Source organism: Paenibacillus sp. FSL H7-0326 (assembly GCF_001955535.1).
In the GTDB taxonomy this organism is placed as follows: Bacteria; Bacillota; Bacilli; order Paenibacillales; family Paenibacillaceae; genus Paenibacillus; species Paenibacillus shunpengii.
In genome coordinates, this window is record NZ_MPVN01000004.1 from 1 (window position 1) to 115,343 (window position 115,343).

Genomic DNA, 115,343 nt, shown 5'->3' on the forward strand with positions numbered 1-115,343 from the left:
GATTGCTCCGTCTTTCTTTCCCCTCCCATGCGAGAGAAGAACCTATCCGGTATTAGCTACCGTTTCCGGTAGTTATCCCAGTCTTATGGGCAGGTTACCTACGTGTTACTCACCCGTCCGCCGCTAAGCTAGGTGAAACAAGTTTCACCTTACTCCGCTCGACTTGCATGTATTAGGCACGCCGCCAGCGTTCGTCCTGAGCCAGGATCAAACTCTCCAAAAAAGAGAGCGATTAAGCTCAATTAGAAAAACTGACGAGAACGTAATGTTCTCTTTATTTTGCTCAACCATTCATACGGTCTTGCGACACGTACCGAATGATCTCGCTAAGCATTTTCTTCGAAAATGCTGCTCACTCGTTGTTCAGTTTTCAAAGATCAACTTCGTTGCGTTTCAACCCTCGTCGTCAGCAACTTTTATATCATATCATGTCCGGTTTAGAAATGCAAGCTTTTTTTAAAAGTTTTTTTCAACTTCTGATCGAAGCTTACTTGCCATGTTCTTGTTTGAAACGGCTTATTTCTTGGCCGGAATTAGAATATACCATGTATAAAAATATAATGCAAGCTTTTTCTTTAAGTAATTTATTTTCTATTGTTTTATCTACTATAGAAGGTATCTCTTTCTACAATTGAGATGGAGATACCCCCTGATATGTTACTCATTTATTACTCTCTTGATATAGAGCTGACGCTCTGCCACTAGATTTACAATAGCTCCCTCTACAGCTACCATTGGACGCGTTGGGTGATCTCGATCGGTAAATATGATACTCCCCCTGCGATGATCGCTCAGCTCGACTACCGCTCCATTATGAAATTGTGTCACTTTACGAATAAAGGTTTGTACGATCTTCGGATCAAGCTTCCCGAAAGACTCTTGCATAATCTGTTCCAGTACCAGGTAAGGTGATTGCGAGCTCTTATACGGTCTCTCGAGCGTCATGGCATGGAATATATCTGCCACGGCAACAATTTTCGAATACGTATGGATCTGATGCCCCTCCAGCCGCAGCGGGTAACCCGAACCATCGATTTTTTCGTGGTGCTGAAGTGCAGTTAATCTTACCCCGTCATTGATCGCTTTTACGTTCTTAAGAATTGTATATCCGTGGGTCGTATGTTTTCTTACTTCTTCCTCTTCTGTCTTACCCAGCGGTTTAGTACTGTACAAGATCTCAGGTGACACTTTAATATTACCGATATTATGAAGCAGGCCTGCGAGTGCGACTTGTATCCAGTCCCTTTGAGGCAGCTCACACCACTGTGCGATTAAATAGGAGGTTAGAGCTGTCAATACAGCATTGTGGTACATATAATCATCTCTTTTTATCGACCGTGGACTAAAATGAAGCACTTGATCGTTTTTTAAATGTAGTATAAGAATCGAAAATTGGGTACGAAGCTCGAAAACAGGAACCTCAAATGCCATGGCCTCATTAAAAGCCTTCTTCGTCAAAGTGACCATACGCTCATACTCTTCCTCAAAAGAAGTAACATCTGCTGTATTTATAATCTCTGCGATCTGCTGGTCTACCTGTATCTGTTTCTCCTGCTCTTCCTGCGTGCTATATGCAGATCCTCCTTCTGAAGAACCCACTGTATTCATATCTACTTCTACGGTCTGTACAAGAAACGCTCGCAAAATTTCTAGATCTCGTGGAAGGATCACTTTTCCTTTGGATAGAAGGAGTCCCCCCAGCGGTGTATGTACATCCTTGGCCAGCTTTGTCCCTGGCTTTAATTCGATAATTGACATCATAACCATTACGCTAACGCTCCGTTCCTAACACAGTAATCTAGCAGTATTAAAAATATTATTCTATTTTCCATTATATCCCTACAGGTAACTTGTGTATATTGCGAGTTTATGACCTAATTATCTTTTATTTAAGGTCTCACCTTTAGCATTTCTATATGGTTAATCTAAAAAAAGAGACCCCATTATGGGATCTCTCTTGATAACCTATTCTTCGTTCTCAGAATCCGTTTCCGGATCAATAAGACTGCTCTCTTCACTGTCTTCTGTAACCGGTTCTGCAGCATCTTCAGACAAGGCACCCGATTCGGAAATAAGAGCTACATCCTCAATAGCCTCTAATTCCTCTTCTTCTGTTTTATCTGTTCTGCATACCGTTGCTACTGAATCATCCTCGCGTGTATGAATGAGTCTCACCCCTTGAGTGTTACGACCCATCGTGGAGATTCCCTCCATACTCATGCGCATCAGTGTTCCGCTTGTTGTTATAATCATCAAGTCTTCTTCGTTCTTCACGACCTTCAGGCTGACAACTGGACCATTCTTCTCCGTAATGTTGATCGTCTTGATCCCTTTACCACCACGGCTTTGAATACGATAGTCCGACACCGGTGTACGTTTGCCGTATCCGTTAGCCGTAACAATGAGAACCTCAAGCTCTGAATCGACAATATCCATACCGATGACCGAATCCTCTTCGTCCAGGTTTATGCCTTTGACCCCTGTCGCGCTTCGTCCCATCGAACGGACATCATCTTCAGAGAAACGAATCGACATACCTTGAGCTGTGCCGAGAATCATCTCTTGTTTGCCATCGGTAAGCTTCACTTCAATAAGGGAATCGTCCTCACGCAAGTGGATAGCTATAAGTCCGCCCTTGCGGATATTTACATAATCTTCGAGCGGGGTCTTCTTCACAACGCCATGCTTGGTGGCGAAGAACAAGAACTTCTCGCTTTCGAACTCTTCAACCTCAATTACCGCGTTGACAGTCTCCCCTTGCTCGATCTGAATCATATTAATGATTGGCGTTCCTCTAGCGGTACGGCCAAGCTCAGGAATTTCATAAGCCTTGAGCCTGTACACCTTACCTTTGTCCGTGAAGAACATCAGATAATTGTGAGTATTGGTTACAAACAAATGCTCTACGAAATCCTCGTCCTTGGTATCCATACCCACGACACCACGGCCGCCTCGCTTCTGTGAACGGTATGTGGAGACCGGAAGACGCTTAATGTAACCGGTGTGGGTAATCGTAACTACCACATCCTCGCGCGGAATCAGATCCTCATCAAGAATGCTTTCTTCGCCTACCGTAATCTCTGTGCAGCGCTCATCATTGTAACGTTCTTTGATTTCCTGCAGCTCATCACGAATAATCTCAAGCACCAAATGCTCATTCGCCAGAATCTCGCGATATTCTGCAATCTTGGCAAGAAGCTCGTTATATTCGTTCTCAATCTTCTCGCGTTCGAGTCCTGTAAGACGCTGCAAACGCATATCAAGGATAGCCTGTGCCTGATCATGACTAAGTTCAAAGCGCTCAATCAATCCTTCTCTCGCAGCATCTGTCGTTGCAGAAGCACGGATCAAAGCGATGATCTCATCAATATGATCGAGTGCAATCCGCAATCCCTCGAGGATATGGGCACGAGCTTCTGCTTTGCGAAGTTCGAATTCCGTACGACGGCGAATAACCGTAATCTGATGCTGTAAGTAGTGATACAGAACATCACGCAGGCTCAGAATCTTAGGCTCGTTATTAACGATGGCCAGCATGTTTATACCGAAATTGGATTGCATGGAAGTATGCTTATACAGATTGTTAAGTACCACGTTCGGATTCACATCGCGGCGCAGCTCAATAACAATTCGCATACCGCTGCGGTCGGATTCATCCCGAAGATCTGTAATACCTTCAATCTTCTTCTCCCGTACAAGCTCTGCGATCTTCTCTACAAGACGTGCTTTATTCACTTGATATGGAATTTCATGCACGATAATTCTTGCTTTGTTATTCACTTCTTCAATGGTCGTTCTTGCACGCATCGTAACCGTTCCGCGGCCCGTTTGATAAGCCTGACGAATACCAGAGCGGCCAAGAATAAATCCAGAAGTCGGGAAGTCAGGACCCTTGATATATTCCATCAGCTCTAGAGAATCAATATCAGGATTCTCGATCATTGCGTGAACCCCATCGATGACTTCTCCCAAATTATGCGGTGGAATATTTGTCGCCATCCCTACGGCAATACCGCCTACACCGTTTACGAGCAGATTAGGATATCTAGCAGGGAGAACGACAGGCTCGTGCTCTTCCCCGTCATAGTTAGGTATAAAATCTATCGTATCTTTATTAATATCACGAAGCATCTCCATCGCAATCTTGGACAAACGTGCTTCCGTATAACGCATTGCCGCCGCCATGTCTCCATCAATGGAACCAAAGTTACCATGGCCATCAACGAGCATATAACGCATTGAGAAATCTTGGGCCATCCGTACCATAGTTTCATATACGGCCGAGTCTCCATGCGGGTGATACTTACCGATAACTTCGCCGACGATACGCGCTGATTTCTTGTAAGGCTTGTCAGGTGCCATTCCAAGCTCCGACATTGCAAACAGAATACGACGGTGCACTGGTTTAAGCCCGTCTCTAACGTCAGGCAAAGCACGGCTGACGATGATACTCATCGCATAGTCCATAAAGGACTCGCGCATTTCTTCGCCAATATCGCGGTCTTTAATTTGCGAGTTATTTTGATCCGCCATGCTGGACCTCCTTCTTGTCTATCAAACAACATTGTTAAGCTGAAAATGTATTTGTGAAAAGCCTAACAAGGCTTTAACGCCCAAATCTTCTAATGAATTTCTCTCTATTACTAGCCTAGACAAAAAGTCCATTATTAAACGTATTCACGCTTCTAATTGGACCTATCTATAGGGATATGCCCTTCCTGTTTTGAAGAGCAAACCATATACTGTACAAATTCAGAATGGACATTCAGCTGCACAATATTACTCATATCCACACAAAACGCCATATTCCTCTATTATACCACTGATTTTTCTCCTTGTCCTATGGATTTCCTCCGGCAGGTATGATACTTCGCGAATTTATTGACTACATTTGATTAAGTAATAAAGGAGTGGTTAAGTGAGCATCCGACGTGTCTCAAGCAAATGGAAAAAGACAGCTGTTCTCTTAAAAGATCCTCAGATCGCTGTCTATGTTCCAGAAACTCGCAAGTACAATCAGAATAATCTAGAGAAAATGCTGAACTCCCATCGTACGGTATATGTGAAACCAGAGCATGGATCTCATGGCAAAGGAATTATGCGGGTAGAGAAACCAAATTCTAGCAGCGATGAGACCCATTCATCAAATGAATCCGAGCATGTTCTCCATTATGAAAAAACGAAAAAAACGTACACTACCGTTACAGCCCTGCATCAAAAGATACAAAAGCGAATGAATGGAAAGTCATATTTAATTCAGCGCGGGATCAGACTTCTTAAGCATCAAGGCTGCCCATTCGATCTAAGAGTGATGGCTCAGAAGAACCCTCAGGGCAAATGGGAAGCTACCGGCATTATCGGTAAAGTCGCTGCAAAAGGAAAAATTGTGACTAATATTAACGGCGGCGGTCACATTGCTTCTTTTGAAGCTTTGTTAAAGCCCTATCTCGGAGAAGCCGGGACAAAGAAATTCAAGAAAGAACTGAACTCTCTCGCTCTCAAAACGGCAAGACAGATGGAAAAGAACTATCCCGGCATTAAGGAGCTCGGCCTCGACATTGCTCTAGATGAGAAAGTAAGACCGTGGATTCTTGAGGTTAATACGTCTCCTGGCTTGTATGTGTTCGGTTATTTACCGGACAAGAGCATTTATCGAAAAATCAAAAAGTACGCTAGAGCTTACGGTAGAGTACGAATGTAACCATTCGCAGCAAAATCTAGCGTTCGCGTAAGCTCCTAAATACTCTCTGCCATAGAAGTTATTCAACTGCCATCCCGTCTACTGCAAATCAGAAAAAGGGGCCATACCGGCCCCTTCTGTAAAACATATTGTTTAATATGAATACTAAACGTCGAGATTCTTGACGTATCTTGCATTCTCCTGAATGAAGTCGCGTCTAGGCTCTACGTTGTCTCCCATCAGGGTATCAAACATGGTGTCCGCGATCATTGCGTCCCCTATAGACACCTGAAGCATCGTGCGGCTCTCTGGGTCCATCGTCGTCTCCCACAGCTGACCGGCATTCATCTCTCCAAGTCCTTTGTAACGCTGTACATTGACCTTAACGCCCTCGCCGAACTCCTTTAGAATGAGGTCACGCTCAGCCTCTGAACCTGCATAGCGGACAGTCTTATTGCGCTCGATCTTGAAGAGCGGCGGCTGAGCGATATACACAAAGCCCGCTTCAATAATTTTGCGCATATAGCGGTAGAAGAACGTGAGCAGAAGGGTTCGGATGTGGGCTCCATCGACGTCGGCATCGGTCATAATAATCACTTTATGATAACGTGCCTTCTCGATATCGAAATCATCGCCGATCCCCGTACCGAGCGCTGTAATAATCGCACGAATCTCGGCATTTGAGAGAATTCGATCGAGTCTCGCTTTTTCTACGTTCAGAATCTTACCGCGGAGCGGCAAAATCGCTTGGAAATGGCGGTCCCGTCCCTGCTTCGCCGATCCACCTGCGGAGTCACCCTCAACGATGTACAGCTCACTGATCGAAGCATCCTTCGACGAGCAGTCAGCGAGTTTACCAGGCAGAGCACTCACTTCAAGAACGCTCTTACGACGAGTCATCTCACGAGCTTTACGCGCTGCTTCTCTCGCTCTAGACGCTTGCAGGGCTTTATCCAGAATCCGGCGGGAAACAGAAGGGTTCTCAATCAGGAACTCCTGCAGCTTCTCTGCAAACAGGGATTCCACAACTCCGCGCACTTCACTATTGCCAAGCTTGGTTTTGGTTTGTCCCTCAAACTGCGGTTCCGGGATCTTGACAGAGATAATAGCTGTCAATCCTTCACGCACGTCATCCCCTGTTAAGTTGCTGCTATTATCCTTGATAACGCCAGCCTTACGAGCGTAGTCATTAATGATCCGTGTCAATGCACTCTTGAAGCCGGATTCATGAGTACCGCCCTCATGGGTGTTAATATTATTCGCAAAGGAGTAGATATTCTCTGTATAGCTGTCGTTGTATTGGAGGGCTACCTCCACCTGAATGTTCTCACGCTGCCCTTCGACATAGATTGGCTGCTCATGAAGAACCTCTCTCTTGCTGTTAAGGTATTGTACATATTCCTTGATCCCGCCCTCATAATGGAACGAGCTTGAATCACCGGAGCGCTCATCCGTAATGCTGATGCCAATTCCTTTGTTTAGGAACGCCAGCTCACGAATACGAGTAAGCAGGATATCATACTCAAATACGGTCGTTTCCGTAAAGATCTCAGGATCCGGATAGAACGTTGTCGTTGTTCCCGTTTCGTCGGTATCACCGATGACTTTGACATCATACTCTGGAACACCACGGCGGTATTCCTGCTGATAAATGTGCCCATCACGTTTAACAATAACGCTAACCTTGGTGGACAGAGCATTCACGACGGAAATACCTACACCATGGAGCCCCCCAGAAACTTTATATCCGCCGCCGCCGAATTTACCTCCAGCGTGAAGGACGGTCATAACAACCTCAAGGGCAGATTTCTTCATCTTGGCCTGTTCTGCTACAGGGATCCCCCGACCGTTATCGACAACGGTAATGCTGTTATCTTCGTGGATCGTCACATCAATCTGATCACAGTAGCCTGCAAGAGCTTCATCGATACTGTTATCCACGACTTCCCATACGAGGTGATGCAAGCCTTTCGAGCTCGTAGAGCCGATATACATCCCTGGACGTTTTCTGACGGCCTCAAGTCCTTCAAGGACCTGAATCTCATCTGCACCATATGTCGGTTGATTCATAGACATGCCTTTCACCTACTTCACTAGATTAGAGTGGATCTGATAATTGTGTTATGACTGTATATAAAAGTGCCAAATGCGTTATAAAAGTACCGCCTCCTTGCTCTTATCGCAAGATGACGATACTCCTCAATAAATCATTATATATCGCTTAGAACATTCGCTCTTTTCTTGAGAGTGGTCGAAGAGATTGGGGAATAGTAAACCGTGCTCTTGGTAACGACAATCGACTTCGCTTCTTCTTCTCCAATGATCTCCAGGTTTTTTTCCTGTTTAGAGTAAGTAATATACTGCTTCGATATTTTGGACGATTTTTCAATCGATATATCAAAAATAGCAACGAGCTCGGAAGAGCGGATAATCTTGTCTCCGCCCAGGTGGATATACATTGTCCGTTCATCTCCTTAACGTTCCACGTGACCAGCCTGTACATGATAGATATGAGCATCATGGAGCTTGCTGGTATTTAGTGTCTCAACCCCTGTTGCGGTTATAAACGTCTGAACTTTGCTCTGGAACGTTTCAATTAGCTGCGTCTGACGGTATGGATCAAGCTCAGATAGTACGTCATCCAGAAGCAGAACCGGATATTCACCAATCTCCTCGCAGATCAGCTCGATCTCTGCCAGCTTGAGTGACAGAGCGGTCGTTCTCTGCTGCCCCTGTGATCCATAGGTTTGTACTTCATGGCCGTTAATAAAGAAGGATAGATCGTCGCGATGAGGACCGGTTAGCGTTGTGCCTCTTCGGATCTCCTGATCCTTGGTTTGTGATAATTTTATCATAAAAAGGTCTAATAAAACAGCTTCATCTTCTTCGAGGGCATCGGCAAAGGATGGAACATAAGCAAGCTCAAGCTTCTCTTTGCCCCCTGTAATGCCTTCATGAATCGTTTCCGCCCATTTTTGCAGCTTCTTTATGAATTGTTTCCTTTTTTTAACGATTTTAACACCATGCTCTGCTAATTGCTCATTCCATACGCTGAGCATCACCTGCTGAGATTCCGAAGCACCCCATAACTGCTTCAGCAGATTATTTCGCTGGACCAGAATCTTCTGATACTGCTGGAGATGATAAATATAGCCTGGAGCGACCTGTCCAATCTCCATGTCAAGGAACCGGCGGCGAACCCCCGGTGTCCCTTTGACGATCTCCAGATCCTCCGGCGCAAACATGACCACATTCAGGCTGCCGATAAAATCACTGAGCTTACGCTGCTCCAGACCGTTAATCTTTGCTTTTTTGCCTTGCTGGGATAACGATAAATCAAGCTGAATTGTTCCGTACCTTCTATCCACATGTGCACTGATATGCGCGCTCGAGGCATTGAATCGAATGAGTTCCTTGTCTTTAGAGGTCCGATGACTCTTCGTTAGTGCCAAAGCGTATATCGCCTCAACCAGGTTCGTCTTGCCCTGAGCATTCTGACCAATAATCAGGTTAACCGGCCCAAAGGACTCGAGCTTCAAATGCTCGTAATTTCGGTATTGATTCAGTTCAATGTCACTTACAAACACACTTTACATCCTCCCTTGCCTCTCGCCTCTTGAGGAAGCAGCAGGTGTTCGCTCTTCTATTTCGCTTCTTCGACCTGGAATTCGCCTTCCCCATCAACGGCTACCAGATCTCCAGCATACAGCTTACGGCCCCGTCTCTCTTCGATCTCACCATTTACTTTGACAGCCTGCTCCTGGAGCAGCGCCTTCGCCATTCCACCTGTCGGAACACAATCGGCCAGCTTTAGAAACTGATCGAGCTTAATATATTCACTGTGGATAACTATTTTTTTCACGGAAAACTTCCTCTCATGTGAATAACTTTTTATTTCAAAAAAAATAATACACAGCTCTAGTTCGTTGTACGGTATGGCAGAATGACATACTGGCTTGAGCTGTTGTCCGTCGGTTTTAGGATAATTGGGCTCATCACGCCGGTGAAGGAGATCATAAGCTCTTCACTCTCGACGACTTTGAGCACATCAAGCATATATTTCGAGTTGAAGGAGATTTTGAGCGGCTCCCCTTTGAAATCTTTTACTTGTAGCTCTTCACGCACCTTACCTAGCTCAGAGGAGCTGGATGAAATTTCAATATCACCGTTATCCAGTGTCTGCATACGAACGATGTTTGTTTTTTCCTCACGGGACAGCAAATACGCGCGATCGATCGATTCGCTGAGCTTCTTTGTTTCTAATACGAGTTCTGTTTTGTAGGAGCTCGGAATAATTCTAGAAGTATCAGGGTAAGTTCCATCCAGAATGCGGGTATAGAATAATACACGGTCAATCTTGAACAGCACCTGGTTGTCAGCAACGACGATATCAACGAGTGAATTTTGATCAGGGATAATTTTACTCAGCTCATTTAGTGTTTTTCCTGAGATTACAATATTGTGGAATTTGATCTCATCGGCTCCTTCGATATGAGCAGAGCGGGTTGCAAGGCGGTGGCGGTCAGTTGCCACAAATTTGAACTCATTATCAGCCAGACTCCATAATACGCCAGTCAAAATAGGTGTTGTCTCATGAGTGGAAATGGAGAATACCGTTTGCTTAATCATATTCTTGAGCAGATCACCAGGAATGGACAAGGTTTGGTTCTCTTCAATGCTTGGAAGAATAGGGAATTCCTCGGGATCGAGTCCAACGAGCTGAATTTCTGTTGCTCCGGCAGAGATAAAGGTATTGAAGTTGTCTTTGACTTCCATGTGAACTTCCTGAGATGGCAGCTTCTTAATAATTTCGACAAAAAACTTAGCGGGTAAAACAACACTACCTGCCTGCTCTACAGAAACAATGGTCTTTCCATCCTCTTCTAAAGGGATAAACGATTGAATAGAAATATCTGTATCACTTGCAGTAAGCGTAACGCCTTGATAATTCACATCAAATTTGATGCCCGTAAGAATAGGGATCGTGGTTCTGCTGGAGATCGCCTTGGATACATGTTGAATGGATTCATTCAGGTAGCTTTTCAATATGCTGATTTTCATAGTTTCACTCCTTGGGGAATATAAGCTTGATGTTGCTGACTAACGTACTTAACTTTTTCGAAATTTCGCGTCGTTAAGACGCATCTATATTGATGTAGTATTTATTAAAAAATAGTAGTAATAGTAATAGGCGCACTGAATATGTGGATAAGCCCTACAAACGGCATAAAATTAAGCCTATCCACATGTGTACAGATTGTGCATAGGCTTTGTACTTGTTAAGTTGGGTTTTTGATTTTCTCGATAAGATTGTTGATAACTTTAAACAGTTCCTGATCGCTCTTTATCGATTGTGTTATTTTCTCATGCGCATGAATGACGGTTGTATGATCCCGTCCCCCGAATGCTTCTCCGATCTTAGGCAAGGAAAAGTCAGTCAATTCTCGAGATAGATACATCGCAATCTGCCTTGGGAAGGCCACCGCTTTGGTTCTTTTTCTAGCCTTGAAATCTTCAAGCTTCAGATTGTAATATTCGCCAACCTTCTGCTGAATATCCTGAATGGTAATAATCTTCGGACGGCTTGATGGAATGATATCCTTGAGTGCTTCTGCTGCCAGATGTGTTGTTACGTCCTGATTGGTCAGAGACGAGTATGCTACCACACGAATAAGGGCCCCTTCAAGTTCTCTGATGTTCGTATCGATCTGATTGGCAATATACATCATTGCCTCATTCGGAATATCGAGATTCTCTGCCTTGGCCTTCTTGCGAAGAATGGCGATTCGCGTCTCAAGATCCGGAGGCTGGATATCGGTTATAAGTCCCCATTCAAACCTGGAGCGCAGCCGTTCTTCAAGTGTCGGAATTTCCTTCGGCGGCCGGTCACTAGAGATAATAATCTGCTTATGTTCTTCATGCAGTGCATTAAACGTATGGAAGAACTCTTCCTGTGTCGATTCCTTACCGGCCAAAAATTGAATATCATCAATCAGCAAAATGTCGACATTGCGATATTTATTGCGAAAATTCTCACCACGGTTGTCGCGGATGGAATTAATGAATTCATTCGTGAATTTCTCCGATGAGAGGTAAACGACCTTACTGCTGGGGTTATGCTCCAAAATGTAGTGCCCTATGGCATGCATGAGGTGTGTCTTGCCGAGTCCAACTCCTCCATATAAGAAGAGCGGATTGTACGCTTTGGCAGGGGCTTCTGCAACTGCAAGTGATGCTGCATGTGCAAATCTGTTGCCCGGGCCGATGACAAACGTGTCAAAAGTGTACTTCGGATTAAGCATATGTGCCATTGCCTCTTCTTGTGGTACTGGAGGAGGCGTGATCACTTGCTGCGGATCCGGCTCAGCCGTCTTGTGTTCTTCTATGACAAACTTAACGTCCACTTGTTTTCCGAGCAGTTCATAAACGGTTGAACCGACAAGTTTCGTATAGCGGCTCTCCAGCCACTCTACAGCGAACGTAGTGGGTGCTGATATGACGATAGACTGATCATTCAGCTTAATGGCTTTGGTCGCCTTAAACCAGGTGTCATAGCTGGGTTTGCTAAGCTTGGTTTGAATTATTGATAGTATTTGCTGCCATAGTTCGGAAGTATGGCTGTCCACAGACTGTCACTCCTTTTAATCGTCCAAATGTGGCCCAGAGCCATGAGCGGAATGTCGAAATAAAATTTATATTGTAGAATTTATCCCCAGTGTCCAAAAGACCTCAGACAAAAAAAGAATGAACAACTTAAAATTGTTCACAACTTTATCCACAGGCTGTTGATAATATTATGGATCAAAACATATATTCACATCCAAAAGTAATATAATCATAGCAAAAGAAAGCTTATATTTCAACGGATCTCAGGATTTTATCCACAAATTCAATAACTTGTGTATAATTTTTAATCACAACACTATATATTGTTTATAATCTGTTTAGTTTTCGACAAGAATGCCCAAAAGGCGATAATAATTATTCACATCTTGTCCTCTAGCATTGAAGAAATCTGTTGAACAATTGGAGGCAGCCTGTGTATCTCTAGTGAAGTTAGGTCTGTGGATAACGAAGGAAAGTGAGTAAATCACTCTGAGGATATTTTTGAGGTTGTAATCATAGCCGATCAATTTATATAACGATTCATTAATCGTATTGAAACTAGGATATGCAAAAGAGCCGATCATTATGATCGGCTCTTTTGCCAAATGTTAAATCTATTCGGTTGCGGTAATATGTTCTCGCTGGAACTTCGCAATATCCTCATATTCTTCCGTCAGCTTACGGGATATACGGATAAAGATCGGAAGCAGCTCCTGGTAGATCGCTACATGGTTTTGATCCGGCTTGTGGGCATGAGTCGTTCCCACCATCTCTGAGACAATCTCAAGCGAATCTGTGCGTCCTGTAGCATATAGACCAAGGACAACAGCGCCGAGACATGAGCTCTCGAAGCTCTCAGGTACAACGACTTCCTGATCAAAGATATCGGCCATCATCTGACGCCATAGTGGAGAGCGTGCAAATCCGCCTGTAGCCAGGATCCGGCTTGGCTGACCCATTTGTTCCTTCATGGCAAGCAGAACCGTATAGAGGTTAAAAATGACGCCTTCAAGTACGGAACGAATCATATGCTCCTTCTTATGGTGCAGTGTAAGGCCAAAGAAGGAGCCTCTGGCATCAGGATTCCACAGTGGGGCTCTCTCGCCGGCTAAGAACGGATGGAAGAGCAGTCCGTCTGCACCAGGGCTGACACGTGCAGCGATACGAGTAAGTACATCATACGAGCTGATACCGAGACGTTTGGCTGTTTCTATTTCGCTGGCTGCCATTTCATCACGAACCCAGCGGAATATCATGCCTCCATTATTGACAGGCCCGCCGACAACCCAATGCTTCTCTGTCAAAGCGTAGCAGAACGTACGTCCTTTTGGATCAGTTACCGGCTTGTCTACAACGGTGCGGATTGCTCCGCTTGTCCCGATCGTAGCTGCCACTTCACCAGGGCGTATGGCGTTTACACCGAGATTGGACAATACACCATCGGTAGCTCCTACAACGAATGGAGTGGAGGCAGACAAGCCCATCTCTGCCGCATATTTTTCACTTAAGCCTTCGAGAATATGTGTCGTAGGTACAAGCTTGGACAAGCGTTCTGGAGTAATTCCTGCAATCTGCAGCGCTTCTTCGTCCCAATTCAGCTGTTCAAGATTCATCAGTCCTGTTGCAGAGGCTATAGAATGATCGACTACATATTCATTGAACAGCTTGAATGTAACGTATTCACGGATCGAAATGAATTTGGCTGATTGATTAAACAGCTCGGTGTGATCATGTTTGAGCCATAGCAGCTTGGCAAGAGGGGACATCGGATGAATTGGAGTTCCGGTGCGGCGATAGATCTCGTGCCCGTTCAGCTCATCCTTTAATTTTCTAGACCATTCGTTACTGCGATTATCTGCCCAGGTGATGCATGGAGTAAGTGGGTTCCCTGCTGCATCCATGGCGATCATACTGTGCATCGCTGTACTGAAGGAAGCAAACATTACTTGGTCAGGTGTAACGCCGCTTGTCTTCATGGCTTCTTTAACTGTATGGATGACGGCATGGAAGATTTCCTCCGGATCCTGAACCGCTGCATCGGGAACAGGGGTATAGAGCGGGTATTCCTCACTTGCTTTTGCAACCACTTGTCCATTCTCTTCAAACAGGACCGATTTCGTGCTCGTTGTCCCGATATCAATACCAAGCATGTATGATTTCATAACGTAAGAGCCTTCTTTCTAAAATGTATTTAGTAACGCAATTTGCCTAACACGAAGCTAGCAGTTCAGCTTCGTGTTAGGCAATTCTCATTGAAGTGTACATATATCCAGTGTACTATATGGAGTTTTTAGATGACAAAGCTTAATAGCAAAATAAGAATCAGTGCCACTACAGAAAGAATACATTCCATAACGGACCAGGTTTTTAACGTCTGGGATACAGACATATTGAAAAATTCTTTGATCATCCAGAAACCGGCATCGTTGACATGGGACAAGAAGAGGGAACCTGCTCCTGTTGCCAGAACGACGAGCTCGACACTTACATCTGGAGACATTCCAAGAACTGGAGCAACGATGCCGGCTGCTGTCGTCATCGCAACGGTTGCAGAACCGGTTGCAACGCGGATCAGAGCCGCCACGAGCCATGCAAACAGAATAACGTTGATGTTAATGCTTGTCGCAAGCTCAGCAATCGCATTACCGACACCGCTGTCGATCAACACTTGCTTAAATGCGCCGCCGCCGCCGATGATCAGAATAATGCTTGCTGTAGGAGCCAGACATTCGCTTGTAAACTTCGAAATTTCGCTTTTGTTAAAGCCGCGTGCAAATCCGAGAGAGAACAGTGCAAAGACGACAGAAATCAGGAGTGCAACAATTTCGTTCCCGATAAAAGTAAGGAAATGGGTAAGACCATTTGTAACTGCTGGATCAACAATGATCGCTACTGAACCGGCAAGCATTAGAATAACCGGCAGCAGAATAGTCAGTAGAGTAATACCAAAGCCAGGGAGTTCGCGTTCGCTTTTTAATGAGAATTGTTCAGCAAGCTCTGCTGGCGGCTCAACTTGTACTCTTTTGCTAATAATATTACCGAATACAGGCCCTGCGATAATCGCAGTAGGCAAACCAACCAGGATACTGTAGAAAATGGTCATACCTAAGTTAGCATCAAATGCATCGATCGCAATCATTGGAGCCGGATGCGGCGGCACCAGACCGTGCACGGTTGATAGACCGGCCAGAATAGGAATACCAATCTTAATAATGGACAAACCCGTTTTTCGAGCGACAGTAAAGACGATCGGGATAAGCAGGATAACACCTACTTCAAAAAATACAGGAATACCGACAATAAAACCAACGATCATCATCGCCCAGTGAACACGTTTTTGACCGAACCGATTAACCAGCGTTGTAGCAATACGTTCAGCACCGCCGGACTCGGCCATCATTTTACCGAGCATTGTACCAAGACCGATAACAATAGCTATCGTTCCGAGTGTTCCGCCAACCCCGCCGGTTATGGAGCCGATGACATCTTCTGCGTTCATTCCTGTAAGTAATCCGAGCATTAAGGCGGATATTAACAGGGAGACAAATGGATTCCATTTATATTTAGAAATCAATACGATAAGAATAACAATCGTAATTAGTGTCCATATCAGCATGGTGGCTGTATGACTAAGTCCAAAAATACTATCCATAATTCAAAATCTCCTTTGCAGCCAATTAAAGTGAAATTCTAAAGTTGTGTAAAACGAGAAACGCTTACAAAAGTATTTTAAAGCCTTTTTATCGAGTACGAGTATACTTGTCGACAAGTTTGAGCGAAAAAGAGAAAGTACAGCGCTTGCACATTTCTCAATTTGAATACCTTGGTACTTATCTTGGAGAAATCATAATGCTTTATGCAAAGTTTGCCGTGAATCGTCAAAATAAAGCTTAACCTCATCCGCAACAACCTCAGAATTACGAGACTCAAGTCCACGTATAAGTCTGCGGTGCTTCTCAATTACTGTTTCGATCCGCTCATGACCATGAGAGAAAACTTCCTCTGTCGTAATCAGCAGAACTGTCATAATAATCTGCCGGATGCTCTTCCATAAATGCAGCATTCGAGTGTGGTTTGCTTCTATTATGATCGTTTCATGGAAACTTAAGTCTTGGTAAGCAAATTCGACATGATCCTTATGTTTTGCCGATAGCTCCATCTTATCAATGATCTGCTGCAGCTTCATGATCAGCTGCTCTGGCAAATCTAACGATAATCGCTCCTGGACAAAGCTTTCAATAAGGTATCTAACGTCATACAGCTCATCCATATCACGTTGACTAAGACCAAGCACAACAGCGCCCATTCGTTCCAATCGAAGCAAGCCTTCATTTGAAAGCGTTTTAAATGCATCTCTAACGGGAGAACGGCTGCTGCCAAATTGAGTGGCGATTCGATTCTCGGACAAAACCTCTCCTACTGGAATGGCGCCATCAATAATTTGCAGTCTTAATTCGCTTACAATATATTCACCAAGAGACTCTCCTTGTAACCAAGCAGCAGGATATCGCATGACATGACGCTCCTATCCAAAAGTATACTTGTATACAACTAGCTGAGACTTATCCTACACTATTATTGAATGTTTTGTAAACGATTAATTTAGGATATATAAGAAGAATTTAATTCAATTTCCTAATTTAAGCGGATCCCGTTAAGCGCACATCCGCTTTTGCAGCCAACAGCTGGAGGACCTCTAAATAATAGGGGCTGGATGAGAAAACACAAAAAACAAATTGGTTATCCACATGTGTATAATTTATATATATTGAAAGATATTATTTGCTATTGTGGACAATTATTTAAATATCATTATATATCTTGTAAGTAAAACATGATAAGCTGTATGAAGTCAGTTGACTTTTTGACTTGATCATGTTTAAATGTATAAAGGCATTTTCTGTGTTTATGAAAATGATTAAATTTCGATAATGTTATGGATTGCGCTAAGCAAATTAATACAGTTCATAAGCTCTACAAGATAGTTCAATCTGTACAGGATTCCTTTAAGGGGGTGCATACACATGAGACCAACATTTAGACCGAACGTAAGCAAACGTAAGAAAGTTCATGGTTTCCGGAAAAGAATGAGCACGAAAAACGGCCGTAAAGTTCTGGCAGCCCGCCGTCTAAAAGGCAGAAAAGTATTAAGTGCGTAATGCGTGCATAAAGACCACTACGGTGGTCTTTTTTTCTTAATGTCGCTCATTTGATTGAAAATATAGAGGTATCAATACACTTTGGGTCGATTCGTTTATGTTTTTGGCGGATCGTCTATACTAGTTATGTTCATTTTTTGAGGATTGCCAGGTAAGCAAGGAGAAGATTGCTCGTGCATAAAAGATTACGTTTACGAAACCGGGACGACTTTAATCGCGTATACCGTTATGGAAAGTCCTTTGCCAACTATCAATTTGTGGTATATGGATTGCGTCGCAAAGATGTCGATCAGTTTCGAGTCGGCGTATCTTGCAGCAAGAAAATAGGCAATGCTGTTGTTCGCAATCGTATTAGAAGGATTATTAAAGAAATCATTCGTCATCATGAAGCCGAAATAGTAGAACATATGGATCTGGTTTTTATCGTAAGAAAAGGCGCCGCTTCCATGAGTTATCAGGAGATGGAGAAGAGTATCCTTCATGTCTTGAGAAAAGCTTCGCTGCTCAAGAAAAATCGCTTGAAATAGCGTTTTCTTTGTTCTTCTAATTATGGTATTATTTACGGTGGAATGGAAAGGTTAAGAGAGGGGTTATGAAGTGTCGCGATTCATGTCAATGAAGGGTAGAAAATGGCTCCTTCTTATCGCTGTCATCGCTTTGGTCTCCGTGTTAGCAGGCTGTTCTACGAATCCGTCCGCACACTTGACCACGGAAGACTTAAAAAACAGTGATTCATTTTGGAGAAGTAACGTTGTTTACTGGTTCTCACTCGCTCTAGATACTTTTGCGAATTGGTTTAATGGAGAGTATGGTCTAGCCATACTGGTCTTAGTGCTTATTGTTCGTACATTGATTCTCCCATTAACCATTAAACAAGTTAAAAGCTCTAGAAACATGCAGAGGGTTCAGCCCCTAATCAAGGAGATCCAAACAAAGTACAAGGATAATCCTGAGAAGCTGCAACAAGAAACAATGAAGTTGTTCCAAGAGCATAAAGTCAATCCGATGGCAGGATGTCTACCTTTGATCATCCAGATGCCAATATATATTGCTCTTTACAATTCAATCTATATGAATTCCAATATCAGTCAGCATACGTTCCTATGGATGGAACTCGGCTCACCGGATACATCATTTGTCCTGCCGATTCTCGTTGCTGTGTCGATGTTCTTCCAAACCTGGTACATGATGAAGCAAAACCCAAGTCAGCAGCAAGGTCCTATGCAATTTATGCTGTGGGTATATCCGATTCTGATGTTCGTTATGTCTTACCAGTTCGCATCTGCTTTGCCGTTGTACTGGTTCTATTCCAACATTTATACCATCGTACAAAACTTCTTCTTGTATCGTAATAACGATAAGCATTTGGCTGCCGCTAATGTTCAGGCTGCGACGAGCTCCAGCAAGGGACAAGCTAAATCAGGCAGTGGTGCTAACAGATCGCAAGGCAACAAGAAAAAGAAGAAGAAAAGAAAGTAATCAGCTTGTGGTGAAGGAGGCAGGGCGTTCTATATGACCACCGTCATTGCGACAGGTAAAACGATAGAAGATGCTGTCATGAAAGGATTAACTGAGCTTGGTGTCAGCCGGGAATCGGTTACGTTAAACGTCTTAGAGCAGCCATCCAGAGGATTTCTTGGACTTATCGGCGTTAAGCCCGCTAAAGTGGAACTAACCCTTATACCTAAACGCAAGAGCGAGTCCGTCGTAACTGAGCCTGACCGGATCCAAATTTCAAGCTTAACAGAATCGATATCTTCTGTGTCTGAGGCAGACCCCTATTACGAAGCAAGTGAATTCATTAAAGAAGTAGCTGCTGGCATGGGGCTAGAGGTTGATATTGATATAAAGAAAAACAGAGACGGAAAAATCTTTAATATAACTGGCGATAATTTAGGTCTGATCATCGGTCGTCGAGGGCAGACGCTGGATGCACTTCAATACCTTGCAAACATCGTTGCGAATAAGCACTCTACAAGCTTTGTTCGAATTGTGCTGGACGCAGAGAACTTCAGGCAGCGGCGCCGCAAGACGTTGGAGGAGCTGGCTGAACGTCTCGCATTACAAGTTATTCGTACAGGGAAAGAAGTAATACTTGAACCGATGTCGTCTCAGGAACGCAAAGTTATTCATGCGAAGCTGCAGCATCACCGTCAGATTAAGACTTACAGTAAGGGCGAGGAGCCTAACCGTAGAGTAGTGATCACACCTAAATGATGTAATTCAATGAGAAATTTTGCGAATACGCAATGGCTTTCTGCGGGATGCAGGAGCCATTGCTTTTTTCATAGTATGGGCGAGTCTTTATATAAATGGTAAAGAAGGTGAACCTCTTGATTAGTGATAACATAGCTGCGATCTCCACGGCCGTTGGTGAAGCGGGGATTGCAGTGATTCGAGTAAGTGGTCCGGATTCAATTACAGAAGTAGAGAAAATATTCAAAAGTAAAAAACCTCTTCATCTTGTAGATTCCCACACCGTTCATTATGGACACATTATAGATCCAGACAGTAAAGGGCATATAGAAGAGGTGCTGGTTACTGTCATGAGAGCTCCGCGCTCTTTTACAACAGAAAATGTAGTTGAAATCAGTTCTCACGGCGGCGTTATTTCCGTTAAACGGATTATGGATTTACTTCTTCAGCTGAATATCCGGGTCGCCGAGCCTGGCGAATTTACGAAGAGGGCTTTTTTGAATGGCAGAATTGATCTGTCACAGGCCGAAGGCGTTATGGATCTGATTCGTTCGAAGTCAGACCGGGCATTCTCTGTCGCATTGAAGCAGGTAGAAGGATCGCTCTCCACCAAGATTAAAGATTTGAGACACACGCTGGTAGAGACGCTTGCTCATATTGAGGTAAACATCGACTATCCAGAGCATGATGTGGAGTCACTCACCTCGGAATTCATTAAAGAAAAATCATCTTTTGTGATGAATGAGATTGCCAAGCTGTTAAAAACAGCAGAACAAGGAAAAATATTAAGAGAAGGTATTACAACAGCGATTGTAGGAAGACCAAACGTCGGCAAATCCTCGCTGCTGAATACACTCGCCCAGGACAATCGTGCGATTGTAACAGATATTCCTGGAACGACACGGGATGTCATTGAAGAATTTGTTACGATTAACAACATTCCGCTGAAGCTGCTCGATACTGCTGGGATTCGGGAGACGATGGATGTCGTTGAGAAGATCGGGGTCGAACGTTCGAGGACGGCTTTTAGTGAGGCAGACTTGATCTTAATGGTAGTCAATGCGAGCGAGCCGATTCACGATGATGAGATCGAACTGCTTGAACAGATCAAAGGACGACAAGCGATCATTGTCATGAATAAGATCGATCTCCCAACTCAGGCTAATCGAGAGATTCTAGAGCGCTACGTCGATCCTGAACTTATTGTCCCGATGTCTGTAAAAGCCGAGGAAGGGATCGATGCACTTGAAGCAGCGATATCTCAGTTATTCTTCAGCGGCAGCCTGGAATCAGCCGATCTGACGTATGTGAGCAATGTGCGCCATATTTCCTTGTTGAAAAAGGCAAACCAATCTTTACGTGATGCCTACGAGGCCGCTGAGCAGTATATTCCGATTGATATGATTCAGATCGATGTACGAATGGCATGGGAGCATCTAGGAGAGATCGTGGGGGATACAGCACATGATGCGCTGATTGATCAAATCTTCTCTCAATTCTGTTTGGGTAAATAAAGGGTAAGCCGTTAGCCTACAGCTGACAATGCTGTTCACATTATGCACGAATCACGAATGTAGTAAGCTGCATCTTAACTTAAGCAGAAGGATTCGTTATAATGAAGGATGGTGCTTGAGAAGAGCATTCATATGCTCAGTACTATAGCTATTATCGATCGGATGAATTGAAGCCCGATTTAATTGTATAAGAATCAAACAAGGAAGTATTTCCTGATTATAAGGAGGTAAGGACAATGGGATATGATGGCGGAACGTTTGATGTCATCGTCGTTGGTGCCGGTCACGCAGGTGTAGAATCAGCACTGGCTGCTGCACGGATGGGTTGTAAAACGCTGATGGTAACCATCAATCTGGACATGATTGCATTCATGCCGTGTAACCCGTCGATTGGCGGACCTGCCAAAGGGCATGTCGTTCGTGAGATTGATGCACTCGGCGGTGAGATGGGTCGCAATATTGACAAGACCTTTATTCAAATGCGGATGTTGAATACAGGGAAAGGACCTGCCGTTCATGCGCTGCGAGCGCAGGCAGATAAATTCTCTTACCAGCATACGATGAAAGAGACGATGGAGAAGGAACCGAACCTGACGATGCGTCAAGGCATGGTGGATCGTCTGATCGTAGAAGATGGGCAGTGTGTTGGTGTGATCACCCAGACAGGAACGGAATACCGAGCTAAATCGGTAGTTATTACAACAGGTACGTATTTGCGCGGGAAAGTCATTATGGGCGAGCTGATGTATGAGAGCGGTCCTAACAACCAGCAGCCCTCCATTAAGCTGTCAGATCACTTGAAGGAGCTGGGCTTTGAGCTCGTTCGTTTCAAGACGGGAACACCGCCGCGGGTGCATAAGGATACGATTGATTTCTCGAAGACAGAGATTCAGCCAGGGGATGATGAGCCTAAATTTTTCTCTTATGAGACTGAAGGTTCAGATAATGAACAGCTCCCTTGCTGGCTGACATATACGTCGACTGTGACCCATCAGATCATTAATGACAATCTTCACCGTGCTCCGATGTTCTCTGGTGTAATAGAAGGAACAGGACCAAGATATTGCCCATCTATTGAGGATAAGATTGTTCGTTTCAGCGATAAGCCGAAGCACCAAATCTTCCTTGAGCCGGAAGGCAAGAATACGAAGGAATATTACGTTCAAGGTCTGTCCACCAGCTTGCCAGAGGATGTTCAGCTGCAAGTGCTTCGTTCCATTCCTGGGATGGAAAATGTAGAGATGATGCGAAATGGATATGCGATCGAATACGACGCCATGGTACCGACACAGCTGCTTCCTTCACTGGAAACGAAGCGTCTGCCGGGTCTATTCACCGCAGGCCAGATTAACGGTACATCCGGTTATGAAGAAGCAGCAGGTCAAGGAATTATGGCAGGTATCAACGCAGCACGCAAAGCCCAAGGTAAAGAGGCAGTGGTGCTGGATCGTTCGCAAGGCTATATTGGTGTCCTGATCGATGATCTGGTCACGAAGGGGACGAATGAGCCATACCGTTTGCTCACTTCACGCGCCGAATACCGTTTGCTGCTTCGCCATGATAATGCAGATCTGCGTCTGACTCCATTGGGCAAAGAAATTGGCTTGATCTCAGAAGAACGTTATGCGCGATTCCTCGATAAGAAGGAAAAAGTAGATCAAGAAATTGAACGTCTGCGCACAACGAGAATCCGCCCATCGGAAGTGAATGAGCTGCTCGCAAGCCTGGATTCGGCTCCGCTTCAGGATGGTACAACCTTGCTTACGCTGATGAGACGTCCTGAGATCTCCTACTGCATTATTGAACAAATCTCTCCTTCACCTGAAGATTTAAATGCAGAAATGAAGGAGCAAGTTGAGATTCAAATTAAATATGCGGGCTATATTGAGAAGCAATTAATCCATGTAGAACGACTTCAAAAAATGGAGAAGAAAAAAATTCCAGACTCCATCGATTACAATGACATACATGGTCTGGCTATGGAGGCGAAACAGAAGCTTGAACAGATTCGCCCGATCTCCATTGGTCAAGCATCCCGTATTTCAGGTGTGACACCTGCTGATATTTCGATCTTGCTCGTGTATTTGGAACATTACAATCGGGTAACGGCATCTAGGGGGTAACGATGGATCAAATACAGCAGCAGCTGCAGGATCGTTTAGATCCACGGGGTATATCTCTTACGGAGAAACAGTTGGAGCAATTTGAGCTTTATTATAAAGAGCTGGTATCCTGGAATGAAAAAATGAATTTGACGGGAATTACGGAGCGGGAGCAGGTCTATACGAAGCATTTTTACGACTCCGTTTCCCTTTCTTTCTATGTGGATATGAACAAGATTCAGACCATTGCAGATATAGGGTCCGGAGCCGGATTTCCCGGTATCCCATTGAAGATTTGTTATCCGCATTTAAAGCTTACGATTATTGATTCATTGAATAAAAGAATCAATTTCCTTCAGCATATCGTAGATACGCTGGGCCTTAACGGCGTAGAGCTTATCCATGGCCGTGCAGAAGAGCTGGGAAGACGGACAGGATATCGAGATCATTATGATCTGGTTACTGCACGAGCGGTTGCTCGAATGGCTGTACTGAATGAATTCTGTCTGCCTTTTGTCCGGAAGGATGGTATCTTTGCCGCGATGAAGGGGAGCGATCCGACGGAAGAATTGCAGGATGCTGAATTCAGCCTGAAGGAGCTGAAGGCGAAGGTGATCGACACGCATGCTTTCCAGCTGCCGGTTGAAGAATCGGCGAGACATATTATTGTCATCGGCAAAACAAGCAGCACACCGAAGAAGTATCCTCGCAAACCAGGAACTCCACTGAAAATGCCGCTTGTAAAATAGATAGAAAGAGAATGTTTCACGTGAAACATTCTCTTTTTTTTTGTGAATGGATAGTACACGATTTGACGAGGTCTCAAGCAATCACATTCTAGATACAAGGAGTAGGTAGATCATCAAATTCCTATTCAAGTTCATGTTCCTATTCCATTCCCATTTGGTTCCGGCTTCTTATTCAAATGCATAGATCCCACGCCGCAGCTCGATTTTGAGCTATCACCTGCCACCAAGCTTACCTCTTAGGGAATTACATGAAGTTGTTCTATCATGCTGCTCTCCACTAATCATGTTTCCATTAATGAAATCTCTTTTATTAAGTTGACCATTGAATTCTAACTTGTTTAACAGAAAAAAGAGTAGATTAGGCATAAAACATGTTGTGTTTTCACAGCTTATTTTCATAGCGGAAAAGAAAGAAATAAATCGATTGTTGAATAGGATTATGCGAGAAAAAGTGATAGAATACATAGTAGAATGAATGGGAGATTCAGACATCAATTTGATCTATGCCGTATTAAGATGTCGGAAGCTTCATTGTAGTTCAGTCTAATTTATATATCGTGAGTTTATGTCGTATAAAGTGGAGCATCAACACCATTCCTACTGATATTTTTAACTTTTACATACTCAGGTGTAGCATGCTGTAATTCTTTGTATACCGAAGCGAAGGTAAGACAGTGAAGTGTCCTTCAAGGCACTATTATGAAATTAGGTGGTAATATACGGAATGAAAGAACAATTTTCTAAGTTATTTGGTTTGACGGAACGCAGTGGCGGGGATGAAGTAAAGCAAATTCCGATTAACGAAATTGTCAGCAGCCCGTATCAGCCCCGTACGATTTTTGATGACGAGAAGATTGATGAGTTATGCCAGACGATCAAAACGCATGGTGTTATTCAGCCGATTGTAGTCCGTATTCGTAATTCCCAGTATGAGATTATTGCGGGTGAGAGACGCTGGCGTGCCGTGAAGAAGCTTGGAATGGACCATATCCCAGCGATTGTAAGAGAATTTAATGATTCTCAAGCGGCTTCTATTGCTCTCATTGAAAATCTGCAGCGTGAAGGGCTTACGGCCATAGAAGAAGCAGTTGCCTATCAGAAGTTAATAGACTTACATCAGCTGACACAAGAGAGCCTTGCACAGCGTCTTGGCAAAAGTCAGTCTACGATTGCGAACAAAATCAGACTCCTGCAGCTTCCTGAAGAAGTGAAGAATGCACTGATGGAACGTAAAATTTCGGAGCGACATGCCAGAGCTTTATTGTCACTGGATCAATTGGAGTTACAGCTGAAATTGTTAGAAGAAATCATCAGCAAAGAGCTGAATGTTAAACAAACCGAAGCAAGAGTTGCTTTTTATAAGGAAGCGACAACCGTTAAGAAATCCAAACGTATCTCCTTTACAAAGGATGTGCGACTGGCACTAAATACGATTCGCCAATCCATAGATATGGTGTCTGGTTCAGGCATGGATATTAAGACGAAGGAATCGGATCATGAAGATCATTACGAAATTGTGATTCAGATCCCTAAACGCAAGTAATGAATAGTTCTTGAGCGGCAATTCAGCCGCTTTTTTAGATAGCAGAGTAGAGTAGAAGGCTTACTGAGTTTGAGACTTTTGTCTGCAAATCTAGTATGAAATGACAAACTTACAAATGAAGTGGTCCAGGCTATCTATCTGAATCATGTATCTCATACCCCAAGGAATGACTTCTATATTTGAGGTGAACGAAGTGTCGAAGATTATTGCCGTAGCAAACCAAAAGGGCGGAGTAGGGAAGACCACGACTTCTGTCAATTTGGGCGCGGGAATGGCCTCGTTAGGTAAACGAGTGCTTCTCGTAGATATAGATCCCCAAGGGAATACAACCAGCGGAGTTGGTATTAACAAAGCAGATGTAGCTCATTGCATTTATGATGTGCTTATTGAAGAGATTCATCCTAGAGAAGCGATAGTCGAGACAAGTATTCAAGGCCTGCATATTATTCCAGCGACAATCCAGCTTGCAGGCGCAGAAATTGAGCTTGTATCAACGATATCGCGTGAAGTCAGACTTAAGAAATCACTGCAGCTCGTTAAGGACGAGTATGATTATATCCTCATTGATTGCCCTCCATCCTTGGGCATGCTCACCATTAATTCGTTAACAGCTTCCGATTCGGTCATTATCCCTATTCAGTGCGAGTACTATGCGCTGGAGGGATTGAGTCAGCTGTTAAACACCATTCGCCTTGTACAAAAGCACTTGAATACCTCACTGCAAATTGAAGGTGTCTTATTGACGATGTTCGATGCACGTACTAATCTAGGTATACAAGTGATTGAAGAAGTGAAAAAGTACTTTCAACAGAAAGTATACCAGACAATTATTCCGAGAAATGTACGTCTGAGTGAAGCTCCATCACATGGACAATCCATTATTACTTATGACCCTCGTTCCAGAGGAGCTGAAGTATATTTAGAGTTGGCAAAGGAAGTGATCTCATATGAGTAAGCGTTTGGGTAAAGGCTTGGATGCACTTATACCTTCGCTTTCGATTAACGAAGATGACAAGATTGTGGAAATACCACTGAGCCAGCTGCGAGCAAATCCATACCAACCTAGAAAAACGTTCGATGAAGATTCTATTCAAGAGTTAGCTGAGTCGATTCGACAGCATGGTGTAATTCAACCCATTATTGTACGAAGTGTACTGAAGGGCTATGAAATTATTGCAGGAGAACGTCGTTTTCGCGCATCCCAATTCTGTGGCAAATCTACCATACCTGCGGTCGTAAGAAATTTTACGGAACAACAGGTCATGGAGATTGCTCTGATCGAGAATTTACAACGAGAAAACTTGAATGCGATGGAGGTAGCTGTTGCATACCAAGGGCTGATGGATCAATTTTCTCTCACCCAAGAAGAGTTATCGATGAAGGTAGGTAAATCAAGATCCCATATCGCCAATTTTTTACGATTGCTCGCGTTGCCTGAGGAAGTAAAGGAGCATGTTTCACGTGGAACATTATCCATGGGACATGCGAGAGCTATTGTGGGAATCAAGGAGCAAAAGGTTGTTAAAGAATTGGCAAAGCAATGCATCCAGCAACAGTGGAGTGTACGGGAGCTAGAAGAAGCCGTACAACAATTGGATCGCAAGAATGAAGATCAAAAGGCAAAGGTAAAACAGAAAAAGAGAGATCCATATATTGAAAATGTAGAAGAAAGCCTGCGTAATCGATTCCAAACGACAGTAAAGATCAAAGCCAACAAAGACAAAGGTAAAATCGAACTGAACTATTACAGTCAACAAGATCTGGAAAGATTACTTGAGCTGTTGCAATTGCAGTAGGTAGGTGCGACCAAAAGATAGGCAAGGTAATGAAGGGTGTTCGTTTGAGGTGACATATCGTCCTCTTACCGTAAGGGAAGATGAGGTATGTCATTTGTTGTGTTTAGGGAGGAATGACATATGAAGGGGAACAGAGAAGGTATCGTCTATTTAGACCATGCTGCCACGTCTTGGCCGAAGCCGGAATCAGTGAAAGAAGCGATGCTGCAGGCGATGGACATCGCAGGGGCCAACCCAGGTCGGGGAAGCCATTCTATGGATGTACAAGCCAGCAGAGTATTATTTAATACGAGAAGGAAACTGGCAGAGTTGTTCCATATTCATAACCCGAATGATATTGTGTATACTTTTAACACAACACTTGCCTTAAATATGGCGATCAAGGGAATTGTGAATTCAGGGGATCATATCATTACCACGATGATGGAGCATAATTCTGTCCGAAGACCGATCGAGTATCTGAAAACACACAAGCAGGTAGAAGTAGACTATCTGCCTCTTGATGATCAGGGACAAATCTCCATTTCCATGTTAGAACAAACCATTCGACATCGTACGAAGCTGATCGTTGTATCCCATAGCTCGAATCTATTAGGAAGTATTCTTCCCCTTGAAGAGATAGGACGAATAGCTAGGAAACATCAAATTCACTTTCTTGTCGACGCTGCGCAAAGCGCTGGAGTTCTAGATATTGATGTGGAACGAATGAGTATAGATATGCTGGCTTTTCCTGGGCATAAAGGATTGCTCGGTCCGCAAGGTACCGGAGGGCTATACATTCATCCCTCGATTGATTTAGAGCCCTTGATCCATGGTGGAACCGGAAGTCAATCGGAAGCGATTGATCAACCAACCGTAAGACCGGACCGTTACGAATCGGGGACCCCCAATACGATCGGTGTTGCTGGATTAGGTGCAGGTGTAGATTATGTACTGGAGATGACGACGGAGCAAATCTATCAGCATGAATGGAAACTAACACAGCTGCTAATGGAGGGTTTAGGTACAATTCCTGGTATTCAGACGCTGGGTCCAGACCTGGGAGAACCGAGAAGTGGACTTGTTGCATTCTATAGTGAGAAGATAGATGCTGCAGAGCTTGCCTTTACATTAGATAGGCAGTTCGGTATTGCAGTTCGTGCAGGGTATCATTGTACTCCACTTGCCCATGAAAGCGCAGGTACAGCGAAGCAAGGTGCAGTCAGGGCTAGTTTTGGTGTAAACTCTAATGAGAGAGAAGTGGCCATATTGCTTGCTGCTGTTCGTGAGCTGGCGAATAGGTAAGTAAGGATTCTGCATGAGTCCCAAAAGAACAATGTAAAAGACGTTAGGAGTAGGAGCAATAAATGACAGAAATGAATGAGCTGATTCTGGAACAACTGCCTTTGATTGTGTTTGGGATTGTATTGGTGCTGATCATTTTATTGATCATGTTGATTGTGCAGACAGCTAAAGTCAGTAAGCTGCGCAAAAATTACAACAAGTTTATGTCCAGTACGGGCGTAGAAGATTTGGAGTCCCTACTATTGAACCTGAAGGTGCAGATGGATGCGATTGAGGACGAGCAAGGTGCGAATAAAGACATGGTTGCCAGAATGAATAAAAAACTTGATCGTATTCAAGGAAAAATGGGTATTAAACGTTATAATGCTTATGGTGACCGTGGAGCCGATCTGAGTTTTTCCATTGCTATGCTGAACGAGAAAGAGGATGGGCTTGTCCTGACTGGACTCTACAATAGAGATGGCTCCTACGTATATGCCAAGCCCCTGCAAGGGGGAGAGTCCACATATACGCTCTCAAACGAAGAGAAGGAAGCCATTACTCTTGCACGGCAAGCAGAGTAGAACGATTATGCCATTCTACTAGCGCAGCATACAGGCTGTGTGCAATGATGTTGGACATCCGGACAACAAGACTTAGCCGAGTATTCTGCAGAACGAAATATTCCATGAAGCCGCCGACATTGACGATCCCTGTTAAGTGGATATCGCCTACCGGCGGCAGTTCTTTATTTACACCTGCTCCTGGTTTAAGCGGACCTGACGCAACCTGAATGCAGCCCACACTGGAGGCTTGACCTAAACAGGCGTCAATCCCGATAATATAGGGATCTGTGTGCTTGCTGTATATCATTGTGAGCGTATCCTGAAGATTCATGGCGTGAACCGGATCTTCCAGCGTCCCATAGAGATGGAAGAAAGGACTGTTATGCTCGGATAATGCAGTTCCAACAAGTGGGCCCAGGCAGTCGCCTGTAGACCGGTCGGTGCCAATGCATACGATAACGATCTCTTTGTGATTAGGTGCCTCAAACAGGTGAAATAATAAACGATGAATAATAGCTGAATGTACTCCCGGATCGGTATGCTGTAGCTTTAAACCAGGCATGTCCTGTAAATTTATCGCTTTTGGAATCCGATTCATAGCGCACTATCTTCCTTTCGTGCTTGGATTAGTAGTAAATAGTATATGGAAGAAGCTTGGTTTTTATACTTCGTACCATTCGTATTGATAGACTGGAGGTAGAGGATGGAGTTGTGGCTGACCATCGCATTTGATTCAACGCAGCAGGCACTTCGCGCAGAAATGCTGCTCGACTATGCAGGAATTGATATCGATACCTATCCAACGCCGAAGGAAATAACGGCAGGCTGCGCACTGTCCATCCAGTTTCCATCGGAGGATTTAAGACAAGTCCATCAAATCATCGTGAGTGAAAAAGTGGAGATTCGCGGCATCTATGAAAAAAAAGGTGCTGAGTATATACAAGTCGATTGTTGTGAACACGAAGGGGAGGAGTATTAATGTGGTTTGAAGCATCAGGAACGACTCCTGAAACGGAAACAAATGAAACACCGGAAGAGACTTCTGGAACGGCCGGCACAGCCCCGACGGAGGAAACTACCGATACCGGAACAGATACAGGAGGAACCGCTCCTTATCCATCGGCTACCCCCGATGACGGAACACTCACTGAAAATGTAGGGGAAGCCGTTCAAGGGACCGTTGATGAAGCCAAGCGTTTAAGTGATGTCTTCTGGAATTGGGTCACGGACACCAATATGTGGATTCATTACGCAGGAATTGCACTACAGATCATTATTGTATTTATTCTGACCCGGATTGCGATTAAGGTGCTTCATAATGTCATTGATCGGTCGCTGCTGAATCGGCAGTCAGAGAGAAGAATCAGAATCAATAAAAGACGTGTAAACACAGTAGGCGAGCTGCTCAAAAATGTGGTATCTATCGTATGTAACTTCATTCTTGTACTCCTCATTTTATCTCAAATGGGTGTGAATCTCGGGCCTGTACTCGCCAGTGCTGGGGTACTCGGATTAGCGATCGGTTTCGGTGCGCAAAGCTTGGTCAAAGACATTATTACCGGATTCTTCATTATATTAGAGGATCAGTTCGCGGTGGGTGACGTTGTTCAATCAGGGACGCTGAAGGGAACAGTGGAGGTCATTGGTCTTCGAACGACGAAGATTGTTAGTTTTACAGGAGAAGTGCATATTATTCCTAATGGAACCATTACGACGGTAACCAACTATTCGATGGCCAATTCCCGTGCGGTTGTGGATATCCCGATGAAAGGCGAGGAGCAGCTGGGAGAGAGCATGAGAATGGTGAAGGAAGCTGTTCAGAACCTGTCTGAGCGTAACAGCAATGTCTTAATGGTTCCGGAGGTGGTTGGCATACAATCCATGACAACCGCTGAATATGTAATTCGAGTAGTGGCGGAGTGTCTGCCCAATGCCAATCATGAAGTGGAACGTCTAATTAAAATGGATGTAAAAGAAGCACTGGAACATAAGGAGAGCGTAAGGCTTGCTGAACTAGAAGCCGCCGCAGCTACTGAAGATAATACGGGGGATGGTTCGAATGGAGCGTAAAGTGTTTAATCTGGGGGACATCGTTCAGATGAAAAAGCCGCACCCTTGTGGAAGCAACGAGATGGAAATTATTCGTATGGGCATGGATATCCGAATTAAGTGTGTAGGCTGTAAACATAGTGTACTTGTACCACGCGCTAAGTTTGAAAAAAATTTTAAGAAAGTGCTCCGCTCGGCTGAGGATCCGCAAGGGCAAGCGTAGGCTCAAACAGTGCTTGCCAACAGACAAGCAAAAGTGTATAATATAAAGTGCTGCGGAAAGGTACCCAAGAGGTTATAAGGGGACTGACTCGAAATCAGTTAGGCGCCTTGCGGCGTGCGAGGGTTCGAATCCCTCTCTTTCCGCCACACCATTTAACTGTTAACTATATAGAGATTAGGCCCTGCATTGAATGCAGGGTCTTTTGTCGTTATGGACGTGAATGTCAAGGGTGCCTGATTGTTGCTTGTTATCTATAGTCACCAAAAAAGGACCCTTTCGGGTCCTTTATGGGGGGCAGTGCATTTTTTTAAAGAAAACATCTTCTACGACAGCTTCAGTTAGAAGCTCGGTGTACTGCTACGCAATACCAGTGCATCTGAATCCATAATTACTTCATCAATTGCACATTACCTTCCGCTTCTATCGCCACGTTAAAGACCCTCCTTCAAATGAATAAGTCCGGCTCTGTCTTCAAATCATCCAACGGAACCACACCTCTCTGTGAAGCACTGCCTTGATTGTATTATATCCGCATCAGCGAATTATAACCGGGAATTATATTGGTAAAGCTTGGATTCACAAAGATCGAGCTTGCTTACGTATAACATGACCATTCTGATCCCTTTTTCTGCTCATCGCCTTAGTGAACTCGGGCTTTGGTCAGCTTCTTCCATTTTCGATTATGGTTTGAGGTTTCAGGGAAAGTCTCCCCTTTTTTGAGATTGATTCGCTTCGGATCGTTGATCTCGGTATGGAAGCTTCTTTCACCAATCTCCGTGTACTCTCCATCATTAGGTGCTTTGTCTCCTGGTTCAAACTCGGTTTTTTCACCCATTTGAAATGCCCTCCTTCAATATTCTGATTGAAAAATTGTGTCACATTGGCTATTGTGCACAGTCTCTTGGAGGAACATGTCTGATCAACATTGGTAAAAGAGAACATGTGCTTGCACTCGTTTATTGAAAATGGTATATTGATATGGTGCGAGTTTAATCTCGTTCCTTGCTCTTAAGCGATGACTTGAGGGCCTTAAGTCCATAAGGAGGTGCTAGTATGCGCAAATACGAAGTGATGTACATTATTCGTCCTGACATTGAACAAGAAGCTGTTCAAGCTGCAGTCGAAAAATTCCAAGGCATCATCTCCAACGGCGGTGGTGAAATTACAAAACACGACGTTATGGGTAAACGCCGTCTTGCGTATGAGATCAAGAAATTCCGTGATGGTCATTATGTGTTGGTTAACTTCACTGCTGAACCAGCTGTCGTTTCTGAAATGGAACGTATCATGAAAATTTCTGACGAAGTAATTCGTTATCTCATCACGAACGACGTTGTTGCTTAATTCGTTTCAAGTGATTTTGTAAGAACTACGCTCAGAAGGAGGGGATTAGATTGTTGAACCGAGTCATTCTGATCGGCCGGTTAACTCGTGACCCAGAATTGCGGTACACACCTGCAGGGGTAGCCGTAACGCAGTTTACCATTGCTGTAGACCGTCCGTTTACAAGCCAAGGCGGGGAAAGAGAAGCTGATTTTATACCGGTCGTTACCTGGAGACAGCTGGCGGAGACTTGCGCAAATTATTTGCGTAAAGGCCGTTTGACAGCCGTCGAAGGGCGCATCCAAGTAAGAAACTACGAGAATAACGAAGGAAAGCGTGTATACGTAACCGAAGTTATTGCAGATAACGTTCGTTTCTTGGAATCCAACCGTGATGGCGGCAACGCGAATAATAACGGTGGTGGTATGCGTGAAGAGCCTTCTTATGGAGGCGGCGGCCGCGGGAATAATAGCAATAACAATTTCTCACGGAGCAATCAGGATCCTTTTTCCGATGACGGAAAACCGATTGATATTTCGGATGATGATTTGCCATTTTAATTAGGAAGGACTGAATAGCATGAGCTTCAAACAAAGAGAAGGCGGAGACAACGATAAAAGACCGGCTCGCCGCGGCGGCCGTAACAAACGTCGTAAAGTGTGCTTCTTCACTGTTAACAAAATTACTCACATTGACTATAAAGATACGGATCTGCTTCGTAAATTTATCAGTGAGCGCGGAAAAATTTTGCCACGCCGTGTAACAGGCACAAGCGCAAAATACCAACGCATGTTGACGATTGCAGTTAAACGCTCCCGTCAAATCGCATTGCTTCCGTACACAACTGAATAGTTAACGATTCAGTGAACGGGAAGGACAGTCTGCTACTTAGCAGGCTGTCCTTTTTTTGTAGGGTTGTTCCTGGAATGGTAGAACGAATATAATAGAATACATAGCTTTCATCATTCATCTAAAAAGCTTGAGGAGTGGTTATGAACAGACAGCGGCAGTATAAACAGAAGCGAAGATCTAGTGGGCCTATTTTTTTTGTTTTTCTCGTATTGGGCCTTATCTATTATATCTCTCAAACGGAATCATTTAATATAGATTGGGGGAGTCCTAATCTATTGTTTGAAGAGGACGAGCCAAAACATGTAACAGAGCTCCATCCTGAAGTGGCGGCAAAGAAATCACAGCTGGTGGAGCTAGCAAAGCAAAAAGGAATACAAATTATGATAACAGAAGGTCACCGCAGTGAAGAGAGGCAAAATGAGCTGTATGAGCAAGGTAGAACGACGGAAGGCCAGATTGTCACCTCTGCTCGTGGAGGGGAATCCTATCATAATTATGGCTTGGCGATAGATTTTGCAATCCGGATATCTGAAGACAAAGTGATATGGGACATGGAATATGATGGGAACAACAATGGTGAATCCGACTGGATGGAAGTCGTCGCCATTGCCAAAAGTCTTGGGTTTGAGTGGGGCGGGGACTGGGCCAATTTCCCTGATTATCCGCATCTGCAGTATGACTTTGGCTATAGTATCGCTGAACTACAGCGCGGGAAGAGACCCCCAGGTTATGAGATCGAGCCAGAGGATTTGGAAGCAAGCGAATAACTCAATTAATTATCAATTTTACACTAAGTAAGAAAATAAGAAATATAAAAGAAGTAAGCTCTGCGCATGATAGAGCTTACTTCTTTTCGTAGTATGTGATGAAATGGTAGCAGCCCCCATCATTTTTAGAATTATTCGTGGGATTCATCATTTTTGACTTGAAATTAATAAAGATAATTGTATAATAGGAAAAAAGTTCTATTATAATCAACAAATATAATAGAACTATAAAGCATATGTTAATTTACTTTGAAGAACCTGAACCACGCTAGTTTATCACACCAATCCACTTTCCACCTCATTTCAGAATCATCATAGCAGATAAATCCAAATCAACAAAGTTAATTTTGTGTTATATAATATAACATATCTTAACACATTTTAAGCTGAATCCAGCTAAGTTGTGTGAAAGGCATGTCATGTTTAGAGTTAAAAACCGATATTTTAAGAAGAAAGTCCTCAACACAATCTAGAAGTTTAGATCTATATAATCAGGTCTATATACCCCGTCACAGGTCTTTTAAACAACATTTTTAATGAAAATATGAAAAAATTATTGACGTTAGTAATATTTACACGTATTATTACAATAACTTATTTAGATTTGAAAATGTAGGTTCATCTTACATTTATTGACCTTTGGTCTAAAACTTCCTATCCTTTTCACATTTTGACCTCATAGACTTAGCAATAAGACCATCGATTTATTTAGATTCACTCCACAACTAGAGAAGCTCACATCTTACGAGACTAACCATCAACGTTTAAACAATATTCACTCTACACATCGTCCTATCATTTACAAACTAGCATTTCGCTCTATTTCTTTCATTACACAACAGTGCATCATGATTAAATTTACTCACCTCTGTAATTATTCATGGATAAGTATTCATACATAATTATCCTGATAATTTATAAGCAACAAGCATTATAGAATTTTACGAGGAGGATTTTCATGAGAAAGAGATTTTCGCTAATGCTTGTGATCATGCTCATGCTGGTTACTGTGCTGGCAGCATGCTCCGGCGGATCAACAGCTGAAGAACCAACGACGGGGGAAACACCTGCAGAAACAACTGAACCGGCAGAGACACCAGAAGAGCCGGCAGAAGAGCCAGCAGCAGAAGATGCTACGCAGAATGATGGTTTGTTTGAAGCGGCAGATATGTCGATGAATCCAGGAACAGCAACAAACCGTACCGACACATTAATTGTAGGGATTACATCCCCTGCAGGTATTTTTAATCCTCTCTTTGCAAGTACAACCTATGATATATGGGTAAACGATCTTATTTTTGAATCCTTCCAAGGTATTAATGCTGACGGCACTTACTCTCCTCGACTTGCGGAGAGCATCGAGGTTAGTGAAGATGGTTTGCAATACACCTTCAAGCTGAAGCCAGATCTGAAATACACAAACGGTTCTCCAGTAACCGTAAATGACTATTACTTAGCTCTTAAAATGTACCATGACAGCAGCTATGATGGTCAGTCTGATCCACTCTCTTGGAAGATCAAAGGTGGACAAGAGTACTATGATGGCAAGGCAGATGAAATCTCTGGTGTAACCATTGTTGATGATCACACGGTTCAAGTTGAAGTTACAGAAGCAACAGCTTTGACGCAAGTAAACTTGGCAGGAGTTCCATTTATTCCATCTGATTACTATGGTAAGTCCTATACCCAAGGCAACCTGGATGGAGTCAAGGCTCTGAATGACAAGCCAATCGGTTCTGGTCAATATGTATTGAAATCCTTTGCTCCCGGTCAAGAGGTTGTATTTGAAGCAAACCCGGATTACTACTTGGGAGCACCAAAAATTAAGAATGTAATTTACAAAACGACTACCGACGAAACAAGACTTGCGATGCTGGAATCCGGTGAAATCGACATGGATATGCTCACAGTCGATGAAGATAACGTTGAAATGGCTCAGGCCCTTGGATTCTTGGATCTGAACATCTTCCCAACGAACGGATATGGATACATCGGTATGAATCATACAAGTCCGAAATTCTCTGATGTGAAAGTGCGCCAAGCCTTGGTTTATGGCCTTAATCGCGCTGAGATTGTAGAAGCGGTATACGGCAAATTTGCTGATGTTATCAATATTCCACAATCCAAGCAATCTTGGGCTTATACCGAAGAAGGCATTGAAGCCTATGCATTTGATACCGAAAAGGCTAAAGCACTTCTAGACGAAGCAGGCTGGACTGTAGGTGCGGATGGTATCCGTGAGAAAGACGGTGAAAAATTTAAAATCGACTTCTCCGCGACAGCGGATAACGTCGTAGTAGATGCACTTCTTCCAATCATGACTGCGAACTATAAAGACCTTGGCATTGAAGTCGTAGCTGAAGTGCTTGATTTCAACGCTATTACTGAGAAGGCTGAATCAGGAAACTTTGAAATGTTCTTTATGGCTTGGGGCTTGACTCCAGATCCAGATACAACTGTTTATACAACAGACGGTGCTCAGAACCGCCTTGGATACTCTCATCCAGCCTATGATGAGCTGGCAGCACAAGGTAAAGCAGAACTTGATCTCGAGAAGCGTAAAGAAATCTACGCTAAGGCATATCAAGAGCTTAATGCAACGATTCCGGATATCTTGATGTACCAAAGACGTGACGGCTGGGCGATCAATGGCCGCATTAACGGCCTAGAAATCACACCTTACAAAGACTTCACTATTGATCTGTACAAAGCCGAAATCGGAGAATAATTAAATCAGCATGATAACGATAAGCTCAGCTCTGGCAAGAGCTGAGCTTATCTACTTTTCTAACCGGGAGGAATATTATGAAGCAGTACATTATCCGGAGGCTGCTGCAGATGATTCCGACGATGATCGGAATCACCATTATCTTGTTTGCCATAACAGCATTGGTGCCTGGAGATTTCATTACCTCACAGCAAAACCCGCAGATGACAGAAGAAAGAGCGGCTCAGCTTCGTGCAATATATGGTCTGGATAAACCCCTAGTAGAGCGGTATTTTACTTGGGTAGGCAATATGCTTACCGGGAACATGGGTGAGTCACTTCAGCATAAGCGGGCGGTAACAGATGTTATTGGAGATTATGTGTGGAATTCTTTCGTGCTAGCCTTTTTCAGTATGATCTTCAGCTGGATTATTGCCGTATTTACAGGCGTATTCTCTGCTAAATTTCAATATTCTTTCTTTGATAAAGTGGTAACTTTACTTGTGTTCCTATGTATGTCGCTTCCTTCCTTTTTCATTGGACTCGTATTAATTAAGTTTCTTGCTGTTGACCTGGGATGGTTCCCAGTGGGGGGAATGAGTTCAGCAGGGGCGTCAAATATGTCAATTTGGACATATTTTTTAGATGTTGTAAATCATAGCTTCCTTCCAATACTCGTACTGACCATGCTAAGTACAGGAACTCTGACTCGTTATTTCAGAACAAGCATGCTGGAGGTTATTCGGCAGGATTACGTTCGAACGGCCCGTGCTAAAGGGTTGAAAGAGAGAACCGTTATCTTCAAGCATGCGCTTCGTAATGCCATGCTTCCTGCTATTACGCTGATGGGATTTGAACTTCCCGGATTATTTGGAGGAGCCATTATCCTTGAGAAAATATTCGTATGGCCTGGTGTTGGACAAGTGTATATGGAGTCAATCAATATGCGGGATTATCCATTTATGCTTGGTTTCACCGTCTTCATCTCGGCACTAACCTTAATAGGTACGCTGCTGTCGGATGTACTATATGGAACCGCAGATCCTAGAATAAGGTTAAAGTAGGAGGAGATTACATTGGCGATTGAGGCTGCACCCCTTAAGTCGAATACTCAAGTTCCAGTTAAGCGGCCAGATTCTCCGTGGCGTATATCATTACGTCGATTTACTCGCAATCGGCTCGCGGTAATGGGACTTTTAATTTTAGTCTTTATGGTTTTGTTCTGTGTGTTTGGTCCGATGATGTCCCCGTATAGCTTGTCAGACTATTCTGTAGCGAACAAGAATCAGCCGCCGAATACACAGCACTGGCTGGGTACGGATAAGCTCGGCCGCGATATTTTGCTTCGAATTATGCTGTCTGGAAGAATATCTCTTTTAGTTGGATTTGTAGCTACTTTTGTTGCTGTTGTGCTTGGATCTGTACTCGGTGCCTTGGCAGGATTTTATAGAAGATTTGTAGATACGATCATCATGCGTGTTGCTGAAATCTTCATGGCAATTCCGTCGCTACCGTTGTTGATCATCATGGGCGCGATTTTGTCTGATTTGAAGGTCCATCCGGATTATCGAGTTTACTTCCTAATCCTGATTATGGGTGTCATGGGATGGACAACTTTATCAAGAATGGTACGCGGCCAGATTCTTTCTCTCCGCGAGCAGGAGTTTATGCAGGCGACAGAAGCGCTTGGACTTCGGGATAGTCGCAAGATCTTCAGACACCTCATTCCGAATACAGTACCGATCATTATCGTTACTTCTACACTGCTTGTGGCGAGCATGATCTTGAGTGAATCAGCACTCAGTTATCTGGGTCTCGGCGTAGTGCCGCCAACTCCATCTTGGGGCAATATGATATCCGATGCCAATAGTCTGATTGAATTCCGTAAGAGACCTTGGGTATGGATTCCACCAGGGGTTTGTATTCTGGTAACAGTAATAGGCATTAACTTAATCGGTGACGGGCTTCGTGATGCGCTCGATCCTAAAATGAAAAAGTAGGGAGATGCGAACATGGCAAAAGAACTTGTAGAATTTCGCAACTTAAAAACGCATTTTCATACATCCGCCGGGATCGTCAAAGCCGTAGATGACGTCAGCTTTACTATACGAGAAGGCGAGACCGTATGCGTCGTTGGGGAATCTGGCTGCGGCAAGAGTGTTACTGCAATGTCACTCATGCGCTTGCTCGATACTCCTTCTGCCGGAGGAGAAATCTTGTTCGAAGGCAGAGATCTATTGAAACTGAGCAATAATGAAATGCGCAAGCTTCGAGGCAACGAGATATCGATTATATTCCAGGAGCCGATGTCTTCCTTAAACCCGGTTCTCACGATCGGGGAGCAGATTAGTGAACCGCTCATGCTGCACCAGCTGCTCGATAAGAAGGAAGCACGCAAGAGAGCCATTGAGCTGATTAGTCTGGTGGGTATTCCGCGTCCTGAGGTAATTGTAGACTCCTATCCTCATGAACTGAGTGGAGGTATGCGTCAGCGGATTATGATTGCGATTGCCCTCAGCTGTAATCCTAAGCTGCTGATTGCCGATGAGCCGACCACAGCGCTTGATGTTACGATCCAAGCTCAGATTCTCGATCTGATGCGGGATATTAAAGAGAAGTTCAACACTTCGATCATGCTCATTACCCATGATCTTGGTGTTGTAGCCGAAATGGCAGATTACGTTGTCGTTATGTATGCTGGAAAAGTCATCGAGGAAGCTTCCGTATATGAGCTGTTCAGAGAACCGAAGCACCCTTATACCAAGGGATTACTTAAAGCAAAGCCAATTATTAACCAAAGACAAGAGCGTCTCTACTCTATACCAGGCCAGGTACCTAACCCTGTGGACTTGGAGAATAACTGTCATTTCCATGATCGCTGCGAGTTCTGCATGAGCATTTGCCGTGAGAAGGAGCCGCCGCTTCGAAAGAATGAGCAAGGACATAAAGTGGCTTGCTGGCTGTACGAGGAGGAGGCGAAGGTACGATGACAGAAGTAACTAGTGCGACAGTAACTGAAGTAAGACCAAGTAAATTAGCAGAACCGCTTATGGAGGTCAAAAACCTCAAGAAGTACTTCCCGATCACAGGCGGTGTATTTCAGCGCCAGGTTGGGAATGTAAGAGCGGTAGATGATGTATCATTTACGATCTATAAAGGCGAATCCTTTGGACTGGTCGGCGAGTCTGGCTGCGGCAAGAGTACGATTGGCAGAACCATTCTTCGTCTACTGGAGAAAACAGAGGGAAGTGTTCTTTTCAAAGGCCAGGATATCCATAAGCTGTCTAAACAGCAGCTGAGAAGCATCCGTCCACAGATGCAGATTGTATTTCAAGATCCCTTCAGCTCCCTGAATCCACGAATTAAGGTTGGAGAAGCAATTGGTGAGGCACTGCTGGATCATAAGCTTATTCCCAAAAAAGAGCTTCGGGAGCGTGTAGAAGAAATTCTTCGGATCTGTGGTCTGTCGAGCTACCATTATAATCGTTTCCCGCATGAGTTCTCAGGCGGTCAGCGTCAGCGTATCGGGATTGCGCGCGCGCTCATCCTTAACCCTGATTTTATTGTGGCGGACGAGCCTGTATCTGCTCTGGATGTATCCATCCAGGCTCAGATTATTAACTTGCTGAGTGATCTGCAGGCAGAGAAACAGCTCACTTATTTGTTCATATCCCATGATCTTAGTGTTGTCGAGCATTTGTGCAACCGAATCGGAGTCATGTATCTGGGCTCGATGGTAGAGATGGCTAGTAAGGATGATCTATTCCAGAATCCACTTCATCCTTATACCAAAGCACTGCTGTCTGCTGTGCCGATTCCAGATCCGACAATCAAACGGGAGAGAATTGTGCTGAAAGGCGATATTCCAAGCCCGGCGAATCCGCCTTCGGGCTGTAAGTTCCATACACGCTGCCCGCTCGCTTCGGATATTTGCAAGCAGGAAATTCCAGAATATCGCAACATGGGCAATGATCACTATGTTGCATGTCATTTTGCATAAATAACGTTACAAGCTTGGGTTTGGGGTCCTGCTTGCGAACGGACAATATTATCAGTTGAATTGTTAAGGAGCATCATTTCCATATCCGATAGGGTAGAGGAGATGATGCTCTTTTTTTTATTGGATTATATGGAAGCAGGGCCAAGGGAGGACCAATGAATCAAGATGCATAGTTCCATAAAAAGCAGGTGTTTTTGAAGCAGTAAAAAATTGGAATGAAAAAAAGAGAAAAAATTTTAAAAAAGTGCAGACAAAATTGTCATTTCATACGTCTATATATATAGAAGTGTTTAATAAAAACTATAACGAGAGTCAAATACATAGAAGAAAACAACATCAACATATGAAATGCGGCGTATTCAGGAGAATGGGGGACAAGCTATATGAAAAAGTGGATTTTGCGAAGCAGTGCTATAGTCGTTATTCTTGCGCTGTTTGTGATTATCATCAGACCGGGAATATTAGTCGGGAAGCCCGCCATTCAATCGAATGCTGCATTGTTGATGGACGCAAATACAGGAGAAGTCATTATGAACATCAATGGTGATGTTCCGTTGCCAACAGGGAGTATTACCAAATTGATGACCCAGCTGATCATCATGGATGAGATCTCAGCAGGACATATTTCCTGGAATGATCAAGTTGAAATCAGCCAGAATGCTAACGATGTCGAAGGACAGCAGGTGGCGCTTAGCCCAGGAGATCAGTTTACAGTAAGAGAGCTGCTTGAAGTTGTATCGGTATATTCGGCGAATGATGCGATGGTTGCTCTCGCTGAGCATGCTTTGGGATCTGAGGATGTATTCATTGATCGAATGAATGACAAAGCCAAGGAATTAGGGCTCTCGGTCCATACGATATATCATAATGTGACAGGAAATACTTCCTCGGCAGGTGGCCCTACAGACAATTATATGACTGCGAGTGATATTGCGTTATTATCAGCCCATCTCATTCGGGAGCATCCGGAAATTCTGAAGATGGCAAGTCGTCCGCAAGTGGAATTAAAGGGTAAAGGCCTCTACATGAGTAATACCAACTGGATGCTGGAAGAGATCAGTGGACCTTACTCCTATGAAGGGGTAGACGGACTCAGAACAGGATATACAGAGGAAGCCGGATACAGTTATGCAGGGACTGCCGAGCAGAACGGCAAGAGGCTCGTTGCGGTCGTGCTTGGAGCCGAGTCACAGGAACAACGATTTAACGAAGCTAGAGATTTGCTAAACTACGGATATTCACACGGATACACGGCGGGAGGTTGGCATAAGCAGTGGGCATTGGCACTGCGGCAGGCCGTCGACCGAACCATATAACATTGAGTTAGCCAAAACTAAGGACAGACGGATAGCCGCTACAATAGAAAGGCATGATTAGTGAAGAGCAGGGAGACAACAGATACCTTGTTCTTTTTTATTTTTCAAAGCGAGCTGAGGGTGTTCAATTTACAATATATATCATATTAGAAATATAAATGCCTAAAATATATGTTTATAGTTACATAATTTTTTCTTTACTTTTGAATTTATAGGCGTATGATAATAATTGACTCTTGGGTTAATTATAGATCTTGAGTTGGAATCCTAGGTCTCGGAGGGATATGAATGAAAAAGCAATTACAATGGCCGCTCATTATTTTTGCGGTCGGTGTGTTCATGGCTGCCTTGGATAATGGCATTATTACTTCCTCTTTAACAACATTGAACGCTTCATTCGGGGTATCACCGAACTGGGGAGCATGGACAATCACTTTATACACACTGGGCCTCGCCATAAGTGTACCGATTGCAGGCAAGCTGTCGGACCGATATGGGCGGAAGAAGCTGTTTATGATCGAAGTGGCTTTATTCGGGCTTGGATCATTGCTCGTGGCATTAAGCCCAAACTTTGTAATGTTCTTGGGCGCAAGGCTAATTCAGGCCCTAGGGGGCGGCGGAATATTCATTATTGCAAGCTCTTATGTGCTCAGTACCTACCCTAAAGAGAAACAGGGTGGAGCACTAGGGATGCTGGGTGCGATGAATGGAGTAGCTGCCGTACTGGGACCCAATGTCGGTTCTCTGCTGCTTCAGCTCACGGGCAACTGGCATTGGCTGTTTCTCATTAATGTGCCCATTGCGATACTGCTACTACTTCTGGGCTACAAATTCATTAGCGAGGAGCAGGAGCTAAGTACTGCGAAGATGGACTGGATCGGTGTCAGTCTGCTCTCCTTAGGGGTACTGGGAGTCATGTTCAGCTTCACGAACCTTGAAGGAGTCAGCCTATTGACCAGCATGGGCGAACCTGGATTTTATGGATACTTTGCTGGCGGGCTGATCATGCTGATTCTGTTTTATTATTGGGAAAAAAGAATGGAGCTTCAAGGAGCTAGTCCGGTCATTTCCACCCAAATGCTTCGAGTACCGTCTTTTTTGTGGACGCTGCTCATTGCCTTTTTCTCGGGCGCGATCCTGGCATCGGTCATTTTCATTCCCGGATTCGTGGAACAGTATCTTGGTGTATCCAGCACGGCTTCCGGGTATTGGTTCACTCCGCTTGCCCTTGCTGCTGGTGTAGGTTCGGCGCTTGGCGGGATGTACGTAGATCGCAAAGGTCCGATCTGGACACTTACGGTAGCTGGTTTAATAAGTGCGTTTGGCTTCCTTCTATTTGCGTTATGGGTCGACAGCTTATGGGAAATGGTCATTTCAAGCTTGTTTGTCGGGCTTGGATTTAGCGTAATGCTGGGAGCACCCGTCAATGTTCTTATTACGGAGGATGCGAAGGAGTCAGAACGAGGCATTGCGCTGGCAACCAGTTCGTTATTCAGGCAGATGGCGATGGCTATTGCGCCAACGGTCTTTGCCGGTTTTCTCGCACGTTCCTTCTCAAGCTTTGGTGCCAACATAGAGGCGAGTTTCGCAGAGGAGGGGATTCAAGCCGATCCTTCCGTACTGCAGCAATATATGGGGGAAACACAGATGGCCTCAACGGATGTGAACTCTATTCGTGAAGCTTTCGCTTCCATCCCGGATACCTCCATTTCGGATGCATTAACACAGGCACTGGATTTGACGGTGAACCAAGGATACAGCAGTTTATTCTGGTCTGCTCTGATCTTCAGTATCCTTACGGCAGCGGCATCACTAGTGACGGGAAAGATTCGCAGCAAGAAGAGGAATCAAAGGGAAGAGAATAGACAGGTATCACATTAATATCAATCATTGAAATTGTAAGAAAAGAAGCTCTTTCTGCGGAAAGAGCTTCTTCTTCGTTTAAATATGACAATTTGCAGCATCCCTAACTTCTGATTATTATGGTAATATAGCAAAATGTACAAGTTGCAGGATGAAAAATAATAGGCCATCATAATAGAGGGATACATTCTAGGGCAGAATGTGCCGAAAATAATACTGTTATGACGTTGCTTTCACATAAGACGAATCTACAAATCTAATAGAGAAGGAATGAACTATGAGATCTAGAAGCAGAAACAGGCATCGTAGAAAAAGGAGAGGAAGAGGCTTACTCATCACCCTCCTGACTCTTGTCGTTGTAGTCGCGGTCGCTTATCCGTTCCGTCAACAGATTGCTATAGCCGCATTTGATCTATTCTTGTCAGGCACGGTCGAGAACCAGCTTGAAAAATCATATAAACCATCCGGGAGTGCCAGCGCAGAGCCCGTTGTATATCAGGATGAGCCCTTCTCTGTACTGCTGTTAGGTACGGATGCAAGACCGTATGAGAAGACCCGCGGTCGTTCAGACACCGTCATTTACGCTGTAGTTCGCCCTCAGGAATCCCGGGTACTGCTCGTCTCTATTCCACGTGACACTTATGTGGAGATTGTAGGACATGATGCAGATGAGGACGGCATGAATGATTACGATAAGCTTACCCATGCTTTTGCCTTTGGCGAAGAGGAGATGGCGATCAACACGGTTGAGAAATTCCTGGGCTATGAGGTAAACAATTACGCAACGGTCAACTTTATGGCCATTCAGCAGGTTGTAGATGCTATCGGCGGGGTAGAGCTTCCGATTACCGAAGATATCGTTAATAAAAATCCGAATCATGTGCAATTTACTATCGAAGGTGGTAAACCAATCTATAGTGGGGAAGAGGCATTATACTATATCCGTTACCGCGAAGACAGTGATTTTAAGCGTGCAGAAAGACAGCAGATCTTCTTGAACGCTGTAGCAAACCGTATGCTGAATGTGAAACAGATTTCCCAAATTCCAGAGCTGTTTGATATTATGGGAGAGAATTTCCAGACGGATCTGCATCCGACATCTATTATTAACCTTGCCAAGCAGGTTCTTACACAAGGCAACCCGGAAATTTTAAGTTTCACGATGATGGGTGAAGGGGTAAGAAAGGATGACGGTATATTTTATACCGAAGTCGACGAGAAATATTATGAGTATTCAAAAGAAATGATCGCGAACTGGCTCGATCCGAATACAACGGAAGAAACACTGCTCAAGCCGGAGGATTTTAATAAAGAAGACGAAACCGAGAGCGATGTTACAGAGAGCAGCGAAACCATACCTTCTCAATCTCAATAACATAGACGTACGACAATCAGCACTGACGACATTCTTTTGGTCGGGTGCTGATTTTGTTGTCTTATATGAATATAATGGAATAAGAAGTTATTTTTCGCAAAATCCCATACTAATGGGTTGTTCTTATAATTGTGTGTAAAGAGGAGGAATAACTCGATATGAATATTGCTTTTTTCTTGCTTCCGAAACAAGAGGTGGCCACGGTAACCTCGGATGCAACGCTCAGACAGACACTTGAACGGATGGAATATCACAGATTTACAGCGGTACCGATTCTCAGCAAGGACGGTAAGTACGAAGGTACGGTGACAGAGGGAGACCTGCTGTGGCATATGAAGAATTCCAGAGGAGAGATTACATTTGAAAACGCTTCAAAATATGTGCTGAAGGATGTACCCCTGCGCTTACATATCAAGCCTGTATCGATTGATGCCAACATGGAAGACTTGATCAAGCTGGCGAAGGTTCAGAATTTTGTTCCTGTCGTGGATGATATGCAGCGGTTCATCGGGATCGTAAGACGGAGCCAGATTATTGAGTATTGTGAAGATGTCATGTCTAGAGGTTCTGTGAAATCTGATGCAAATTTATAACTAGCAGGCATATTCATTAGAGATTGACTGCATCCTATAAGCTGTAGGGCCGCGGGTCGCCTTTTTATGGGTATTCCCTTATGCTATAATGGAGAATAAAGCATTTTACGGGAGTGTGACGAGCATGAGCATGCCAAAAGAACTAGATGTCGCGAAGCGCGCAAAAGTGATTGAATGGCTCAAAACCGAAGTGCTGGATCAAGTGTCACGATTGTTCAAGGCTCTATGGGAAGGAAGCAACGCTCGAATCAGTGACAGCCTTGCGAGTCTCATCATGAGTAGTTATATTCTGGGACGGAGGCTCGGCATATCGTTTAGAGATATGGATGACCTGCTCGTTGAGAAGCTCAAGAAGCACAAGAAGGAAGGTCACCAGCTTGAGGACTGGTACCAGGACATTTCCGCTCTCGAAGACCATATGCGTAAGAGGTGAACATTTTGAAATTCCGCTGGAAAACAGCTGTTTGGAGTCTGATTTATCTGCTTCTGTTATTATCTCTGTTAACTCCTTTAACAGCGATTAGTGTGTTTCTGATTATTTTACCAGGGGTTATACTTTATACCTCATTAAATTTGAAGTCATTCTTAGTACATGTTATACCCGTACTCTTGATTGGGCTGATCATAAGTCCGATTTATTTAATATTTGGTATATTTTTCTTAATTCCAGCGATTCTTATCGGTCATTGTTATAAGAAACAAAAGCCTGCGTTAAACACCTTGGTGCTTGGAACAGGCACGATTCTGGCCGAATTTCTACTACTGCTCTTAATCAGCACAACTTTGTTTCAAATTGATTTCTCTGAATATATTCGTGAAACGATCGAGTTTACGATGACACCGGTAACTGAATCGGGCGGTAACAACGCCTTGACGAATGGATTGGTAATGGATGAAGAAATGGCGGAGGCGGTGAGCAACGCGACCGTTCAGATGATTCCTTTTGCGCTCATCGTCACTTCACTGGTGATGACTTCTCTAACCCATGTTATTGCCCGTCCTATTCTTGGCCGAATGGGAATCCGAGTGAACCGGCTTAAGCCAATCCGTGAGTGGAGACTGCCAAGATCCTTGATATGGTATTATTTCTTGGGCATTATTCTTCAGCTGGTAGCTGGCAATACAGACAACAGCTTTCTGACGATGATTGCACTCAACTTCTCACCGCTGATTAATTTCTGCTTCATGATTCAAGCCATCGGATTTTTCTTTTTTGCTGCACATGCGAGATCATGGCATCCGGTCATTCCGTATCTGCTCGCTGTTGCCACGTTTCTGATTGGACCCATGCGGATTATCGGAATCATAGACCTTGCCTTCCCGCTCCGTGAAGCCATTTCGAAACCAAAACGATAGGATGAACCATGATGCCTAAATTTCTGTTAAAGCGTTGGCACGGTTATCAGACCGTCTGGGCGTTTGCTTTATTATTAATACTGGATGCATTTCTGGTTGCATATAACTGGCCGCTGGGTCTGGTTTGCTTCGTTCTTATCGCTGTACTCGGATTTATCATGGTCAAGAAAGAGTTCGTATTCCGAAGAGAACTGGTCAATTACATGGGTAGTCTAAATCTTCGGATCAAAAGAGTTGAAGGCGAAGTGTCTGCGAGCATCCCGCTTGGCATCGTGCTGTATAGTGAGGATCGTTCAATTGAATGGCATAATCCTTATGTATCCAGAATGTTTGAAGAGAAGACGCTGATCGGGAGTGAACTGACTTCTTTTTTTCCGCAGCTTCCATTCAAGCAGAAGGATAAGAAGGATGGCAGCAAGGAAAATACGCATGGAAACGCTCATGAAATCAGATTTGAGTATCAAACGCTGGATCGGGTCTATGAGCTGTTTCATTACCCCGAGGAACGGCTCATTTACATTTATGAGATAACAGAGCTCGCTACCTTACGGGAGAAATACGAGAATGAGAAGATTGCACTCGGTATCATCATGCTTGATAATCTGGATGAAGCATCTCAGGGGATGGATGATCAGCAGCGAACAGCACTCATTGCCCGTGTTGCCAGTGAAATTACAGCTTGGGCTAAGGATTATCATATCTATCTAAGAAGATTATCGTCCGAACGATACCTTATGGTGCTTCATTACAGCTCACTTCAGCAGCTGGAGATGAGCAGATTTGTTATATTGGATAACATCAGGGAGATGACGGCAGATCTGAAGGTGCCGATGACGCTGAGTGTGGGACTCGCCTTTGGATCAGAGAATATCCGGGAGCTGGGCGAGCTGGCTCAATCGTCTCTTGATATGGCACTTGGCCGGGGCGGTGATCAGGCAGCGGTGAAGGCGGGACAGCGGCTCTCTTTTTACGGCGGTAAGACCAATGCAGTGGAGAAGAGAACCCGGGTCAGAGCCAGAGTGATTGCCCATGCCCTGCGTGATTTAATGCAGGAGAGCGATCGTGTCTTCATCATGGGGCACAAAATGCCAGATATGGATGCGATCGGTGCTTCCATAGGACTATGGAAAGCTGCTAATCTATATCATGTAGAGTGCTATATTGTGCTGGATTGTTCGAACCCATCCATCGATCGCTTGATGGAGCAGGTGAAGAAGGATGAGCGGCTGCTGGAGGCATTTATTCTGCCTGAGGAAGCCATGCAGATGATGACCGAGCACAGTCTGCTCGTTGTCGTGGATACACATAAGGCCTCCATGACCATTGAGCCGAAGCTGGTGGACTCCATTTCCAGAGTTGTTGTGGTGGATCATCACCGCAGAGGCGAGGAATTTATTAACGATGCTGTGCTGATCTATCTGGAGCCGTATGCTTCATCAGCAGCAGAGCTGGTCACAGAGCTGCTGCAGTATATTCATGATAAGCTGCAGCTCACTCCACTGGAGGCGACAGCATTACTGGCTGGAATAACGGTGGATACGAAGCATTTTGCCATGCACACCGGTTCAAGAACGTTCGAGGCAGCGGGGTATTTGCGCAGAAACGGTGCCGATTCGATGCTGGTTCAGCGGCTGCTGAAGGAAGATTTACAGGAATATATTGCGAAAGCAGAAATCATAAAACATGCTAAAATGATGTATGGGCATATTGCGGTCGCTGTGACGGAGCCGGGACAGGTAATTCCGCAGCTTCTGATTGCACAGGTAGCCGACTCGCTGCTCAACATGACGGATGTCGTTGCTTCATTTGTGGTTAGTGAACGACCGGACGGCGTGATTGGCATTAGTGCCCGTTCACTCGGCAAGATGAATGTACAGGTTGTCATGGAACGCATGGGGGGCGGAGGTCATTTGACCAATGCTGCCGTACAGCTGGAAATGTCGATTGGGGAAGCAGAGGAAAAACTGCTGGAAGTATTGGCTGAAATCGAGAAGGAAGAGGGGTTGTTCGAATGAAAGTCATTTTTATAAAAGATGTAAAAGGTCAAGGAAAAAAAGGTCAAGTTAAAGAGGTATCCGAAGGATACGCTTCTAACTTTTTGCTGCCAAGAGGTTTAGCACGTGCGGCTACGGATGGCAATATGAAAACACTAGAGAATCAGAATGCGGCTGAAGAGAAGCGCAAGCAGCAGGAAAAGGACGATGCGGTAGCACTCGGCAAGAAGCTGGAAGAGGCAACCATCGTGCTGAAGGCAAAAGCCGGAGAAGGCGGACGTCTATTTGGAGCGATTACGAGCAAGCAGATTGCAGAAGCACTTGCAGGGCAAGGCTTCAAAGTGGATAAACGCAAAATTGAACTGGACGAGCCAATCCGTAACTTGGGAGTGACTCAGGTTCCGGTTAAGCTCCACCCTGATGTCAAAGCTACGCTCAAGGTCCAAGTAACGGAGGAATAAGATGGGCGGCGAGATTTATTTTGATCGTGTTCCGCCGCAAAACCTGGAAGCGGAGCAAGCGGTTCTAGGTGCAATTCTTATTCAATCGGAAGCACTCATTACCTCTATGGAGCGGGTGACAACCGATGATTTCTATGACAAGCCCCATCAGCTGATCTACGAAGCGATGATTGAGCTTGGAGAAGGTAATCAGCCCATTGATCTCATTACACTGACCTCACTCTTGCAGGACAAAGGGCAGTTAGATGAGATTGGCGGGGTAACCTATTTGGCCAAGCTGGCACATGCAGTGCCGACAGCAGCCAATGTCGATTATTATGCACAGATCATCGAGGAAAAATCGATGCTGCGCAGACTCATTCGTACAGCGACGCAGATCGTAAGCGAAGGATATGCCGGCGGGGAAGACGTATCCGGCATGCTCAGCGATGCAGAGCGTCGCATTCTGGAGATCTCCAACCGCCGCTCAAGCAGTGGGTTTATCGCCATCCGAGATGTCGTTATGGAGGTCTTCGAGAAGGTAGAGTCACTGTATCAGAACAAGGGGAATACGACAGGAATTCCTTCGGGCTTCGTTGATCTGGACAAGATGACGAGCGGATTCCAGCGGAATGACCTGATCATTGTGGCTGCCCGTCCTTCCGTAGGGAAGACGGCATTTGCCCTGAACATTGCCCAGAACGTAGCGGTTAGAGCGAACGAGACCGTAGCGATCTTCAGTCTTGAGATGTCCGCCGCACAGCTGGTACAGCGTATGATCTGTGCGGAAGCCAATCTCGATGCTGGCGTGATGCGGAACGGGGAGTTCAAGAGTGATGACGACTGGTCCAAGCTGACCATGGGCATCGCTGCTTTGTCAGAAGCCGAAATTTATATTGATGATACACCAGGGATTACCGTGGCTGATATTCGTGCTAAATGCCGCCGTCTGAAGAAGGAAAAAGGGCTCGGGATGATCGTCATCGACTACCTGCAGCTGATTCAGGGACGAGGCAAGGCTGGGGAGAACCGGCAGCAGGAAGTATCAGAAATCTCCCGTACCCTTAAGCAGATTGCACGGGAGCTGGATGTGCCGGTCATTGCTCTGTCCCAGCTCAGCCGGGGTGTCGAGCAGCGCCAAGATAAACGGCCGATGATGAGTGACCTTCGGGAATCCGGTTCCATTGAGCAGGATGCCGATATTGTAGCCTTCTTATACCGCGACGATTACTACAATCAGGAGACGGAGAAGAAGAATATCATCGAGATTATTATAGCCAAGCAGCGTAATGGTCCGGTGGGCACTGTCGAGCTGGTCTTCTTGAAGAACTTCAATAAATTCGTTAATTATGAACGCGTGCATTCGGATGCCTTTGCCGGGTGACGACGCATTCTTACCTATTAAACTATCAATCCACTTCTCGTGTGCTGATTGCACCGTGGGGAGTGGATTTTATCATTTTAAGCGGAGTTGTCCAGCAAATCCCGAACGATAAATTTTACTTATAATTTAATGTTCGCTTTTTTATTTGACTTTGATAGGAGTGACTGGTACACTTGAATTGCTGCTTTTTGAGGTAAACCTTACAGCAACAGTCATTTCCTGAGGGGAATGGCGATTAAGGTAGGGCTTTTTGCCGTGATATGAGGGCGGTTCGTAATCTTGTGAAAATCTAGGACATTCGAATGTCTGCGAGAGCTGCAGTCATGAATTGGCTGCGATATAGAAATCATTAATTAATGTATATTTAAGTTCAAGTGTTAAGAAAATAAGGAGTGCAAAAGACACTCACGGGGGAATGAACATGTCAACAGTAGTCGTTGTGGGTACACAATGGGGAGACGAAGGCAAAGGCAAAATTACAGATTATCTTGCGGAAAGCGCCGATGTGGTGGCACGGTACCAGGGTGGTAACAATGCCGGTCATACCATTCTGATTGACGGTAAGAAATACAAGCTCAGCTTGATTCCATCCGGTGTTTTTTATGAGGATAAGAAGTGTGTGATCGGGAACGGTATGGTTGTCAATCCAGCCGCTCTATTGGAAGAGATCAATTATATTCATGAGAACGGCTTCTCCACGAAGAATCTGGTCATCAGTGACCGTGCTCATGTCATTATGCCATATCATATGGTGCTGGATGCACTTGAGGAAGATCGCAAGGGTCCTAATAAGATCGGAACGACACGTAAGGGAATCGGCCCTGCGTATATGGATAAAGCAGCCCGTAACGGTATCCGTATTGCTGACCTGATGGATGCTGAGGAATTCGAATTGAAGCTTCGCCATATGGTGAAGGAGAAGAATCAAGTGATTGAGCAAGTGTACGGTGCAGAGGCGCTGGATGTAGAAGAGATTTTGCAACAGTATCTGGAGTATGCGGAACTTATTCGTCCATATGTGACAGATACTTCCGTTGTTCTTAACGATGCGATTGATGAAGACAAGAAGGTGCTCTTCGAGGGTGCACAAGGGGTTATGCTGGATATCGACCAAGGTACTTATCCGTATGTAACGTCCTCCAACCCATCGGCTGGTGGTGTATGTATCGGTTCCGGAGTCGGCCCGTCGAAGATCAGTCAAGTTATCGGGGTTGCGAAATCCTACACAACACGTGTCGGAGATGGACCATTCCCTACAGAGCTGAATAACGAAGTAGGAGACTATATTCGCGAGAAAGGTCATGAGTATGGTACCGTAACAGGACGTGCTCGCCGGGTGGGCTGGTTTGATACGGTAGTGGTTCGTCATGCTAGACGTGTCAGCGGTATTACCGGGCTGTCTCTGAATTCTCTTGATGTACTTACAGGTCTGGATACCGTTAAGATTTGCGTCGGATACAAGTATCGCGGCGAGTTCATCACTCACTATCCTGCAAGTCTTAAAATGCTGGCAGAATGTGAAGCTGTATATGAAGAAATGCCAGGCTGGAGCGAGGACATTACCGGAGCGAAGACACTCGAAGATCTGCCAGAAACGACTCGCAATTATGTGAATCGTGTATCGGAGTTGACAGGTATTCCAATCGCGATCTTCTCCGTTGGCCGTAATCGTGAGCAGACGAATCAAGTACTGCCAATCTACGTTTAATCTATAGACAACTAAAGGTTTACTTCATATCTAGATCCAGAATCCCCATCCCTTCTTGTATAGAAAGGATGGGGGTTTTTGGTATGCTTTCCTGAATTAGCGTTAGTACTGCTGTGAAAATATGAAAATTCGAAGGATAGAATAGAGAGAAATACGTCAATACTGAGGCTATAGCCTTCTTCGGGATGAATCAGACAACGTAAAATTAACGATGGACTGAAGCATCCAGCTCATCTGCTAGATTAGGCGGCGAAGAGGGGAGATAGATAGGAGGAGGCGTAAACATAATGAAATGGCTAAAATGGACGGGGCAGCTCCTGCTGACCGTCATCCTGGTGAGCACTCTGACTCTGCTGACAACAGGACTAATTGTGCAATCTTATATTTCATCACTGCTGGCCAGCTTCAATATCACGTGGGAAGGCGCGCCGAACAATCTTGCTGCGGTGTTTCAAGGTGCGCTGGGTATGAATCAGACATCAGACACTTCCGAAAGCACAGAGCCTAATTCGGATACAGCTTCTGTTGGCAGTATGAGCCCAGATCCATCCCAAAATGGAATGGATGGCAAAGCAGATTCTGATGCTAGTGCAGGCGATGAACCGAGTCAAACAGACGGGACGGATACAAGTCAGGCTGATCCGAACAATCCCGAATTAAACAGTGAGGAAGAAGGGAGCAGCGAAACAGACAGTGAAGTTGCTGATGGAGGGGAATCAACAGGCAGTCCATCAGGAAGCTCGTCTGAGACTCCTGAGACCCCTTCCTCAAGCACAACAGAAGAAGGGGCCGAGGCAGGTACAGCTGAACCGGATGACCAGATGGTCATGACACCAGAAGACATTACAGATCAGAAGGACTCCATCTCCACCGAGGATAAGACAGCGGTATTCGAGCTGCTCATGAATAATATTCCTGCCGATGAAATGCAGAAGATCACTAGTACAATGGAAGGCGGTTTGACAGAGACAGAGCTGCAGAACATGGAGCAAGTGATTGCAAAATATTTAACAGAGGAAGAATATAATGAGCTGATGGCCGTATTGACACCTTAAAGGAAAGTTCAGGAAACCCGCGCTTTGCGCGGGTTTTTGGTATGTTTTGGTGAGTTGATCTAGGACTTCCGGCTGTGGTAAAGTAAACAAGTAAGCAAAAGGTTAAATTTTTGATACTATTTAGCAACCTTTTATTCATATATCTAAGTAATCAAAGCGATAAGTGAGGACTGAACGTTCGATCAAATCATACATATCGTTTACCGCTTGGATTGAAACTACGAATAAAAAGGCTCATAAGTGATGTAATGGAGTGCAATAATATAGCTTGAACTTTTAAAGGGCAGAGAAAAGGAGAAAATCATGAGCAGTATGAAAGACAACATGAAGAGCTCTGACAACTCGTTACCGAAAAAGGAGTTATCCAAGCCACGTAAATGGCTTCTTGTAACGGCAGCAGGATTATTTGTTACCATGTCAGCAGGCTTTGCGAGTGAAACGTATGTAACTGCAAATACGATCCCTTATTACAATGTTTATGTTAAGGGAGAGCATATCGGAGCAGTCAAAAGTGAAAATGAGCTATCGAAGCTGTATGAGAGTAAAATAGAACAGCTTCAGCAGCAATATCCCGATGCTCTTATGCAGCTGGACATCAGCGACGTTGAGCTAAAGGAAGAGCAGGCATACAAGCCTGAGATCGACAGCGAAGCCACACTCAATAAGCTGAACGGGTTACTGACCGGTTATGCGGAAGGTGTTAAGCTTAAGATTGATGGCAAGACGATAGGGATTGTAAAAGACCAGAAGACAGCGGATCAAGTCATCCAGAATGTTAAAAATAAATATATTACAGCTGAAGAAAAAGCAGCTGAGTCCGCTTCTAAGATCAGAACAGTAGCTGCGCTATCTTCCGATAGTTCACAAGCTCCTGAAGGGGAGCAGGTCAGCCTGGAATCCGTCGAGCTTGAAGAGCAGGTCGTGCTTAGTGAAGTGAAGACCGATCCGAGCAAGGTCCTCTCCAGTGACGAGGCGATTGAACGACTGACGGAGGGACAAGAGCAGAAGACGGTGTACGTGGTGAAGGAGGGGGATACCCTGAGTTATATCGCCCAGCATCACAACACAACGATCGCTGCTCTCAAGCAGCTGAATCCTGAACTAGAAGAAGACAGTCTTCGGATCGGGGAAGAGCTGACGCTTGTAATTCCAAAACCACCGCTTACGGTAACGACGGTCGAGAACGTAGTCGAAGAGATCGAGACGGAACCACAGGTAGAGATCCGTCAAACAGACGAACTCGAGTCAGGTGTTACCAAGGTCGTACGGGAAGGACAAACCGGGCTCAAGCAGGTCGAGTATCGGATTACTAAAGAAAATGGCGAATTGGTAAAAGAAGAATGGCTCGGTCAGGAAGTTATAGAGGCTTCAGTATCTAAAGTCGTTCTCCAAGGGACCAAGGTGACGGGTGAAGGCAGCGGCATCTTCAAGTGGCCAGTAGTCAACGCAACGATCACCAGCGGCTTCGGCGAACGCTGGGGCAAGCAGCACAAAGGCATTGATCTCGTGGGTAACAGATCCATTACCGCTTCTGACGAAGGAGTTGTAACCTTTGCAGGACAGCAAAGCGGCTATGGTAACGTCATTATCATTAATCATCGTAACGGATATGAGACGGTGTATGGTCATCTGGACAGCATTGGAGTCAAAGAAGGACAGATTGTTGATCAAGGCCAAAACATTGGAATTATGGGGAATACGGGACGCTCCACAGGTACACATCTTCACTTTGAAATCAAGAAGAATAGTGTAGCGCAAAATCCGATGAAATATCTCCCTTAAAATAGGAAAGCATGATCTGTATAGACACAGATCATGCTTTTTTGATGAGCAGAGGAAAGAGCCCTTCTCACCTAGTGAAGTTGCCAGTTTAGGTATGTTAGAATGAGAATACGATTATAAAAAAGGCAGTTATAGAAGACGCAAAATCAAAGGTGGGGCGAACGGATGCAGGGAAAGATTCTAGTGGTCGATGATGAACAGCCGATTGCAGATATCCTGAAATTTAATTTAGAGAAAGAAGGATACGAGGTTATCTGTGCATTTGATGGCATTCAAGCAGTTGAGCTCGCTCTATCCGAAAGACCGGATTTAATCCTGCTTGATCTGATGCTCCCTGGCAAGGATGGAATGGATGTATGCCGGGAGGTGCGGGCTCAGCTGGAAACCCGGATTATTATGCTCACAGCAAAGGACTCCGAGATTGATAAAGTGCTCGGGCTTGAGCTGGGAGCAGACGACTACGTGACGAAGCCGTTCAGCACACGCGAGCTGCTCGCAAGAGTCAAGGCACAGATGCGAAGACAGCAGAAGTCAGAGACAGCAGCGGAGCCTCCGCAGACAGAGGAAGAGGCACAGGGTCTGAAGCTGCACGATCTTTATTTTGATACAGATATGTATACAGCCTACAGAAATGGACAGGCTCTTGATCTTACACATCGAGAGTATGAGCTGCTCTATTATATGGCCAAGAACGCAGGCAAGGTCATGACAAGAGAGCATTTGCTTCAGGCGGTATGGGGATTTGAATACTTTGGCGATGTCCGCACAGTCGATGTGACGGTCCGAAGGCTGCGGGAGAAGATTGAAGAGAATCCGAGCAAACCGGAAACGATTGTTACCCGCCGAGGACTGGGGTACTTGATTCGGGGATCGAAGAACGGAGTCTTGTAGATGAAATGGACCTCTTATTTCCGCACAGTGCAGGCGAAGCTGATCATTGTATATGTGCTGCTTATTCTGGTGGCGATGCAGCTGATCGGGGTTTATTTTGTCAGTGCGATGAAGACTTCACTCACGAGCAATTTCACAGAGGATTTGCATGCGCGCGCCGAAATGCTGTCTGTTCTGGTTGCTGAAGCGCTGGTTACAGGTGACAGTGAGGGAGAAGAGGACAGCACAGAGAATCTGGGCACGCTCGTCAACAATCTCTTTAACATCAACGGAGCCGAGATTCAGGTGCTGGATGCAAGCGGACGGGTATTAACAACGACGCTCAGCTCACATAACGATTATATCGGACGCAAGAACACGCAGACGGTGGTAAGCCGTGCATTGCAAGGAATCCGCGACAACGAAGAAAACATAATTGACGAAGACAATGTCCGCAAAAAAGTCGTAGCCAAGCCCGTTTCCTCTGGGGGCAAAATCGTAGGTGCTGTGTATATCGCGGCATCGATGAATGAGCTGTATACGACAATGGAGCGGATTAATAACATATTTATCTCCGGGGTGCTGATTGCACTTGGACTGACCGCTGTACTGGGCGTCATTCTGTCACATACCATCACAGCCCCTATCAAGGAGCTTACACGCAAGGCCAACGCCGTGGCAGAAGGGGATTTCAGCACCAAGATGCCTGTGCTCGGCAAGGATGAGATCGGGCAGCTCAGCAGCACCTTTAACTATATGACGAGCCAGCTCAGAACGGCACTGTCTGAGAATGAAGAGGAGAAGGATAAGCTGTCTTCTATTCTGGCAAATATGAGTGACGGCGTAATCGCTACCGATGAGCTCGGCCGGATCATTCTGGTCAATAAACGGGCCAGCATGATGCTGGGCCGGGATGAAGCTGCGATGAGCGGCAGGCATTTTGCAGTCGTACTCGGGCTTGAGGTTGAAGAAGCAGAGACGATGCTGAGCGGAATTACCGCGTCAACACTGCTTCAAATCCAGCCATCTGGTCAGAACGATTCGGTGGTGATTCGGGTTACCTTCACACCGGTGCAGCGGCGCGATCAAGAACGAACAGGGGCCATTATCGTGCTGCAGGATGTTACCGAGCAGGAGGAGCTGGAGGCATCCCGGCGAGAATTCGTGGCCAACGTGTCTCATGAGCTGCGTACACCGCTGACGACGATTAAGAGCTACGCAGAAGCGCTGGATGATGGAGCCATTGAAGATCCGGAGCTCGGAGGACGATTTGTTGGGGTTATTCAAAATGAAACCGAGCGTATGATTAGGCTTGTCACGGACCTGCTTCATTTATCCCGGCTTGATTCCAATGAAGCACCGCTGCGGAAGCAGCCGACCGTGATCATGGATGTGCTGGATGAGGTAGCCGACCGGTTCTCCTTCCAAATGCAGCAGAAGTATATGAATGTGGCAGTTATCGTGGACCAGGATGTGCCGGAGGTACCGCTGGACCGGGATCAGATCGACCAGCTGCTGGATAACCTGGTATCCAATGCGCTGAAGTACTCGCATGAGGGCGGCAGCGTTACTTTATCCGCGACTCATATGGGAGATACGGTCGCTATATCCGTGGAAGATACCGGAATCGGCATACCGAAGAAGGATATTGACCGTATTTTTGAACGATTTTATCGGGTTGAGAAGGGGAGATCGCGCAGTATGGGTGGAACGGGTCTTGGACTATCTATTGCACGCGAGATCGTCAAAGCCCATGGGGGAGACATTGAGCTGGAATCGGAGCTGGGCAGAGGGACGAAGGTCACCTTTACACTTCCGCTGGAGCAAGAAGGGAGTGAGCTGTAGATGAAGGAAAGATTCAAGACAATCGTACTCGCAATCTTGATCACCGCAAGCTTGTTTCAGAGCTATTTTCTCATCTACCGGCTGCCGGGCAGTTATTCGGTTGTTACAAGCGATTCCAATTATATCAAGACGGAGAATATGGGTCAGGAGCAGCGAATCGAGAATCTGATCTTCCCTGATCACATGGTTATTCATATGGGTGAAGACCGGCATACACTTTTCTATCCAGAATCGACCTTCTATCAGCTGATTTATTCGCGGCTTGCCGGGCGCAGCTTCGGAGAATTTCAGAGACAGAGTGTGAGCTCGGAGAACTGGAATGAGCTGAAGAAAGAGAATCTGGGAATTGAGCTGTCGTTCGAAGGCGGGATGCCGGTGGCACTGCTGCAAAGAGTGATGCAGCTCAGCAGTGATCCATTATTTGAAGCTGAAACAATCAATAAGATCTGGATATATACAGATAGTGATGACAAGGCACGTGCCTTGTTCTTTAGTTCACAGGGCGACGTGGTGTACGAAGCTGCCGATGTGGATCTTACAGTTCAGGATATTAAGCAGCATGTCGACTTCGGGGCAGGCTGGACTCCCTACAAGCTGACTAGTGGAGGATATTATCTTCCTGAAGAAGCACTGGAGATGGTTCAGGCCGAGCTGGGGACCCAGCAGTACACGGTGGAGCAGATGCAGCGAAGCCTGTTCTTCGATCCCAGCATGACACGGAACATCCAAGAGAAGGATGGATCAGAAATCTATACGGACAGCAAGCGTAGTCTTCAGGTGAATTTCAATCAGCGCTGGGTCAGCTATAATGACCCGGCAGCCGTACAGGCGAGCGAGGGTGATCGGACAAAGGATACTCTTGCGGCGATTGATTTTGTTAATCAGCATGGGGGATTTAATGGCACGTACCAGATGCAAATTGACTCAGATGGAGACAGCACGGAGGTCCATCTACTCCCCTATTACGAGAGTTATCCGGTGCTCGATTTGCCGGAGTATGGATATGAGCATATGCGTCTCGAGGTTCAGAAGGAGCTCGTATCCACATATGAGCGTTCACTGCTGTATCTTAATGAAGCTGAGGAGCTCGGCAAGGAGATGGTGCAGCTTCCTTATGGGGACGAGCTGGCTGAACAGATCAAGGCGGCAGCAGGCGAACAGCAGGTTATCAAGCTAAATCCGGCTTATCAGCCGGTCGTATCAGAGGCTGGAATGAAGCTGGTTCCCGTATGGGAAATCACGCTGGCCAGCGGTCAAGTGAGTACGATTCCATCTTCTTGATGTGCTTCCACTACCCTGGACTTGTGCTGTCAAAGGTCTATAATGAAATGAGGTGAGGAAATGGATTGGGGCCGTGCTAAGAATGTGTTAATCTATGCTTTTTTACTGCTGAATCTGGTACTCGGATATCAGCTCTGGATGGATGCGCGGGAAACTGCGGGCTCAAGTCTGGACTTCACCTCGCTGGGAGAGAGCACACAGCGGCTCATGGAAGAGAAGGGAATCGAGATTCTCGCTCCCATTCCAAGTGAAACACCTGCAATGCCCAAGCTCACCTATCGGTATGTGAATGGAAGCAAGGCAGCAAAGCCGATTCAGCTGGAAGAGCCGATCGACAGCAAGCTGATCTTCTCTGAGCAGGAGATGGAAGCCGCACTGCAGCCATTTATTCCGAACATTGCGGAATATAAGCTCGATCCACTGGCCAATCCAGACGTGCTGGATCGTTTCATCCTGCATCCGCTGGCTGAACAGAAATGGCCGTTGTTTCATGTGGACCTGGCACTGTATTATTCCAATCAAAAAATAACGGCTTATGAGCTGTCACCGATTGAAATGTCGACATTTGAAGAAGAACAACAGGTGCTTCCGGCTTCGAAGGCGCTTGGCACATTGGTTGAATTATTCTTGCCCGATGAAGCCGTCGTTCAGGATATTGAGCTCGGATATTATGGGGAGGAGTTCAACTCGGACAGCCAGGTCGCAGCCCCTGCATGGCGATTCGTGCTCGAGAGCGGGCAGCAGTATTATGTGCAGGGCATCAGCGGAGAGGTTATTAGTCCGAAGTCAGATAAACCGTAAGGAGTTTTAAGCTATGGGGATCGCTTTTACCGTATTGTCGAGCGGTTCGACAGGCAATGCGACTGTCGTGCGTAATGAGGATACTGCTTTATTAATAGATGCTGGCCTGAGTGCCAAACGAATAGATGAGCTGCTGCTTGAACGGGACATGCTTGGGTCTCAGCTGGATGGAATCTTGGTAACGCATGAGCATTCTGACCACATTCGAGGACTAGGCGCAGTGGCACGTAAATATAATTTACCGATCTATGCAAACACGAATACCTGGAAGGCGATGCACAAGGCGCTTGGCAAAATTCCAGAGGAGAACATCAGGATCATGGAGAGCGGAGAGGTCCGTGAGTTTGAGTCACTGCGTGTGGAATCTTTCGGGATCTCTCATGATGCAGCCGAGCCGGTGGGTTATTCATTTTATGATGGCAAGGAGAAGCTGAGTGTAGCCACCGATCTCGGTTATATGAGCGACAAGGTTAGACTTGCCATATCGGATGCAGATGTGCTCGTGCTCGAATCCAATCACGACATTGACATGCTTCGGATGGGACGGTACCCGTGGAATACGAAGCGCCGTATCATGAGTGATCTGGGACACTTGTCTAACGAAGCGGCAGGTGCGGCACTTAGTGAGCTGCTGAACGGCCGAACCAAACGAGCGTATTTAGCACATTTGAGCCGGGACCATAATATGATGGAGCTGGCGAAGTTGACCGTTCGCGGTGCGATGGAGGACCGGGGCTGCTTCTACAAGGACAGTGAATTTCAGCTGTGCGAGACGTATTATGACCGGCCTACACCGTGGGATAAGGTGGGCTCTCCATAAAGCTGTCGAGCTCGGCTGCTTTTTTCTCCACCTCTTCACGGGTCAGGATATTCTTCTCGACGAGCAGCTCGATGATTACACTGAGGGCGAGGGTATTGCGATAATGCTCTTCCTTCAGATCAGCCAGCTTGGCTGCCATTTGGATCTCTTCCATTGCAGAGTAGACACGATTCATGTGTAGACCTCCTTCTATTAATCTCTTTAATTCGGCTTGTATTCTATTGTAGTCAGGAGAGCATAGAATCATTCCTGTTTTTTCCTCTGTAACGAAATATAGAGCCGTGGTATGCTAAAAAGGCTGTTTGAACTGAACGAAAGACTGCTTGAATCTTCTAATTTTTGGTGAAATTAAGGTATATGTCTTATTGTTCGTTCTAGACGGGCCGTTGTGCTGGAAAAAGTTCCTAGAAACTTTTTGTGCAACGGAGGTGTCTAATATAGTAGTGTCTTGATTCATACATTTGATGATTTGATATATAACCATGTAACAAGTGTTAAGGCGAGAAGAACAGGTCTTGATGCGTAGTGATACGAAGGGGAGAGGATTTAATGGGTTTGTTTGATGACGAATTTTATTCCACCAAAGTATCGAAACGGACCGGAAAATCGATAGGGCGGGTAAGATTCAGCCGTAAGAAATTCTGGCCAAAAACAGTAAGTACATCAGGGTCCTCCTCTCTTTCCATGCTTCAAGTTGCCATTATTAGCTCGGTGATTAGTGCGGTTGTGTCTGTTGGTATATTCGCACTCGTTGCGATGCCGGGGGATGCTCAGACGGCCTTCTCCGGTACTTCACTCAGAACAGCGCAAGGTGATCCGTATGAACGCATTATTACTGCCGGTGACAAGGTAAGGCCTGCTGTTGTCAGTATTGTCAGCCATCGTGAGATCGACGGCTCGCGCATAGAGGATGCGGCTCTAGGATCCGGTGTCATCTTTAAGATTGAAGGCGATACCGCCTATATTATGACCAACCATCATGTTGTGGACAGCGGAGATAATCTGGAGGCTGTTACTGTGGATGGGGTATCCAAAGAGGCAAAGCTCATCGGGAAGGATCGCATCAGCGATGTAGCCGTCCTGTCCATTGACAGTAAAGGCATCAATACAACGGTTGAAATCGGTGATTCGAAGCAGATTCGCCGGGGAGAAACCGTGCTTGCGATCGGTAATCCGCTGGGTCTTGGTGGTACGATGACTTCGGGGATTGTGAGCTATACGAACCGAATGATCCCTGTATCGATTAACCAGGACGGAGTATATGATTGGGAGCAGAATGTCATTCAGACCGATGCTGCAATCAATGAAGGTAACAGCGGTGGAGCGCTGATCAACATGCAGGGTGAACTGATCGGGATCAATACGATGAAGATTGCAGACATGGGGGTTGAAGGCCTTGGCTTTGCGATTCCGACAGAAGATGTGATGAAGATTGTGACCGATCTGATGGAGGATGGCCAAGTATCAAGACCCTTCCTCGGTGTGTACACAATTGATCTGTCGAGCTCCTATGCACCGCTTGACGAGGAGCAGCGCAAGGAGCTGAAGCTGCCTGATTCGGTAGAGGAAGGCGCTCTTGTACTGGAGTCATCCGGACCAGCGGGCGAAGCAGGACTTAAGCTGAATGATGTCATCGTTGAATTTGACGGAGAGCCGATCCAATCGACGATGGATGTGCGAAAGTATCTGTATGATAAGAAGAAGATCGGGGATGAGATGGTCATCTCTTATTACCGGGATGGGAAGCTGCAGGAAGCAACGGTGAAGCTGACCGATAAGCCGGTGGAATGATAGTGGAATGAGTGGTGAGAGTAGAAGCTTAGACAGCTGGCTCCTCACATTTTGCTGAAGTCCGACATGATGATGTCGGACTTTTTTTATGTGGATCAAGATGTGAAGTCTCATAAGAATTGAATGAAGCTGCCTAGGCTGAGCTGCAGCTGGCTTAGTGGTAGACGACGAAGGCAGTCACGGTGTATGCAGTACTGAAGATACATAGTGACAATGAGCGTAAATACTCTCTTGAGAGTCGATTGAGTTTCCATTCTTTAAACGCATTATAGGCATGAATCAGGGTAAACGCGAAAAATAGTAAGGCATTTGGCTGTTCCATGATATACACGCTAACCATGACAAGAGCCATCGAAATTATCGCACTTGCGACATCTATCCTCTTCAAGGCGGTTGTTTTCTCTATAGGCTCAAATCTTTCTACTTCAAAGCTCCAGGAGAACAGAAAATAATACAGCGCATTTAGAATAAAGAACGTAACTATCAAGAGAGAATTAAGATCGGAATGGATAGGGCTTCCCTCCTTTCGGAAATGGATCATTTCCTATTTTACAATAACTGGAACGGGATTTGAATTATCTGAATGTAGAACGAAGCACAGGTTGGAATAGGATATCTGTATGACATTGGGTGCCTGCGGGGAAAGATAGGGATAGGTTGGAACAGAATAAACAGATTAAGGGTTTATTTTCTAGGACAGGTATGGTAGAACAGGAGAAGGGGTTATTAATTTATGTATTGCATGAAGACAGAGGATGACCCCATATAAGAAAGGCCTCAAGACAGAAAGGATGCTTGAATGAATGTACACCGTATGTAAAGAGCATGTGGAGCATGCCATTGATTTGTTCGTCGATGAGTTCGAGGACGCACCGGATATTGTCGATCTGAAGGAAACCGAATTCTCGGATTGGGATCCGCCGGTGAAATGCTCCGAATGCGACAACAATGCGGAATTTCTGGTCGTGTAGCATCGTAGGAAGCTAGAGCTTGATGTTCATTATAGGGATGGGAGAAGAGCGTATTACTGCGCTCTTTTTGTGTTTTATAGAGCCTTGTGCCAAAGTAGTTGCTTTAGCACACGAAATGTTCATTTATTATCCGTTCACGCCAAGCACCCGCATTGATATAGTATTTTAAAAGCGCTTACATAAATTCGATGAGTACTAACTAGGAGCAGCATGGCTGTGCTTTTATTTCGTTGGAATAGAAGATGGGGGATGATTGAATGGGAAAAAGGATAGGCAGTCTTGTACTGGCTGGGATGGTGGGGTTTACGGGGTTCAGTATACCGGCTGGAATCGCAGGATCTGTGGCACATGCAAACCCACATAATGCGTACCTTATGAATGGCGGATATGAGTCTGATTTCTGGACAGATGGATCATGGAATATCGCTACTGACAATTGGAATACCGTGGATATTCAGCGGTTTGCCTATCAGGATGACTCCTATATTGAGGGGTTTGAAGGAGAGCATGCCTTTAAATACTGGATCAAGGATACGGCCACTGGGGAGCAGACAATTATGCTAACACAAACGGTTTCAAGCCTGCCTTCTGGTACCTATGAGTTATCCATTCAATCGATGGGTGGTGATGCTGCAGAAGCTGGCAGCGTAACCTTAATCGCTGGTCAGGATATGGGGGATGAAGTGCTTACGACGGGCTACAACGAATGGGGGAAGCAGAGTCTGCAATTCATTCTGGAGGAGGAGACGGCGGATCTGAATATCGGGGCAATCATCAGCGGTGCACCAAGTTCCTGGGGATACCTCGATCAGGCAGAGTTAAGACAAGTGAGCACGGATACGACGAAGCCGGTAGATGCAGACATTTTTGTGCAAAAGGTAGAAGGGCTGTCTCCCGACTTCATCAAGGGGGTGGATATCTCCAGCATTATCGCGTTAGAGGAGAGCGGTGTCCAGTTCTATAATGAGGCAGGTCATTCGCAGGACATATTTACAACACTGCATGACGCAGGCGTCAATTATGTGCGTGTTCGGATCTGGAACGATCCCTATGACGCATCAGGCAATGGTTATGGCGGCGGTAATAACGACCTCGCTCGGGCGATTGAGATCGGTAAGCGGGCAACGGCTAACGGAATGAAGCTGCTGGTGGATTTTCATTACTCCGATTTCTGGGCAGATCCGGCTAAGCAGAAAGCGCCGAAGGCATGGGAAGGCATGAGCTTGGATGAGAAGAAGGCATCGTTGTACCAATATACGAAAGACAGCCTGGAAGCGATGCGGAGCGAAGGCGTTGATATCGGGATGGTTCAGGTTGGCAATGAAACGAATGGACAGTTTGCAGGGGAGACGGAATGGTCACATATCAGCGAGCTATTTAATGAAGGAAGCCGGGCCATTCGAGAGGTGGATTCGGAAATTCTAGTTGCCCTGCATTTTACGAATCCTGAAACCTCAGGAAGATACATGCACTATGCGGAAGAACTTGAGAGAAATAATGTAGATTATGATGTGTTTGCAAGCTCCTATTATCCTTTTTGGCATGGAACATTGTCGAACCTGACAGCAGTCCTGACGGAGGTTGCGGATACGTACGGCAAAAAGGTCATGGTAGCCGAAACCTCATATACCTATACGGATCAGGATGGGGACGGACACGGTAACACAGCACCAAGCAATTCAGGCCAAACCCTTGAGTATCCTATTACGGTTCAAGGACAGGCTACCTCGGTACGTAATGTCATTGAGGCAGTAGCCAAGGTAGGGGAAGCCGGCATTGGGGTGTTCTACTGGGAACCGGCATGGCTTCCGGTGGGTCCCGAGGATCAGCTTGAACAGAACAGAACGATCTGGGAAGCACATGGTTCAGGCTGGGCATCCAGCTATGCAGCGGAATATGATCCGCATGATGCCGGGAAATGGTATGGCGGAAGCGCCGTGGATAATCAGGCGTTGTTTGATTTTGCAGGACATCCCTTGCCATCACTGAATGTATTCAAATATGTTCATACGGGTGCTGTGGCCCCGATTGTCATCGATGCCGTTCAGGACGTACACCTATCGGCTATCGCGGGCGAACCATTCTCATTACCTAGTGTAACAAGTGTGACCTACAATGATGGAACAACAGGGAGCGTGACGGTAACCTGGGATGAGACGCAGCTGGGTAATGCCATAACAGCAGGCCCTGGCAGCTATGTGATCGAAGGCACGGCAGAAGGCGGGCATAGCGTACAGGCATTTCTGCAAATAAAGAAGAGAAATTGGATCGTGAATGGAAGCTTTGAACAGAGTGACCGGAGCATGTGGAGTATTACCTATCCGGAAGGTGCAGTACCGCACACGGATTATCAGAACAATGCAATGGATGCCAAGACGGGCAGCTACTCGCTGCATTTCTATTCTGCAGATCAGGTGGATTTCAAGGCCCAGCAGACCGTAGAGGGTCTGGAGCCTGGCTACTATAATGTGTCCATGAATCTTCAAGGCGGCGATGCGGCGAATTCGGAGATGTATTTATACGTGATAGTGGATGGGAAAGAAGTGAGAGAAGACACAGCAGTGAATGGATGGGTCCAGTGGAGCACCGCTGAAATCAAGGATATTCTTGTGACAGAGGGCGAGATCACGATTGGTGCAGCCATAAAAGCAGATGGAGGCGCATGGGGGACCTTGGATGATTTTTATCTGAGCTATGAGCGAGCTTATGAGCCGGGATCGGGGTCAGGATCGAATCCAGACCCAGAGCCAGAACCAGAACCGACACCAACTCCACAGCCTGGCGGAGATGCTGGAACAGGGACTGTACCTGTACCTGACGGCTCTGCGGTTGAGAATGGGAAGGGTCAGGACGACAACGAGAATGAAGCAGACGGAGATGAATCGGAGACAGAGGATGATGAGACTGCTCCCTTCCGAGATGCGTATATAGCAGGCTATCCCGATGGCACGTTCCGCCCAGGTCAGGCCGTTACCCGTGCTGAGATGGCAGCCATGCTGTATCGGGTCCAGGCTGCAACAGATGGAACAGAGCATGCTGTGATATACAACGACATTGATGCACTGGGATGGGCAGGCAATGAAATTGAACAAATCACAATGAGTGGTTTGATGTCCGGATATCCGGATGGTACCTTCAGGCCAGAGCGCTCGATTACAAGGGCAGAGATGGCAGCGATTGTTGTTCGCTGGGCAGGTCTGGAGTCTAAGCTGACTCAAGGCAGCACAGCCACTATTTTTACGGATGCCATAAATCATTGGTCTGAATCCAACATCGCATTGGCTGCCGAGGCAGGATATATGATCGGAACAGCAGGCGGACCCTTCCATCCGGATCAGTATTTGACCCGAGCGGAAGCCGTAACGGTGATTAATCGCGTGCTCGGACGTTCTGGAGTAACCGATGTGCAGCAGCAGTTGTGGACCGATGTTCCGCGAAGCCACTGGGCATACCATGCGATTCAGGCGGCTTCAAACCGCATTCCGCAACTCTAATATTCTATGAAAACGCCTCTAATTTTTCGGGTAGCCCCTATATCGGATATGTCATAAAATACGCTTGAGGGAGTCTACCCGAAGGAGGATTCAATATGTCGAGTACAACACAATATCCATTCCAGAACACTTCCCTTCCACTTGAAGAACGGGTAAATGACTTGGTTTCTCGCTTCACTTTGGAAGAAAAAGTGGGACTTATGATTCAATATCAAACGGCAGTAGAACGCCTTGGTGTTAAGGCTTATAAGCATGGTACAGAAGCGGCTCACGGTATGGCTTGGCTTGGTGAAGCAACCGGGTATCCACAGCCGATCGGTCTCGGATGCACGTGGGACACAGAACTCATGCAGCGAATTGGAAGCGCAATCGGTGACGAAGCACGGGGCTTCTACAAAAAGAATCCGGAGATCAATGGTCTGACCTTATGGGCACCGACGGTCGATATGGAACGCGATCCTCGGTGGGGCCGTACAGAGGAAGCTTACGGTGAAGATCCGGTGCTCGCCGGTAAACTCGCATCCGCTCTGGTTAAGGGAATGCAGGGTGATCATCCGAAGTATATGAAAGCGATTGCGACACTGAAGCACTTTATAGCGAACAATAACGAGGTTGGCCGCGGCGATGCATCAGTCAGCATTGATCCGCGTAATATGCGTGAGTATTATTTGAAAGCGTTTGAGATTCCGTTCAAAGAGGGCGGCGCTCAGTCCATGATGACAGCGTATAATGCCATCAACGGCGTTCCAGCTAACCTTAGCCCGGATGTCAACGCGATTGTGAAGCAGGAATGGGGCATGGACGGATTTGTTGTCAGTGATGCGTTTGACGTATCCGGTACGGTCCGTGATCATGGCTACCTGGAGACTTACAAAGAGGCTGTTGCTCGTTCCGTGAAGGAAGGCGGCATCGACAGTATTACAGATGATGGCGAGCTCATTAAGCAGTCGCTTCGTGAAGCATTAGAGGAAGGACTCCTCAGTGAGAGCGATCTGGATGTTGCACTCCGCAATACGTTCCGTGTTCGCTTCCGTCTGGGTGAATTCGACCCTGAGGAAGGCAACCCGTATGCGGCGATCGATGAGTCGGTCATTATGCATCCAGAGCATGCCAAGCTGTCGAGAGAAGCAGCGGGCAAAGCCGTAGTTCTGCTCAAGAACGAAGGAAACATGCTGCCGCTGCAAGCAGATAAGCTGAAGAAGGTTGCCGTTATTGGCCCGCTTGGCGGTACGGTATATCGTGACTGGTACAGCGGCTCGCTGCCTTACGCGGTTACTCCGCTCCAAGGTATTCAGGATAAGCTGAGCAGCCATGGCGGTGAAACGACGTTTGCTGGCGGCACTGACCGCGTGAAGCTGAAAGCGAAGGACAGCGGACGCTATGTGCAGGTACGCAAAGAGGATCAGTCCTCTCTTGCTGCTACGGGCGAAGCCGCTGATCAAGCTGCTGTATTTGAAATGACCGATTGGGGCTGGGACAGCCACACGATCATTGCAGAGGACAACGGTCTGTATCTGACCACAGATGATCGTATTGTGAAGGCATCTGCAGATCAGATCTGGGAATGGTTTACGAAGGAAATCTTCCTTGTTCGTCCTGAAGGAGAGAATGCCGAGGAAGTTACCTTCTCCACATGGAACGACACACCGGTTACCGTGAACAAAGAGAGCGGTGAACTGCTTGTCGGAACAGGCCGTGCGGAAGAGACAGCGAACGAGATCAATGTATCCGGCGCCGCTTCTGTGGCAGGCGGAGAAGAGAAGATCAGCGCAGACATCTTCGAAGTGGAGACGGTGACTGATAAATTCGCTGCAGCGAAGGAAACCGCAGCCGATGCAGACCTTGCCGTTGTATTTGTCGGTAACCATCCGCTCATTAACGGTAAAGAAACAATCGACCGTCCGGACATTACGCTTCCGGCATCTCAAGAGCAGCTGATCAAGGAAGTTCTATCCGTCAATCCGAATACAATTGTGGTTGTTGTCGGCAGCTATCCTTATGCTCTGAACTGGACGGAAGAGAATGTGCCAGCGATCGTATACACGACCCATGCAGGACAAGAGCTTGGAAATGCGATAGCGGATGTTCTCTTCGGTGATGTGAATCCAGCGGGACGCCTGAACATGACTTGGTATAAGTCAACGGATCAGCTTCCTGAATTTATGGATTACGATGTGATCAAGGGAGATCGTACGTATCAATACTTCCAGGGTGAAGTGCTGTATCCATTTGGACACGGCTTATCCTACAGCTCCTTCCGTTATGATGAGATCCGTCTTGATCGGAATACGGTATCAGCAGATCAGGATCGTGAAGTAGGCATTACGGTGCGCATTACGAATACAGGAGATAATGCCGGTGAAGAAGTCGTGCAGCTGTACGGACATGCGGAGAATTCTCGTGTGAAGCGTCCATTGAAGCAATTGCATGCGTTCCAGCGGGTGCTGCTGCAGCCGGGTGAGTCTGCCGATGTGAGCTTCAAGCTTCCGCTGAGTGAGATCGCAATCTGGGACGTAACTCGTGAGCGCTTCTGCATCGAGAGCGGCAGCTATACGTTCATGGTGGGTGCTTCCTCTGCAGATCTGCGAGTGAATGCAGAGCTGAAGGTGGAAGGTGAAGTCATTCCGCCGCGTGATCTGAAGCAGCCAGTGAAAGCCTTCAACTATGATGATTACGAAGGTGTACTGATCGGAGAATGTCATGAAGGCGGCAGTGCGGTTGAAGTGAAGGAACAGTCCGGCTGGATCGTGTTCCAGGATGCTGAATTTGGTGAAGGTGTAAGCAGCGTAACTCTGCGTGCAGCAGCCCAAACGGCGGCAACAGCCGAGCTTCGTCTGCAAGGTCCGGAAGGTCCGGTGGCAGGAAGCGTAGAGCTTGAGTCCACGGGAGCACAAGGATGGCGTGATTACACGGTGTCAGTGGAAGGCATGAGCGGACGTCAGGACGTATATATCGTGCTGAACGGTAAGGCAGCTCTGAGTACGATTCAATTTCAATAAATAATGAATAAGCCAGATTCCCTTTACGATAAGGAGATCTGGCTTTATTTTTGCGTAATTTGAACCCATAGCAGGATACCTTTAGCAGCTTGAATCAAAAATATATAGTTTCGAATCCACCTTTTTGATGAATGATAAAATTGATTTATTCTCCCAATATTTAAATAATGAGTTTAATTTACTTGGAAGGAGTAATTGGAGTAATATATTCAAATATAACATAGACATGCTATACCGATGAAAGGAAGTAGCCCCTTTGCTCGAAACGCTGTTGTTAAACTTTTTGATTTTGCTTTTTCCGGTCGTTATTTTTTTGATTTTCTTCGAAAATAGACCGGTCTCTTATAACAAAAAAATACTGATTATCCTGTCTACGGTGGCCATGTGTCTGTGCATGCTCATGCCTTTTCAATTGGAGTATGGATATACGTTTGATCTGAGGTATATTCCGTTCCTGCTCGTTGCTTTGTTTGGTGGATATCGCTGCAGCTTTCCGCTATTTGTAGCGCTAATTGTTTGCAGATTATATGTTGGTGGAGAAGGAGTCCTGCCCGCTGTGTTATTTGCAATCAGTATATTTATAGCGGCTCCTTTATACAGCAAAAGATTTCTGGGACTGGCTCCCAAGAGGCGGATTGTGGCCGCGGCGGCTACGGCTTTTCTGACTATGCTCTGGTACTTGATTACCTTAATCATCGTGATTAAGCAAGTGGATGCTACCTTCTGGAACTTGGCTGGGCATGCGCTGACGACGTATACGGTGTTCATGATGATTGCGATGATGCTGATTGAAAAAATAATAGCCAATGCCCATTATCGGGATCGCGTGCTGCAGTCTGAACGATTGAACGTGGTCAGCGAACTTGCGGCCAGCGTATCTCATGAGATCCGGAATCCGCTGACCGTCACGAGTGGCTTCTTGCAACTGCTCAGTAAATCGGAAACGATGACGGAGAAGGAACGGGGATATATTAAGCTGTCACTCGAAGAGCTGAAACGAGCCGAGAAAATTGTGAGCGACTATCTATCCTTCGCCAAGCCGCAGTCACAGAACATGGTGTACGCAGACTTAAGCGAAGATCTGGAGTATACCACGAATATTATTTTGCCATATGCGATGATATATGATGTTGAAGTGGAGACCCATTATGACAATTCACTCAGCACAAACTACGATCAGCACCAAATTCAGCAATGCCTGATTAATTTATATAAGAATGCGATTGAGTCGATGAAAGAAAAGGGCGGCGGCAAGCTGATCATTCACATCTCGGAGCATAAGGGAAGCATTGTGATTCGCATCGAGGATACAGGGGTTGGCATGGATAAAGAGGAGCTGTCCAGACTGGGCAAGCCATATTACTCCACGAAGCAGGAGGGCACGGGCCTTGGGATGCTCATGGTCTATAGCACGATCAACAAGCTGAAGGGCCGAATTGAAGTGGATAGTAAAAAAGGACAGGGCACCGTCTTCCGGCTGATCATTCCGGCTGCACCCCCTGATGAGGAAAGAGCGTAAGCTGCTGTCATACGCTCTTTTTTGTGCGTTCTAAAGGTAGTCTTTAAGTGAAATTTCAATATCAAGCTGGGGCAAATACTCCACGATGATATTTCCATTTTCATCTTTGGCAAAAGTCGTGTTCGATGAATCGTTATAAATATATTTATAGGGTCTGATGATGATCTTCTCTGGAACTTCGGCAAAAGGCTGATATCTCGTATCTGATATAAACGTATTGCGAACAGCATCACTTCGCCCAATTCCCGTTAGTGTCTGGAGCTTATTCCCGCTCTCGTCTAATACATCAAAGGCTATGCCGTTCGTTATAGCGTCATAGGCCACCCCCTCAGGGAGTGAGATCGCTGTTGTAATGTTCGTTGTAATTGGTGTAAGCTCGATTCTCTTGAGACTGAAGGTAAGGTCTCCATCATCCTTCGAAATACTAGGTTCAATCTCTATATGATCGCCACTAGTCATCGTCACAGGCACCGACAAGGATAATGGATCGCTGAAGCCATTCATGGATAAGCGCAGTGTTAGTTTAAATTGATCGGGGAAGGACTCTCCGCCTTGATTACCTAAATCGACAAATTCAATGATTGCTGAGTTATCGTCTGCTCCAGGAAAAGAAAAGATAGGAATATGATTTCCGCTCTCTGAGGCTTGAACATTTACATCATCTACCCAAATATCAATATCTGATATCTGATCTCGAAGTGACATCGAAGCTGAACTACCAGCTGCTCTTATCAGGCTTAACGATACTCGGTTCCCGTCATATACAACCTCGGGTACGGTAACCGTAATATCACCTATGGATGCAACTGCATTGGGATGATCGGAGAGGTTCTCATTGGCTGCGCGGTAGAGCCCGAGATCTCCTGCTAGTCGAAAGATACTCTGCAGTACAGGGATCTGCTGTAGAGAAGCAGCCATGCTTGAGGATGTGAATAGACTTGCTACTAGAATGACCCCCGCAGCAGTGGAAAGCGAGGTAAGCAGCCAAGTTTTGTGACGGTTTTTTATACGTCTGAGGTGGTTGTGCTTAACTGGATGTCGCTTCTGCTGCTGGATATACAGCTCGGACATGATGGGCTCCGTAAAATCCTTATGTAAGCTTAAACCCCTAACTTGCGCAGAGATACGTTTTATTTCATCCTCTTGATTTATGGAATGCGGACTCATGGATATAACCCCCTTCTTGAGCATGATGCTCGTTTTTGAGCTTCTTGCGTAACCTTTCGTACTTTTTGCGGATGGTGGCAGACTTTAAGTCCATGACTTCGGCTATTTCATCGTACGTGTATTCTTCAACAGCTCTTAGCAGCAGGATGTGCTTCTCCTCCATAGTTAATGGATTAAGCAGATATTGGAGTTCAGATGGAGAGTCAATTTGGTGTTGTAGTGATGGGCGATACAGCTCTTTTAAGGTATGGAAGAACTTACGGTCACGGGCTTTTTTCTTGTTGAGATTCAAGCAGTGGTTATATGCAATCTTGTAGAGCCAGGCTTGAAACGATACCGTCGGGGAATAGCTGTTCATGTCTTGATAACTCTTGATAAAGATTTCCTGGACGGCATCCTCAGCCTGATCTTTATCGTTAAGAAGGCATTTGCAGTACACATAGATCTGCCTTTGAAATTGCTGAATCACGGTGCGAAATTGCTCTATGTCACCTTGTTGAATCTCTTGGACAATCTGCTCAATATGGTTAGGCATTGGATTGGGTGAGTGACCGGTATTCAGATAGATCGACTCCTTTCGTCACGTTTGTATATGCTATATAACAACTAAGCAGGATGATTTGTGACGAGCTGTAAAATTATATTTAGATGAAGGCAGGGTATGGTACACTCCAGTAAGGAGAATGTAAGTAATATATTGACGAAAGTTAACAATTTTAAAATAAATAAAAGTTTAGATACAAGCAGGAGGCAGTACAGCATGTTGATTCAGATTATCAGCGTAGGAAAATTAAAAGAGAAGTACTTAGTGCAGGGCATTCAGGAATATGCGAAGCGGTTAGGGCCTTATGTCAAATTTCAAGTCATTGAGGTGCCTGACGAGAAAGCACCGGACAATATGAGTGATGCCGAAGTACGGGGCGTCAAAGAACGTGAAGGCGAGCGAATTTTGGCGCATGTGAAGAGTGAAGCACATGTGATTGCACTCGCGATCGGGGGTCAGCTGTGGAGCTCCGAGGATCTCGCTGCTGAGATGGACAAGCTCGGAACGTACGGGACAAGCCACATTGTATTTGTAATTGGCGGGAGCCATGGTCTGTCCGATGCGGTGCTGAAGCGCGCGCAGCAGAAGCTGAGTTTCGGGCGCATGACTCTGCCGCACCAGCTGATGCGGCTTGTGCTCGTGGAGCAGATTTACCGGGCTGTGAAGATTAATCGGGGGGAACCGTATCATAAGTAGGGCGAAAATTTTTATGTGATATTATATAATAATTGGAACCAATATGGTATACATGTCATTGAGCATTTATAAAGTTTAGCGAATTGAAAGACTTGAAATTAACTTTACTTGGACCTTGTGAGACTCCTGCACCTTAGAATTTTTTTTATTACATGCAAGGTGGAATCCTAAGTTAGGAGAACCAATGAAAACGGAAGCACAAACTCGAAAAGAACTTATAGATACTAAACTCTATAGTGCAGGTTGGGATGTGAACAATCCTGCTCAAGTTAAACAGGAGTTTGATATTTCTATACCTCTGACTGAGGGGGTGGCCGAGGGGCGAATGCCTTATGGAGGTCATCACTATAGTGATTATGTTCTGTTGGGCAGAGACGGAAAACCACTGGCTGTTGTAGAAGCTAAAAAGAGTTCCACAGACCCTGCAATCGGTCGGGAACAAGCGAAACAGTATTGTTATAACATTCAAAAGCAATATGGAGGTAAACTCCCGTTCTGTTTTTATACTAATGGATCTGAGATTCATTTCTGGGATTTAGAAAATTACCCACCTAGAAAAGTCGTAGGCTTTCCAAACCGTGATGATTTAGAACGATTTCATTATATTCGGGAACATAGAAAACCACTTGCCGATGAGCTAATAAACACTGAAATCGCCGGAAGAGATTATCAGATTCGTGCGATTCGCGCAGTGATGGAAGGAATAGAGAAGAAACAACGGAAATTTCTTCTGGTTATGGCTACCGGAACTGGGAAAACAAGAACCTGTATTGCCCTTGTGGATGCTCTAATGCGTGCAGGCCATGCTGAACGGGTATTATTTCTGGTGGATAGAATAGCCCTACGAGAGCAGGGACTAGCAGCATTCAAGGAACACTTGCCCGCTGAACCCCGTTGGCCTAAGGTCGGTGAGAAGTTAGTTGCGAAAGATCGCCGAATTTATATTTCAACCTATCCTACAATGCTAAATATTATAAGGGAAGAAGGAAATAGCCTCTCACCACACTTCTTTGATTTGGTTGTGATTGATGAGAGTCATCGATCCATATATAACACTTACGGAGAGGTGCTCGATTATTTCAAGGCAATCAGTCTTGGGTTAACGGCAACTCCATCAGATATTATTGATCATAATACTTTCAAGCTATTTAACTGTGACGATGGTCTTCCAACATTTGCTTACACGTATGAGGAGGCAGTTAATCGCACCCCGCCTTATTTATGTAATTTTCAAGTGATGAAGATACATACTAAGTTTCAGGTTGAAGGTATTAGCAAACGAACGATCTCCTTAGAAGACCAAAAGCAATTAATCCTTGAGGGTAAAGAGGTGGAGGAGATCAATTTCGAAGGCACTGAGCTGGAGAAGACGGTTATCAATAAAGGAACCAACGCGCTTATTGTGAAGGAATTCATGGAAGAGTCGATTAAAGATTCAAACGGTGTTTTGCCTGGGAAAACGATATTCTTTTGTTCTTCCAAGTCCCATGCCCGGAGAATGGAACAAATATTCGACTCGCTTTACCCGGAATACGCAGGTGAATTGGCTAAGGTGCTTGTCTCGGATGATCCGCGTGTTTATGGAAAGGGCGGACTCCTGGACCAGTTCACCAATAACGATATGCCTCGAGTTGCCCTTAGTGTTGATATGCTGGATACAGGAATTGATATTAGAGAACTAGTTAATCTTGTTTTCGCTAAGCCAGTTTATTCTTATACCAAATTCTGGCAGATGATTGGTCGGGGTACTCGACTATTAGAATCACACAAAATAAAGCCCTGGTGTACCGAGAAGGATCGATTCCTTATTTTGGATTGCTGGGAAAACTTTGAATATTTTAAGCTTAACCCAAAGGGCAAAGAAACAACTGCTCAAATTCCACTTCCTGTACGTTTTGTCGGTATCAGGCTAGATAAGATTGAAAAGGCGCTCGATTTGCACAATGATGACATTGCGGGAAAAGAGGTTAATATACTTCGACAACAAATTCAGGAGCTCCCGAGAAACTCGGTGGTCATTCAGGAGTCAGCCACAGACTTACACAAGATAGAAAATGATAATTTCTGGACAAAGTTAACGCATGACAAGATTCAATTCTTGCGTACTACCATAAAACCACTATTTAGAACAGTTGCACAAACGGATTTCAAGGCTATGCGATTTCAGAAGGATCTACTTGAAGCATCGTTGGCGATGTTGGCTAAAGAGCTAGAGAAATTCGAGACTCTAAAGGATAATATCGTCGAATTGATTAGTCAACTTCCACTATCGGTTAATATTGTTGCTAGGGAAGAGTCCATTATTAAGCTTGCTCAAACAAATCATTTCTGGACAAAAGCAACAGACGAAACATTCGATGAACTTGCTGTAAGGTTATCTGCTCTTATGAAATATCGGGATAGAGATGTTAAACTTCTTGGACCTGCTCAGTATGATTTTATCGATGTGCTTAAAACAAAAGAAATGGTGGAATTCGGTCCCGAACATTCAGTAGTCAGTGTCTCTAAGTACCGTGAAATGGTGGAGGAGCTCATTATGGAGCTTACTGAGAGTAATCCTATCTTGCAAAAGATCAAAAAAGGAATAGAGATTACCGAAGATGAGGCAGAAGAGCTTGCCACAGTATTGCATGATGAGCATCCACATATCACCGAAGATCTACTGAAGAATGTATACAAAAATCGTAAAGCAAAGTTCATGCAGTTCATTAGGCATATTCTGGGGCTTGAGTTATTAGTAAGTTTTCCGGAAACAGTCACTAGGGCATTTGAACAATTTATCCATAACCATACGAATCTAAGCTCCCGACAACTGGATTTCTTAAACCTGCTCAAGGAGTTTATATTGGAGAAAGAGACTGTGCAGAAGCGGGATCTAATAGAGTCGCCCTTTACGGTGTTGCACCCACAAGGAATCCGTGGCTTATTTACCACGGCGGAAATCAATGAGATTATAGAACTTACAAAAAAGGTGGCAGCATAAATTGTTACAAAACAACTCAGTACTCAAAAGTAAAATTGATCAACTATGGAATAAATTCTGGAGCGGCGGTATATCCAATCCACTAACAGCCATTGAACAGATTACCTATCTACTGTTTATGAAACGACTGGATGATCTGGATCTGAAGCGAATATCTGATGCAGAATTTACGGGGGAAGAGTATACCTCTAAATTTGAGGGGGTGTTTACAATTCCCGGCACCGAACAGAAAGTGGATAAGCAGACTCTTCGCTGGAGTCATTTTAGAAGAATGTCGGCTGAAGAAATGCTTAATCATGTACAAATGAAGGTATTTCCTTTTTTGAAAATGTTGAACGGTGATGAATCACCGTTTACTCATCACATGAGAAATGCGGTCTTTATTATTCCTAAGCCAGCCTTGCTGGTAGAAGCGATTTCTACAATTGATGAAATATTTTCAGAGATTGAAAAAGATGCCAACCATGGAGGCCAGACATTTCAGGACATTCAAGGGGATGTCTATGAAATGCTTCTTTCCGAAATTGCCACAGCCGGTAAGAATGGACAGTTCAGAACACCACGACATATCATTAAGCTAGTTGCTGAATTGGTTGAGCCACAACTAGGGAACCGTATTGCCGATCCTGCCTGTGGAACTGGTGGATTTTTGCTTGGGGCTTATCAGTATATGGTGACTCAGCTTGATAAGAATAAGAAGAATCTGAAGCCTGACGAAGATGGTTTTATTCGCAATTCTATAAGTGGACGCCTAACAAAAGAAGTCAGTGGTATTTTGAATGATAGCTTATATGGCTACGATATAGATGTCACAATGGTGCGGTTGGGATTGATGAATATGATGATGCATGGTGTGGACACCCCTCACATAGATTACAAAGATACTTTGAGTAAAGGTTTTACCGAGTCTAATCAGTTTCAGATCATTATGGCCAACCCACCATTCACCGGTAGTATCGATAAGGGAGATATCAACGAATCCCTCAAATTAGGAACCACCAAAACGGAACTCTTATTTATTGAGAATATTTATAATCTGCTCAAGATGGGTGGAACAGCAGGAGTGATTGTGCCACAAGGTGTTTTGTTTAGTAGTGGTAAAGCCTTTATTGAAGCAAGGAAAATACTTGTTGAGAAATGTGAACTGAAAGCAGTTATTAACATGCCCAGTGGAGTGTTCAAACCATATGCAGGAGTAAGCACTGCTATTTTAATTTTTACTAAAGGCGGTGAGACCGAAAATGTTTGGTTTTACGATATGCACAGCGATGGATATAGCCTGGATGATAGGCGGACAAAGCTTGAAGGTTATGGAGATTTACAGGATATTGTGATGCAATATATGTTGCGTGATCAGACAAAGGAAAGTAACCGCAAAGAGAAGTTTTTCTTTGTGCCTAAGTCGGATATTGTGAAAGAAAAGTATGATCTCTCTATTAGTAGATACAAAGAGGATGTAATTGAAGAGGTTGATTATGAAAATCCGGCAGTGATTCTTGACAAGCTCAAGACTATGGAGAGTGAAATTGATTTGGAGTTGAGCGAACTTGAGGAGATGTTGGGATTAAAATGAAAAATGCAACATTAAGTGACATTGTTACGAAAAATGGCGTATTTATTGATGGTGATTGGATTGAAAGCAAAGATCAAGACCCTAACGGAGAAGTACGTCTTATTCAATTGGCTGATATTGGGGACGGTATATTTTTAAATAAGTCTAGTAGATTTTTGACCAAGAAAACAGCCTTAAAGCTTAAATGTACTTTTTTACAAAAAGGGGATTTATTAATTGCACGAATGCCAGACCCTCTTGGTAGAGCATGTATTTTCCCCGGAGATGAAAAGCAATGTGTGACAGTTGTGGATGTTTGTATATTAAGGCCTAATTCAAAATTAATTTCCAATGAGTATTTAAAGTACCTAATTAATAACTCTAATTTTCGAAACAGGATAATCACTTATTCGACAGGTTCTACTCGAAAGAGAATCTCTAGAAGTAATTTGGATAAAATCCAGTTTGACTTACCAGCATATGAGGATCAAATTCGAACCGCAACTGTTCTCACTCGAGCGGAAAGACTAATTACCAAACGCAAGGAGAGCATTAAGGCGTTGGATGAATTTTTGAAGAGTACGTTTCTGTGGATGTTTGAAGATGTTATTTCCCATCATGGAAAGCCGTATTTCTTTGATGACTTAAAATCTGATGGAAAAGGCACCTTTTCAAATGGACCATTTGGGAGTGACTTGCTTACATCAGAATTAAATTCCGAAAAGGGGACCCCGGTTATTTACATTAGGGATATTAAAAATGGAAATCTTGAGTGGATAAGTAATGTATTTGTTACTCCGCAAAAAGCATCCTTACTGCCTAATTGTCACGTTGTTCCGGGAGATTTATTACTTGCGAAAGTGGGGGATCCTCCAGGTATTGCTGCGGTATACGGTGAAAACATGAAAACAGCAATAATTACTCAAGATGTTATTCGGGTAAGGTTAAATAATAAAATAGTAAATCCATTATATTTATGTAGTTTTATTAACTCTGAACTAGGAAAAAGATTAATAAAAAAAATTACGGTGAAGGGTACAAGAAGCAGATTTACCTTGGGTGATTTAAAAAAGTTGCAATTTAAAGTACCGGATATTAGTCTTCAAAACCGATTTGCCGCCATTGTTAGAAAAATTGAGACTCTAAAAGCAAGATATACCCAAAGTCTAAATGAACTGGAAAACCTCTATGGTTCTCTTAGTAGACAGGCATTTAAGGGTGAATTGGATTTGAGTAAGGTTTCGTTGGAATCAAAAAATGAAAATAAAGAACTTCAAGTGAAAATGGAAAGAACACCATATGTGGATAATGAACTTATTGATTCAAAAATATATTCAGAAGCCGAGTTAATGAGAATTATTCAATCTATGAAAGGTGAAAGTTTTAGCTTTGACTCTCTCATAACCGAACTTAAAAAGGCTTCGTTTGAAGAGATGCCCGATTATGGAGAATTAAAAGAAAAAATTTATAGAATGCTGGAAGGGACAAATCCGCTATTGTCGCAATCTTTAGTCGAGGTTACAAATGATTTAGGCAAAGTTGAAAAGAAAATAATGCTGAGGATTAACATATGAAACTGTTACGCCTTAAAATTACAGATCCTGCTGGCTTTAGAAGTCTACAGCCAGGTTTTGAGGTTCACTTCCTGCGTGAATGGAATTATAGTGAAGCTCGTGAATTTAACCCATACATTATGGCTGGCCCTAATGGGAGCGGTAAATCAAATGTATTGGAGGTTTTGGCGGCAATTTTTTATCATATCGAATGCATGTATCTCGACTATAGACCTGCATCACTTGAATATGATGAAATAGAGAATCCTCAAGGCTTCCGTAGTGATATTGCGTCGCCTAATGGATTTGAAGTAGAATATTATATTTCCGCTCCTGCCACATTTAATATCTCAGGAATTCAAGATTACGCACATATTAAAATTGTAAAAGAAAATGGGAAGTCGCCTCTAATTTATTGGATTAATAGAAACTTATTTGATGTTAAAGGCGCTAAGATTCTTACCAGTAATGAAGCCAAAGAAGTATTACCAGACTTTGTGCTGGGCTATTCATCTGGTGAAAATGAAATATTGAGTTTGCCTTTCTTTAAAATGCGCTTTATTCACTTTGATGAGTATAAAGATTATCTTAATCGTCAGAGCTCTTATTCTAGTGTGCCTGAAGGAAGGCTTACATTTCTGAATAGCGAATTTAATCAGGCTATAGTACTAAGCAATCTTCTTCTTCAAAAGATTGAACAATTAAAACCGTATAAAGATGAAGTGGGCGTTGAGGACATAAAGAGTTTTCGTATCATTATCAAAAATTATATCAAGTTGGATAAAGCACATGTTACCGAAGATCTAGAGGATACCATTAACTTTCAAAAGAATATCGTGGAGACAAGCGAAGACGAATATGGTGAAATACATTATCGTCTTAATATTACACAAAACTTGGATACCATTATTCAGAAACTCAAGAATTGCTCTACTTGTAGTTATTACGATTCAGAAGCTGACGAGCTATATCTCGATTATTGGGTTAATGAAGAAACGAAAGGAGCGTTTGCACACAATTTTGAGTCGGCGATTGGACTCTTTCAGGCATTTCAGATTCTGCTGACTCTTAACCTATATACTGTAAATGAGAAGTTAAAAAAAGAGCTACACAAATCTAAAAGTTTATATGTAAATGAAACTGTTCCAACGCTCGCCTCGGATGAACGTATAATGCGTTTTAAAGATTTATGGATACAAAAGAGTGGAATTGCTACAAATATACTAAGCAAATCACTTTCAGATGGGGAACACCAATTTCTCCACTCTTTAGGTTTATGTCTGTTATATAAGGATAAAAATTGCCTTTTCCTTCTTGATGAGCCAGAAACTCATTTTAATCCCGGCTGGCGAGCAAAGTTTATCACCGGAATTCGTAATTGCTTTAAAGACAAAGAGTCGGATTCTACAATGCGGGAAATGTTGATCACGACCCATACCCCTTATTTAATATCAGATAGTAAAAAGGAGTATGTTCTAGTGTTTAATAAATCTGCGAGTCAAACGATAGAAGTTACACGGCCAGACTACAACACTCTCGGTGCTTCAATCAATAAAATTTCTATGAAGACCTTTGGAAGAACCGAAACCATAGGTGGGTATGCAGAAAAGCAACTTAATGATATTAAAAAGCGGTTTGAGGCTGGGGCACCAAAACAGGAATTAATTGATGAAGTCAACAACTTGTTGGGTGATTCAGTTGAGAAAGTTTTATTCATTAAAAGAGTACTTGATAGTATGGAGGGAGAATAATGTTATTCACATATCAATACATCAATCATCGTATGGAGAAGATGCAGGAGTTTATTGATTACATATTCTACGAGGTTTGGTGTATAGCCCCATCAATAGCAGATTACTCATTAGAATTGTACAATAATAAACCGGACTTGAAAGAAGTGATGACCACTTTTCACTATTCAAGCACAAAAGGCGGTGACTTTTTTAACGCAAAAATAGAAGAGATATTTTTAATCTTTAAAACCCTTAGCCCAGCGGACATCTACCAACTGAAATTGTGGTATCAATCTAACAACAACATTGAAATATTATGTAAGAATGATCCGGCACATACACCATCAAAATACGCTGATATAAATCAATTGAACAAAGATCTTGGAATCGCTCTAAAAGTATTTTTTGTTCGATTGTACTCGCATGATTTACTCTCATTAAAAGCATTAGCAGATAAAATTGGTTTGATAGATGATCACTATGATGAATTCGTAAAAATTAATCGCACTGGAAAATGTCCTTTCTGTGGATTGTATGATATTGATAGTGAGTATGTTCATACTAGAGATGCTTATGATCATTACTTACCTAAAAGTGAATATCCTTTCTCTTCAATTAGCTTCAAAAATTTAGCACCAATTTGCAATAAATGTAATAGTAGCAATAAAGGATCAAAAGATCCGCTTTACGATTCAAATGGAAATCGGCGCAAAGCGTTTTATCCTTTTAATCGCGATTCGTATACCATGGATATTAATGTGAAACTGAATTCAGCAGAGATTGAGAAGTTAACTCCGCAAGATATAACTATTAGTTTCGGACCTGCTAATATTGAGGAAGAGCTCAAAACATGGAACGAATTGTTCGGTATTGAAGAACGTTATAAAGCTAAGTGTTGCAGTGCCGATGCAAAATACTGGATTAACCAAATAATCGATGAATGTGGCGATAAGACTCCCATTGAATTTCTATCTATCAGACTAGCAAGTGCCCAAAAAGCACCATATTCAGATACAAATTTCTTGCGTAAACCATTTTTGGAAGCATGTGCAGCGCTAGATATTTTCACATAAAAGGAAGTATGATACTGTTTTGGATTAAAAGGGCACCCTTAAAGGTGTCCTTCAATTTTACCTTTAGGGTGTTACGCTGAACCGTACCACAAGTAGAGCAAAATGAATTGCAATAAGAATTATAACGAAATTAAGTTATTAATTTATCGCGTGAATGACATAAAAAAAGATCACGAGCTAGCAATGGAACTCTGATCAACCGAGGAGTTTTTGCCCAGACTATGGGTAATCTTAATTATGGATAAAAAACTTCTTTCACAAGAAGTGCTAAATAAGTAAGCTTGATCAGGATATGCAGACTCCACACTTTAGATGAGCGAAATAACTTAATGGATTGGTTAATGGCTAATCAGCTCACCAAAGACAAGAAGACCCTTGCATTAATGGAGTCATGGGAAAATAGCCCTTCTTCTCTAGCTGATGCAAGGTCTCCGTTTCTACAATTTGCTGTGAAACTTCCTCGTACGTTGGGAGCATAAACGTGATCCTCCTTAATCTTTTATTTATGGATATGAACACTCTTGCGGTATGTATTATGAGATAATTTATACATATATCCATGAACCAATCCTTCTAAATCAACCACTCAAGAGACCCAAACCCACAATCCAATTGAACTTACCATGGAACAGTGTTACGCTGAACAACGGCGACTCAGACTTATGTTCTGTCTTACCATCGCCATACACCAACAATAGTCACCATCCTAGCTATCCAGAAAGGTAATACGATGATCAAAGTTGATAACTTATCCTTTTCATTTCCGCAAAAGGAACTGTATAAAAATATTTCGTTCACGTTAGAAGAGGGCCAACACTGCGCTTTCATAGGTACAAGTGGTAGCGGCAAAACTACGCTGATTGATATCCTGATGGACCCTGAAAGGTATTTGTTTGAGGGGAAGCTTGAGATCGACCCGAATTGCAGAATCGGGCATGTCAGTCAGTTCTCGCAAGTAGACAACACAAAAGAAGTAACGGTCTTCGAATATATTGGAGAAGAATTCATTAAGATTCAGAACGAAATCACATCCATCTGTACAGAGATGGAAACCTCTTCGGATATGGATGACCTGCTGGAGAAGTATCAATTGGCGTTGGACGCGTTTGAAGCCATGGGCGGGGACGATTTTGAAAGTAACATTAATAAGAAGCTAAATCTGGCCAACCTGATGAAGCTCAAAGACTCCAGCGTATCCGACCTGAGCGGCGGGGAATTTAAGCTGATTCAAGTGATGAAGGAAATGCTGAATCATCCGGAACTGCTAATTATGGACGAGCCGGATGTCTTTTTGGATTTCGAAAACCTGAACGCACTTAAGAAACTCATTAATTCCCACAAGGGCATGCTGCTCGTTGTTACGCATAACCGGTATCTGTTGAACCATTGCTTTAACAAAATACTACACCTCGAAAACGCGGAGATCCAGGAGTTTGATGGGCGATATATCGAGTACAATTTCTCTTTACTTCAGACCAAGATTGAGATGCAGGAGCTCGCAGTCGCTGAACAGGAAGAGATTGAGCGCTATGATGTCATTATTGATAATCTTAGAGCGATCGCAGAATATAATTCAGAAGCATCCAGAGGAAGGGCGTTAAAGGCCAGAGTCCGGTTTCAGGAACGATTGGAAGCACGTAGAATTAAAGCGCCATTTGTTGATATCAAGCAACCAAAGATTCGGTTTGAGCTGGATCATATAGTGGAAGACACCACTTTCATAAATGTGGAGAATTATAGTGCTGCCTTTGATGAGTTGCTTTTGCATCATGTGAACTTTGAAATCAAATCGGGTGATAAAGTAGCCATTATCGGTGCGAACGGTACCGGGAAAACGACTTTGCTCCGGGAAATCGCTCGAAATCATCATGACTCCATTGAAATAAATGCCGATGCTAAAGTTGCTTATTTGTCTCAGCTTCAAGGCGAAACGTTAACGGATTCGAATACCATACTCCATGAATTCATTGACGCCGGGTTTCAAACCTATGATGAGATTAGAGCTTATCTTAAACACTATGGTTTTGAAGGTGAAATCCTGGATCAGAAGATCGGAACGTTATCTGGCGGAGAGAAAAATATACTTCAGCTAGCCAAGGTTGCTGCCAGTCAGGCCAACATACTGCTTCTTGATGAACCGACAAGCCATTTGGACATTTACACCCAGATCGCACTAGAGAAAGCCATTATCGACTATAAAGGCGCGATTCTGATGATTTCGCATGATTTCTATTCCGTTGTGAATGGTATGAATTATGTATTAATCATTGAAGATAAGACAATACGTAAGATGAGTATGCGCAAGTTCAGACAGATGATTTATGCGAGCCACTTCAGTAAAGACTATTTGGAAATGGAACAGAAGAAGAAGGCCGTTGAAATGAAGATTGAATTGGCTTTGAAAGATACGAATTTTGAACTTGCCAAAGTGTTGCTTGATGAGCTGGAAGAGCTGATTAAGCTGCTGTAAATGACAAATGCACGGACATGTTACTTATATAAAGGGGTTACTTCATGAGTGAGCAAGTTGAGCAAGGCTTTGAAAGTTATGAATTAAGTGAGGAAATTATCCGTTCATTGGATAGCCTGGGGTATAAGCAGCCGACGGAGGTACAACGTAAGGTCATTCCTTATGCGCTGGGGAAAAAAGATATGACCGTTAAATCCCATACCGGAAGCGGGAAGACCGCAGCTTATGGGATCCCAATCTGTGAGATGCTGGAATGGCAGGAATACCGGCCGCAGGTCCTTATTTTGACGCCAACGCGTGAGCTGGCCGATCAGGTTAAGCAGGATATAATGAACATCGGCAGATATAAACGGATTAAGGCAACCGCTGTATACGGGAAACAACCTTTTCACAGACAGAAGGTGCAGCTGCAGCAAAGAAATCATGTTATTGTAGGCACACCGGGGCGGTTAATTGATCATATCGAGAAGCAGACGATTGATTTGGAGCAGATTCGTTATTTGGTCATTGATGAGGCCGATGAGATGCTGAACATGGGTTTCATTGAACATGTGGAGAAGATTATCCGTGAGCTGCCGCTGGAGCGGATGACGATGCTGTTCTCGGCGACGTTGCCTAAAGATGTGGAGCAGCTATGCCACAAGTATATGAATGATCCGCTGGATATTGAGGTACAGACCGAAGCCAGAACGACGAGCCAAATCGAGCATTCCCTGTATGCCGTCAGGGACGATCACAAGCTGAAATTGCTGCGGGATATCACGGTTGTCGAGAATCCGGATAGCTGCATTATTTTTTGCCGGACCCAGATCAGGGTTGAAACGGTATTTAATGAATTGACTAAGCACGGCTACCCTTGCGGCCGAATCCATGGGGGCATGGAGCAGGATGATCGCACGGAGATGATGAACGCGTTTAAGCGGGGAGAATTCCGCTACCTGATCGCCACGGATGTGGCTGCCAGAGGGATTGATATCGAGAACATCAGCCATGTTATTAATTATGATTTTCCGCAAGAGAATGAAAGCTATGTCCATCGCAGTGGCCGTACGGGAAGAGCCGGGAAATCGGGGAAGGCCATCTCCTTCGCTACACCGTCTGAAGACAAGTTCGTGGCCAGCGTCCAGCAATACATCGGGTTCGAGATTGAGAAGCGTAACGCCCCGTCCAAAGAGGCCATCGCACGTACTCTTCCTGCTTTTGAAGTGAAGCTTGCGAATCAGCAGACGATCAAGAAGGACCGAAGCTCCCATCGGAACCAGGAGGTTCTGAAGCTATATTTTAACGGGGGGAAGAAAAAGAAGATCCGCGCCGTAGACTTCGTAGGCACCATTGCTAAGATTGACGGGATATCGGCCGATGACATCGGGATCATTGTAATAGAGGATAACGCCTCCTACGTGGATATTCTTAACGGCAAAGGTGAACTCGTTCTGAATGTGATGAGGAATACAACCATTAAAGGGAAGCAGCTGAAGGTACATCAGGCGAACCGCCAATAGCGAGAAAATCTATGGTGGGGTATGTTGTCAATAACTAAATAGGATAGTAATTTTATGAACCAAGGAGCTAAGGGATATGTTCTCGCTTAGCTCCTTGGTTTTTGGCGTCTACCGATGCTTTCTTGAGCAGACGAGAGGAGGGTGGCGGATGGAAAAACGGGAACTAATACAATTGCTCAAAGAGCTTCGGAGTATGACCGTTAAGCTGAACCTTCTCACAAGTAGAGCAAAATTTAGTTTGAATTTACCGGTGCTGAGGCACGGTTAGTAAGAATGTCAAAAAGCTTCTGCAAATAAAAAATTCCTCGTACTTGCTCTACGAGTGTATGGTCAATGTATTGTAAAGACTTAAGAGCAATTTCTTTAGCCTGAGCAACGTTATGGTTATCAAGATCCGACAATACTTCACGAACAACATCCAAGGAATAAACCACTCTCTGAACGGTACGAATGATCAGAATCTTTCGGACATCGGACGGGCTATAAATGCGAAACCCGCTCTCTTTGTGCCGTTCAGATTTAATTAATCCTTCTTTCTCCCAATGTCGAATTGCGGATGCAGATATGTTGGCCTCTCTCGCCACTTCTCCAATCGTAAAAAACGGTTTGCTGCGGTTGAGTGGAAGATCAGTAAGCTCTCTTAAATCAAGCATCTCGACTGTTCTTTGAACCGTTAGCTTCTCGGCATGCAGGTCCACTTGTGCTTTATTTATTAACCATAGAGCATCAAGTCTCTCCCCCTTGACGATGCGTGGCATGACTTCCTTGACCAAATCCATACCAAATCCTGATTTTAGGGCGCGAATACATTGGAAATACGATTCATGCTCCTGTGTATATATTCGGTAACCATTCGATGCTCTTTCGACTGTAGGAATTAACCCCCATGCTTCGTAATGCTTCAAGGCGCTCGTGCTGATATTCGACTTTGTGGCTATTACCCGCCCATTCATCCAACCTTCAACTCCTTGTAATTCAACCTTAAAGCATATGACTACTTTATTAAATTAGATCCCATATTATAAGGATATATTTTTTCAAACCTTACCATTTGCATTAATATTGTACGATAGGAGTGTAAGTCGAATAAATCCCAAATCAATTTTCGGGGCGAAAATGGAGGAGATCATTTGAGCAAAGTCATTCCGATATTGCCTTGCGTGAGCATTGATGAACAGTGTGAGTTTTATGAAAGCATCGGCTTTACAATAACCGCTAAGGATAAAGCCCCACATGCGTATGCCGCTGTACGCTACGAGGATGTAAATTTACTTTTTTGGGGCAGTAAAAAAAATAACCCCAGCGCCAACGCGAGCATGGTGTTCATTGAGGTTGAAGACGCCGACAGCTTGAATGCGGAGTTCTGCGGCAATATGAAAAGCGCATGGGGAAAAGTTCCGCGAACAGGATTTCCCCGCATTTCGAAGGTGAGAGAATTAAAAGAGGACAAGCGGTTTACGCTTTGTGACCCTTCAGGTAATACATTTTATTTCGGCACACCCAACAATGGAAATACGATCACAATGCGTACGCTTGATAACGAACAGCTTGCCGAGTCGTTCGCGGTTATTTACGACTTGCTGCATTCGAAGGAAAGTCCCGAAATAGCAGCTAAGGCATTGTCGGTATTTAACCGCAGCAAGGTCGAGTTAAATGTTTCGGATAAGGAAAAATTAGCGGTTCTAACATCGGAGATTGAAGAAGCATTGAAGGAAAGAGATGATAATGGATTAACCTAAAGAATTAAACCAAGCCAACGTATTAAGGCAAAAGGCACCCTCACAAGGTGCCCTTTAAATTTCTTATGATACGTTGAACCGTATCAGGCGAGTTTTCCCTGCTTCAAATTATTCGCGTTTCGGTATCCGCGAGCACCTCAGTTCATTCGATAAAAACTCTACGAGAATCGACCTCAAACCTTCTGGATTGCTAATCATCGGTAAATGTCCAGTATCCAAGCTCCGTACGGCTTGCGGTGCAAAGTTTGAGATCATCTTATCTTGTAACGAAGAACTAAGCTCTTTATCCTTTGTGAGCTTCACAAATAACTTTGGTACACTTGGAACGGGCACGTTGACTCGGTCTGAATAGACGCGTCTGGATTCCGGAATGAATCCTCTAACGATTATCGCAGCTTGATCGGCTGGGAGGTCGTTGCACAATCCCGATTGGATGATAGACTCCGGAGGTTTCGTACCTATGGTACGCAGCATGATGGACATTATGACTCGCTGAGGAAAAGGTAAAGCGGATAAAAATGAACCGCCCCGCTTTGGAATTACTGCACCTACAGCGACAATCCCCGCTAGTCGATCGGTCAATAAGGAGGCCAGTTTAAGAGCAAGCGCGCCCCCAAGCGAATGGGCAACGATTACGATTTTGTGAGGCCCCCACCCATCTACTTGTTTTTTCATTTCCGTCACGTAATTCTCCAAAGTAAGACCGTTTCTCGATTCCACGGAACCTTTCCTCTGAGGATACTCAGCTAGTAAAAAAGGATGTTCGAACGCCTCCACAACTTTACTCCAAACAAGACCCTCTAAGCCCGCCCCGTTGATGAAAACGAACCCTACTTTTTCTTGCGAATGTTTTATCATCAAAATTAGACCTCCGTTGGTTTTGAGTTTAAATTTTTCTTAAAGTTATCGTATCACCAAAATAAGACAGTTTATGTCTTATTTATGCAATACAATAAAATAAACGATAGGAAACGAGGTGGACCCTTTGCAGAAGTCGCAGCGTCTCATTCAGTTGATCATGAGGATCAACGCCAAACCTTCTTTTACCGTTAAGGAACTAGCCGATGAATTCGGTCTGTCCACACGAACGATTACGAGGGATTTGCTGGAGCTCAGCGAACTCGGGGTGCCGGTATATTCTGTTCAGGGAAGAGGAGGAGGCTACAGGCTGCTTCAAGAAAGACTCCTGCCGCCGATAAGCTTTACGGAGAGCGAAGCGATTGCGATGTTTTTTGCGTGCCAGTCGATGGAGTATTTTGGTTCCTTGCCTTTCGGGGAGGGGGTGGACTCCGCCCTTCATAAGTTCTATCACTACTTGCCTGCCGATGTAAGGGAACAAATCGACCGGCTAAAGAATAGAATTATGTTCTGGAGTCCTTATCGATCGATGTCAGCGGAAGTTCTGCAAACTCTCCTGAAAGCTCTTATGGTTGGTAGTGTAGTCAAGATTAAGTACAAATCCAGCAGCGGTGTATCGGAGAGAGATATTCAGCCGATCGGTCTATATGCCAGCTCTGGTTATTGGTATTGTCCGGCATATTGTTTCACTAAGGAGGATATCAGACAGTTTAGAGCTGATCGGATTCTATCCGCTGCGCTCAACAATCAAATGGCTTGCCTTGCAGACATCAGCCAGAAGACATTATTGGATAAACCTAATCAGGATGATGGGGAACCGTCTACACTCGAGCTTAAGATGACAAATAAGGGGGTGTGGTTGATGGAATCTAATCCTCGGTTTCAACCCTTCATCCAGCAGAATACAGATGGGAGCGGAAGCTTGACGATGAAAATAGCGGCAGAGGAGATGAAGTTCTACGTGGACTTGATTTGGCAATTCGGGAATGAAGTCGAAATAGTAGCCCCCGCTGAAGCCAGAGCATTTATCCAGCAAAAAATCAAATCTATGCAATTGATTTATCTGTCAGAATAATGATATTAGAAAGGGTTGTTAAAAATGAACATCAAACCCTCGACAACAATTAGACAAGATTACGACGGTTTCTCAAAGTATTGCCATGAAATTGATGAACCTGTGGTATTAACACGAAACGGTGAAGCTGATTTAGTTGTCATGAGCCATGAGACATTCAGACGAATGGAGGCTCGCATCAAATTACAGTCTAAGCTGTTAGTAGCGGAAAAACAGATTATAGAGGGTTCAGAATTACTTGATCATGATCAGGTAATGGAAAGAATGCGGAGGAAGATCGATGCCGCAAAAGAGTAAGATTAAATATACCCCAGCGGCAGTATTGTGGTGAGTCCGTATGTGGTGTTCTATCGGATCATAAATGATACAGTAGTCATCCACCGTATTTTGCATGGACGTAGAGATTATCTTCGAGAGTTGTTTAGCTCGTTTCAATAATATGAAATAGCTGCTCATGGGTTGAGTGGCTATTGGTGTCTAACTATAGAATGGAGAATACGACTATTCCCCCAACTGTAAAATCACCTTCGTAAAAACTTTAAAATCATCAACATGCTTCTCTATAATCGCCTCTAAAATCTCAAGCTCTAACGTCTGGTAGTCATGCACAGCAATATTTCGGAATCCAACCATATTCATCATGGTCTGTGCTAAGTCATTTTCAATTAATCCAGCGTCTAGCAGCAGTTTAAATGCGTCACGACTCGCTTTTGGCACGCCCAGCTTACGATTGCTGACAATATGCATGGCTAGGGCAATGCTCGCTTCACAAGCACGTTGAATATTCAGAATGATGCTATCCTGCTTCGTAAAGTCCGTTAGGTTTGCAGGGTTGCCCTCGTACACTTCATGAATACGTTTAATACAACGTTCGATTGTCGCCGCCTTATTCAAAACAACATCATTCATTGCCGAATCCGTTTCTCGTTCTTTAATCGCATCAATAATGGTAGCGCGCTGTTCGCTTAACGTAGCATACATGCTATAGGCACGTATTTTTTGGCGTGTAAATTCATTCTCGTTATGTATATAGATTGGAATGCCCTGCTCAAAAATTTGCATGGTGAACACGGTATCAACTTGTTTAATGTCGACTAAATCAACCTCTCGGTCGGCAATAGCCGCTAGCTCAGAAGCAAGTACAAAACGTTCATAAGGCGATAGCTGCTTGTCACTGAAATAAGCCAGATCGATATCACTTTCATCATGAGTTGTGCCTCTAGCGAAAGAACCAAATAGAATGACGAAGGCGGGACTTGCCTCTAGAATGATTTTATCTATTAACTTCTTTTGTAACTCTTCGATAAGCATGCGGATCACCTTCCTTTCTCGTATTATATAGTTTTTTTACAATAATGGAAGGGTGATTGCTAGACGCGCCTGTGTTAAACTATGACCAAATATATCCAAAATATCACCTGTCAAAAGGAGTCTGCTATGAGCGAGATGACATTGGATCTGCAAGTATTAGAAAATTTAAAACCGGCGTTAACGTCGTTCTGCTACAGAATGCTGGGATCCATCGATGATGCAGACGATGCTGTTCAAGAGGTATACATCCGTGTATGGCAGAGCAGAGACTCATTTCGGCAGGAATCATCGTATAAAACGTGGATTTATCGCATCGCCACGAACTTATGTCTGGACAAGCTGAGACAAGCCAAACGCCGTGCGCTGCCCGTTGATCTCTCTGAACCGGCGGCCTCCATCATTGAACCCCGCGAAACGTTGCCCGACTCCTCATGGGTATGGATTGCTCCTGATATGGGGGGGAATCCCGAAGAAGCTTTCATTCGCAAAGATACTCTACAGCTCTGCTTCATTGCACTACTTCAAACCTTACCGCCTCGCCAGCGTGCCGTACTTATTCTGAAGGATGTATTTGACTGGTCATCTAAAGAGATTGCTGAAGCGTTGAGTTTATCGCCAGCTGCTGTCAACAGCGCTTTGCAAAGAGCCAGGGAGACGATGAATCGGACCCGGCTCCGTTCCGAAGAGCTTAGCCGGATGGAGGTTCAGCCGGATCGCGAGCTGCTGACACGGTATGTGGACGCCTTTGAACAATTCGATGTCGACGCGCTAGTCGCGCTATTCCATGAGGAGGGCTGCATGTCGATGCCGCCTTTCCCGATGTGGGTGCGCGGCAAGGACGATTTGTTCAAATTCTTCTCTCTGACACGAAGTCATTGCGAAGGCTCACGCTTCCTGCCAGTTACAGTAAACGGCGGCTATCCTGCTTATGCGCAGTATATGCCAAGTCCTGATGCGTCCGTCCTGATCCCTTGGGGAATTCACGTCATTGAAGCGCATGATGGGAAAATACGGCATGTCCAAAATTTCATTAATACCAAATTATTTTCGCGATTTGGGCTTCCTGAGCAAATAGACCGATGAATTTCGAGGCCCCATGACGTCTATATCAATGAATAACAAAAAAACGATAAGAGGTGTCTTCAAAATGGGAACAAGTAATGGAACGAAAATAACGGTTCAGGCAGTCATTCAAGCGCCAATAGAGAAGGTATGGATCTGCTGGACGGAGCCGGCGCACATTATGAAGTGGAATCAAGCTTCTGAGGATTGGCATGTGCCGAATGCGGAAAATGATTTGCGGACGGGCGGCAAGTTTCTGACCAGAATGGAAGCGAAGGATGGCAGCATGGGTTTTGATTTTGCCGGCGTATATGATGAAGTGAACACGCATGAGTTGATTTCATATACGTTAGGAGACGGGAGACAAGTCGAGATCACCTTTATGGAGCAAGGCAGCGAAACGAAGGTCGTGGAAACGTTTGACCCTGAAAGTACGAATCCGGTAGAGTTCCAGCAAGCGGGCTGGCAAGCGATCATGGACAATTTCAAGGCGTACACGGAGCGATCCTAAGCGGTTCGTTCGAATATCGTCCAAATCCAAGGAGGTAGTATGTATGACTTCAAAACTAACCCCGTATATTACGCTGGAGGGGAACACGAAGGACGCTATCCAGTTCTATGAACAAGCCATCGGTGCCAAGGTTCTCTCGCTTATTACGTACGGTGAAATGCCGGATATGCCAAGTACGTTTACCGATGATTACAAGAGCCTTGTGGCACACGCAAAGCTGCAGGTTGGTGAATCGGAACTCATGTTTTCCGATGCTCCATGGGGTTCGCCTATTGCTGATGGAAAGCGGGTAACCATTTGCATTACATCAAATGAGGTGGAACAATCGAAACGAATCTATGATGCACTGCAGCAAGGCGGTCAAGTCAATATTCCGTTTAAGGAAGAGCCTTTTAGTCCTGGTTTTGGTGATGTGACAGATAAATTCGGCATAACCTTTCAGATTTTCACGGAATTTCAAAACTAAATGATGGCCAAGGAGTCGCCCAACATTGGTGCGGCTTTTTTGTTGCACAGTGGTGTCCAAATGGGAAGGATTGGGCTATTACTAAAAGCTATAGCTAGCCATACGTTTTACATATAACATGCAATCTATTTAATCGTGATATATTCAATAGATTAAAGATTTGAAGGAGAGACATCTATGATTCCATTTCGTAATGATCATGTAGGCAGCTTTTTACGTCCTGCCAACTTAACTCAGGCACGTGAGCAATATAAATCGGGCAATATCACATATGAACAATTAACGGCTGTAGAAGATAACGAGATCATCCGTATTATTGAGAAGCAGAAGGAGAATGGCATAGCAGCCGTAACGGACGGCGAGTTCCGCAGAAGCTGGTGGCATTTTGATTTTCTCGGCGGCTTGGATGGAGTAGAGTTATTTGAAGAAATAGCGGGACCGAAATTTCACAACATGGTAACTCGTAAAGGCGGTATTCGCATTGTCGGTAAAGTCGATTTCTCGACGCATCCGTTTATTCAGCATTTCGAGTTTTTGAAAAAGCACGCGGGTGATGCAGTGGCGAAACAGACGATTCCAAGTCCGAATATGCTTCTGTATCGTGTGGAATACAATGACGACATTTATAAGGATCGTGAATCGTTCCTTCAGGACACCATCGCGGCCTATCAAAAAGCGATCCAAGCCTTCTATGATGCAGGATGCCGATATTTGCAATTAGATGATACCGCTTGGGCAGATCTGTTCTCTGAAGCGGGTCATGATAAGCTGCGTGCGAAAGGCTGGGATCCGGCGGAAGAGCTGAAAATTATGCAGCGGATGATTAATGAATCTTTGGCTCATAAACCAGAGGATTTAGTGGTGACGATGCATATTTGCCGTGGTAACTATAAATCCAATTATTTCTCAACCGGCGGTTATGATTACGCTTCTGAAGTGATATTTGGAGGATTAAACGTGGACGGACTGTTCCTGGAATTCGACGACGAGCGTTCAGGTGGATTCGAGCCATTAAAATATGTGAATCGTAAAGATTTAAAAGTCGTACTCGGCTTAATCACATCGAAATCAGGTGAATTAGAAGACAAGGAACAAATTAAAGCGCGGATTGCAGAGGCGGCGACCTATGTACCGCTTGAACAGCTATGTTTGAGCCCGCAATGCGGCTTTTCGTCTACAGAAGAAGGCAATATTCTAACAGAAGAACAACAATGGAGTAAACTTCGTTTCGTTAAAGAAATTGCCGACGAAGTTTGGAATTCATAGATCCATACAACGGAGGGATAGAACATGACGATTCAAGCGGACAAAGAGACAATTGTAGTTGAGAACTTCATTAAGGGTCAGCGAGTAGAGTCCATTTCCCAATCAGCCAAAGAGAATCCGGCAAACCCCAATGAAATTGTCGGCTATTTCCCGGTCACCACGAAAGAGCAAGCGGCTGAAGCTATTGCAGCGGCAGCAGAGGCTTTTACAGTATGGAAGCAGAGTGCCATCGACGAACGCATCACGCGCATGCGCAAGGCCATTGAGAAAATTAGAGCAGCGGAGAATGACATTGTCCAATTGCTGTCTAGAGAGCATGGCAAGCCGCTTTATGATGCCCATGGTGAAATGTATGTTGCATTGATGTGGATGGAATTTGCCTGTGATCAGGCCAAGTCGGTTCTGCAGGAAGAAGTACAAGAGCATGAGACGGGCAAAACGATCATATCCCATGATCCCATTGGCGTGGTGGCAGCAATTAGCCCATGGAACTATCCTATTGCGCTGTCCACGATTAAGCTCGCTCCCGCCTTACTTGCCGGCAACACGATTGTGCTGAAGCCAAGTCCATTTGCCCCACTGGCGGCGACCAAAGTGGCAGAGATTATTGCGGGTGAATTCCCGGCTGGTGTGATCAACGTCGTTCATGGCGAATCCGATGTGGGCGTTGAACTGACCTCGAACCCTCTTGTCGCCAAGATTGCCTTTACAGGCGGAACCGAAACAGCGAAGCATATTATGAAGGCTGCTTCGGAAACAATTAAGCATATGACGCTTGAGCTCGGCGGCAACGATGCGGCGATCTTCCTGGAGGGCTTTGATGTTAACGATGAGCGGGCCATGCGCCGGATTGTCGTTTCTAACTTTTTGACAGCAGGCCAGATCTGCATGATTGCCAAACGTGTATATGTACATCGTTCGATTTATGATGCCTTCGTGGACAAATATATAGAGGCCGCCAATCGCTGGATTCGAATCGGAGACCCATTTGATCCGAATACAACGGTCGGTCCGGTCAATAACCTGAAGCAGAAGCAATATGTCGAGGGACTGGTCGAAGATGCGCGGAAACGCGGAGCGAAAGTCATTCCTCTGGGACAAATTCTCGATCAGAAGCGGATTGATGAAGGCTACTACCTGCAGCCGACCCTTGTGCTCGATTGTGACTATCGTGATCCGATTGTGGTAGAGGAACAGTTCGGTCCTACGGTACCGATCCTGCCTTTTGACGATGAAGAGCAGGTTATTGCATTGCATAATGAGAGCATCTATGGACTCACAAGTTCTGTATGGGGAAGAGAAGAAGATGCCATTCGGGTCGCACGCAGGCTCGAAGCAGGTACGACAATGATCAATACGGCAGCTGTGCAAGGGCTCGATGTAAGGTTCCCTTTTGGCGGTGTCAAGCAATCCGGCGTTGGCCGCGAATATGGCGAGGAAGGCATCCTCACTTATACGGAAACACATGTCATCAACGTACCGAAGGCACTGGATCTCCCTTATATACCAGAGTAATCTCGGTAACGTACATCCTCGATATATTAAATGATTTTTTTAAGAGGCGCTCAAATGGGGCGCCTTTTTCTTCGCATTAATAGATAATACGCTGAAGCGTAACAGTTTTACCCCATCCTAAACAATCTCCGGTATTCTACAGTCTTAGACTCTAACACCGTTCCGTTTTTGTAAAAACAGTCTTGTGAAATTTGCTCCTTTCTTCTCTTTTGCTCTAATACTCAACTCAGATTAACCTGACGGACACTTCCTAGAATCAATCTGGAATTTCGCGATTCTTTATTTTTATGAAGAAAATATCAAAAAATTAAAGCCAAAAGAATCTTTTGTTTGTCTAATAGGTATGTCAAAGAGGAGAGGGTGAATGACGATTAGACGTTTAGTGATAAAAGCACAAAAAGGGAATGATAAAGCATTTTTGAAAGTATTCCAGCAATACGAAGAAGATATTTATCGAATGGCTTATGTTTATGTGAGAAATAAAGACGATGCTCTAGATGTAGTTCAAGAAGTAGCGTATCAGTCTTTCAAAAAGTTAGATACGTTGAAAGAACCAGAGTATTTCAAGACATGGCTGATAAAAATTACTATAAATTGCGCAATTAATTTCAGAAAAAAGAACCACAAGGTGATTCAGCTAAAACCAGAGTTTGAAGAATTTATCGGTTCAGATGATGAAGATATTTCGCTTTCGCTATCATTGCAAGAATTAATGAATACTTTGCAAGAAGATGAGAAAAACGTTGTTTTATTAAAGTATTATCATGACCATACGTTAAAAGAAATTTCAGAATTATTAGATATACCCCTTGGAACGGCGAAATCAGTCTTATACAGAGCATTAAATAAACTTCGTAAAGGTGTTAAGGAGGCTGGTAACTATGAATAATCACCTAAAGCAAGAGTTAGCAAAAATAGAAATTCCGATGGAGCTTCACGAGAGAAGTAAATTGGGCGTGAAAAAAGCGAAATCTGAAATGGAATCAAAGATAAAGGTATCTGTTCGGAAGCGCTTTGTTTCAGCGATATTAGCAGCTTCTTTAATTATTCCAACAGGTGCATTTGCTTACCAAACACTTCTTGTCGATGAGTTGTATGGTTCATTCGATAATTTAAAGAAACAGCTATCTAGCGCTACAATGCAAGGATATTTACGGTTAAATGCTAAATTAACTCAAGCAAAAGGGGGGATGGAAAAGAAAGAATATGAGCAGTACAAAGAGTTACTGAAGATGGTATCCACTTCTAAGGTTAAATATGGCAACGAATACGGTAATATTGATTATTCTCAAGTTCCCTCCGAACAGTTAGACGAAATGAAGAGAGCAATGTTTGAACTTCAGCCATACTTTGACCAATTGAACGGGCTGAAATCAAGCAAAGAAGTCTTAACATCTGAAGAGTACGAGAACTATATTGATGCACTGATGACTTATGAAACAATAATGGCACAGAGTGGGAATGATCTTGAAAATATCCCTTCTCATTTACAAGATGAATTTACTAAAGTAAGAGATATTATTAGATATGTAGATGAGAAACAACGTCAATAAAATCATCCTTTACTATAGGCAATTCTTGCAAGTCATTTAAGTAAGCGTACCGGTCCCAGGTCACTTATACTCTTGAATGCAAAAAACATCCGAAAGTCGTTCATATGAAAATGATGCTGATAGACGAAGCGATCGACATCCAGAACGATATCCAAGTCGAGCTCCTTGCACATACGCTCCAGCGTATCATATAACAAGGCGATTTCTGCCTGTTCTAGCTTCTTCAGTTTGAAGTATCCAAGCGATACATGCGGCACATATGACCTGTATTCTGGAAAGATCTTCTCCATACGATTGTACAGATCGGTTAATATCTCGTAATCGTCCTTGGATGCGGGTACATATTTAATACTAATGACATCTTTGCCGCTGGTACTTACTCCAAGAGAACGCATTCGAATGCGCTGCCCTCCGTATAATGCGGCTATGCTCCGGAACTCTGCCGCAATGGCTTCTTCAAGCTGAGCTAATTTTTCCTGAATGATCTGTATGCTACCAGGTGTGTTATTGTCATTGCTGAAGGAGTGGATCGTCAAATGGAACGTATCCGGTTCGAGTTTTACGAGTTGATGCCCCAACACTACAAGGAGCTGCTCCTGCGCGACCCGGCACTTTTGGCGATCCGATTCAGATAATGTGATAACAGAGGTAGCACCGTAAAAATCGTTCATTTGTCCTTCTTGCGTAATTTTGGCTGATAAACTCTCCGAAACGACCCATTCCTCCGGTCTATTATTCATATCTTGATTCCATCGTCGTTGCAGATCGGAAGCGTATGTTTCATAATTCATGAATATTCACCTCATCTGAATTAATTATCTGTAGACTATCATCGTTTGATTATGGCTTATCACATTTTTTGTAAAGAATGATCTTCATTGGACATAAAAAAAACAGCGATTCTCCCATGGAGGATCGCTGTTCTATGTATTGTTCTATTTTGAGGCCAAGCGGTATTATTCTACCGAGTATTTAATCAAATTCCCAGAGACGCCCATCATTTTCTCACTAGTTCCGAAATATCCCAGATTAGACTGGAGACCTGAGAGACCTTCCCTGCATTCTCCACAGCAAGCTTGCTGTTCTCTAGAATCTGCTCGCTTGTGGCCTGCAGCTCCTCAGCATGTGCCGCTACGTGCTGTACCATATCGATAAGCTCGTTCGAGATGTGCTGGGTAATCGGAATATTGATCGTATCTACGGGGAAACCGTAAACTTCTTCACTGATATGTACGAGACTCGGCTCGCATCCGTTAGTTAAGGCTTTAAAGTCCTGAAACTCAGGGATGAGCGGATCGCCAACACCTCCACCGGAAGAGCGAATCGTATTTGTGTCACAGGAGGGCTGACGATTGACTATTTGAAGTACGGTTGTTTTCATCCCCGCGCCATTGCATTCGAAAGGGCATCTGGGAAGTATCTGCCGGCAAAGCGTAGAAATTTGGAGAATCCCGGGACGACCCTCTTTTTATTCTGCTCCATCCCATGGATCCCGTGCTTCACCAGGGTATCTAGGCTCATGTTGGGAATAGGGCCGCTGCTCTGCATATCCGGCTGGAGACTAGTTTCCGCAACGAGAGGCGGGACAAGCTCCATCACATGAACGTTTCTTCCAGACTTCTTGAGCTGGATTCGCAGTGCGTTGGTGAACATATGCACTCCTGCCTTCGTAGCCGAGTAGACCGGATGAGCGGGCGAAGAGACGTAGGACAGACCGGAGCTTACAGTGACAATCATGGCTTCGTCCTGCCTGCTCAATTGGGAGAGTAAAGCTTCTGTCATCCAGATGGTCCCGTTTAAATTCGTATCCACCTCAGCGGTAGTTCGCTCCAAATCAAGGTTGTCGTCCATCAATTCGAATGCGCGCATAATACCAGCTGAGTTAAATAAGATCGAGGCTTCTGGGTAGCGGTCACGTATGAATGCAGCCATTTCACGAACGGAGTTTGCATTAGAGACGTCACCTTGCAGTCCGATGAGCCCCTTATGTTTGCTGGTCACTTGATCGAGGGTTGCCTGATTCCGACCGATGACAATGACTGTATTGCCGCGATTCATAAACTCCAATGCGAAGGCAAGACCAATACCGGAAGTACCGCCTGTCACAATAATTGTACGATTAGAAAGCTTCATCCAATGACTCTCCTTTTCAAGTTACATTTTTTGAATTTTGTAACAACCGAGCAAACTAAGCATACAATGCCAAGTTACAAAAATCAATAGTTGTAACCTCTGATGCCAATCTGTATAATACAATTATGAAAAATTTAAGCAGAGAACTCATTTTACAAACCGCACATCGAATGGTCGTTGAAAACGGCATGGAGAAAGTGAATCTGTCCAAGGTCGGATCTGAGCTGGGGACAACGCACGCCGCGATCTACAAGTATTTTTCGGGCAAGGAAGAGCTGTGGACAGAGCTTGCATTATCTTGGCTGGACCATGAATTGGCGGGGCTGTTCCCATTCAATACGGACAAGTACTCATCTACGAAGGACATCGTGCACGACTGGTTATGGGAATTAAGTCATTCGAAATATGAAGCTTATATGCGTGAGACAGAAATGTTTAAGCTATATACGGCTTATATCGATGGGAATCCTAAGGTGCTCGTACGGCACATTGGCGATTTATTGGGCAGTCTGAAGGCAGCGAGCGGCATAGAGGACATTCAGCAGCTGCAGGCTATTTTGCTGGCGTTCTCTTATTTCTCCGCACCGGCTTATGCAGATAATTGGCTGAGGATTGACTTCAGAGCAGAGTTTGAATCAGTTTGGAAGCTGATTGAATCGGGGATTATGGCATAGTCGAGCATAGAGCTTGTGTTACTTCCGTATGCTGTTCGGCTTAGTGGCATAGAGGAGCGTGATTAGTCACACTCCTCTATGCCACACTTGCAACTATGGAAGATAACTTTAATCATTTTCTTCCGAAAAATACGGCAAAATCCAAATGCTTATACATACAATCTACATCTTGAAATCCCGCTTGCTCCATCCACTGGATCTGATCCACTAATTTTGCATTGATATCCAGCTTTCTTCTCTCTATGGATGCGTCAATCGCTTCCTTGCTGAGTCCACTTTCGTTAATACGCTCCAGCCAGCGTCGTCTGAACAATTCATCGTTTTGCGGAGTATTACCTGCTACTTGATCTGCATTTACAAAAATACCGCCGTCATTTAACAGCTGATGTATTGTGGAGAATAATTGCCTTTTGGCGGTGTGAGTCAAATGATGTATCGATAATGAAGAAATGACGATGTCATAGTTCTGAGAGAATGTTAGGTTCGAATAGTCCCCAACCACATATTCAATATTGCCTAATGAATGAAATCTCTCACGCGCGCCCTCCAACATTTTATCGCTCAAATCCACCAGTGTAATCTGCGAGTTAGGATATTTCTGATAGACCATGCTAGAAAATAACCCGGTACCTGCACCAAGATCAAGGATCTTTGGAGAGTCACTGCGGCTTTCAACCAAGGATAGAGCCATCCCATAAAAATCCTCAAAACAAGGGATAAGATGTTTCCTCTCCCGATCATAGTCACGGGCAACAGCGTCAAAAAGCTTCTTCACGGATAATTCCATTCCAACTCCCCCTTATACGTTTAACTCCATTGTAAAGAATAGAGCCGTGATTGGTATAATATATAAATCAAATAAAGTTGATAGGAAATGACTATAGAGAGGTTGCAGCACAGTATAAGCCAGCAGAGCCTACAGGGCACAGGTTCATGGTATGATGGATTAATAGGCATTTTTGTCTAATATTCACACAAAGGAAGGTAACGAATGGGATTTAAAGAGGAATTTAAGCGCGAAATGAACAACGCGATGAAAGACATAGAGAAAGAGGTGCACCATACGTGGAAGCTTGATTATCAAGGGCATTCCATTGAAGTCCATCATCAGTTAAAAGAAGAACAGCTCATCATTGATGGTATGACAGTGGATAAGAACCAACGAAAATATCTGTTATCACATATTATGCCTTACTCCAGATTATCAGGTACGCTGCTAACGGACGATGGAGTGAAGCATAAGGTTACAGTTAAGCTTGGAGGATTCATACACTTTAACTGCATAATTAAGATAGACAATAAGCTCGTATTGAATAATTCACATAAGCTGGATTTCCTTCCATGGGAGCATAAAGAGCCGCTCGTTCCTTATATACAGCGACAAGTTCAGATGCACGGAACGATCATTAACGATGATTTGCCTGATGATGAATACGTGTATGATGAGAATCATCGGCGCGTAGCGGCGGGGTATGCTGATTATGGAGTCGTGGAGGTGCCGAATCCATATCACAATAAGAAGCTCATCGAACGATTCGAACAGCAGCTTAAGGATCCGACGAATAAAACACGCAAGGCAACCTATGAACAAATTACGTTTGACTATATGGCAAGCAGCGCTTCAGAGTTCATCGAACGATTAGAGCAAGCCGAGCTGGATGAAGCTCTTGTGGAGCAGGAGGCCCTCTGGCTGCTTGAGCATGCAGCGCATAGGGAGGTTGTGAAGTTCGCTGTATTAGTGCTTGGGACTATACACGGTGAGAAACACAGGGACCTCTTATTCACCATTGGCTTGCATTCTGAATTCACAGCATACGTCAGCATGGCATTGAAGAACGGAATCAGAGAACCGGATCAGACGATCTTTGCGCTCGCCCAATCGACTCAGGGCTATGGCAAAGTGGCCGCTGTTGAACAGCTGGAAGCCACCACACCGGACATGAAATATTGGCTGCTGACAAAAGGCTGTGAAGGCAGCTTAGCTGCGTATTCGGCCTACACCTGCGCAGTCAAAGGAGATCTCCCAATAGCGCTGTACCAGGAGGAGATATCAAAAGAGCTTTACAATGGAGCAGGCCGTATAATTCAAACGCTGCTTGATGAAGCGGTGGATCATGACATCGATGATTATTTATTTGAGACGGCGACTCTATTTCGCTTCGTTTCCCATGCACGTCACCACTGTGAATCACTTACAGACTTCTATCCAATTATGAAAATAGATGAATTCCTCAGCTCTGAAGAAATCTGGGAAGACAGATCAGATGATGCGTGGAAGCAGCAGGAGCGTCTTTCTATTCAGGAAGCGATCCGTCCCATGGTTAACAATCCGAAATGGCCGCAGCTTGCCATGGATGCAATTGAGCAGAGAATCATTAATATAGAGGCGATTGAGGTTGCCCGGCACTACAAGCTGGACATTCGTTCCCAGCTGTTTGAGCTGCTTGATTTGAATCCAACAGATCAACATGTGTACCAAGCCATAATTCATTCAAATCATCGCGAGGATATGATGGATCTCTGTGCTTTTGCAGAACGTCATTTATTAGCTGCCGAGCTCTCAACAGAACAAGAAGAATGTCTGCGGTGCATTGTTCAAGGGCTATACGATGACGAAGGAACAGGGCTTCCATTGGTACTAGCTGCACTTGAATCAAATAAGGAGGAGCTTCAATATTCGGCCCTGAGCGTCTTAGAATGTTGGACACCTTCGGTCTGGCAAGAGCCGAGCGTACTGGCTGCAATAAAGACAATTGCAACAACAAGTAAGGATAAGGATGATCGCAAGCTTGCGAAGCAGTTGTTATCCAAGCCTTAAGTTAGAGGCAAGGTGTACGGGACTTCATCACATCTCTTTGTAGTACTTGAAACGGTAATAACTGTTACTGACAAGGATAAACAGATAGGCAAACACCAATAGCAGCAATACGATCAGCTCTACACCCATCAAGGATAGTGCTAAGATTAGTGCTCCAAATACAAAGGTCATCATATCGTACGCTTTTGCTTTTGCCCGGTTGGCGATCGCCAGATTACGCTCATCGTTCTGGTCAATCTCAAGCTGCTTAGCAGCGGCGGGTGCCCGCTTCATTGCATGTTGGAGGATGACTTCTCCTATACCGTGACCAAAAATAACACAGCCCACTCCTACACAAATATAAGGCAATGCTCGCAGCATACCTTCTGGATCTTCAAATGCTTTGATGAAGTACAGACCACCTGCGAGCATCCCTATGCCTAAGACGGTAAATATATAAGACGAAACCAATTTATTCATGCCTTCTCATCCTCCTCATAAATGAAGATTTCTTCGATACGCATACCGAAATAACGAGCAATCTTGAATGCTAACAGAATCGATGGGTTATAACGGCCGTTCTCCAGGGAACCGATCGTTTGCCGTGATACTTCAAGAGCTGCTGCTAATTCCTCTTGTTTAATTCCGCGCTGCTTGCGGATTTCTTCTAAACGGTTATTCATGTGTTCGCCTCCACATGGAAAGTCAGCTTTACATATGGAGAGTATATCGTACAAGGTGAGCAATGTAAAGCAAACTTTCCATTATGGTTGAGATACAGTGACCTATCAACCGCACCGCTGAGTTTTATCGTTCAAGAGAGCATCTCGAGAGAGGTGCTTTTTTGAATTACAGCAAGATGTGAGAAGTAAAAGAAAGCGGAGGGTGTTACGTTGTAGCTGTTGGTAGTCAACGACATCAGAACTCGAATGGAGGTAAAAAACATGAGTAATAAGCACAACAAAAAGAAAATGAACCGAGGCCTGACAGCTGCGGGTATTTTCCGCGGAGCGGGCTTATCAGCAATGATGGCAGGGCTTCTATACATCGTCATTCAGTTCATTCACCCGCCGGATGATCTGTCTTCTGTGAACTCCAGTTCTTGGGTCATGGTTGCATGCTTAACCCTTGTTATGTCTCTCTCCAGCCTAATCGGAATGACAGGGGTTTACATGAGGCAGGTACAAGAAGCGGGTTGGCTTGGTCTGATCGGTATTCTGCTGTTCGGTCTATTTTGGCTCATATCATTCGCCTTCAGCTTCATCGAAGCCTTTGTTATGCCGCTGCTTACAACGGATGCCGGAACATTTGTAGAAGGGATGCTGGGGATATTTGATGGAACGGAGAGTGCGGCTCATCTCGGAATCTTTCCGGCATTAGCCGGTTTAGCGGGCGGCATGTATATACTGGGTGGACTGCTGCTTGGCATCGCCATATTTCGGGCCAGAGTTCTGCCGCGCATGGCGGGTATTTTGCTTGCTTGTGCTGCCGCAGCGACCCTCGCCACTTCAATCATCCCTCACCCGCTGGACCGAATGATGGCAGTGCCCATGGGAGTGGCCCTAATATGGCTGGGATATGCGCTCTATGTCCGGTCTAACATTCTGAATCCGAAGGAAGCTTTTTGATGGGGGCATAGATGTGGTAACTTGAATCGAGATTGTGGACGTCATCAAATACTTGTACGAGTTCGATATCGGATTGCTCCGCTTCTTGTCTGGAGATCTTTAGAAATCTTGCATAATCCGTTTCGAGCACACTCCCAATCTCAAGCAGGTCTCCGAAGTACTTGAACCTGACACAAAAAATCGGAGGTACATTGACCGTAAAATAAAAGGGCTTATGAATTTGAATATCGCACGGAATTCCGAACAGAACCTTGAACTGGGTGGAGTTAGGCTGGCAGTTAGAGTAAATGACATAGCAGGGGCCATTTATGCTCTCATCAATCTGACTTAATAATAGCTTCGCATGATCACGAATTCGCTCTTTATAATCGGCTATGGCTAAATCTACCTCAAAGGCAATGCCGCTGAGCTGGATTTCATCTAATTCGATGAGGGTAAAGTCGGTAACGATATCACCGTTGATGTTTTTAATGGGTCTTTTGACAACTGCAGGGACAGGGGTTGGAGAGATCGTATGAGTTCCTGCCCTCAGAGAGCGGGGAGCTACGCCGTAATGTCGTTTGAAAGCGCGGGTAAAGGAGGCTTGGGTACCAAAGCTGAGCTCATAAGCGATGTCCGTTAGAGACATGTTATGGTTTTGTATCAACGTAACAGAAGCATTCAATCTTCTGGATAAAATGTATTGATTTAACGAACAGCCCGTCATTGCGGAGAACAGCCTGTGAAAGTAGTACTTTGACATGTTAAAGGAGGCTGCAACAGATTCCACGGACAAATGCTCATGCAGATGTTCCTCGATATAAATTAATGCCCTATCTACTGCCTCATAATGGTCCATGAATAACTCCTTTGCTCAGGTGTTCTCTGATCATTTTTGTAGTAAGTATAACGTAGCCTGAGGGATACACACCATCCTTTTATTTGATCCAGATCATTTCCAATTTAGATGTTCGATCTGTTCAAATACGGCCGAATACAATTTCTAAGGTTTCGCAAAAAGAATGCAGAACGAACAGAAGGCACCCGAGCGGGTGCCTTCTGTTCGTTCTGTATATAATTCTTACACGAATCCTGATACAAGCTCTACACGCCTTGGAATTGTCTGGTCAAGGCTGCATTCACATGATATCGTCCCTTCGGCACGATCAATGGTGAACCGGATACAGGATCTTCAATGACTGTGCAGTCCAGTTCAAATACATCCTTGATCAGTTCACTCGTAATGACCTCCGATGGCCGTCCCTCAGCGATGAGCTCTCCCTTGCGAATCGCATAGATATAATCCGCATACCGTGCAGACAGATTGATGTCATGAAGAACCATCACAATGGTTGTCCCGTGCTTCCGGTTAAGATCGGTAAGCAGATCCAGGATCTCCACCTGATAGGTGATATCGAGAAAGGTTGTCGGCTCGTCCAGAAAAAGAATGTCCGTCTGCTGAGCGAGTGCCATCGCAATCCAGACGCGTTGTCTTTGACCGCCGGACAGCTCATCTATGCTGCGGTTGGCAAGCTCCGTAATCTTCATGATCTCCATCGCTTCTGCTACAGCTTCAGTATCCTTCTTCGTCCATCCCCCAAGAAGGGACTGATGGGGGAATCTGCCCCGTCCGATCAGATCGGCGACAGAAATTCCTTCAGGGACGATAGGGGACTGCGGCAGCAGTCCTAGGATACGCGCCAAAGCCTTAGGAGGAATCTTACTGATCGACTTCCCGTCCAGGGTCACTTCTCCAGCTTCCGGCTTGATTAGCTTGGCGAGCGTTTTGAGCAGTGTCGATTTACCGCAGGCATTAGCCCCAATAATGACACTAATCTGATTACTGGGAATGATCAGGTTGATATTCTCAATAATCGTTCGCTGCTCATAACCCGCTGCCAATTGATCTGCTTGAAATACGTGAGTCGGTTTCATTAAAAATCTCCCTTTCGATTCATTCGGATGAGCAGATAGATCAGATAAGGCGCTCCGAGGATTCCAGTGATGACGCCCACAGGGAATCTAGTCTCAAAAGCAAACTGTCCGATTAAATCTGCTGCCAGAACCAAGATAACTCCGACAAGACCGGCAGGAATGACAGTAGAGTAACCTGCACCGACAAGTCTTTTGGCAATCGGTCCAGCCAGAAAAGCAACGAAGGCAATCGGTCCTGTAGTGGCGGTAGCGACCGCAATCATACAGACGGTGCCGAGAATCAGCGCTATTCGCGTTCTGTCCGTATGGATACCGAGAGAAGTAGCTGCCTGCTCGCCAAGCTCTAGCAGGCTCAGATGTCTGCCTAGCAAGACAACGATCGGTGTACATACAAGTACCGTAATGATTAGTGGCGGAAGCTCGTACATCTGGGCGCCGTTAAGTGTACCGCTTAGCCAGCGGTACGCAGAACCGATGTCATGCTCGGAGCTGATCCGCAGCATATAAGATATGACGGAGCCGAGCATAGCATCAAGACCAATACCGACAAGAATTAAACGCCCGAATGAGAAGGACTTTTTATGAGATAACAGATAGAGAAGCATGACCGTAGCCAGACCGGCGATGACAGAGGCAATAAAGATAACCGCTTCACTCGTATGAAGAATGAGGATACAGTATACAGCCGCTGCACTTGAGCCTGAGGTAATGCCGAGTACGTTCGGATTCGCAAGCGGATTGCGAAGCATGGTCTGGAAGACGCTTCCGGCTAGACCGAAGGCAAATCCAGCGAACAAGCCTGCCAGCATCCTCGGCAGACGGATCGTCTCAATCGCGAATGTCGCACCCTTGATATCCTCACCCGATAATACTCGTGCGATCACATCCACCGGATAGATCGTATTCCCAAAATAGAGCATCAGGACGCACAGCACAAAAGCAATAGCAGCAAGTGTTGTCGTTACCAGCACATATTGGCGGCGTCGCTGACGTCTGCCGGATACAATTAAATTGATCGTATTATTCATCATAAGGCACGCACTTTCGATCTCATCGCTAGTATGATTAGAATCGGAGCGCCGACGAAGGCAGTAACGATACCTACTTCAAGCTCTCCGGGTCTTCCAAGGATTCTTCCAATCACGTCGGATCCGGTTAATACGATCGCTCCTGTCAGCGCAGACATGGGAATGAGATAACGCTGGTCAGGTCCGATCATCAAACGTATTAGATGTGTCGCCAGAAGTCCGACGAATGCAATCGGCCCCGCAAGTGCCGTTACTGTACCACATAGAATAACCGCAGCGAATGACGCAATTAGACGCAGAACTCCGGTCCGAACACCGAGGCCGGTTGCTGCTTCATCTCCTAGTGCCAGCGCATTCAGTGCAGGAGCCGTAAATATGGCGATTAGAAAACTAATTAATAGGAAAGGAAAGAAGATCCCGATATCGCTCCAATTTGCTCCCCCGACGCTTCCCACCTGCCAGTAGCGAACCTGATCCATCACGTTCGAGCGTGGAATCATAATGGCGCTTACTAGTGAAGAAAGGGCAGCACTAGTAGCCGCCCCCGCTAACACGAGTTTAACAGGTGTGGGTCCGCCTCGTCCAAGCGAGCCGATCCCCATGACAAACATCGCAGTAACCGCCGCGCCGATACAGGCCATCACGATAAATTCATTAGGCGAGCCAATGTTCAGGAATGCAATTCCGGCAACAACAAACAAGGATGCACCGGTATTTACACCGAGAATACTTGGATCGGCAATCGGATTGCGCGTGACTGCCTGCATGAGGGCACCGGCAATACCGAGTGCACCTCCGCATAAGAGACTGAACACGGTTCGGGTAATTCGCTGCGCAATGACGTTGGCATCATAGGACTCGCTGCTTGGATGGAACAACGCGTCCATTAATTCTTTAAGTCCGATGACTCTTGAACCGAATGCAAGTGATGCCACCACGCAAATACCGAGAACAATCACGCTAAGAATCAGGACCACTACAAAATGCTTCGGTGCGGGCGAATTCTGCGGCTTGTCTGTTAATGTCGCTGGATTATTCATTGACTTTCTTAGCAGATGCATCGATCAATTCCAAATATTCATCAATCGTACTTGCGATTGAAAGTGGATTTGGGTTACCTGCAGCTGCAAGCGGTGTGTTGTCTCCGATCACGACAACCGAGCCTCTTTCAATAGCTGGGACTTTGCCAAGGAGTGGATCTGCTTGGAGGGCACTAAGCAGGTTCTCGTCTCCATAGGTAACGATGATGTCCGTATCTTTAAGCGCATCTGCATTCTCTGCACTTAGCTGCAGATAGAAGCTGTCTTCCGACACTAGACTTGCAAGTCCTTCCGGGAACGTCATGCCAAGCTCCATCAGGAAGTCTCCGCGAGGGTCACCTGGCGCGTATACCGAGAGCTGAGACAGGTCGGTTGGAGTAATATATACGAAGGCAGCTGTCTTACCTTGAATATCTGGATACGCGGATGATTTCTCCTTGATCAGGTTCTCTGTGTCTTCGATGAGCTTCTCGCCTTCTGCCTGCATACCCATTCCCATTGCGTTATACAGAACTTGATCCTGCCAAGTGGTTACCCAGGCTGTCTCTTGATAAGGAATAACCGGAGCAATTTGGCTCAGCGTATCATAATCTTCTTGTGTAATACCCGAGTAAGTAGCGAGAATGACATCAGGAGCGGAGTCAGAGATGGCTTCAAAATCAAGTCCGTCTGTATCCTGATAGACATTCGGATTCGTTACGCCAAGCTCATCCAGCTTCTCCTTCGTCCAAGGCAGCAGTCCGCTGTCGTCTTGTACACCGTAGTTCGCTGCAGAGAAGCCAACAGGTACAACGCCAAGGGCAAGTGCAACATCATGGTTACCCCATTGGATGGTAGCTACACGTTCAGGCTTGCTCTCAATCGTTGTTTCGCCAAAAGCATGCTTAATTGTGATGGGATACTGGGTAGCATCCGCATCCTCTTCGGTTACCGGTGTTTCCGTCTGAGGTGCTTCCGCTGCTGAAGAATTTGCAGGAGCTTCATTCGCAGTTGAAGTTGAATCGGACTCCTGGGCTCCGCAGCCCACAAGTGCAATCGCAAGTATTGCCGATACCGCGATTGTTTTTATAGAGTATTTCTGAGAGTCTTTCATAATACATACCCTGCCTTTTTGAATTTATATTTTTATGGAGTGAGTCAGTTTAGAAATTAGAACTATTCGACCTTGCTGATTGCTTCTGAGATGAGATCCAGGTAATCATCAATCGTATAAGCGATGGACAGAGGATTCGGATTGCCGGCAGCCGCTAGAGGTGTGCCGTTACCGATAAATACAACGGAGCCTCTCTCGATGGCAGGAATTTTACCAAGCAGCGGATCTGCCTTGACAGCTTCATACAAGTCCTCGCCGCCATATCCAACAATGAGATCTGCATCGTTCAGTACATCAGCATTCTCTGCACTTAGGCTCAAGGAGTAGCTGGTTTTGTCTTCAATCTGTGATGTTACGCTCTCAGGATATTCCATTCCAAGCTCAATCAGGAACTCGCCGCGTGGATCTGTAGGTGTATACACATGCATTTTGGACATATCGTCAGCCGAGAAGTTAACCCAGACGACTTTTTTGCCTTGCATTTCAGGGTGTTCACTTGCTTTTTCTTTAATCAGATTCTCGGTATCCTTAATAAGCTGCTCGCCTTCTGCCTTCATGCCCATGCCTGTTGCGTTATACTGCACTTGCTCACGCCATGTTGTAAGCCATGGAGCTGTCGGATAGGCGACAACCGGAGCAATTTGACTAAGAAGGTCATAGTCTTCCTGCGTGATCCCCGAGTAGGCTGCAAGAATGACATCAGGATCAGAGTCGGATATAGCCTCGAAATCCAGTCCATCCGTATCCTGGTATACATTAGGCTGATCTACACCAAGCTCTTTCAGCTTCTCAGCCGTCCAAGGCAGCAGTCCACTGTCATCCTCAACGCCGTAATTGGCCGCAGAGAATCCAACAGGTACAACGCCGAGAGCAAGAACAACATCATGGTTCGCCCATTGGACCGTAGCTACACGCTCCGGCTTACTCTCAATAACGGTTTCGCCAAAAGCGTGCTTGATCGTGATCGGATATTCGGATGCTTCATCCTCGGTAACCGGTGTTTCAGTTTGAGGTGCTTCCGTAGTTGTAGAAGTGGCAGGTGCTTCTGTTGACGTGGAAGTAGAATCGGTCTGCTGGGCTCCGCACCCGACAAGTGTAACGGCTAGTATTGCGGATATTACGATGGTTCTCAGAGAAAAGTTCTGTTTCATTTACGTACCCGTCCTTTATCTATTTATATTTTTTAATGCATTACTAACCTTAAATGGGTGACCAGCGTAGGATATTATGTATGATAATGATTATCAATATCGTAAAACATATAATCCATTTGCCGTATTGTCAATAAAAATCTACTACAATTCTACTAATAGGTAGGGATTTTAGTTCAAAGAGGACGCAATATTTAAGTTTCTGCCATCGGATTTCTCGGAGTTTACACTTTTTAAACCGAATTTAATCGTTTATAATTGTCTGAGAAGAAACACGGAATATTCTACAAAACATGGCACCGGATATGATATGGTAATAGCAGAAGATGTTAGTTCCAAGGTGACGCCCTTGCTGATTGCGACATTTATAGCAGAGCGCTGCCCTTTTTTTACAAATATAGGCGATGAGGAAGGGTTTCAATGAGTGACATACGGATGAATACAGACGTGATCTTGATTGGTGCCGGAGTCATGAGCGCTACCTTGGGTTCATTACTCAAAGAGCTGGCACCTGAATGGAAAATCAAAGTGTTTGAGAAGCTAGGAAGCGCAGGAGAGGAAAGCTCTAATGAATGGAACAATGCCGGCACAGGGCATGCTGCTCTGTGTGAGCTCAACTATACTTCCGAGAAGCCTGACGGATCTATAGACATCAGCAAAGCGACGAAAATCAACGAACAATTTCAGCTATCTAAACAGTTCTGGTCTTATCTGGTCAAAAGCAACTTAATTCGTAATCCGCAGAAATTTATCATGCCCATCCCGCATATGAGTCTGGTGCAAGGGGAGAAGAACGTATCTTATCTGAAGAATCGTTTTAAAGCGCTCTCACAGCATCCGTTATTCCAAGGGATGGAGTTCTCTGATGACCCTGTACAGTTAAAGAAATGGGTACCACTTATTATGGAAGGACGCACATCCAATGAACCGATCGCAGCGACCAAAATTGACTCGGGGACAGATGTCAACTTTGGCGCTTTGACGCGCATGTTGTTCGATCACCTGAAGAGACAAAATGTCGAGCTTCACTACAAGCACAGCGTGAAGGACATAAAACGAACTAGCGACGGACTATGGCAAGTGAAGGTTCATAACTTAAGCAGCAACAAAACAGAGTACCACACAGCGAAATTCGTCTTTATTGGCGGTGGCGGAGGAAGCTTACCGTTACTGCAGAAGACAGGGATTCCTGAATCCAAGCATATTGGCGGATTTCCGGTCAGCGGACTGTTCATGGTGTGTAACAACCCTAAAGTGGTGGAGAAGCATCATGCCAAAGTATACGGCAAAGCTAAGCTTGGAGCCCCACCAATGTCTGTTCCGCATCTGGATACAAGATACATCGACGGCAAGAAGTCCTTGCTGTTTGGTCCGTTTGCAGGCTTTACACCGAAATTTCTAAAGACGGGTTCCTATTTCGATCTGATTGGTTCCGTCAAACCGAACAATATCCTGACGATGCTCTCGGCAGGTGTGAAGGAAATGGCTCTTACCAAATACTTAATTCAACAGGTTATGCTGTCCAATGAGAAGCGGATGGAGGAGCTGCGCGAGTTCATTCCGAATGCGAAGACCGAGGACTGGGGAATCGTGGTGGCCGGTCAGCGTGTACAGGTTATCAAGGACACAGAGACCGGCGGCAGAGGAACGCTCCAATTCGGGACAGAGGTTGTCAGTGCCGCGGACGGATCCGTTGCTGCGCTGCTTGGGGCATCACCTGGCGCTTCCACGGCAGTGCATGTCATGCTGGAAGTATTAGAGAAGTGCTTCCCGCAGCAGATAAAGGGCTGGGAGCCAAAGATCAAGGAGATGATTCCTTCCTATGGCGTATCGCTGGTAGAGAATCGTGCGATGCTCCAAGAAATCTCTACATCAACGTCCAAGATATTAGGTCTTGGCAGTATCGAGCAGGCGTCTATCAAACCGTCTCCCATGAAGCTTAATGGAAGCATGTAGTAGCTGCTGCTGTGCAGCACTAAAAATGTCTGTTTTATCATAGAACATCGTATAGAGGCCTTGGATCCGAGTATGGATTCAGGGCCTCTTGCATATATAGATCAAATGGCTCTAATAAAATTTAATATGGAAAATGGTTTGATAAAAGATAGTTATTAAAATATAATTGACCCATACTCAGAATGATAATCGTTATCAATTGTCATAAAGAGAATACTTATAACATGAGGAATACTTATGAGACTATGGATGTTAATAGCGGCAGCCGTAGTCCTGTCTTTTGTTTCGCTGTTTATTGGTGCGATTGATATTAACATCTTTGACCTGTTCAACGGTAATTCGGATAAGATGCAAATTTTCCTTATCAGTCGGGTACCCCGCTTAATGGCAATCATACTGGCAGGCATCGGCATGAGTATCGCGGGATTGATTATGCAGTCCTTAAGCCGCAACAAATTTGTATCACCCACGACAGCGGGCACGCTTGATGCAGCGAAGCTGGGCATCTTGATATCAATGCTCTTCTTTGCGAATGTAAGCTATACGTGGCAGGTCATCTTCTGCTTTGTTTTTGCACTTGCAGGCACTCTGGTATTTATGAGAATTCTGGATCGAATTAAATTTAAGGATGTTATCTTCGTACCGCTCATCGGGATTATGTATGGTAATATTCTATCCTCAATCACGACATTCTTCGCTTATGAAGGGGATTTGCTTCAAAATATCTCTTCATGGCTGATGGGCAGCTTCACCCTTGTTATTGCAGGGCGCTATGAGCTCTTGTACCTGAGTGTTCCGGCTGTTATCCTGGCGTACTTATATGCCAACAAATTTACGGTTGCAGGCATGGGCGAGGATTTTGCCAAGAATCTAGGTCTGAGCTACAAAACAGTGCTGAATATAGGACTTATCTTAGTTGCGATTATTGCTACAACTGTTGTGCTGACC

At 44.8% G+C, this 115,343-nt stretch carries 102 protein-coding genes, 1 tRNA gene, 1 rRNA gene and 2 pseudogenes (1 of these 106 running past the window's edge); 73 read left to right on the plus strand and 33 right to left on the minus strand.

The genetic code is table 11. The annotated features are described in order from the left end of the window. The 3 genes from BK126_RS18915 to gyrA form a co-directional block, all read right to left on the minus strand. A 16S ribosomal RNA gene (locus BK126_RS18915) occupies positions 1-223 on the minus strand; the annotation flags it as partial. Between the two features lie 434 nt (positions 224-657). After that, a complete protein-coding gene (locus tag BK126_RS18920; protein ID WP_076314128.1) occupies positions 658-1,767 on the minus strand; it encodes an HD-GYP domain-containing protein in 1,110 nt (369 codons plus the stop codon). A gap of 198 nt (positions 1,768-1,965) precedes the next feature. After that, positions 1,966-4,533: a DNA gyrase subunit A gene (gyrA, locus tag BK126_RS18925; RefSeq protein WP_076314129.1), complete on the minus strand. Its 2,568-nt coding sequence runs from the start codon at positions 4,531-4,533 to the stop codon at positions 1,966-1,968. Positions 4,534-4,918: 385 nt separating this feature from the next. On the opposite strand from gyrA, the gene BK126_RS18930 reads away from it, so the two are divergent. Further along, a complete protein-coding gene (locus BK126_RS18930; protein ID WP_076314130.1) occupies positions 4,919-5,701 on the plus strand; it encodes a YheC/YheD family protein in 783 nt (260 codons plus the stop codon). Positions 5,702-5,845: 144 nt separating this feature from the next. Here the strand turns inward: BK126_RS18930 and gyrB are convergent, their stop codons facing one another. The 9 genes from gyrB to BK126_RS18980 all read right to left on the minus strand — a co-directional run bounded on the left by gyrB (position 5,846) and on the right by BK126_RS18980 (position 16,799). Then, positions 5,846-7,756 (minus strand): DNA topoisomerase (ATP-hydrolyzing) subunit B, encoded by a 1,911-nt coding sequence (gene gyrB / locus BK126_RS18935; protein ID WP_076314131.1) that lies wholly within the window; start codon positions 7,754-7,756, stop codon positions 5,846-5,848. Between the two features lie 134 nt (positions 7,757-7,890). Beyond that, positions 7,891-8,139, minus strand: coding sequence for an extracellular matrix regulator RemB (gene remB, locus BK126_RS18940; RefSeq protein ID WP_047912550.1), 249 nt, complete (start codon positions 8,137-8,139; stop codon positions 7,891-7,893). Between the two features lie 15 nt (positions 8,140-8,154). Continuing rightward, positions 8,155-9,267, minus strand: a complete 1,113-nt coding sequence (recF, locus tag BK126_RS18945) for a DNA replication/repair protein RecF (RefSeq protein ID WP_076314132.1) — start codon at positions 9,265-9,267, stop codon at positions 8,155-8,157. Between the two features lie 56 nt (positions 9,268-9,323). After that, complete coding sequence (yaaA, locus tag BK126_RS18950; RefSeq protein ID WP_047912552.1) at positions 9,324-9,542, minus strand: S4 domain-containing protein YaaA; 219 nt, start codon at positions 9,540-9,542, stop codon at positions 9,324-9,326. A gap of 56 nt (positions 9,543-9,598) precedes the next feature. Continuing rightward, positions 9,599-10,741: a DNA polymerase III subunit beta gene (gene dnaN / locus BK126_RS18955; protein WP_076314133.1), complete on the minus strand. Its 1,143-nt coding sequence runs from the start codon at positions 10,739-10,741 to the stop codon at positions 9,599-9,601. Between the two features lie 218 nt (positions 10,742-10,959). Further along, positions 10,960-12,306: a chromosomal replication initiator protein DnaA gene (dnaA, locus tag BK126_RS18960; protein WP_076314134.1), complete on the minus strand. Its 1,347-nt coding sequence runs from the start codon at positions 12,304-12,306 to the stop codon at positions 10,960-10,962. 594 nt (positions 12,307-12,900) lie between these two features. After that, a complete protein-coding gene (gntK, locus tag BK126_RS18970; RefSeq protein WP_076314136.1) occupies positions 12,901-14,448 on the minus strand; it encodes a gluconokinase in 1,548 nt (515 codons plus the stop codon). Positions 14,449-14,576: 128 nt separating this feature from the next. Then, complete coding sequence (locus BK126_RS18975) at positions 14,577-15,938, minus strand: GntT/GntP/DsdX family permease (RefSeq protein ID WP_076314137.1); 1,362 nt, start codon at positions 15,936-15,938, stop codon at positions 14,577-14,579. A gap of 192 nt (positions 15,939-16,130) precedes the next feature. Further along, positions 16,131-16,799, minus strand: coding sequence for a GntR family transcriptional regulator (locus BK126_RS18980; RefSeq protein ID WP_076314138.1), 669 nt, complete (start codon positions 16,797-16,799; stop codon positions 16,131-16,133). 511 nt (positions 16,800-17,310) lie between these two features. Here BK126_RS18980 and rpmH point away from each other — a divergent pair. From rpmH to BK126_RS19040, 12 genes are all read left to right on the plus strand, one after another. Next, the gene (rpmH, locus tag BK126_RS18985) at positions 17,311-17,445 is read left to right on the plus strand and encodes a 50S ribosomal protein L34 (protein WP_039295761.1); all 135 of its coding nucleotides are present in this window, start codon (positions 17,311-17,313) and stop codon (positions 17,443-17,445) included. Between the two features lie 173 nt (positions 17,446-17,618). Beyond that, positions 17,619-17,972, plus strand: a complete 354-nt coding sequence (rnpA, locus tag BK126_RS18990; protein WP_047912558.1) for a ribonuclease P protein component — start codon at positions 17,619-17,621, stop codon at positions 17,970-17,972. Positions 17,973-18,042: 70 nt separating this feature from the next. Further along, entirely contained in the window at positions 18,043-18,924 is an 882-nt protein-coding gene (locus BK126_RS18995) for a YidC/Oxa1 family membrane protein insertase (protein WP_177178735.1), read from the plus strand. A gap of 33 nt (positions 18,925-18,957) precedes the next feature. Continuing rightward, positions 18,958-19,662 (plus strand): RNA-binding cell elongation regulator Jag/EloR, encoded by a 705-nt coding sequence (jag, locus tag BK126_RS19000; protein WP_076314139.1) that lies wholly within the window; start codon positions 18,958-18,960, stop codon positions 19,660-19,662. A 116-nt stretch (positions 19,663-19,778) separates the two neighbouring features. Then, positions 19,779-21,155, plus strand: coding sequence for a tRNA uridine-5-carboxymethylaminomethyl(34) synthesis GTPase MnmE (mnmE, locus tag BK126_RS19005; protein WP_076314140.1), 1,377 nt, complete (start codon positions 19,779-19,781; stop codon positions 21,153-21,155). A 236-nt stretch (positions 21,156-21,391) separates the two neighbouring features. Then, positions 21,392-23,278 (plus strand): tRNA uridine-5-carboxymethylaminomethyl(34) synthesis enzyme MnmG, encoded by a 1,887-nt coding sequence (gene mnmG / locus BK126_RS19010; RefSeq protein WP_076314141.1) that lies wholly within the window; start codon positions 21,392-21,394, stop codon positions 23,276-23,278. A gap of 2 nt (positions 23,279-23,280) precedes the next feature. After that, positions 23,281-24,006 carry a 16S rRNA (guanine(527)-N(7))-methyltransferase RsmG gene (rsmG, locus tag BK126_RS19015; protein WP_076314142.1) on the plus strand — a complete coding sequence of 242 codons (726 nt, stop codon included), beginning with the start codon at positions 23,281-23,283 and terminating at the stop codon, positions 24,004-24,006. 724 nt (positions 24,007-24,730) lie between these two features. Further along, on the plus strand, positions 24,731-25,549 hold the full coding sequence (gene noc / locus BK126_RS19020) for a nucleoid occlusion protein (RefSeq protein WP_076314143.1): 819 nt from the start codon (positions 24,731-24,733) through the stop codon (positions 25,547-25,549). A gap of 193 nt (positions 25,550-25,742) precedes the next feature. After that, positions 25,743-26,504: a ParA family protein gene (locus tag BK126_RS19025; RefSeq protein WP_076314144.1), complete on the plus strand. Its 762-nt coding sequence runs from the start codon at positions 25,743-25,745 to the stop codon at positions 26,502-26,504. Then, positions 26,497-27,345, plus strand: a complete 849-nt coding sequence (locus tag BK126_RS19030) for a ParB/RepB/Spo0J family partition protein (protein WP_076314145.1) — start codon at positions 26,497-26,499, stop codon at positions 27,343-27,345. Before BK126_RS19025 ends, BK126_RS19030 begins: the two co-directional genes overlap by 8 nt. A 120-nt stretch (positions 27,346-27,465) precedes the next feature. Then, positions 27,466-28,629 (plus strand): aminotransferase class V-fold PLP-dependent enzyme, encoded by a 1,164-nt coding sequence (locus tag BK126_RS19035; protein ID WP_076314146.1) that lies wholly within the window; start codon positions 27,466-27,468, stop codon positions 28,627-28,629. Between the two features lie 62 nt (positions 28,630-28,691). Then, positions 28,692-29,192 carry a DUF4446 family protein gene (locus BK126_RS19040; RefSeq protein ID WP_076314147.1) on the plus strand — a complete coding sequence of 167 codons (501 nt, stop codon included), beginning with the start codon at positions 28,692-28,694 and terminating at the stop codon, positions 29,190-29,192. Here the strand turns inward: BK126_RS19040 and yyaC are convergent. Further along, positions 29,167-29,772: a spore protease YyaC gene (gene yyaC / locus BK126_RS19045; RefSeq protein ID WP_076314148.1), complete on the minus strand. Its 606-nt coding sequence runs from the start codon at positions 29,770-29,772 to the stop codon at positions 29,167-29,169. The genes BK126_RS19040 and yyaC overlap by 26 nt on opposite strands. A gap of 105 nt (positions 29,773-29,877) precedes the next feature. Between yyaC and BK126_RS19050 the strand changes: the two genes are divergently transcribed. The 4 genes from BK126_RS19050 to BK126_RS19065 all read left to right on the plus strand — a co-directional run bounded on the left by BK126_RS19050 (position 29,878) and on the right by BK126_RS19065 (position 31,592). After that, complete coding sequence (locus BK126_RS19050; RefSeq protein ID WP_076314149.1) at positions 29,878-30,153, plus strand: putative Se/S carrier protein; 276 nt, start codon at positions 29,878-29,880, stop codon at positions 30,151-30,153. Next, a complete protein-coding gene (locus BK126_RS19055; protein WP_083655981.1) occupies positions 30,153-31,244 on the plus strand; it encodes a mechanosensitive ion channel family protein in 1,092 nt (363 codons plus the stop codon). Before BK126_RS19050 ends, BK126_RS19055 begins: the two co-directional genes overlap by 1 nt. Further along, entirely contained in the window at positions 31,234-31,446 is a 213-nt protein-coding gene (locus BK126_RS19060; protein ID WP_076314150.1) for a DUF951 domain-containing protein, read from the plus strand. Before BK126_RS19055 ends, BK126_RS19060 begins: the two co-directional genes overlap by 11 nt. 54 nt (positions 31,447-31,500) lie before the next feature. After that, positions 31,501-31,592, plus strand: a tRNA-Ser gene (locus tag BK126_RS19065). 494 nt (positions 31,593-32,086) lie between these two features. Here the strand turns inward: BK126_RS19065 and BK126_RS19070 are convergent. Beyond that, positions 32,087-32,281: a YjzC family protein gene (locus BK126_RS19070; protein WP_076314151.1), complete on the minus strand. Its 195-nt coding sequence runs from the start codon at positions 32,279-32,281 to the stop codon at positions 32,087-32,089. A gap of 218 nt (positions 32,282-32,499) precedes the next feature. Here BK126_RS19070 and rpsF point away from each other — a divergent pair, with 218 nt between their 5' ends. From rpsF to BK126_RS19200, 26 genes are all read left to right on the plus strand, one after another. Continuing rightward, positions 32,500-32,790: a 30S ribosomal protein S6 gene (gene rpsF / locus BK126_RS19075; protein ID WP_047912571.1), complete on the plus strand. Its 291-nt coding sequence runs from the start codon at positions 32,500-32,502 to the stop codon at positions 32,788-32,790. A 50-nt stretch (positions 32,791-32,840) separates the two neighbouring features. Beyond that, a complete protein-coding gene (gene ssb, locus BK126_RS19080) occupies positions 32,841-33,329 on the plus strand; it encodes a single-stranded DNA-binding protein (RefSeq protein WP_076314152.1) in 489 nt (162 codons plus the stop codon). 19 nt (positions 33,330-33,348) lie between these two features. Next, the gene (gene rpsR, locus BK126_RS19085) at positions 33,349-33,621 is read left to right on the plus strand and encodes a 30S ribosomal protein S18 (RefSeq protein ID WP_047912573.1); all 273 of its coding nucleotides are present in this window, start codon (positions 33,349-33,351) and stop codon (positions 33,619-33,621) included. Between the two features lie 140 nt (positions 33,622-33,761). Next, complete coding sequence (locus BK126_RS19090; RefSeq protein ID WP_076314153.1) at positions 33,762-34,388, plus strand: M15 family metallopeptidase; 627 nt, start codon at positions 33,762-33,764, stop codon at positions 34,386-34,388. A gap of 958 nt (positions 34,389-35,346) precedes the next feature. Then, the gene (locus tag BK126_RS19095) at positions 35,347-37,116 is read left to right on the plus strand and encodes an ABC transporter substrate-binding protein (protein ID WP_076314154.1); all 1,770 of its coding nucleotides are present in this window, start codon (positions 35,347-35,349) and stop codon (positions 37,114-37,116) included. Between the two features lie 77 nt (positions 37,117-37,193). Further along, complete coding sequence (locus tag BK126_RS19100; RefSeq protein WP_076314155.1) at positions 37,194-38,159, plus strand: ABC transporter permease; 966 nt, start codon at positions 37,194-37,196, stop codon at positions 38,157-38,159. A 12-nt stretch (positions 38,160-38,171) separates the two neighbouring features. After that, entirely contained in the window at positions 38,172-39,095 is a 924-nt protein-coding gene (gene opp4C / locus BK126_RS19105; RefSeq protein WP_076314156.1) for an oligopeptide ABC transporter permease, read from the plus strand. 12 nt (positions 39,096-39,107) lie between these two features. Then, complete coding sequence (locus tag BK126_RS19110) at positions 39,108-40,085, plus strand: ABC transporter ATP-binding protein (RefSeq protein WP_076314157.1); 978 nt, start codon at positions 39,108-39,110, stop codon at positions 40,083-40,085. Further along, positions 40,082-41,095 (plus strand): ABC transporter ATP-binding protein, encoded by a 1,014-nt coding sequence (locus BK126_RS19115; RefSeq protein ID WP_076314158.1) that lies wholly within the window; start codon positions 40,082-40,084, stop codon positions 41,093-41,095. Before BK126_RS19110 ends, BK126_RS19115 begins: the two co-directional genes overlap by 4 nt. Positions 41,096-41,478: 383 nt before the next feature. After that, positions 41,479-42,411, plus strand: coding sequence for a D-alanyl-D-alanine carboxypeptidase family protein (locus tag BK126_RS19120; RefSeq protein WP_076314159.1), 933 nt, complete (start codon positions 41,479-41,481; stop codon positions 42,409-42,411). A 288-nt stretch (positions 42,412-42,699) separates the two neighbouring features. Next, entirely contained in the window at positions 42,700-44,292 is a 1,593-nt protein-coding gene (locus tag BK126_RS19125) for an MFS transporter (RefSeq protein WP_076314160.1), read from the plus strand. A 259-nt stretch (positions 44,293-44,551) separates the two neighbouring features. Further along, positions 44,552-45,649, plus strand: a complete 1,098-nt coding sequence (locus tag BK126_RS19130; protein ID WP_076314161.1) for an LCP family protein — start codon at positions 44,552-44,554, stop codon at positions 45,647-45,649. Between the two features lie 158 nt (positions 45,650-45,807). Next, a complete protein-coding gene (locus BK126_RS19135; RefSeq protein ID WP_047912583.1) occupies positions 45,808-46,242 on the plus strand; it encodes a CBS domain-containing protein in 435 nt (144 codons plus the stop codon). A gap of 130 nt (positions 46,243-46,372) precedes the next feature. Next, complete coding sequence (locus tag BK126_RS19140; RefSeq protein WP_076314584.1) at positions 46,373-46,675, plus strand: MazG-like family protein; 303 nt, start codon at positions 46,373-46,375, stop codon at positions 46,673-46,675. Beyond that, entirely contained in the window at positions 46,672-47,598 is a 927-nt protein-coding gene (locus tag BK126_RS19145) for a DUF2232 domain-containing protein (protein WP_256702938.1), read from the plus strand. Before BK126_RS19140 ends, BK126_RS19145 begins: the two co-directional genes overlap by 4 nt. A gap of 11 nt (positions 47,599-47,609) precedes the next feature. Next, positions 47,610-49,613 (plus strand): DHH family phosphoesterase, encoded by a 2,004-nt coding sequence (locus tag BK126_RS19150; protein WP_076314163.1) that lies wholly within the window; start codon positions 47,610-47,612, stop codon positions 49,611-49,613. Next, complete coding sequence (gene rplI / locus BK126_RS19155) at positions 49,610-50,053, plus strand: 50S ribosomal protein L9 (protein ID WP_076314164.1); 444 nt, start codon at positions 49,610-49,612, stop codon at positions 50,051-50,053. Before BK126_RS19150 ends, rplI begins: the two co-directional genes overlap by 4 nt. 1 nt (position 50,054) lies before the next feature. Beyond that, positions 50,055-51,416: a replicative DNA helicase gene (gene dnaB, locus BK126_RS19160; protein ID WP_047912587.1), complete on the plus strand. Its 1,362-nt coding sequence runs from the start codon at positions 50,055-50,057 to the stop codon at positions 51,414-51,416. Between the two features lie 421 nt (positions 51,417-51,837). Then, a complete protein-coding gene (locus BK126_RS19165; RefSeq protein WP_047912588.1) occupies positions 51,838-53,124 on the plus strand; it encodes an adenylosuccinate synthase in 1,287 nt (428 codons plus the stop codon). A 287-nt stretch (positions 53,125-53,411) separates the two neighbouring features. Continuing rightward, the gene (locus BK126_RS19170) at positions 53,412-54,179 is read left to right on the plus strand and encodes a prolipoprotein diacylglyceryl transferase (protein WP_076314165.1); all 768 of its coding nucleotides are present in this window, start codon (positions 53,412-53,414) and stop codon (positions 54,177-54,179) included. A 303-nt stretch (positions 54,180-54,482) separates the two neighbouring features. Next, the gene (locus BK126_RS19175; protein ID WP_076314166.1) at positions 54,483-55,961 is read left to right on the plus strand and encodes a M23 family metallopeptidase; all 1,479 of its coding nucleotides are present in this window, start codon (positions 54,483-54,485) and stop codon (positions 55,959-55,961) included. A gap of 165 nt (positions 55,962-56,126) precedes the next feature. Continuing rightward, positions 56,127-56,852 (plus strand): response regulator YycF, encoded by a 726-nt coding sequence (yycF, locus tag BK126_RS19180; RefSeq protein ID WP_076314167.1) that lies wholly within the window; start codon positions 56,127-56,129, stop codon positions 56,850-56,852. Next, positions 56,853-58,676 carry a cell wall metabolism sensor histidine kinase WalK gene (gene walK / locus BK126_RS19185; protein ID WP_076314168.1) on the plus strand — a complete coding sequence of 608 codons (1,824 nt, stop codon included), beginning with the start codon at positions 56,853-56,855 and terminating at the stop codon, positions 58,674-58,676. Beyond that, positions 58,677-59,957, plus strand: a complete 1,281-nt coding sequence (locus BK126_RS19190; protein WP_076314169.1) for a YycH family regulatory protein — start codon at positions 58,677-58,679, stop codon at positions 59,955-59,957. A 60-nt stretch (positions 59,958-60,017) separates the two neighbouring features. After that, complete coding sequence (gene yycI, locus BK126_RS19195) at positions 60,018-60,758, plus strand: two-component system regulatory protein YycI (RefSeq protein ID WP_076314170.1); 741 nt, start codon at positions 60,018-60,020, stop codon at positions 60,756-60,758. A 13-nt stretch (positions 60,759-60,771) separates the two neighbouring features. After that, positions 60,772-61,578 (plus strand): MBL fold metallo-hydrolase, encoded by an 807-nt coding sequence (locus BK126_RS19200; protein WP_076314171.1) that lies wholly within the window; start codon positions 60,772-60,774, stop codon positions 61,576-61,578. On the opposite strand, the gene BK126_RS19205 is transcribed toward BK126_RS19200, so the two are convergent. After that, positions 61,547-61,753 carry a hypothetical protein gene (locus BK126_RS19205; RefSeq protein ID WP_076314172.1) on the minus strand — a complete coding sequence of 69 codons (207 nt, stop codon included), beginning with the start codon at positions 61,751-61,753 and terminating at the stop codon, positions 61,547-61,549. The two genes, BK126_RS19200 and BK126_RS19205, sit on opposite strands and share 32 nt — an antisense overlap. A gap of 374 nt (positions 61,754-62,127) precedes the next feature. Here BK126_RS19205 and BK126_RS19210 point away from each other — a divergent pair, with 374 nt between their 5' ends. From BK126_RS19210 to BK126_RS19235, 5 genes are all read left to right on the plus strand, one after another. After that, on the plus strand, positions 62,128-63,369 hold the full coding sequence (locus BK126_RS19210) for a S1C family serine protease (RefSeq protein ID WP_076314173.1): 1,242 nt from the start codon (positions 62,128-62,130) through the stop codon (positions 63,367-63,369). An 803-nt stretch (positions 63,370-64,172) separates the two neighbouring features. Further along, positions 64,173-64,340 (plus strand): CxxH/CxxC protein, encoded by a 168-nt coding sequence (locus BK126_RS19220; RefSeq protein ID WP_076314175.1) that lies wholly within the window; start codon positions 64,173-64,175, stop codon positions 64,338-64,340. Between the two features lie 257 nt (positions 64,341-64,597). Then, positions 64,598-67,834 carry a glycosyl hydrolase 53 family protein gene (locus BK126_RS19225; protein ID WP_076314176.1) on the plus strand — a complete coding sequence of 1,079 codons (3,237 nt, stop codon included), beginning with the start codon at positions 64,598-64,600 and terminating at the stop codon, positions 67,832-67,834. Positions 67,835-67,929: 95 nt separating this feature from the next. Then, positions 67,930-70,833, plus strand: coding sequence for a glycoside hydrolase family 3 protein (locus BK126_RS19230; protein ID WP_076314177.1), 2,904 nt, complete (start codon positions 67,930-67,932; stop codon positions 70,831-70,833). 256 nt (positions 70,834-71,089) lie between these two features. Beyond that, positions 71,090-72,352 carry an ATP-binding protein gene (locus BK126_RS19235; protein WP_076314178.1) on the plus strand — a complete coding sequence of 421 codons (1,263 nt, stop codon included), beginning with the start codon at positions 71,090-71,092 and terminating at the stop codon, positions 72,350-72,352. Positions 72,353-72,382: 30 nt separating this feature from the next. On the opposite strand, the gene BK126_RS19240 is transcribed toward BK126_RS19235, so the two are convergent. Next, entirely contained in the window at positions 72,383-73,519 is a 1,137-nt protein-coding gene (locus BK126_RS19240) for a DUF4179 domain-containing protein (protein ID WP_076314179.1), read from the minus strand. Then, on the minus strand, positions 73,488-74,054 hold the full coding sequence (locus BK126_RS19245) for an RNA polymerase sigma factor (RefSeq protein ID WP_076314180.1): 567 nt from the start codon (positions 74,052-74,054) through the stop codon (positions 73,488-73,490). Before BK126_RS19245 ends, BK126_RS19240 begins: the two co-directional genes overlap by 32 nt. Before the next feature lie 225 nt (positions 74,055-74,279). On the opposite strand from BK126_RS19245, the gene rlmH reads away from it, so the two are divergent. The 9 genes and pseudogenes from rlmH to BK126_RS19285 all read left to right on the plus strand — a co-directional run bounded on the left by rlmH (position 74,280) and on the right by BK126_RS19285 (position 87,625). Beyond that, positions 74,280-74,759, plus strand: coding sequence for a 23S rRNA (pseudouridine(1915)-N(3))-methyltransferase RlmH (rlmH, locus tag BK126_RS19250; protein ID WP_076314181.1), 480 nt, complete (start codon positions 74,280-74,282; stop codon positions 74,757-74,759). Positions 74,760-74,943: 184 nt separating this feature from the next. Next, positions 74,944-77,742 (plus strand): type I restriction endonuclease subunit R, encoded by a 2,799-nt coding sequence (locus BK126_RS19255; protein ID WP_076314182.1) that lies wholly within the window; start codon positions 74,944-74,946, stop codon positions 77,740-77,742. Between the two features lies 1 nt (position 77,743). Then, positions 77,744-79,315, plus strand: coding sequence for a type I restriction-modification system subunit M (locus tag BK126_RS19260; protein WP_076314183.1), 1,572 nt, complete (start codon positions 77,744-77,746; stop codon positions 79,313-79,315). Beyond that, complete coding sequence (locus BK126_RS19265) at positions 79,312-80,868, plus strand: restriction endonuclease subunit S (protein WP_076314184.1); 1,557 nt, start codon at positions 79,312-79,314, stop codon at positions 80,866-80,868. Before BK126_RS19260 ends, BK126_RS19265 begins: the two co-directional genes overlap by 4 nt. Then, the gene (locus BK126_RS19270; protein WP_076314185.1) at positions 80,865-82,598 is read left to right on the plus strand and encodes a restriction system-associated AAA family ATPase; all 1,734 of its coding nucleotides are present in this window, start codon (positions 80,865-80,867) and stop codon (positions 82,596-82,598) included. The genes BK126_RS19265 and BK126_RS19270 overlap by 4 nt, the downstream gene beginning before the upstream one ends. Continuing rightward, positions 82,598-83,653 carry an HNH endonuclease gene (locus tag BK126_RS19275; protein ID WP_076314186.1) on the plus strand — a complete coding sequence of 352 codons (1,056 nt, stop codon included), beginning with the start codon at positions 82,598-82,600 and terminating at the stop codon, positions 83,651-83,653. The genes BK126_RS19270 and BK126_RS19275 overlap by 1 nt, the downstream gene beginning before the upstream one ends. 153 nt (positions 83,654-83,806) lie before the next feature. Continuing rightward, positions 83,807-84,069 (plus strand): annotated as a pseudogene (locus BK126_RS29940) (DNA alkylation repair protein); the annotation flags it as partial. Positions 84,070-84,383: 314 nt separating this feature from the next. Next, entirely contained in the window at positions 84,384-86,123 is a 1,740-nt protein-coding gene (locus BK126_RS19280) for an ABC-F family ATP-binding cassette domain-containing protein (RefSeq protein ID WP_076314187.1), read from the plus strand. A gap of 44 nt (positions 86,124-86,167) precedes the next feature. After that, a complete protein-coding gene (locus BK126_RS19285; RefSeq protein WP_076314188.1) occupies positions 86,168-87,625 on the plus strand; it encodes a DEAD/DEAH box helicase in 1,458 nt (485 codons plus the stop codon). Positions 87,626-87,858: 233 nt separating this feature from the next. Here BK126_RS19285 and BK126_RS19290 read toward each other — a convergent pair whose 3' ends face one another. Next, positions 87,859-88,578, minus strand: a complete 720-nt coding sequence (locus tag BK126_RS19290) for a MerR family transcriptional regulator (RefSeq protein WP_076314189.1) — start codon at positions 88,576-88,578, stop codon at positions 87,859-87,861. Positions 88,579-88,755: 177 nt separating this feature from the next. On the opposite strand from BK126_RS19290, the gene BK126_RS19295 reads away from it, so the two are divergent. Then, positions 88,756-89,364: a VOC family protein gene (locus BK126_RS19295; protein WP_076314190.1), complete on the plus strand. Its 609-nt coding sequence runs from the start codon at positions 88,756-88,758 to the stop codon at positions 89,362-89,364. A 108-nt stretch (positions 89,365-89,472) separates the two neighbouring features. Here the strand turns inward: BK126_RS19295 and BK126_RS19300 are convergent, their stop codons facing one another. After that, positions 89,473-90,222: an alpha/beta fold hydrolase gene (locus BK126_RS19300; protein ID WP_076314191.1), complete on the minus strand. Its 750-nt coding sequence runs from the start codon at positions 90,220-90,222 to the stop codon at positions 89,473-89,475. A 127-nt stretch (positions 90,223-90,349) separates the two neighbouring features. Between BK126_RS19300 and BK126_RS19305 the strand changes: the two genes are divergently transcribed. Genes BK126_RS19305 through BK126_RS30280 form a run of 3 tightly spaced genes read left to right on the plus strand, consistent with a single transcriptional unit; the run spans position 90,350 to position 91,735 of the window. Beyond that, positions 90,350-91,297 carry a helix-turn-helix transcriptional regulator gene (locus BK126_RS19305; protein WP_076314192.1) on the plus strand — a complete coding sequence of 316 codons (948 nt, stop codon included), beginning with the start codon at positions 90,350-90,352 and terminating at the stop codon, positions 91,295-91,297. A 24-nt stretch (positions 91,298-91,321) separates the two neighbouring features. Next, positions 91,322-91,594, plus strand: a complete 273-nt coding sequence (locus BK126_RS19310; RefSeq protein ID WP_076314193.1) for a type II toxin-antitoxin system Phd/YefM family antitoxin — start codon at positions 91,322-91,324, stop codon at positions 91,592-91,594. A 30-nt stretch (positions 91,595-91,624) separates the two neighbouring features. After that, positions 91,625-91,735, plus strand: a complete 111-nt coding sequence (locus BK126_RS30280) for a type II toxin-antitoxin system RelE/ParE family toxin (RefSeq protein ID WP_205054709.1) — start codon at positions 91,625-91,627, stop codon at positions 91,733-91,735. Between the two features lie 63 nt (positions 91,736-91,798). On the opposite strand, the gene hepT is transcribed toward BK126_RS30280, so the two are convergent. Beyond that, positions 91,799-92,206, minus strand: coding sequence for a type VII toxin-antitoxin system HepT family RNase toxin (gene hepT / locus BK126_RS19320; RefSeq protein WP_076314585.1), 408 nt, complete (start codon positions 92,204-92,206; stop codon positions 91,799-91,801). A 105-nt stretch (positions 92,207-92,311) separates the two neighbouring features. Beyond that, a pseudogene (gene mntA / locus BK126_RS19325) lies at positions 92,312-92,608 on the minus strand (type VII toxin-antitoxin system MntA family adenylyltransferase antitoxin); the annotation flags it as partial. A gap of 81 nt (positions 92,609-92,689) precedes the next feature. Here mntA and BK126_RS19330 point away from each other — a divergent pair. The 7 genes from BK126_RS19330 to BK126_RS19360 all read left to right on the plus strand — a co-directional run bounded on the left by BK126_RS19330 (position 92,690) and on the right by BK126_RS19360 (position 98,981). After that, positions 92,690-93,691 (plus strand): sigma-70 family RNA polymerase sigma factor, encoded by a 1,002-nt coding sequence (locus tag BK126_RS19330; protein ID WP_371264554.1) that lies wholly within the window; start codon positions 92,690-92,692, stop codon positions 93,689-93,691. Between the two features lie 64 nt (positions 93,692-93,755). Next, complete coding sequence (locus BK126_RS19335) at positions 93,756-94,181, plus strand: SRPBCC family protein (protein WP_076314195.1); 426 nt, start codon at positions 93,756-93,758, stop codon at positions 94,179-94,181. A gap of 43 nt (positions 94,182-94,224) precedes the next feature. Then, on the plus strand, positions 94,225-94,647 hold the full coding sequence (locus BK126_RS19340) for a VOC family protein (protein ID WP_076314196.1): 423 nt from the start codon (positions 94,225-94,227) through the stop codon (positions 94,645-94,647). 177 nt (positions 94,648-94,824) lie between these two features. Then, entirely contained in the window at positions 94,825-95,913 is a 1,089-nt protein-coding gene (locus tag BK126_RS19345) for a 5-methyltetrahydropteroyltriglutamate--homocysteine S-methyltransferase (RefSeq protein ID WP_076314197.1), read from the plus strand. A gap of 24 nt (positions 95,914-95,937) precedes the next feature. After that, on the plus strand, positions 95,938-97,428 hold the full coding sequence (locus BK126_RS19350; RefSeq protein WP_076314198.1) for an aldehyde dehydrogenase family protein: 1,491 nt from the start codon (positions 95,938-95,940) through the stop codon (positions 97,426-97,428). A 364-nt stretch (positions 97,429-97,792) separates the two neighbouring features. After that, positions 97,793-98,317 (plus strand): sigma-70 family RNA polymerase sigma factor, encoded by a 525-nt coding sequence (locus BK126_RS19355; RefSeq protein ID WP_076314199.1) that lies wholly within the window; start codon positions 97,793-97,795, stop codon positions 98,315-98,317. Beyond that, positions 98,310-98,981 carry a DUF3600 domain-containing protein gene (locus BK126_RS19360; protein ID WP_076314200.1) on the plus strand — a complete coding sequence of 224 codons (672 nt, stop codon included), beginning with the start codon at positions 98,310-98,312 and terminating at the stop codon, positions 98,979-98,981. Before BK126_RS19355 ends, BK126_RS19360 begins: the two co-directional genes overlap by 8 nt. Before the next feature lie 32 nt (positions 98,982-99,013). Here the strand turns inward: BK126_RS19360 and BK126_RS19365 are convergent, their stop codons facing one another. The 3 genes from BK126_RS19365 to BK126_RS19375 all read right to left on the minus strand — a co-directional run bounded on the left by BK126_RS19365 (position 99,014) and on the right by BK126_RS19375 (position 101,114). Then, positions 99,014-99,772, minus strand: coding sequence for a pentatricopeptide repeat-containing protein (locus tag BK126_RS19365; protein WP_076314201.1), 759 nt, complete (start codon positions 99,770-99,772; stop codon positions 99,014-99,016). 206 nt (positions 99,773-99,978) lie between these two features. Then, positions 99,979-100,362, minus strand: a complete 384-nt coding sequence (locus BK126_RS19370) for a hypothetical protein (protein WP_076314202.1) — start codon at positions 100,360-100,362, stop codon at positions 99,979-99,981. Continuing rightward, entirely contained in the window at positions 100,359-101,114 is a 756-nt protein-coding gene (locus BK126_RS19375) for an SDR family oxidoreductase (protein ID WP_076314203.1), read from the minus strand. Before BK126_RS19375 ends, BK126_RS19370 begins: the two co-directional genes overlap by 4 nt. A gap of 125 nt (positions 101,115-101,239) precedes the next feature. Here BK126_RS19375 and BK126_RS19380 point away from each other — a divergent pair, with 125 nt between their 5' ends. Beyond that, the gene (locus BK126_RS19380; RefSeq protein ID WP_076314204.1) at positions 101,240-101,788 is read left to right on the plus strand and encodes a TetR/AcrR family transcriptional regulator; all 549 of its coding nucleotides are present in this window, start codon (positions 101,240-101,242) and stop codon (positions 101,786-101,788) included. A 112-nt stretch (positions 101,789-101,900) separates the two neighbouring features. On the opposite strand, the gene BK126_RS19385 is transcribed toward BK126_RS19380, so the two are convergent. After that, positions 101,901-102,575, minus strand: a complete 675-nt coding sequence (locus BK126_RS19385; RefSeq protein WP_076314205.1) for a class I SAM-dependent methyltransferase — start codon at positions 102,573-102,575, stop codon at positions 101,901-101,903. A gap of 204 nt (positions 102,576-102,779) precedes the next feature. Between BK126_RS19385 and BK126_RS19390 the strand changes: the two genes are divergently transcribed. Further along, on the plus strand, positions 102,780-104,606 hold the full coding sequence (locus BK126_RS19390) for a hypothetical protein (protein ID WP_076314206.1): 1,827 nt from the start codon (positions 102,780-102,782) through the stop codon (positions 104,604-104,606). A gap of 27 nt (positions 104,607-104,633) precedes the next feature. Here BK126_RS19390 and BK126_RS19395 read toward each other — a convergent pair whose 3' ends face one another. Both BK126_RS19395 and BK126_RS19400 read right to left on the minus strand, forming a co-directional pair. Beyond that, positions 104,634-105,065, minus strand: a complete 432-nt coding sequence (locus BK126_RS19395) for a hypothetical protein (RefSeq protein WP_076314207.1) — start codon at positions 105,063-105,065, stop codon at positions 104,634-104,636. After that, complete coding sequence (locus tag BK126_RS19400; protein ID WP_076314208.1) at positions 105,062-105,268, minus strand: helix-turn-helix transcriptional regulator; 207 nt, start codon at positions 105,266-105,268, stop codon at positions 105,062-105,064. Before BK126_RS19400 ends, BK126_RS19395 begins: the two co-directional genes overlap by 4 nt. A gap of 261 nt (positions 105,269-105,529) precedes the next feature. Between BK126_RS19400 and BK126_RS19405 the strand changes: the two genes are divergently transcribed. Beyond that, positions 105,530-106,213 carry a hypothetical protein gene (locus BK126_RS19405; RefSeq protein WP_076314209.1) on the plus strand — a complete coding sequence of 228 codons (684 nt, stop codon included), beginning with the start codon at positions 105,530-105,532 and terminating at the stop codon, positions 106,211-106,213. Here BK126_RS19405 and BK126_RS19410 read toward each other — a convergent pair. The 6 genes from BK126_RS19410 to BK126_RS19435 form a co-directional block, all read right to left on the minus strand. Next, the gene (locus tag BK126_RS19410; RefSeq protein WP_076314210.1) at positions 106,182-107,051 is read right to left on the minus strand and encodes a helix-turn-helix transcriptional regulator; all 870 of its coding nucleotides are present in this window, start codon (positions 107,049-107,051) and stop codon (positions 106,182-106,184) included. The genes BK126_RS19405 and BK126_RS19410 overlap by 32 nt on opposite strands. A gap of 245 nt (positions 107,052-107,296) precedes the next feature. Continuing rightward, positions 107,297-108,127, minus strand: coding sequence for an ABC transporter ATP-binding protein (locus BK126_RS19415; RefSeq protein ID WP_076314211.1), 831 nt, complete (start codon positions 108,125-108,127; stop codon positions 107,297-107,299). Continuing rightward, on the minus strand, positions 108,127-109,158 hold the full coding sequence (locus tag BK126_RS19420; protein WP_076314212.1) for a FecCD family ABC transporter permease: 1,032 nt from the start codon (positions 109,156-109,158) through the stop codon (positions 108,127-108,129). The genes BK126_RS19415 and BK126_RS19420 overlap by 1 nt, the downstream gene beginning before the upstream one ends. Continuing rightward, positions 109,155-110,195, minus strand: coding sequence for a FecCD family ABC transporter permease (locus BK126_RS19425; protein WP_076314213.1), 1,041 nt, complete (start codon positions 110,193-110,195; stop codon positions 109,155-109,157). The genes BK126_RS19420 and BK126_RS19425 overlap by 4 nt, the downstream gene beginning before the upstream one ends. Beyond that, positions 110,188-111,288: an iron-siderophore ABC transporter substrate-binding protein gene (locus tag BK126_RS19430; RefSeq protein WP_076314214.1), complete on the minus strand. Its 1,101-nt coding sequence runs from the start codon at positions 111,286-111,288 to the stop codon at positions 110,188-110,190. Before BK126_RS19430 ends, BK126_RS19425 begins: the two co-directional genes overlap by 8 nt. 62 nt (positions 111,289-111,350) lie before the next feature. Continuing rightward, on the minus strand, positions 111,351-112,439 hold the full coding sequence (locus BK126_RS19435; protein ID WP_076314215.1) for an iron-siderophore ABC transporter substrate-binding protein: 1,089 nt from the start codon (positions 112,437-112,439) through the stop codon (positions 111,351-111,353). Between the two features lie 420 nt (positions 112,440-112,859). Here BK126_RS19435 and BK126_RS19440 point away from each other — a divergent pair, with 420 nt between their 5' ends. Next, positions 112,860-114,395 carry a malate:quinone oxidoreductase gene (locus tag BK126_RS19440; RefSeq protein ID WP_076314216.1) on the plus strand — a complete coding sequence of 512 codons (1,536 nt, stop codon included), beginning with the start codon at positions 112,860-112,862 and terminating at the stop codon, positions 114,393-114,395. 237 nt (positions 114,396-114,632) lie between these two features. Beyond that, positions 114,633-115,343, plus strand: partial view of an ABC transporter permease gene (locus BK126_RS19445; RefSeq protein WP_076314217.1) — the 5' portion only. Its footprint extends 246 nt past the window's final position; the window shows 711 of its 957 coding nt (coding positions 1-711); the start codon lies at positions 114,633-114,635; the stop codon falls past the right edge of the window.

Bases quoted from the DNA above. Each gene is read 5' to 3' on its own strand.
- BK126_RS19410 (WP_076314210.1), bottom strand. From the start codon at position 107,051: ATGGACCATTATGAGGCAGTAGATAGGGCATTAATTTATATCGAGGAA.
- BK126_RS19095 (WP_076314154.1), top strand. From the start codon at position 35,347: ATGAGAAAGAGATTTTCGCTAATGCTTGTGATCATGCTCATGCTGGTT.
- BK126_RS19210 (WP_076314173.1), top strand. From the start codon at position 62,128: ATGGGTTTGTTTGATGACGAATTTTATTCCACCAAAGTATCGAAACGG.
- BK126_RS19280 (WP_076314187.1), top strand. From the start codon at position 84,384: ATGATCAAAGTTGATAACTTATCCTTTTCATTTCCGCAAAAGGAACTG.
- BK126_RS19375 (WP_076314203.1), bottom strand. From the start codon at position 101,114: ATGAAGCTTTCTAATCGTACAATTATTGTGACAGGCGGTACTTCCGGT.
- rlmH (WP_076314181.1), top strand. From the start codon at position 74,280: ATGTTGATTCAGATTATCAGCGTAGGAAAATTAAAAGAGAAGTACTTA.
- mnmG (WP_076314141.1), top strand. From the start codon at position 21,392: ATGGGATATGATGGCGGAACGTTTGATGTCATCGTCGTTGGTGCCGGT.
- jag (WP_076314139.1), top strand. From the start codon at position 18,958: ATGACCACCGTCATTGCGACAGGTAAAACGATAGAAGATGCTGTCATG.
- BK126_RS19220 (WP_076314175.1), top strand. From the start codon at position 64,173: ATGTACACCGTATGTAAAGAGCATGTGGAGCATGCCATTGATTTGTTC.
- rpsR (WP_047912573.1), top strand. From the start codon at position 33,349: ATGAGCTTCAAACAAAGAGAAGGCGGAGACAACGATAAAAGACCGGCT.
- BK126_RS19190 (WP_076314169.1), top strand. From the start codon at position 58,677: ATGAAGGAAAGATTCAAGACAATCGTACTCGCAATCTTGATCACCGCA.
- rpsF (WP_047912571.1), top strand. From the start codon at position 32,500: ATGCGCAAATACGAAGTGATGTACATTATTCGTCCTGACATTGAACAA.
- rpmH (WP_039295761.1), top strand. From the start codon at position 17,311: ATGAGACCAACATTTAGACCGAACGTAAGCAAACGTAAGAAAGTTCAT.
- BK126_RS18975 (WP_076314137.1), bottom strand. From the start codon at position 15,938: ATGGATAGTATTTTTGGACTTAGTCATACAGCCACCATGCTGATATGG.
- rsmG (WP_076314142.1), top strand. From the start codon at position 23,281: ATGGATCAAATACAGCAGCAGCTGCAGGATCGTTTAGATCCACGGGGT.
- BK126_RS19200 (WP_076314171.1), top strand. From the start codon at position 60,772: ATGGGGATCGCTTTTACCGTATTGTCGAGCGGTTCGACAGGCAATGCG.
- BK126_RS18920 (WP_076314128.1), bottom strand. From the start codon at position 1,767: ATGGTTATGATGTCAATTATCGAATTAAAGCCAGGGACAAAGCTGGCC.
- BK126_RS19270 (WP_076314185.1), top strand. From the start codon at position 80,865: ATGAAACTGTTACGCCTTAAAATTACAGATCCTGCTGGCTTTAGAAGT.
- rplI (WP_076314164.1), top strand. From the start codon at position 49,610: ATGAAAGTCATTTTTATAAAAGATGTAAAAGGTCAAGGAAAAAAAGGT.
- BK126_RS19370 (WP_076314202.1), bottom strand. From the start codon at position 100,362: ATGAAAACAACCGTACTTCAAATAGTCAATCGTCAGCCCTCCTGTGAC.
- BK126_RS19170 (WP_076314165.1), top strand. From the start codon at position 53,412: ATGAAATGGCTAAAATGGACGGGGCAGCTCCTGCTGACCGTCATCCTG.
- BK126_RS19255 (WP_076314182.1), top strand. From the start codon at position 74,944: ATGAAAACGGAAGCACAAACTCGAAAAGAACTTATAGATACTAAACTC.
- BK126_RS19090 (WP_076314153.1), top strand. From the start codon at position 33,762: ATGAACAGACAGCGGCAGTATAAACAGAAGCGAAGATCTAGTGGGCCT.
- BK126_RS19425 (WP_076314213.1), bottom strand. From the start codon at position 110,195: ATGAATAATCCAGCGACATTAACAGACAAGCCGCAGAATTCGCCCGCA.
- BK126_RS19300 (WP_076314191.1), bottom strand. From the start codon at position 90,222: ATGATAAAACATTCGCAAGAAAAAGTAGGGTTCGTTTTCATCAACGGG.
- BK126_RS19290 (WP_076314189.1), bottom strand. From the start codon at position 88,578: ATGAATGGGCGGGTAATAGCCACAAAGTCGAATATCAGCACGAGCGCC.
- BK126_RS19035 (WP_076314146.1), top strand. From the start codon at position 27,466: ATGAAGGGGAACAGAGAAGGTATCGTCTATTTAGACCATGCTGCCACG.
- BK126_RS19435 (WP_076314215.1), bottom strand. From the start codon at position 112,439: ATGAAACAGAACTTTTCTCTGAGAACCATCGTAATATCCGCAATACTA.
- yycI (WP_076314170.1), top strand. From the start codon at position 60,018: ATGGATTGGGGCCGTGCTAAGAATGTGTTAATCTATGCTTTTTTACTG.
- BK126_RS19440 (WP_076314216.1), top strand. From the start codon at position 112,860: ATGAGTGACATACGGATGAATACAGACGTGATCTTGATTGGTGCCGGA.
- BK126_RS19310 (WP_076314193.1), top strand. From the start codon at position 91,322: ATGAACATCAAACCCTCGACAACAATTAGACAAGATTACGACGGTTTC.
- BK126_RS19225 (WP_076314176.1), top strand. From the start codon at position 64,598: ATGGGAAAAAGGATAGGCAGTCTTGTACTGGCTGGGATGGTGGGGTTT.
- BK126_RS19265 (WP_076314184.1), top strand. From the start codon at position 79,312: ATGAAAAATGCAACATTAAGTGACATTGTTACGAAAAATGGCGTATTT.
- BK126_RS19130 (WP_076314161.1), top strand. From the start codon at position 44,552: ATGAGATCTAGAAGCAGAAACAGGCATCGTAGAAAAAGGAGAGGAAGA.
- BK126_RS19330 (WP_371264554.1), top strand. From the start codon at position 92,690: ATGACCAAATATATCCAAAATATCACCTGTCAAAAGGAGTCTGCTATG.
- dnaB (WP_047912587.1), top strand. From the start codon at position 50,055: ATGGGCGGCGAGATTTATTTTGATCGTGTTCCGCCGCAAAACCTGGAA.
- noc (WP_076314143.1), top strand. From the start codon at position 24,731: ATGAAAGAACAATTTTCTAAGTTATTTGGTTTGACGGAACGCAGTGGC.
- BK126_RS19395 (WP_076314207.1), bottom strand. From the start codon at position 105,065: ATGAATAAATTGGTTTCGTCTTATATATTTACCGTCTTAGGCATAGGG.
- BK126_RS19335 (WP_076314195.1), top strand. From the start codon at position 93,756: ATGGGAACAAGTAATGGAACGAAAATAACGGTTCAGGCAGTCATTCAA.
- BK126_RS19070 (WP_076314151.1), bottom strand. From the start codon at position 32,281: ATGGGTGAAAAAACCGAGTTTGAACCAGGAGACAAAGCACCTAATGAT.
- BK126_RS19355 (WP_076314199.1), top strand. From the start codon at position 97,793: ATGACGATTAGACGTTTAGTGATAAAAGCACAAAAAGGGAATGATAAA.
- BK126_RS19415 (WP_076314211.1), bottom strand. From the start codon at position 108,127: ATGAAACCGACTCACGTATTTCAAGCAGATCAATTGGCAGCGGGTTAT.
- remB (WP_047912550.1), bottom strand. From the start codon at position 8,139: ATGTATATCCACCTGGGCGGAGACAAGATTATCCGCTCTTCCGAGCTC.
- BK126_RS19365 (WP_076314201.1), bottom strand. From the start codon at position 99,772: ATGAATTATGAAACATACGCTTCCGATCTGCAACGACGATGGAATCAA.
- BK126_RS19175 (WP_076314166.1), top strand. From the start codon at position 54,483: ATGAGCAGTATGAAAGACAACATGAAGAGCTCTGACAACTCGTTACCG.
- BK126_RS19230 (WP_076314177.1), top strand. From the start codon at position 67,930: ATGTCGAGTACAACACAATATCCATTCCAGAACACTTCCCTTCCACTT.
- BK126_RS19240 (WP_076314179.1), bottom strand. From the start codon at position 73,519: ATGAGTCCGCATTCCATAAATCAAGAGGATGAAATAAAACGTATCTCT.
- BK126_RS19400 (WP_076314208.1), bottom strand. From the start codon at position 105,268: ATGAATAACCGTTTAGAAGAAATCCGCAAGCAGCGCGGAATTAAACAA.
- BK126_RS19340 (WP_076314196.1), top strand. From the start codon at position 94,225: ATGACTTCAAAACTAACCCCGTATATTACGCTGGAGGGGAACACGAAG.
- BK126_RS19350 (WP_076314198.1), top strand. From the start codon at position 95,938: ATGACGATTCAAGCGGACAAAGAGACAATTGTAGTTGAGAACTTCATT.
- BK126_RS19345 (WP_076314197.1), top strand. From the start codon at position 94,825: ATGATTCCATTTCGTAATGATCATGTAGGCAGCTTTTTACGTCCTGCC.
- BK126_RS19360 (WP_076314200.1), top strand. From the start codon at position 98,310: ATGAATAATCACCTAAAGCAAGAGTTAGCAAAAATAGAAATTCCGATG.
- BK126_RS19115 (WP_076314158.1), top strand. From the start codon at position 40,082: ATGACAGAAGTAACTAGTGCGACAGTAACTGAAGTAAGACCAAGTAAA.
- yyaC (WP_076314148.1), bottom strand. From the start codon at position 29,772: ATGAATCGGATTCCAAAAGCGATAAATTTACAGGACATGCCTGGTTTA.
- walK (WP_076314168.1), top strand. From the start codon at position 56,853: ATGAAATGGACCTCTTATTTCCGCACAGTGCAGGCGAAGCTGATCATT.
- BK126_RS19150 (WP_076314163.1), top strand. From the start codon at position 47,610: ATGCCTAAATTTCTGTTAAAGCGTTGGCACGGTTATCAGACCGTCTGG.
- BK126_RS19060 (WP_076314150.1), top strand. From the start codon at position 31,234: ATGGAGCGTAAAGTGTTTAATCTGGGGGACATCGTTCAGATGAAAAAG.
- BK126_RS19165 (WP_047912588.1), top strand. From the start codon at position 51,838: ATGTCAACAGTAGTCGTTGTGGGTACACAATGGGGAGACGAAGGCAAA.
- BK126_RS19285 (WP_076314188.1), top strand. From the start codon at position 86,168: ATGAGTGAGCAAGTTGAGCAAGGCTTTGAAAGTTATGAATTAAGTGAG.
- BK126_RS19245 (WP_076314180.1), bottom strand. From the start codon at position 74,054: ATGCCTAACCATATTGAGCAGATTGTCCAAGAGATTCAACAAGGTGAC.
- yycF (WP_076314167.1), top strand. From the start codon at position 56,127: ATGCAGGGAAAGATTCTAGTGGTCGATGATGAACAGCCGATTGCAGAT.
- BK126_RS19140 (WP_076314584.1), top strand. From the start codon at position 46,373: ATGCCAAAAGAACTAGATGTCGCGAAGCGCGCAAAAGTGATTGAATGG.
- dnaN (WP_076314133.1), bottom strand. From the start codon at position 10,741: ATGAAAATCAGCATATTGAAAAGCTACCTGAATGAATCCATTCAACAT.
- BK126_RS19275 (WP_076314186.1), top strand. From the start codon at position 82,598: ATGTTATTCACATATCAATACATCAATCATCGTATGGAGAAGATGCAG.
- BK126_RS19385 (WP_076314205.1), bottom strand. From the start codon at position 102,575: ATGGAATTATCCGTGAAGAAGCTTTTTGACGCTGTTGCCCGTGACTAT.
- gyrA (WP_076314129.1), bottom strand. From the start codon at position 4,533: ATGGCGGATCAAAATAACTCGCAAATTAAAGACCGCGATATTGGCGAA.
- BK126_RS19120 (WP_076314159.1), top strand. From the start codon at position 41,479: ATGAAAAAGTGGATTTTGCGAAGCAGTGCTATAGTCGTTATTCTTGCG.
- BK126_RS18980 (WP_076314138.1), bottom strand. From the start codon at position 16,799: ATGCGATATCCTGCTGCTTGGTTACAAGGAGAGTCTCTTGGTGAATAT.
- BK126_RS19405 (WP_076314209.1), top strand. From the start codon at position 105,530: ATGAGTAATAAGCACAACAAAAAGAAAATGAACCGAGGCCTGACAGCT.
- BK126_RS19100 (WP_076314155.1), top strand. From the start codon at position 37,194: ATGAAGCAGTACATTATCCGGAGGCTGCTGCAGATGATTCCGACGATG.
- BK126_RS19380 (WP_076314204.1), top strand. From the start codon at position 101,240: ATGAAAAATTTAAGCAGAGAACTCATTTTACAAACCGCACATCGAATG.
- hepT (WP_076314585.1), bottom strand. From the start codon at position 92,206: ATGAATGATGTTGTTTTGAATAAGGCGGCGACAATCGAACGTTGTATT.
- BK126_RS19030 (WP_076314145.1), top strand. From the start codon at position 26,497: ATGAGTAAGCGTTTGGGTAAAGGCTTGGATGCACTTATACCTTCGCTT.
- BK126_RS19430 (WP_076314214.1), bottom strand. From the start codon at position 111,288: ATGAAAGACTCTCAGAAATACTCTATAAAAACAATCGCGGTATCGGCA.
- gntK (WP_076314136.1), bottom strand. From the start codon at position 14,448: ATGAAATCATACATGCTTGGTATTGATATCGGGACAACGAGCACGAAA.
- BK126_RS19135 (WP_047912583.1), top strand. From the start codon at position 45,808: ATGAATATTGCTTTTTTCTTGCTTCCGAAACAAGAGGTGGCCACGGTA.
- BK126_RS19125 (WP_076314160.1), top strand. From the start codon at position 42,700: ATGAAAAAGCAATTACAATGGCCGCTCATTATTTTTGCGGTCGGTGTG.
- BK126_RS19050 (WP_076314149.1), top strand. From the start codon at position 29,878: ATGGAGTTGTGGCTGACCATCGCATTTGATTCAACGCAGCAGGCACTT.
- BK126_RS19055 (WP_083655981.1), top strand. From the start codon at position 30,153: ATGTGGTTTGAAGCATCAGGAACGACTCCTGAAACGGAAACAAATGAA.
- BK126_RS19420 (WP_076314212.1), bottom strand. From the start codon at position 109,158: ATGATGAATAATACGATCAATTTAATTGTATCCGGCAGACGTCAGCGA.
- BK126_RS19205 (WP_076314172.1), bottom strand. From the start codon at position 61,753: ATGAATCGTGTCTACTCTGCAATGGAAGAGATCCAAATGGCAGCCAAG.
- BK126_RS19110 (WP_076314157.1), top strand. From the start codon at position 39,108: ATGGCAAAAGAACTTGTAGAATTTCGCAACTTAAAAACGCATTTTCAT.
- BK126_RS19040 (WP_076314147.1), top strand. From the start codon at position 28,692: ATGACAGAAATGAATGAGCTGATTCTGGAACAACTGCCTTTGATTGTG.
- BK126_RS19390 (WP_076314206.1), top strand. From the start codon at position 102,780: ATGGGATTTAAAGAGGAATTTAAGCGCGAAATGAACAACGCGATGAAA.
- gyrB (WP_076314131.1), bottom strand. From the start codon at position 7,756: ATGTCTATGAATCAACCGACATATGGTGCAGATGAGATTCAGGTCCTT.